The sequence below is a fragment of the Kistimonas scapharcae genome, assembly GCF_039540975.1.
GTDB lineage: Bacteria > Pseudomonadota > Gammaproteobacteria > Pseudomonadales > Endozoicomonadaceae > Kistimonas > Kistimonas scapharcae.
In genome coordinates, this window is record NZ_BAABFL010000112.1 from 1 (window position 1) to 97,014 (window position 97,014).

The 97,014-nt window shown below is 51.9% G+C and carries 81 protein-coding genes, 5 tRNA genes and 1 pseudogene; 29 read left to right on the plus strand and 58 right to left on the minus strand.

The genetic code is table 11. From position 1 onward, the window contains the following. Positions 1–375 precede the first annotated feature (375 nt). From ABD892_RS06295 to sohB, 3 genes are all read right to left on the minus strand, one after another. Positions 376–1,299 carry an FkbM family methyltransferase gene (locus tag ABD892_RS06295; protein WP_345194575.1) on the minus strand — a complete coding sequence of 308 codons (924 nt, stop codon included), beginning with the start codon at positions 1,297–1,299 and terminating at the stop codon, positions 376–378. 613 nt (positions 1,300–1,912) lie between these two features. Continuing rightward, the gene (locus tag ABD892_RS06300; RefSeq protein ID WP_345194577.1) at positions 1,913–2,914 is read right to left on the minus strand and encodes a YhdH/YhfP family quinone oxidoreductase; all 1,002 of its coding nucleotides are present in this window, start codon (positions 2,912–2,914) and stop codon (positions 1,913–1,915) included. 27 nt (positions 2,915–2,941) lie between these two features. Continuing rightward, positions 2,942–3,976, minus strand: coding sequence for a protease SohB (sohB, locus tag ABD892_RS06305; protein WP_345194578.1), 1,035 nt, complete (start codon positions 3,974–3,976; stop codon positions 2,942–2,944). 261 nt (positions 3,977–4,237) lie between these two features. Here sohB and ABD892_RS06310 point away from each other — a divergent pair, with 261 nt between their 5' ends. Continuing rightward, entirely contained in the window at positions 4,238–4,552 is a 315-nt protein-coding gene (locus tag ABD892_RS06310) for an SCP2 sterol-binding domain-containing protein (RefSeq protein WP_345194579.1), read from the plus strand. A 79-nt stretch (positions 4,553–4,631) separates the two neighbouring features. On the opposite strand, the gene ABD892_RS06315 is transcribed toward ABD892_RS06310, so the two are convergent. Further along, entirely contained in the window at positions 4,632–5,306 is a 675-nt protein-coding gene (locus ABD892_RS06315; protein ID WP_345194580.1) for a hypothetical protein, read from the minus strand. Positions 5,307–5,457: 151 nt separating this feature from the next. Between ABD892_RS06315 and ABD892_RS06320 the strand changes: the two genes are divergently transcribed. Further along, positions 5,458–6,234: a TSUP family transporter gene (locus tag ABD892_RS06320; RefSeq protein WP_345194581.1), complete on the plus strand. Its 777-nt coding sequence runs from the start codon at positions 5,458–5,460 to the stop codon at positions 6,232–6,234. A 76-nt stretch (positions 6,235–6,310) separates the two neighbouring features. On the opposite strand, the gene nudC is transcribed toward ABD892_RS06320, so the two are convergent. From nudC to ABD892_RS06335, 3 genes are read right to left on the minus strand one after another with little or no spacing between them, the layout of a single operon-like run. Next, positions 6,311–7,183 (minus strand): NAD(+) diphosphatase, encoded by an 873-nt coding sequence (gene nudC / locus ABD892_RS06325; RefSeq protein WP_345194582.1) that lies wholly within the window; start codon positions 7,181–7,183, stop codon positions 6,311–6,313. Next, positions 7,155–8,843: a FimL-related protein gene (locus ABD892_RS06330; RefSeq protein WP_345194584.1), complete on the minus strand. Its 1,689-nt coding sequence runs from the start codon at positions 8,841–8,843 to the stop codon at positions 7,155–7,157. Before ABD892_RS06330 ends, nudC begins: the two co-directional genes overlap by 29 nt. 26 nt (positions 8,844–8,869) lie before the next feature. After that, positions 8,870–9,682 carry a crotonase/enoyl-CoA hydratase family protein gene (locus ABD892_RS06335; protein ID WP_345194585.1) on the minus strand — a complete coding sequence of 271 codons (813 nt, stop codon included), beginning with the start codon at positions 9,680–9,682 and terminating at the stop codon, positions 8,870–8,872. 209 nt (positions 9,683–9,891) lie between these two features. On the opposite strand from ABD892_RS06335, the gene nhaB reads away from it, so the two are divergent. Beyond that, complete coding sequence (gene nhaB / locus ABD892_RS06340; RefSeq protein ID WP_345194586.1) at positions 9,892–11,352, plus strand: sodium/proton antiporter NhaB; 1,461 nt, start codon at positions 9,892–9,894, stop codon at positions 11,350–11,352. Positions 11,353–11,801: 449 nt separating this feature from the next. Here nhaB and dnaQ read toward each other — a convergent pair whose 3' ends face one another. From dnaQ to ABD892_RS06355, 3 genes are read right to left on the minus strand one after another with little or no spacing between them, the layout of a single operon-like run. Further along, positions 11,802–12,515 carry a DNA polymerase III subunit epsilon gene (gene dnaQ / locus ABD892_RS06345; protein ID WP_345194587.1) on the minus strand — a complete coding sequence of 238 codons (714 nt, stop codon included), beginning with the start codon at positions 12,513–12,515 and terminating at the stop codon, positions 11,802–11,804. Further along, positions 12,515–12,982, minus strand: coding sequence for a ribonuclease HI (gene rnhA, locus ABD892_RS06350; protein WP_345194589.1), 468 nt, complete (start codon positions 12,980–12,982; stop codon positions 12,515–12,517). Before rnhA ends, dnaQ begins: the two co-directional genes overlap by 1 nt. 21 nt (positions 12,983–13,003) lie before the next feature. Continuing rightward, positions 13,004–13,783 carry a class I SAM-dependent methyltransferase gene (locus ABD892_RS06355; protein ID WP_345194590.1) on the minus strand — a complete coding sequence of 260 codons (780 nt, stop codon included), beginning with the start codon at positions 13,781–13,783 and terminating at the stop codon, positions 13,004–13,006. An 81-nt stretch (positions 13,784–13,864) separates the two neighbouring features. On the opposite strand from ABD892_RS06355, the gene gloB reads away from it, so the two are divergent. The 8 genes from gloB to fabI all read left to right on the plus strand — a co-directional run bounded on the left by gloB (position 13,865) and on the right by fabI (position 24,773). Further along, positions 13,865–14,644 (plus strand): hydroxyacylglutathione hydrolase, encoded by a 780-nt coding sequence (gloB, locus tag ABD892_RS06360; protein WP_345194591.1) that lies wholly within the window; start codon positions 13,865–13,867, stop codon positions 14,642–14,644. Between the two features lie 101 nt (positions 14,645–14,745). Then, positions 14,746–16,353, plus strand: coding sequence for a lytic transglycosylase (locus ABD892_RS06365; protein WP_345194592.1), 1,608 nt, complete (start codon positions 14,746–14,748; stop codon positions 16,351–16,353). Between the two features lie 74 nt (positions 16,354–16,427). After that, the gene (locus tag ABD892_RS06370; RefSeq protein WP_345194593.1) at positions 16,428–18,314 is read left to right on the plus strand and encodes an extracellular solute-binding protein; all 1,887 of its coding nucleotides are present in this window, start codon (positions 16,428–16,430) and stop codon (positions 18,312–18,314) included. 13 nt (positions 18,315–18,327) lie between these two features. Next, positions 18,328–20,127, plus strand: coding sequence for an extracellular solute-binding protein (locus tag ABD892_RS06375; protein ID WP_345194594.1), 1,800 nt, complete (start codon positions 18,328–18,330; stop codon positions 20,125–20,127). An 87-nt stretch (positions 20,128–20,214) separates the two neighbouring features. Then, on the plus strand, positions 20,215–21,306 hold the full coding sequence (locus tag ABD892_RS06380; RefSeq protein ID WP_345194595.1) for a microcin C ABC transporter permease YejB: 1,092 nt from the start codon (positions 20,215–20,217) through the stop codon (positions 21,304–21,306). Further along, entirely contained in the window at positions 21,306–22,322 is a 1,017-nt protein-coding gene (locus ABD892_RS06385) for an ABC transporter permease (RefSeq protein WP_345194596.1), read from the plus strand. Before ABD892_RS06380 ends, ABD892_RS06385 begins: the two co-directional genes overlap by 1 nt. Next, complete coding sequence (locus ABD892_RS06390; RefSeq protein ID WP_345194597.1) at positions 22,319–23,908, plus strand: ABC transporter ATP-binding protein; 1,590 nt, start codon at positions 22,319–22,321, stop codon at positions 23,906–23,908. Before ABD892_RS06385 ends, ABD892_RS06390 begins: the two co-directional genes overlap by 4 nt. 70 nt (positions 23,909–23,978) lie before the next feature. After that, the gene (fabI, locus tag ABD892_RS06395) at positions 23,979–24,773 is read left to right on the plus strand and encodes an enoyl-ACP reductase FabI (protein WP_345194598.1); all 795 of its coding nucleotides are present in this window, start codon (positions 23,979–23,981) and stop codon (positions 24,771–24,773) included. Positions 24,774–24,849: 76 nt separating this feature from the next. Here fabI and ABD892_RS06400 read toward each other — a convergent pair whose 3' ends face one another. From ABD892_RS06400 to ABD892_RS06450, 11 genes are all read right to left on the minus strand, one after another. Next, complete coding sequence (locus tag ABD892_RS06400; protein WP_345194599.1) at positions 24,850–26,757, minus strand: SurA N-terminal domain-containing protein; 1,908 nt, start codon at positions 26,755–26,757, stop codon at positions 24,850–24,852. Positions 26,758–27,029: 272 nt separating this feature from the next. Then, entirely contained in the window at positions 27,030–27,335 is a 306-nt protein-coding gene (locus tag ABD892_RS06405; RefSeq protein WP_345194662.1) for an HU family DNA-binding protein, read from the minus strand. 318 nt (positions 27,336–27,653) lie between these two features. Beyond that, complete coding sequence (gene lon, locus ABD892_RS06410) at positions 27,654–30,080, minus strand: endopeptidase La (protein ID WP_345194600.1); 2,427 nt, start codon at positions 30,078–30,080, stop codon at positions 27,654–27,656. 300 nt (positions 30,081–30,380) lie between these two features. After that, positions 30,381–31,670: an ATP-dependent Clp protease ATP-binding subunit ClpX gene (clpX, locus tag ABD892_RS06415; protein ID WP_345194601.1), complete on the minus strand. Its 1,290-nt coding sequence runs from the start codon at positions 31,668–31,670 to the stop codon at positions 30,381–30,383. Positions 31,671–31,812: 142 nt separating this feature from the next. Next, positions 31,813–32,451 (minus strand): ATP-dependent Clp endopeptidase proteolytic subunit ClpP, encoded by a 639-nt coding sequence (clpP, locus tag ABD892_RS06420; RefSeq protein WP_211828315.1) that lies wholly within the window; start codon positions 32,449–32,451, stop codon positions 31,813–31,815. Between the two features lie 88 nt (positions 32,452–32,539). After that, positions 32,540–33,874, minus strand: coding sequence for a trigger factor (gene tig / locus ABD892_RS06425; RefSeq protein ID WP_345194602.1), 1,335 nt, complete (start codon positions 33,872–33,874; stop codon positions 32,540–32,542). 253 nt (positions 33,875–34,127) lie between these two features. Next, positions 34,128–34,212 (minus strand) — tRNA-Leu (locus tag ABD892_RS06430). A 38-nt stretch (positions 34,213–34,250) separates the two neighbouring features. Then, positions 34,251–34,326: transfer RNA gene (locus tag ABD892_RS06435), tRNA-His, on the minus strand. Between the two features lie 36 nt (positions 34,327–34,362). Then, positions 34,363–34,438: transfer RNA gene (locus ABD892_RS06440), tRNA-His, on the minus strand. A gap of 165 nt (positions 34,439–34,603) precedes the next feature. Then, positions 34,604–34,680, minus strand: a tRNA-Arg gene (locus ABD892_RS06445). 28 nt (positions 34,681–34,708) lie between these two features. Beyond that, a tRNA-Pro gene (locus ABD892_RS06450) sits at positions 34,709–34,785 on the minus strand. A gap of 25 nt (positions 34,786–34,810) precedes the next feature. Between ABD892_RS06450 and ABD892_RS06455 the strand changes: the two genes are divergently transcribed. After that, a complete protein-coding gene (locus tag ABD892_RS06455) occupies positions 34,811–34,963 on the plus strand; it encodes a hypothetical protein (RefSeq protein ID WP_345194603.1) in 153 nt (50 codons plus the stop codon). 195 nt (positions 34,964–35,158) lie between these two features. Continuing rightward, positions 35,159–36,019 carry a bifunctional methylenetetrahydrofolate dehydrogenase/methenyltetrahydrofolate cyclohydrolase FolD gene (gene folD / locus ABD892_RS06460; RefSeq protein WP_345194604.1) on the plus strand — a complete coding sequence of 287 codons (861 nt, stop codon included), beginning with the start codon at positions 35,159–35,161 and terminating at the stop codon, positions 36,017–36,019. A 55-nt stretch (positions 36,020–36,074) separates the two neighbouring features. Here the strand turns inward: folD and yiaY are convergent, their stop codons facing one another. Then, positions 36,075–37,226 (minus strand): L-threonine dehydrogenase, encoded by a 1,152-nt coding sequence (gene yiaY / locus ABD892_RS06465; protein ID WP_345194605.1) that lies wholly within the window; start codon positions 37,224–37,226, stop codon positions 36,075–36,077. A 350-nt stretch (positions 37,227–37,576) separates the two neighbouring features. Between yiaY and ABD892_RS06470 the strand changes: the two genes are divergently transcribed. After that, a complete protein-coding gene (locus ABD892_RS06470; RefSeq protein WP_345194606.1) occupies positions 37,577–38,605 on the plus strand; it encodes an alcohol dehydrogenase catalytic domain-containing protein in 1,029 nt (342 codons plus the stop codon). A gap of 99 nt (positions 38,606–38,704) precedes the next feature. Here ABD892_RS06470 and cysS read toward each other — a convergent pair whose 3' ends face one another. The 3 genes from cysS to ABD892_RS06485 all read right to left on the minus strand — a co-directional run bounded on the left by cysS (position 38,705) and on the right by ABD892_RS06485 (position 42,058). Beyond that, a complete protein-coding gene (cysS, locus tag ABD892_RS06475) occupies positions 38,705–40,087 on the minus strand; it encodes a cysteine--tRNA ligase (protein WP_345194607.1) in 1,383 nt (460 codons plus the stop codon). Positions 40,088–40,168: 81 nt separating this feature from the next. Further along, positions 40,169–41,836 (minus strand): glutamine--tRNA ligase/YqeY domain fusion protein, encoded by a 1,668-nt coding sequence (locus tag ABD892_RS06480; protein ID WP_345194609.1) that lies wholly within the window; start codon positions 41,834–41,836, stop codon positions 40,169–40,171. 78 nt (positions 41,837–41,914) lie between these two features. Further along, the gene (locus tag ABD892_RS06485) at positions 41,915–42,058 is read right to left on the minus strand and encodes an entericidin A/B family lipoprotein (protein WP_345194610.1); all 144 of its coding nucleotides are present in this window, start codon (positions 42,056–42,058) and stop codon (positions 41,915–41,917) included. Positions 42,059–42,388: 330 nt separating this feature from the next. Here ABD892_RS06485 and ABD892_RS06490 point away from each other — a divergent pair, with 330 nt between their 5' ends. Then, positions 42,389–42,898: a peptidylprolyl isomerase gene (locus ABD892_RS06490; RefSeq protein ID WP_345194611.1), complete on the plus strand. Its 510-nt coding sequence runs from the start codon at positions 42,389–42,391 to the stop codon at positions 42,896–42,898. Beyond that, a complete protein-coding gene (locus ABD892_RS06495; protein ID WP_345194612.1) occupies positions 42,849–43,622 on the plus strand; it encodes a UDP-2,3-diacylglucosamine diphosphatase in 774 nt (257 codons plus the stop codon). Before ABD892_RS06490 ends, ABD892_RS06495 begins: the two co-directional genes overlap by 50 nt. 26 nt (positions 43,623–43,648) lie before the next feature. Here the strand turns inward: ABD892_RS06495 and ABD892_RS06500 are convergent, their stop codons facing one another. Further along, positions 43,649–44,296, minus strand: a complete 648-nt coding sequence (locus ABD892_RS06500; RefSeq protein WP_345194613.1) for a MiaE family protein — start codon at positions 44,294–44,296, stop codon at positions 43,649–43,651. A gap of 136 nt (positions 44,297–44,432) precedes the next feature. Between ABD892_RS06500 and ABD892_RS06505 the strand changes: the two genes are divergently transcribed. From ABD892_RS06505 to ABD892_RS06530, 6 genes are all read left to right on the plus strand, one after another. Next, positions 44,433–45,038, plus strand: a complete 606-nt coding sequence (locus ABD892_RS06505; RefSeq protein ID WP_345194614.1) for a hypothetical protein — start codon at positions 44,433–44,435, stop codon at positions 45,036–45,038. A gap of 145 nt (positions 45,039–45,183) precedes the next feature. Beyond that, positions 45,184–46,053 (plus strand): universal stress protein, encoded by an 870-nt coding sequence (locus tag ABD892_RS06510; RefSeq protein ID WP_345194615.1) that lies wholly within the window; start codon positions 45,184–45,186, stop codon positions 46,051–46,053. Between the two features lie 331 nt (positions 46,054–46,384). Next, the gene (gene acnB, locus ABD892_RS06515) at positions 46,385–48,976 is read left to right on the plus strand and encodes a bifunctional aconitate hydratase 2/2-methylisocitrate dehydratase (RefSeq protein WP_345194616.1); all 2,592 of its coding nucleotides are present in this window, start codon (positions 46,385–46,387) and stop codon (positions 48,974–48,976) included. A gap of 78 nt (positions 48,977–49,054) precedes the next feature. Then, positions 49,055–49,543: a DUF4442 domain-containing protein gene (locus ABD892_RS06520; RefSeq protein WP_345194617.1), complete on the plus strand. Its 489-nt coding sequence runs from the start codon at positions 49,055–49,057 to the stop codon at positions 49,541–49,543. Positions 49,544–49,721: 178 nt separating this feature from the next. Further along, positions 49,722–51,275, plus strand: a complete 1,554-nt coding sequence (locus ABD892_RS06525) for a hypothetical protein (RefSeq protein WP_345194618.1) — start codon at positions 49,722–49,724, stop codon at positions 51,273–51,275. Between the two features lie 490 nt (positions 51,276–51,765). Then, positions 51,766–53,400, plus strand: coding sequence for an IS1634 family transposase (locus tag ABD892_RS06530; protein WP_345194619.1), 1,635 nt, complete (start codon positions 51,766–51,768; stop codon positions 53,398–53,400). Positions 53,401–53,433: 33 nt separating this feature from the next. On the opposite strand, the pseudogene ABD892_RS06535 reads toward ABD892_RS06530, so the two are convergent. Further along, positions 53,434–54,174, minus strand: a pseudogene (locus tag ABD892_RS06535) (IS30 family transposase); the annotation flags it as partial. Beyond that, on the minus strand, positions 54,161–56,263 hold the full coding sequence (locus ABD892_RS06545; RefSeq protein ID WP_345194621.1) for a transglutaminase TgpA family protein: 2,103 nt from the start codon (positions 56,261–56,263) through the stop codon (positions 54,161–54,163). The pseudogene ABD892_RS06535 and the gene ABD892_RS06545, both read right to left, overlap by 14 nt. Before the next feature lie 147 nt (positions 56,264–56,410). Here ABD892_RS06545 and ABD892_RS06550 point away from each other — a divergent pair, with 147 nt between their 5' ends. Further along, complete coding sequence (locus ABD892_RS06550; protein ID WP_345194622.1) at positions 56,411–56,797, plus strand: SCP2 sterol-binding domain-containing protein; 387 nt, start codon at positions 56,411–56,413, stop codon at positions 56,795–56,797. Here ABD892_RS06550 and ABD892_RS06555 read toward each other — a convergent pair. The 18 genes from ABD892_RS06555 to leuC all read right to left on the minus strand — a co-directional run bounded on the left by ABD892_RS06555 (position 56,787) and on the right by leuC (position 77,783). Beyond that, positions 56,787–57,749 carry a DUF58 domain-containing protein gene (locus ABD892_RS06555; protein ID WP_345194623.1) on the minus strand — a complete coding sequence of 321 codons (963 nt, stop codon included), beginning with the start codon at positions 57,747–57,749 and terminating at the stop codon, positions 56,787–56,789. The genes ABD892_RS06550 and ABD892_RS06555 overlap by 11 nt on opposite strands. Next, positions 57,749–58,654, minus strand: a complete 906-nt coding sequence (locus tag ABD892_RS06560; RefSeq protein WP_345194624.1) for an AAA family ATPase — start codon at positions 58,652–58,654, stop codon at positions 57,749–57,751. Before ABD892_RS06560 ends, ABD892_RS06555 begins: the two co-directional genes overlap by 1 nt. A 113-nt stretch (positions 58,655–58,767) precedes the next feature. After that, positions 58,768–59,985, minus strand: a complete 1,218-nt coding sequence (locus ABD892_RS06565; RefSeq protein ID WP_345194625.1) for an O-succinylhomoserine sulfhydrylase — start codon at positions 59,983–59,985, stop codon at positions 58,768–58,770. 95 nt (positions 59,986–60,080) lie between these two features. Further along, complete coding sequence (gene purF / locus ABD892_RS06570) at positions 60,081–61,595, minus strand: amidophosphoribosyltransferase (RefSeq protein WP_345194626.1); 1,515 nt, start codon at positions 61,593–61,595, stop codon at positions 60,081–60,083. 59 nt (positions 61,596–61,654) lie between these two features. After that, a complete protein-coding gene (locus ABD892_RS06575; protein WP_345194627.1) occupies positions 61,655–62,152 on the minus strand; it encodes a CvpA family protein in 498 nt (165 codons plus the stop codon). Positions 62,153–62,337: 185 nt separating this feature from the next. After that, positions 62,338–62,862: an SPOR domain-containing protein gene (locus ABD892_RS06580; RefSeq protein WP_345194628.1), complete on the minus strand. Its 525-nt coding sequence runs from the start codon at positions 62,860–62,862 to the stop codon at positions 62,338–62,340. Positions 62,863–62,912: 50 nt separating this feature from the next. Next, the gene (folC, locus tag ABD892_RS06585) at positions 62,913–64,217 is read right to left on the minus strand and encodes a bifunctional tetrahydrofolate synthase/dihydrofolate synthase (protein WP_345194629.1); all 1,305 of its coding nucleotides are present in this window, start codon (positions 64,215–64,217) and stop codon (positions 62,913–62,915) included. Positions 64,218–64,315: 98 nt separating this feature from the next. Then, complete coding sequence (accD, locus tag ABD892_RS06590; RefSeq protein ID WP_345194630.1) at positions 64,316–65,242, minus strand: acetyl-CoA carboxylase, carboxyltransferase subunit beta; 927 nt, start codon at positions 65,240–65,242, stop codon at positions 64,316–64,318. A gap of 81 nt (positions 65,243–65,323) precedes the next feature. Continuing rightward, the gene (gene trpA / locus ABD892_RS06595; RefSeq protein ID WP_345194631.1) at positions 65,324–66,127 is read right to left on the minus strand and encodes a tryptophan synthase subunit alpha; all 804 of its coding nucleotides are present in this window, start codon (positions 66,125–66,127) and stop codon (positions 65,324–65,326) included. A 15-nt stretch (positions 66,128–66,142) separates the two neighbouring features. Beyond that, the gene (gene trpB / locus ABD892_RS06600) at positions 66,143–67,360 is read right to left on the minus strand and encodes a tryptophan synthase subunit beta (protein ID WP_345194632.1); all 1,218 of its coding nucleotides are present in this window, start codon (positions 67,358–67,360) and stop codon (positions 66,143–66,145) included. Continuing rightward, positions 67,344–68,015 (minus strand): phosphoribosylanthranilate isomerase, encoded by a 672-nt coding sequence (locus ABD892_RS06605; protein WP_345194633.1) that lies wholly within the window; start codon positions 68,013–68,015, stop codon positions 67,344–67,346. The genes trpB and ABD892_RS06605 overlap by 17 nt, the downstream gene beginning before the upstream one ends. A gap of 24 nt (positions 68,016–68,039) precedes the next feature. After that, positions 68,040–68,852 carry a tRNA pseudouridine(38-40) synthase TruA gene (gene truA / locus ABD892_RS06610; protein ID WP_345194634.1) on the minus strand — a complete coding sequence of 271 codons (813 nt, stop codon included), beginning with the start codon at positions 68,850–68,852 and terminating at the stop codon, positions 68,040–68,042. 133 nt (positions 68,853–68,985) lie between these two features. Further along, positions 68,986–72,153: a FimV/HubP family polar landmark protein gene (locus tag ABD892_RS06615; RefSeq protein WP_345194635.1), complete on the minus strand. Its 3,168-nt coding sequence runs from the start codon at positions 72,151–72,153 to the stop codon at positions 68,986–68,988. A gap of 143 nt (positions 72,154–72,296) precedes the next feature. Then, the gene (locus tag ABD892_RS06620; protein ID WP_345194636.1) at positions 72,297–73,322 is read right to left on the minus strand and encodes an aspartate-semialdehyde dehydrogenase; all 1,026 of its coding nucleotides are present in this window, start codon (positions 73,320–73,322) and stop codon (positions 72,297–72,299) included. Between the two features lie 130 nt (positions 73,323–73,452). Next, positions 73,453–74,562 carry an aspartate-semialdehyde dehydrogenase gene (gene asd, locus ABD892_RS06625; protein WP_345194637.1) on the minus strand — a complete coding sequence of 370 codons (1,110 nt, stop codon included), beginning with the start codon at positions 74,560–74,562 and terminating at the stop codon, positions 73,453–73,455. Positions 74,563–74,589: 27 nt separating this feature from the next. After that, entirely contained in the window at positions 74,590–75,660 is a 1,071-nt protein-coding gene (gene leuB, locus ABD892_RS06630; RefSeq protein ID WP_345194638.1) for a 3-isopropylmalate dehydrogenase, read from the minus strand. A 42-nt stretch (positions 75,661–75,702) separates the two neighbouring features. Next, positions 75,703–76,353 carry a 3-isopropylmalate dehydratase small subunit gene (gene leuD, locus ABD892_RS06635; protein WP_345194639.1) on the minus strand — a complete coding sequence of 217 codons (651 nt, stop codon included), beginning with the start codon at positions 76,351–76,353 and terminating at the stop codon, positions 75,703–75,705. Further along, complete coding sequence (leuC, locus tag ABD892_RS06640; RefSeq protein ID WP_345194641.1) at positions 76,350–77,783, minus strand: 3-isopropylmalate dehydratase large subunit; 1,434 nt, start codon at positions 77,781–77,783, stop codon at positions 76,350–76,352. The genes leuD and leuC overlap by 4 nt, the downstream gene beginning before the upstream one ends. A 230-nt stretch (positions 77,784–78,013) precedes the next feature. On the opposite strand from leuC, the gene ABD892_RS06645 reads away from it, so the two are divergent. Then, positions 78,014–78,889 carry a LysR family transcriptional regulator gene (locus ABD892_RS06645; RefSeq protein WP_345194642.1) on the plus strand — a complete coding sequence of 292 codons (876 nt, stop codon included), beginning with the start codon at positions 78,014–78,016 and terminating at the stop codon, positions 78,887–78,889. 33 nt (positions 78,890–78,922) lie between these two features. On the opposite strand, the gene ABD892_RS06650 is transcribed toward ABD892_RS06645, so the two are convergent. Beyond that, entirely contained in the window at positions 78,923–79,504 is a 582-nt protein-coding gene (locus ABD892_RS06650) for a lysophospholipid acyltransferase family protein (protein WP_345194643.1), read from the minus strand. A gap of 99 nt (positions 79,505–79,603) precedes the next feature. Further along, entirely contained in the window at positions 79,604–80,269 is a 666-nt protein-coding gene (gene trhA / locus ABD892_RS06655) for a PAQR family membrane homeostasis protein TrhA (protein ID WP_345194644.1), read from the minus strand. A 224-nt stretch (positions 80,270–80,493) separates the two neighbouring features. On the opposite strand from trhA, the gene ABD892_RS06660 reads away from it, so the two are divergent. Both ABD892_RS06660 and ABD892_RS06665 read left to right on the plus strand, forming a co-directional pair. After that, on the plus strand, positions 80,494–81,936 hold the full coding sequence (locus ABD892_RS06660; protein WP_345194645.1) for a TrkH family potassium uptake protein: 1,443 nt from the start codon (positions 80,494–80,496) through the stop codon (positions 81,934–81,936). 51 nt (positions 81,937–81,987) lie between these two features. Beyond that, complete coding sequence (locus ABD892_RS06665; RefSeq protein ID WP_345194646.1) at positions 81,988–84,201, plus strand: tRNA(Met) cytidine acetyltransferase TmcA; 2,214 nt, start codon at positions 81,988–81,990, stop codon at positions 84,199–84,201. Positions 84,202–84,216: 15 nt separating this feature from the next. On the opposite strand, the gene aroC is transcribed toward ABD892_RS06665, so the two are convergent. Next, the gene (gene aroC, locus ABD892_RS06670; RefSeq protein ID WP_345194647.1) at positions 84,217–85,314 is read right to left on the minus strand and encodes a chorismate synthase; all 1,098 of its coding nucleotides are present in this window, start codon (positions 85,312–85,314) and stop codon (positions 84,217–84,219) included. A gap of 83 nt (positions 85,315–85,397) precedes the next feature. Continuing rightward, positions 85,398–86,342, minus strand: coding sequence for a 50S ribosomal protein L3 N(5)-glutamine methyltransferase (prmB, locus tag ABD892_RS06675; RefSeq protein WP_425559187.1), 945 nt, complete (start codon positions 86,340–86,342; stop codon positions 85,398–85,400). 146 nt (positions 86,343–86,488) lie between these two features. On the opposite strand from prmB, the gene ABD892_RS06680 reads away from it, so the two are divergent. After that, positions 86,489–87,058 carry a Smr/MutS family protein gene (locus ABD892_RS06680; RefSeq protein WP_345194649.1) on the plus strand — a complete coding sequence of 190 codons (570 nt, stop codon included), beginning with the start codon at positions 86,489–86,491 and terminating at the stop codon, positions 87,056–87,058. Between the two features lie 22 nt (positions 87,059–87,080). Here ABD892_RS06680 and ABD892_RS06685 read toward each other — a convergent pair whose 3' ends face one another. The 3 genes from ABD892_RS06685 to ABD892_RS06695 form a co-directional block, all read right to left on the minus strand. After that, positions 87,081–88,061: a patatin-like phospholipase family protein gene (locus ABD892_RS06685; RefSeq protein WP_345194650.1), complete on the minus strand. Its 981-nt coding sequence runs from the start codon at positions 88,059–88,061 to the stop codon at positions 87,081–87,083. 78 nt (positions 88,062–88,139) lie between these two features. Continuing rightward, entirely contained in the window at positions 88,140–89,042 is a 903-nt protein-coding gene (locus tag ABD892_RS06690; RefSeq protein WP_345194652.1) for a DUF4892 domain-containing protein, read from the minus strand. A 117-nt stretch (positions 89,043–89,159) separates the two neighbouring features. Beyond that, entirely contained in the window at positions 89,160–89,705 is a 546-nt protein-coding gene (locus ABD892_RS06695; protein ID WP_345194653.1) for a protein disulfide oxidoreductase, read from the minus strand. 272 nt (positions 89,706–89,977) lie between these two features. Between ABD892_RS06695 and ABD892_RS06700 the strand changes: the two genes are divergently transcribed. Further along, the gene (locus tag ABD892_RS06700; protein ID WP_345194655.1) at positions 89,978–90,268 is read left to right on the plus strand and encodes a DUF6482 family protein; all 291 of its coding nucleotides are present in this window, start codon (positions 89,978–89,980) and stop codon (positions 90,266–90,268) included. 98 nt (positions 90,269–90,366) lie between these two features. Further along, a complete protein-coding gene (locus ABD892_RS06705; RefSeq protein WP_345194656.1) occupies positions 90,367–90,870 on the plus strand; it encodes a glutathione peroxidase in 504 nt (167 codons plus the stop codon). Between the two features lie 65 nt (positions 90,871–90,935). On the opposite strand, the gene ABD892_RS06710 is transcribed toward ABD892_RS06705, so the two are convergent. The 5 genes from ABD892_RS06710 to ABD892_RS06730 form a co-directional block, all read right to left on the minus strand. After that, entirely contained in the window at positions 90,936–91,778 is an 843-nt protein-coding gene (locus ABD892_RS06710) for an alpha/beta fold hydrolase (protein ID WP_345194657.1), read from the minus strand. Further along, positions 91,775–92,578: an alpha/beta fold hydrolase gene (locus ABD892_RS06715; protein ID WP_345194658.1), complete on the minus strand. Its 804-nt coding sequence runs from the start codon at positions 92,576–92,578 to the stop codon at positions 91,775–91,777. Before ABD892_RS06715 ends, ABD892_RS06710 begins: the two co-directional genes overlap by 4 nt. Positions 92,579–92,689: 111 nt before the next feature. Continuing rightward, positions 92,690–94,747 (minus strand): TRAP transporter large permease subunit, encoded by a 2,058-nt coding sequence (locus ABD892_RS06720; RefSeq protein WP_345194659.1) that lies wholly within the window; start codon positions 94,745–94,747, stop codon positions 92,690–92,692. A gap of 52 nt (positions 94,748–94,799) precedes the next feature. After that, on the minus strand, positions 94,800–95,816 hold the full coding sequence (locus tag ABD892_RS06725) for a putative solute-binding protein (protein WP_345194660.1): 1,017 nt from the start codon (positions 95,814–95,816) through the stop codon (positions 94,800–94,802). A 58-nt stretch (positions 95,817–95,874) separates the two neighbouring features. Then, a complete protein-coding gene (locus ABD892_RS06730) occupies positions 95,875–96,912 on the minus strand; it encodes a hypothetical protein (protein ID WP_345194661.1) in 1,038 nt (345 codons plus the stop codon). Positions 96,913–97,014 lie beyond the last annotated feature (102 nt).

Genomic DNA, 97,014 nt, shown 5'->3' on the forward strand with positions numbered 1-97,014 from the left:
TTTGCCTGAAGAGCACAGGGGACGCTCTCTTCATTCAATTTAGCCTTACTTCTTCAGATCGTTAAGCGGGAGTTAAGGTCTATAAAGCTGCCGTTGAAAATAAGATCAATATCTGAAACCAGTCATTATGGAAGCAATATAGTCATGAAAATCGCGCCAACAACCTTGGTAGCGCAACTACAACAGTTAAAGGTTATTCACTCCACTTAGGCACAGGTAAGACAGGCTTTTACTTTTTAACACCTACTTGCGTTTTCCTAGACGGGATTCAAACCACTCAGATAGCAGCGAAAACACCCCAAAAACGCTTATTTATATCCATGATTTCTTGAGCAGAAATCTCGAAAGCTGTTGTCACCACCGTGGCTAACCCTATTAGAAGCAGCTCTGGACATCTTGGATATCAGCTAGAGACACATTACTCAAAAGATCCTGCTTACTGTGTGGCATTGCAATAATGAAATGATAAAAGCGATCTTCAAAAACCTCTCTCTGTTTTACACAAATACGCTTTCCAAAGATGTCTTGCATAAGTAATTTCAGAAATATAGCAACCTTACTCCTACCAAAGGAAAAATTCTCTTCTAAAATAAAAAAACTGTAACCATACGTACGAAGTAGATCAATAACTTCGCTGCTACCTTCACGAACACAAGCCTCTTCGAACAATATAATAGGTTTATGATGCTCAATCGTGCGCTTTGCTCCCTGCAAGACCCTCAATTCGTGACCCTCTACGTCTATTTTCATAAGTTCTATCTGAGAGGATTGATCACTTAGAACCTCATCCAAGGATTCAACATGAATACTGATAAAGGAAGTCCCATCTATGCTTAAATCTTCTCCAGTGATCCTTGAAGCTCCCCAGTTTGTTTTATCTATCTTAAAGTTTAGAGTATCTTTTTTATCACTAAGGCCAACCTTTTTTGTCTCAATATTAGATATATGCTCTGTATTAATATCCAACAACCTGTATGTTTTCGGATTCGGTTCAAAAGCAATCACCTTCGAAAAAAACCTTGAAAAATAAATAGCGTGATTCCCAATATTTGCACCAACATCGAGAGCTGTAGAGTGACGTTTTGCATTCAACCCAAGGATTTTCGACAGCGCTTCAAGTTCATCAACCTCATATAAACCATCAACATTTATTTTGTGCGATATTGCATCATAGGAAAACCCAACCATCGTTGGGTGGCGAACACTATTCTTCTTTGACAAATACCTTAAAAAATAGTACACAAATTGACGAATCAACCTGTTTCTTTTTGAAGACTGTATTTCATTTTTTCTTTTCATACCCCCCCCGAACTTACAGCTCAGCATTTATACTAGTATTAGAGGGGATTTTTGATTACGCCAGCCACCACTAAAACATTCCTATTCTATAATCGTATTTTAAGCCTACAAGCATCATAAGCTATGTGAAATTTATTGGATATTAGTGTCTTTCGGCAACCTCTCTTTTATATCATCTGCTCATCCAAACCAAACCAGCACTAGTACACTGAGATTTCTGGTCTGAAAGAATCCCCAATATGTATTTAATCTGTAAATATTCAGCAACACATGAAGATCACTGACTTACGCTGCATGAGCACGACGGCATCAACTGCACTACTCTTTGGCAGATTTCGCCGTGAGCTATGCAGAACTAGAAGATAAAAAAATGTTTGGATCATAGCTCGAATCAGGCCATCAGGATCATGTACCTGACAGACATTTCCACACCACTTAGTGCAGATAAGCTATCCAGCCGACTCTTCACAACACATTGGGAGAAGAGCCAGCCTGAACAGCAGATGATACGATTAGCGCTTTTCTGTAGTTCGAAGGAATCAATAAAACGTCACATTCCTCTGACCAGAATTTGTTAAACCTTGTACCTGCTAAACGGATGGAAAATTAACCGTTAGATTTCCTGCAAATTGACCACGACACGGCCAACCTGTTTTCCCTTGAAAATGCTTTCAATATATTCCGGCAGTTCTGCCAGACACACTTCCGTGGTCATTTTTTCCAACCCATCCGGCTGCCACTGACCCGCTAATAATTGCCAAATAGCCTCTTTTTTCTCCCGCGACAACTCAACGGAGTCCACACCAAGAAGATTGACCCCACGGAGGATAAAAGGGAACACCGTTGCCTGAAAACTGGGAGATGAGACCAGACCACAACAGGCAACACTGCCCCCGTATTTCAACGACTTGATGATATTGAACAAAATATCTCCACCGACGGTATCGACAGCTCCCGCCCATGATTCCGGCAACAAGGGACGCTCCGATCCGTCAGCGATGGTTTCACGGTCAATCACCTTACTGGCACCCAGTTCTGTCAGATAGTCAGCCCGTTCCAATTTACCGGTACTGGCTGCCACAGAGAAACCCAGCCTGGCAAGAATCGCCACACTCAGGCTACCAACGCCACCGGTTGCACCACTGACAAAGACATCACCCTGATCAGGGGCCAGCCCCATCTGCAGCAGTTTTTCTACACAGAGTGCCGCTGTGAGGCCCGCCGTGCCAAAAATCATACTGTCGCGCAGTGACAAGGGTTCCGGGCACAGAATCACCCAATCACCCGGCACCCGGATATAACCACCAAAGCCACCTGGCGTATTCATTCCAAGGTCATATCCCGTAACAATCACCCGATCACCGGGCTGGAAACGGTTGTCACTGGACTGCTTAACAATACCTGCCGCATCAATACCGGGTGTGTGGGGGTATTGACGGGTAACTGCTTTGTTCCCTTTCGCTGACAGGGCATCCTTGAAATTCAGGGATGAATACTGCACCTGCACCAGTACATCCCCTGCAGGCAAGGCATCAACCTTACGATCGATCAACGACAGGGAATAGATGCTTTCATTCGCTTTTTTGTCAACCCACAGGGCCTTGAACGTTGTCATTACACATTTACCTACACAAATGCGGCGCTATGAAAAAAAACGGCTTGCGGTCAAGCGATCCCACCAGGAAAGCACGGTTTGTTCCAACGCCTGCTGCGCACTGAAACCGAATTTTTCCGGCAGGGACTTTTTCTGGCTCCAGGTCACCTGGTACACCTGGCTGCCCGTGTTAACCGCATCACAGATATATTCATCACTGGTCTTCAGCTCGTCGACCAGTTGTCGCTCCAGCGCCCGTTTGCCGTACCAGATTTCACCGGTTGCGGCTTCCTCAATATTCACCATTGGACGCTGTTCAACCACATACTCCTTGAACAGTACATGGGTATCTTCCAGATCCTGGATAAACTTTTCTCGTCCCTTATCAGTATTCTCACCCATTACGGTGAGCGTGCGTTTAAATTCGCCAGCCGTGTGCAGCTCAACATCAACATTGTGTTTTTTCAGTAGCCGGTGAATATTAGGCAACTGCGCCATCACACCAATGGAGCCCAATACCGCAAATGGCGCGGCCAGTATTCGATCCGCCAGGCAGGCCATCATATAGCCACCACTGGCAGCAACCTTGTCGACCGCTATCGTTAATGGAATGCCCCGCTGCTTGATGCGCTCCAGCTGGGACGACGCCAGTCCATAGGCATGTACCATACCGCCAGTACTTTCCAGTCTTACCAGCACTTCATCCTCCTGACGGGCAAGGCTCAACACCGCCGTAATTTCCTGGCGAAAGTACGTTACTGCAGATGCCCGGATATCACCATGAAAATCCAGTACATACAGGCGTTTTTCAGAGGTTTCCGCTCCCTGTTTTTTACGTGCTTTTTCCTCTTTTTTCAGTGCCTTGTGTTGCTGTTTTAACACCTGCTTATCAAGGACAGCTTCTTCCAGCGCCGTTTTCATATCCTTGATATCATCATTGAGATGCCGAATATCCAGATGCCCTTTTCCTTCTTTACGACCTTTCTGACCCAGTGAGGCTACCGCACCGATGATCAACAGAATACTACCTACCAGAATGACCGCCTTGGCCAGAAACAATCCAAGTTCAGCAAGAAACTCCAATGCATATCTCCTGAGTCAATAATGAGATCACACCTATAAATTGCCAATAGGATAAACCATAGCCCCGCGCTACCGAAATGCTTTTGGCATGCCATTCTGCAATCACCACCAAAGTGGCGTGCTATTCACCTATTCCAGATTCAAACAAGTGTATGATTTTTTATTGACACCCTCGGTGAATACCAATAACCTCATCGCAGCCTATCATCTTGGGTTACTATTTTTTACGCATCACAGCAGAAAGCAATAAGGGACATGACAATGGCCACTATCACTGAAGTATTCGAGCAGATGAAAGACAAGTTCAATTCCGATGCTGCGGCCGGTCTTGACCTTGTATTCCAGTTTGACATTGAAGATGGCGACACCTATCACCTGCTGATCAAGGACGGTGGCCTTGAGATTATTGAAGGTGCAAACGACGACCCCAACGTCACACTGATCATGGACACCGAAACCATGATCGGCATCATGACCGGCGAAGTAGACGGCATGCAGGCGTTCATGATGGGCAAACTGCGCGCTGAAGGCGACATGATGCTGGCGACTAAGCTGAGCGAACTGTTCCCTAACTAAGCACTGCGGAACAGCCTCATCAAGGTAACCTGATTCCAGGTTACCTTGCATTCCAAATCCCTTTCTCACCGCTTCGGCACTAATTGAGCTTCTCAGTAATGGCCTTTGCGGCTTCATTAACCGGTTCAGCTCTGGCACCATCCCCTGAAAGCAACACATTAAAGATAACGCCATCAACCATTGGCATATAAGACGTCAGTTTTTCCTGCGCCTGCAACGCACTGACGTGATCATTGAACCAAAGCAATACGGGCCAGCTATCAATACGCCAGTAGGGTTTATGAAGTATCAACCGCTGACTTCCCTGCTCCTGCTCCTGCTCCTGCTCCTGCTCCTGCTCAAGTGTCAGGTACCGACTCTGGATAGCCTGCAACCGGTAGATCGGCTCAGCCGCCAGCCCATTCACCATATCAGACACCACACTCACAACAGCAAATTCAGCTCGCCACAAATCCCCTTGCACAGGCACAGTCAGTTTTGTCGCTTTTCCGTCGGTTAACGTCATTTCATACTGTTGTGGCGCTGCCTCGGTGAAACTGACCGTGGCAACTACCGTCTCATTGTGCAACCGGTGGTAATGCCACAGATCCCAACCAACTATCAGGGTTCCGATACAACCGGATAACAGCAGCAATCCCAACGTGCCTTTCAGCCACCCAATCAACCAGCGCATATCGATCAGCAAACGGCCTGCCAGCCAAAGCAAAACCAGCGCAACTATGGCAACGATCAATGTCATCACGGCAATGACCATGGTATTGTCTATCCCCGCTCACGTTTTCCTGAAATACCAGCCCCACCGTCCAAGCTCAGCTTGTCGATACACCCTTGTCCACTATCGTTTCTGAGGGCTGAAGTAAAATGTTGGCATCCTGTTAAGGCACATAATCTATCATGAGATCACAATGCTAGAACTTTCAATGGACCCGGGACTCTTTGCTGTTTTATCCATGGTCGCCTTTCTTGCCGGATTTGTAGATGCTATCGCAGGCGGTGGTGGTCTTCTCATGATACCGGCACTGCTCTCGGTCGGCATCCCTCCTCATATCAGCCTGGGTACCAACAAATTGTCAGCCAGCTTTGGCAGCTTCATGGCCTCTCTCACCTTCTACCGAAAGGGCATCTTTCGCCCCCGGTACTGGATACTGGCGGCATGTGCCACTGCAATCGGTGCAACCATGGGTACATTCAGTGTCGACCTGGTGACTACAGAGTGGCTCAACCGACTGCTCCCCCTGGCCGTTTTCGCCAATGGCGTTTATATGCTACTGCATAAATCCGACAAAAAGGATGATGCGGTCGAAAAAAACACAATCCAACCCAACCGCATCATACAGTCTTTACAGGGACTGATTATTGGTTTCTATGACGGATTTGCGGGCCCTGGCACCGGTTCATTCTGGGCCGTCAGCAACATGAGTTTCCACCGGTTGAACTTGCTCATTGCGTCAGGTGCGGCTCGCGCAATGAATTTTATCAGCAATATTATTTCACTGCTGACCTTTGCCTGGCTGGGTCACGTGAACTGGATGCTGGGTATCGGTCTGGGTATATCACTCATGCTCGGCTCCCTACTGGGTGCGCATTCGGCCGTTCGACTAGGCAGCCGCTTCATCAAGCCCGTATTTATTCTCGTTGTTCTAGCGATATCCATTCATCTGGTCATAAAACACTGGTTCTAGCCAATTTTCTTTTTATTCTATACAGCAAGCAATCATGCTGCGAATGGAGAGTCAGACTCTCCATTCCAGCCATCGCCTATGAAACAGGCTTTATTTTGGCAATGTACGTTTCAATTAACTGCCGGGAAAGTGTAAACCTCGGGGGCAACTCTGGTAACTGATCAATATGAAACCAGTCACCTGCCTCCAGTTCATCCCTATCCAGCACAAGATCACCCGATTCAAACTCGGCGTGGTAGCCCAGCATGAGATTATGGGCAAAGGGCCAAGGCTGGCTGGCAATATAACGGATATTTTTTACCCTGACACCTGATTCTTCATACACCTCACGAGCCAGCGCCTGTTCGACGGTTTCACCTGGCTCCACGAATCCTGCCAACAGCGTAAACATGCCCGGCTTGTGACGTGGGGAGCGAGCCAGCAAAATCTCATTCCCTTTACTCACCAGCACAATGACACAGGGGGAAACCGGCGGATAATAATGCGCCTGACACTGACTACAAGCTTTGTAACGCTCTTCTGAAATGGCTACCAGTGTTCCGCCACAGGCGGCACAGTATTGCGTTTTTCGCCCCCAGCCCAGTAATGAAGCAGCCATTGCCAGAGGTTCAGCATCTGACTCAGCCGCCAGACCCATGGCACTGCGCAGATCTTCAGGTTGAAGATCAGGTGCTGCACCTGCAATCTCAACAGCATGAAAAACAGCCTGGGAATCACTTCCCAAAACATAGTGTTGCACGATAGTTTCTTGAGAAAAAGCGCTCGGCACGCCCTGCGTACCGCATGACCAGTACATAGCACCCTGTTCATTCAGCAGCAGTTCTCTGCCTGAAAACACAATGGCATATTCAGGCTTACCCGCATCCTTAACGGTCAACTGACGGCGATCCAGAGACTCCGATGCAATGCGGGAGGTTAATTCAGGCGGCAACGTGATACCCCAGTTCATCAAGCGCATTTTCTGCCAACTTCAGTGCATCAACCGGCGTCGTCGCCGGAATATCCAGGGATTCCAGGTAGAACTCCAGACTGGATAGCACATCAGCAAACACTTCCATGACCCGATCAGACGGGATGGATTCCTGCTCCATAATATGCTCCCTGATAAACCGGGCACAATACTGCAGAATATCGGAACAACGATCTTCACCCAGAAAATAGAGTCCACCGGCAATGGCTGAGAGCGAACGCGGCAAACTTTCCAGATGAATTTTGTCATAGTCTGACTCAAGGTAGGCGGTCACGGCACGCTTAGAGAGTGTAATACCCGCTACCGCTTCAGACTGGACAACACTACTGGCTTCCTGCAAGTGACGTTTGGTGACATGACTCTCCTCACGGGGCTTTTCCGCGCCCTGTGCCTCGACAGATGCTCTACCTGGTCCGGCACTCAACGCACTGACCATGGTTTCCACATACAGCACCGCCTCAGCAACAGAATCCAGCTCTTCAGGAGTGCCGACAGCACCAACATCATGCCATTGCCGGACCAGTGGCTGTTGTCGTTGCAGTGTATTAGCCGCCGAATGCAGTCCGGTCATGGACAACGTTTTCCCCAGACGGACAATATGATTCTGTAGCTCGCCAAAATCCGGATCCTGACCAGCACCGCGTTCCAGCAGATCCAACGTATCCTTGACTGTCGCCAGCTCTTCGCTCAACGCCTCAGACAGTGACTGGAACACGCCGTTATCCGGCCCGGACATCACCTGCCGGGCATTGCCCAGAGAAACATCGTTGAAAGGAAGCGCCGTAATCTTGTAACGATCTCGAACCCCCTGCGCCAACTCGCTGTCGCTATCAGCCAAAGCCAGCAGATATAACAACTCTTTCTGGTGCAACCTGGGAATATCAAGAACATGTTGACCCGCATTCAGTTGCAATCGTCGAATCTGCTGATCCAGACGAGAAAACAGAATCCTCCGGTTTGGTGTTAAAGCCATCTCAACATCCGCAATGGCCTCCAGGCAAGCAGCGGCGACCAGAAACAATTCCGTAATCGTTTCTTTCTGTGACAGCCGATGTAAATGCAGCATACTTCGCTGCATCAACTTAACACCGGCATAGGGCTTTTCCTGAGACATCATGCCCAACAGCCCCATCTGATACATCTGCCTCAGACGACGTATAGGCGATTTATTGCTCTCAAGTGGTTTTACGAGAGGCTCTGATGCTTCAGTTTTCACATCCAGCCGAACGGTAAAAAACCAGCTTTCGGGCAACGCGGCTTCCCCCCGGGCTTTCCTGACCCGGTTGATCTCTGGCAGCAACAGTTCAGGCAATTCATCACGCTGAGTTACAACATAATTCAGGTAACGCTCCAGAATAAACAAACCACGCCCCAGGCAATCGAGACGGTCATCGGTTACCGTCATGCTGCCCGGTGTCAGCGCCAGGGCCAGTTCTGTGAGTTCTATAACCAGAAGCTCTGCACCATTGAGTTCAATCAGCGTCAGGATACCGCCGATCTGCTGCAGGTCATCAATACACGCCTGCAACGATGCCCCCTGATCCGGTGCCTCAGCAAAGTGCTCCAGGGATTGAACAGCGTGCTGGAGCGTAGCGTCTAACTCGTCACGCAGGGGGTGCAGTGCATTGACTCCCGCCATGGGGTTACTCCTTGTCGTCGTAGGCCTCAATCATCAAAGACAGGGGTTTGTTTGGACATCTGCGCCATGATGGCCCTCTTGAGGTCGTCCGATTGCAGCATGGCGGCATTCCAGGAGGCCACATAATTCAACCCTTCCTCAACCGAATGGTCACGGGCATAAATCAGCATTTCCTTGGTACCCTGCACGGCAATGGGGGACTTGGCCGCAATAAGCTGGGCTTTCTCCAGTACGGCGTCAACGAGACTGCCGTGATCCGGATACACCGCATTCACCAAGCCTGCCCTGTCGGCCTCATCGCTGTCCATCACACGGCCGGTGTAGGCCAGTTCACGCATCAGGCCATCACTGATGATATAGGGAAGCCGTTGCAAGGTACCGACATCTGCCGCCATGCCAATGTCCACTTCCTTGATGCAAAAACGGGCGTCTTCTGTGCAATAACGGATATCGCAGGCTGCGACCAGGTCAATGCCACCACCATAACAACACCCCTGTATTGCCGCCAACACCGGTTTACTGCAGTGTTCGATTGCATTCAGTGCGCCCTGAAGCTCGATGATTTTACGTCGCAACAGACGCGCATTCCGCCCGACCTCCTTACTTAGCGAAGCACCAAGACCGGCCATCATGGCCAGGTCAATTCCGGAACTGAAATGCTTGCCATTGGCACTGAAAACCACCGCTCGAACAGAGGGGTCGGTATCAGCCCAGTCAAAAATAGCGTGAATTTCCCGCCAGACGTCTTCACTCATGGCATTCGCCTTATCAGGACGGTTCAGCCTGACATGCGCCACCTTGCCAATTTGTTCCACCTCGAAGGTTTTATAGTCGGACATCCTGTAACTCCCGTTTTTCTGGATCGGGTGGGAAGAACGCGCCAACTATATCAAGGCTTTTCCAACCGTAAAAGAATGACGCTGGGATTCAGTTAATCGCCTCACACTTTCCCGCATCCCGTCAAAAAGCTATTCTCACATTGAACAATCAAAAGGACGTGCCAAGCTCAAGCACTCCAACTCCACTGATATCACGGAAAACCATACTTATGACTGCTGCAGTATGGCCCACCCTTGGGCATCGTTTTCTTGGTGATAGTCCCGTCTGGTATAAAAAAACCATCCTTCTTTTCCTTGTCGTGAACCCCATTGTCTGGCTCTTTGCCGGTGGGCAGGTCTGCGCCTGGTTGATACTGGGGGAATTTATTTTCACCCTGGCCATGGCGCTGGAAGCCTTTCCGTTGCAACCCGGAGGGCTGTTGCTGATTGAAGCACTGGTATTGGGTCTGGCCACACCCGAGAATCTTTACCGGGAAGTACTGAACAATTTCCCGGTATTGCTGCTTCTGATCTTCATGGTGACGGCCATCCACTTCCTGCGAGATTTGTTGATGGTGGTTTTTTGCAAGATTCTGACCGCCACCCGAAGTCAGGCAATGCTGGCCCTGGCCTTTACGACGTCAGCCGCTTTTCTCTCGGCCTTTCTGGATGCCTTAACCGTCACGGCGGTGATCATTACGGTGGCAACCGGTTTTCATGGGCTCATCAAGCATGCCAGGCACTCCGACACCATCAGCGACACGGATTTTCAGCAATTCCGCGATTTCTTATGCGGCCTCATGATGCATAGTGCCGTCGGAACAGCGCTCGGCGGCGTGTTTACCCTGATCGGCGAACCCCAGAACCTGCTCATCGGCGAACAGATGGGCTGGGACTTCATGGAATTTCTGACTCAGATGGCACCGGTTTCTCTCCCGGTCTTTGTACTAGGGCTGTCTACTTGCCTGCTTCTGGAGCGCTCCGGACGGTTCGGCTACGGGATCACCATGCCTGAAACGGTGAAGACCTGCCTGCACAGCGTCTCCCTGGGCGATCTGACCAGCAGCCGAGACACCGATAAGCTCACGCTCTCCATACAGGCGCTGTCCGCTGTTTTGTTGATTACCGCGCTGGCATTGCATGTAGCGGAAATCGGTCTGATTGGCCTGATGATCATCATTCTGACCACATCATTAAACGGCAATAATAGGGAAGAACAACTGGCAGAGGCCTTTCGGGACGGCATGCCGTTCACGGCGCTGCTGGTGGTATTTTTCGGTATTGTGGCCATGCTCCACGAACAACACCTGTTCAGCCCCCTGATTGCCTGGGTTCACAGCCTGCCGGAAGAACTGCAAACCAGCATGATGTTTGCGGCCAATGGTATTTTGTCTTCTATCAGTGACAACGTTTTTGTGGCGACGATTTACATTGAGGAAACCCGTGCAGCTTTCGACAACGGTCTTCTAACTCGGGAGATGTTTGAAAAATTGGCCATAGCAATCAATGCCGGCACCAATCTGCCAAGCGTTGCCACACCCAATGGGCAGGCTGCCTTCCTGTTTCTGCTGACCTCACCGCTAGCGCCGTTGATCGGACTCTCCTACAGCCGTATGGTGTGGATGGCGCTGCCCTACACGATTGTGCTAACTGTTTCAGGACTGGCCTGTACGACCTGGTTACTTACATAAGAGACAGGATGATTCAACAGTGGCAATGACGGACGCCATCGCCACTGTTGAACGCATCAAAGGCCATGATTGCGACGTTCCTGAAGTATCGCTCTCCGCTCTGAAAGAGGAATGTGCTTGGGCAAAGTCTTACAGGCTTTGGCACTGGGCAAATCGCGCAGAATTTCCTGAATACAGCTGTATGAGGATAACGGACGCTTAGGGCAGCAAGATGGCATTGAAGAAAAATGAGCCATACCACCGGCCCGTCTTATCCGCCGGCCTCCTTTTGTGACATTCACCGGCTCTTGCGTCTGAATGCGACCTGCGTTATATCCTGACCCACTACTTCCATCAATTCTCGACATTTGCTATTCCTTTAGCCCTAAATCCATGATGTGGATCTAATAAAGAAGATCAACGTGTTTTTATGGAATTATAGTTCTCTATCGAGAGATCAAAATGGCATTCTACCCTGCCTGCCAGAGACAGCTCCCACCGCTTTTCTTGCTGATTTCAGCCAGTTTTTCCTCATGAAGACGAAGTTCATCTCCAGTGGCCATGATAACCGGTAATGCAGGACGATCCGTGGCCAAACGCCGGATGACAGAATCATCTCCCTCCGCCTCCGAATCTGACAGGGCACCCAGCGATAGACTGGTTTGCCCCCCCGTCATGTAGAGGTAAACATCAGCCAGGATTTCAGAATCCAGCAAGGCGCCATGGAGCGTACGGGAAGAGTTGTCTACGCCATAGCGTTTGCAGAGGGCATCCAGGCTGTTCTTCTGGCCCGGGTGCTTCTTTCGTGCATACACCAGGCTGTCGGTGATCTTGCAGTAGCTTTCGATCTGCCCCGGCGATGGCTTCAACTTCCCAAACTCATGGTTAATGAAGCCCACATCGAACGGCGCATTATGGATTACCAGTTCAGCCCCCTTCACAAAGGCCAGAAACTCATCTGCAATCTGGTGAAAGCGTGGTTTGTCTGCCAGAAACTCATTGGTGATACCATGCACTTCCATAGCACCCGCATCAACCTCACGGTCAGGATTGATATAAACGTGATAATGGTTACCGGTTAGCTTGCGGCCAATGACTTCCACGCACCCAATTTCAATGATCCGGTGGCCCTGTGAAGGTTCCAGGCCGGTGGTTTCCGTATCAAGTACGACCAGTCTTGACATCAGTTATCTCCTGCTTTCGGAATGCCGCGGCGCGCCAGCTCATCGGCAATTTCATTCTCTCTATGGCCACTGTGCCCCTTGATCCAGCACCATTCCACCTGGTGACGGGCTGCTTCAGTGTCCAGACGCTGCCACAAGTCAACATTTTTAACGGGCTGCTTGGCGGCGGTTCGCCAATTATTGCGCTTCCAGCCTTTGAGCCATTCCGTAATCCCTTTGCGGACGTATTGGGAGTCCGTCGTGAGGCGAACCTGGCAGGGGCGTGTTAAGGCTGCCAACCCTTCAATAGCGGCCATCAGCTCCATGCGGTTATTGGTGGTTTGGGCCTCCCCGCCACACAGCGTTTTCTCTGTATCGCCATAGCGCAATAGAACCCCCCATCCGCCTGGCCCTGGATTGCCACTACAGGCGCCATCGGTGAAAATTTCGACCACCCTGGCGGATCGGTTCTCAGACGCGTCAGACACTCTTGATAAACTCCCTAGCTGTTATATTGCATCCCGGGATGCTGTATTTCGGGCATAAGATGCCCCCAGCAGACGCTTACGGGACGTCTGCCAGCGTGAATGATAGCGGGTCATACCCGCACGGTCTTTCGTGGCCACCAGCATATAAAAGCTCCCCGTCGGCAATTTTCTTAGCCCGGCATGATTCTGAAGCCAGGACTGGTGGCTGGGCTTGAGATGAGAGCAGAATGGGTAAAGATGACCGCCATAGTGCAAATGGCAGCGGCTGAAATTCAGCAGTGTCAGCCAGTCTTCAATACGCCGATGATGAAAATAGCGTCCACGGCGCATGATACTGTTAGCCCCCATGCCGAACAGGCGGTATATACCCCACACGCTCAGGGGATTAAAGCCAACAACAACCAGTTTCCCGCCAGGCACAATGGTTCGACAGGCTTCACGAAGTACTCTGTGGGGCTTTTCTGAAAATTCCAGGGCATGATGCAACAGCACGAGATCCATGCTCCGTGGCTGTATGGGCCATTCATTGACATCCAGGCGAATGACCGATTCTGACGGCGCCTCAGCCAGAGGTGTCAGCATCGTCCCGTGCACCACCTGACTGTAGTCGAGCAGCTTTCCATCCGGGCAAATCCCCAGCATCGACGCATGATGACCGAAGATCCGTGGCAACATGGCCTGCAGCATACGTTCCTCCGATGTCAGGAGATAACGCCCCTTCCCCGTGGCCAGCCATTGCCTCGCCAAAGGCAGCTGGTCAGCAAATGTTTCGGTTTTTTTTGACGAACTATGTCCGAACATTCGGTATCCGTTACTATTGGAAGTCAACTGGCAAACCGATAGGATGCCAATAATCCCGGTTTCAGAGCACACCAGACACCCATGATCAACGTAACCGGCCTTCCGGCCTTCAATGACAATTACATTTGGCTGCAGACTGATACAGACAGTCAACTCTGCCATGTCGTTGATCCAGGTGATGGTGACATCGTACTCAAAGCCTGCCGCGACAACAATCTGGAACTGGCGGGAATACTGATCACCCATCACCATGGCGACCACACCGGTGGCATACGGACGCTACTCAAGCACCACGATGTCCCCGTCTACGGTCCAGCCAGTGAAAACATACCCGGCCTGACCCATCCCCTGTCTGAGAACGATACGCTGTTGCTCCATGGCTGTACATTCCGGGTTATCGAAACGCCGGGCCATACCGCCGGTCATATTGCGTATTTCGGCGAACCTGAACAGCAGGCACCGATTCTATTTTGCGGCGACACACTCTTTGCCGGCGGCTGTGGGCGACTCTTTGAAGGTACTGCCGAACAAATGCTGGCGTCACTGACCAAGCTGTCAGCGCTGCCTGACCAAACCCTGATTTACTGCGCCCATGAATACACGATGGCGAACCTGCGCTTTGCGCAGGCGGTTGAGGCGGACAATACAGCACTCCAGCAACGCATCGCCGCAACGGAGGCACTCCGCCAAAACGGCGAATCCACGGTGCCATCGGAGATGGCCACAGAACGGGCGACCAACCCTTTCCTGCGGTCCGGCGAGGCAACAGTCAAAGCGGCCGCTGAGCAGTTTTCAGGCCGAACAATGACTGACGATACGGACACCTTTGCAGCAATACGTCGCTGGAAAGACAGTTTCTGATTACCAGGGATATACTGTTATGAGAAACTACAGTCATTCACTGGTGCGCGTCGATCATCACCAGCGCTCCCATTGACGCACAACAACAATCACGGTACCCAATGCAAGAAGCGAATCGAACAAAATCCCCTTCGCGTGCCATAGGCCGGATCAGCCCGGTTGCAGGCGCCGTTTTAGCCCTTAGTCTACTGGCAGGATGTCAGACATCCCCTCTGCAGCAATCGCCAGAAACTGCAAAGTCCTCTGTCGGCACAGGTTCAGCAAACACTGCTGGCGAACAACACGGCAAAGCGAAAACACCGGAAACGCCAAAACCGGTGGTTATCACCAATCTCTGGGATCGCATTATTCCCGGCCTGGCCATGAACCTGGATCAGGATGACCCGAGAATCCGTGCTGAACTGCACTACTACCGGCGTCACCAAGGTTACTTTGACCGTGTGATCAACCGCGCCTCCCCTTACCTCTACCATATTGTTGAAGAGGTCCAGGAACGCAATATGCCTATGGAGATGGCGCTGCTGCCCGTGGTGGAAAGCGCCTTCGACCCCTTTGCCTATTCCCACGGCCGCGCCGCAGGCCTATGGCAGTTCATCCCTTCAACAGGGCGTCATTACGGACTGAAGCAGAACTGGTGGTATGACGGACGCCGTGACATCCTGGCCTCTACCGATGCGGCACTGGATTACCTGCAGGAACTGCACGGCGAATTCAACGACTGGGAGCTGGCCCTTGCCGCCTACAATGCCGGCAGAGGTACGGTAGCCTCGGCTATCCGCAAGAATCGCAAGAAAGGCAAGCCGACGGACTTCTGGTCACTCAGCCTGCCGCGGGAAACAACCGCCTATGTTCCCCGACTGATTGCGATCTCCAAAATAATCAGGGATTCAGATACCCATAACATCACTGTAAACCGTGTCGCCAACAAACCCTATTTCGATGTGGTGGAAACCGGGCAGCAGATTGATCTGGCACGCGCCGCCTCACTGGCAAAAATAGACATTGATGAACTGTATCGCCTGAACCCGGGTTTCAATCGCTGGGCGACCGATCCTGAAGGGCCGCACCACCTACTGGTTCCCGTCGACAAGGCCGATCACTTCAGACAGGTACTGGCCAGCCTGCCCGCAGAGCGGCGCCTTCAGTGGCAACGTTATACCATTCGCTCTGGCGACAGCCTGCTGACGATATCCAAGCGCTATCAGACGTCTGTTGAGCTGATCAAGGACGTCAACAACCTGACCAGCAATACCATTGTTGCAGGTCAAGCCCTGCTGATCCCGGTTCCCTCCGAGGACAGCGAAACCTACGCCCTCAGTGCAGAGCAGCGGAAACTGGCGCGACAAAGCCGTTCTGTCAGTGGTCGACAGAAGATGCAGTATCAGGTGAAACCAGGCGACAGCTTCTGGTTGATCGCCAAGCAATATGACGTCAATGTCCGAGCATTGGCCAAGTGGAACAGCATGGCTCCCACGGACACCCTGCGTGCAGGTCAGCAACTGGTCATCTGGACAGAACCCGGCAAAGGGAATTCCGGCATTATCCGCAAGGTCAACTACCAGGTTCGAAATGGCGACAACCTCTCCCTGATTGCCGGGCGGTTCAACGTCAAGGTAAACCAGATCAAGCAATGGAACACTTTACCAGGCAAATACCTCCAACCGGGCCAACAACTCACCCTCTACGTGGACGTGACCAGTACCAACTGACATTGAAACCGTAGGCTCAGCGCCCCCTGCTATAGTTGGATTAGCATTCACTCGGCAGGGGGATTCTCTCAAACGTGCACGCCTTTTTTATCGTGCTCACCGCCTTTTTTCTGGCTGGCATCGGGATTGCACAGGCCGAGATTGTTCATCCTCTAGGCAATGTTGTTCATTCTCATGGATTCTCACTCCATGAACCGCTGAAGTACCCGACAAATTTCACCCATCTTGCGACAGTTAATCCGGATGCGCCCAAAGGCGGCACCCTGCGATTAATGGCCTATGGCACCTTCGACTCACTCAACCCCTATCTTCTCAAGGGCAATGCACCATCGGCATTACCCGGCTTCTCCTTACTGGGTGTCAGTGAATTGAATGAGACCCTGATGACAGGCAGTCATGCGTTCCAACTATCCTCCGATGAAATGCAAGTCGCCTATGGCTTGCTGGCAGAGTCCATCACCTGCCCTGAAAACTGTGCCTGGGTCACCTTCCACCTCAGGCCTGAAGCCAGATTTCACGACGGAAGCCCCATCACACCGGACGATGTGCTGTTTTCATTCCAAGCCTTGCGACAATGGGGGCATCCCCGCTATCAACTGGCCTACCAAATTGTCGAGCATGCAGAAGTGACGGGTAAACACACAATCCGTTTTGATCTCACCGCTGAAAATCGCTGCACCCAGCTCTACACACTGGCGGAACTGCCGGTGCTATCAAAATCATCCTTCCCCGACAAAAACCGACAAAACCCACTTCAGATGACTGAACCATTGATACCCCCTCTCAATTCAGGCCCCTATCGCATTACACGGGTGATTCCAGGCAAACAGCTGGTCTTCGAACGGGTGGCCGATTACTGGGGGCGGGATTTGCCGATCAATCGCGGGAAATACAATTTTGATCGAATAATCATAGACTTCTACCGGGACCTTAATGTCGCCTTTGAGCATTTCAAGACCGGTGCTTTTGATGCCTATATTGAAACCGTTGCCAAGAACTGGCACAGCGCCTATGACCACCCTGCCATTAAAACCGGGGCAATAAAAAAACTGGAAATCCCTCTGTCCAGCCCGGGAGGCGTCAGGGCATTCTTTTTCAATACACGCCGCCCTCCGTTTAACAATGCATCAACACGCGCAGCAGTCAGCCTGATGTTTGATTTCAACCTGATCAACCGCCTGCTGTTTTATCAGAGCTACCAACGCAATCAGAGCATCTTCCCGTTTCTTCTGAATCAGTTATGGAATCGCCCTGATCCAACGACACTCAATCTGTTAGCCCCTTTCCGGCATCAACTTCCTGCGAGATTATTTTCAGAACCGCTTCCGACTCATCGCGAAACATCCCACCCTGCTGCTGCCAAACGCCAGGCCATCCAGTTACTTGAACAGGCTGGCTGGTTTTACCGGGATCATCGTATGGTGAACGCTCAGGGGATACCTTTGCATTTCGAGATTATTCACCCCACAAAAGGGCTGGAGAGAATCGTTCAACACTTCATTAAAAATCTTGCTGACATTGGTATACATGTCACACTGAGGGCATTGGACACCAGCCAGTACCGTCAGCGGCTAAAGCGGTTTGACTTTGACCTTATCCATTACCCGATCCCCCAGCGCATGCTGCCAGGACCGGAAGTCATCGACTTTTTTCATTCCTCCAGCGCCCAACGACCGGGCAGTATGAATTTTGCCGGTATCGAAGACCCCGTCATTGATCAGCTGATTTACGGTTTATTGACTGCCCGGGGCATAGATTCGCTACACAGCCATGCCCAGGCTATTGACCGGGTTTTATTGTGGCGGCACTACATCATCCCGGGCTGGCATAGCCCTGTGCTGCGCATTGCCTACAAGGCCAGACTCCAATATCCCGACCAGATGCCACAGTATGGGTTCAGTTTTGCCCACTGGTGGGAGCAGACCAAGCACCCTCACAACCCCATGCACGAGCCGGATTAACAGGGATATCAGCATGCTACCAAACCGATATCACATTACCATCAGCGCCATACTGCTGGCCGCCACTGCCCCCCTATCCGCAGAGACGACTATCAGCCACGGCATAGCTCTCCATGGTCATCCAAAATACCCTGCCAATTATGCCCACCTTGATTACGTCAATCCCGATGCGCCCAAAGGAGGCACCCTGCATCTCAATGCGACAGGCACGTTTGACAGCTTTAACCCTTTTATCCTCAAAGGTAAAGAGGCCTTTGGCAGCCTCTTTCTCCATGACACCCTGCTCAATCGAACGGTGGATGAACCCCTGAGCAAATACGGTGTTATCGTCAGCCGCATTGAGCGGCCAGATGATAACCGCTGGGTAGCCTTCACACTCAACCCTAAGGCCCGCTTTCAGGATGGAGCCCCCATTACCGCTGCAGACATTGTCTTCAGCTTCAAGACACTCCTAGAGAAAGGCTCCCCCTTCTGGCGACAGTTTTATACGGACGTTGACTCAGTCAACGCCACATCCCCTGATCGGGTGCTGTTCACTTTCAAAACCGGCCACAACCGGGAACTCCCCTTTATTCTTGGACAAATGCCTGTATTGGCAGAGCACTGGTGGCGCCATCGTGATTTTTCGCACAGCGGCCTGCAACCACCTGTCGGGAGCGGCCCCTACCGGATTGCGGATTTCCAGCCCGGCCGCTATGTCGTTTATGAACGCGTCAAAGATTACTGGGCTGCTGACCATCCCTTTAACCGTGGGCGATATAATTTCGACCGGGTACGGGTTGACTACTTCCGTGACCAGATCGTCGCACTGGAAGCCTTCAACAACGGCAGTATTGATATCCGCATCGAAGAGAATCCTCGGCACTGGCTTCAGGGGTACAATAAAAAAATGCTTCTAAGCGGCGACATTGTGCGCGAGAAACATCGTAACCAGAACCCGCAGACTCTCTCCCTGGTCTTTAATGCCCGCAAACCGCTACTGAAAGATCGTCCCCTCCGTGAAGCTATCACCTGGCTACTCGAGCCGGACTGGATGATCAACCACTTGCTGCACGATGAGTTCAACCGGGCTCTGAGTCTGTTCGCCGGCACCGATCTGAGCCTGCCAGGTATGCCCGGTCCAGAAGAAAAAGCACTGCTGACACCCTATCAAGACGCCCTGCCAAAAAACCTGTTTACAACCCCCTGGCATCCAGCCCCTGCCAGCCAAAGCAGTAGGCAACGGCTCACGTATGCCCATCAGATATTACAGACCGCCGGATACCGCATCGACAACAACCAGTTAACAACTCCATTAGGCGAAAGCGTCCATCTGGAGTTACTCCTTCATCAGCCAGAGCTGGAGCGGTTATTTCAAGGCCAGCGTAAACGTCTGACTGAAGCAGGTATTCTGCTGAATATCAGAACGATAGACAGCGCGCTCTATCTCAACCGCGTCCGCCAGTATGATTACGATGTGATTGTCCATACATTTCGGCATACACCATCGCCAGGCACGGAGCAATGCAACTTCTGGCACAGTGGTGTTGTGAATATTCCCGGCAGCCTGAATATGGCCGCAATCAACAACCCTGCAGTCGATGCCCTGTGCACCAGCATTCCACAGGCTGTCAGTCGAGCGGCACTGAAAGCCAGCTTGAACGCTATGGAACGCACCATACTTTGGCAATATCAAGTTATCCCCCTGTTTTACATGCCCGACTGGCACATTGCCTATCATGCCAGACTCAGGCACCCCGACACACTGCCAGGCTATGGCATTGACCTGACCACCTGGTGGCTGCGCACATCGGAGGATCAAAGGCTAGACTAATACACATTCTTCCAATCCAACGGCATGATGCCGGGTAAAAATGCACCCAATCCCAGCCATAATGGCCACCCCCTGACGGTTAAATTGATGCGAGCCTATATCGCCCGACGACTCCTGCTGTTTATACCCACACTGTTTGGCATCATGCTGATCAACTTTGTCATTGTCCAGGCGGCACCCGGTGGCCCCGTCGAGCAGATGATCGCCAAACTGGAAGGGCTGGATACGGATATTACCGGCCGCATCGGCGGAGATGCCGGTAGCGAAATCCAGCAACCGATGATGGATCAGAGCAGTGAATACCGAGGCTCCCGGGGACTCGATCCTGACCTTATCCGGGAAATAGAAAAGCAATACGGATTCGACAAGCCGCCCATAGAGCGATTTATCCAGATGATGTACCACTACCTGACTTTCGATTTCGGGAGCAGCTTCTACCGTGATATTTCCGTCATTGACCTCATTGCAGAGAAATTGCCGGTCTCGCTCTCTCTCGGGTTATGGAGCACCCTGCTGGTTTACACCCTCTCTATTCCCCTGGGTATCCGTAAGGCGGTGCGACACGGCAGTCATTTTGATGTCTGGAGCAGCACAATGGTCACAATCTGTTATGCCGTACCAGGCTTTCTACTGGCATTATTTCTGATTATTTTTTTGGCAGGTGGCAGCTACTGGCAACTTTTCCCGTTACGGGGCCTGGTATCCGATGATTTCGACACGCTGTCGTTAGCTGGAAAGATAGCTGATTATTTCTGGCACCTGACTCTCCCCCTGACGGCCATGGTTCTGGGCAGTTTTGCCACCCTCACCTTTCTGACCAAAAACGCCTTCCTGGACCAGATAGCCCGTCAATACGTGATGACAGCGCGCGCCAAGGGACTCAACGAGCGGCAAGTGCTCTACGGACATGTGTTTCGCAACGCCATGCTAATTGTTATTGCCGGTTTTCCTGCGGCATTGATCAGCATCCTGTTTACCAACAGCCTGCTGATTGAAGTGGTCTTTTCCCTGGATGGATTGGGCCTGCTCGGTTTTGAAGCCGCCATCAGCCGAGATTACCCCGTGGTGTTTGGAACACTCTATATCTTCACACTACTGGGGCTCATCGCGAGACTGCTGGGTGACCTGACCTATGTCCTGGTCGATCCTCGCATTGATTTCGAGACCAGGGATTTCTGATGCGCCTGCGTCCTCATAATCAAAAAAGGTGGCAACAATTCAAAGCAAATCGCCGGGGCTATGCCGCCTTATACCTCTTCCTGATGCTATTTACCCTGGCGCTTATGGCAGAGCTGATTGCAAACGATAAACCCCTGCTGGTTCACTATAAGAACCAATTCCATGTGCCGGTCTTATTTGACTACCCGGAAACCACCTTTGGTGGCGATCTACCGCTCCGTACAGACTACCGGCAACAGGACATCCAGTCGCAGATCCTTCAGCAGGGCTGGATGCTCTGGCCTCCAATACGCTATTCGCATGACACCATCAATTATGATCAGCCAGCCCCGGCCCCCCCTTCCTCCGAGAACTGGCTGGGCACGGACGACCAGGGACGTGATGTCCTGGCAAGGGTCATCTATGGACTCAGGATTTCCATCCTCTTCAGCCTGCTGCTGACCCTGTTCAGCACCCTGATTGGCATCGTGGCCGGTGCGCTCCAGGGATACTATGGCGGGCGAATCGACCTGTTCGGGCAACGCTTTCTGGAAATATGGACCGGTCTTCCGATGCTCTATCTGCTGATCATCCTGGCCAGCCTGGTAGAACCCGGTTTCTGGTGGCTGCTGGGTACCATGCTGCTATTCTCCTGGACAGCACTGGTCGATGTTGTAAGAGCCGAATTCCTTCGGGGCAGAAACCTGGACTATGTCAGGGCAGCACGCGCTCTGGGCGTCTCCGATACCCGCTTGATGTTCCGTCATATCCTGCCTAACGCCATGGTCGCTACCCTGACATTTATTCCTTTTATCCTCACGGGCGCAATCAGCACGCTGACCTCTCTCGATTTTCTGGGGTTTGGCCTACCGGTCGGTTCGCCGTCTCTCGGTGAGCTGATAGCACAGGGCAAAAACAACCTGCAGGCTCCCTGGCTAGGCGTTACCGCCTTCCTGGTTTTATCTTTCCTGCTGACACTGCTGGTCTTTATTGGTGAGGCAGTAAGAGATGCAATGGATGCAGGAGCAACCGCGTGAGCCTGCTGGACATACAACATTTATCCGTGAAATTAAACGATAGCCAGAAGTCACTGGTGAAATCGCTGTCATTCACCATTGAAGCAGGAGAAACCGTTGCATTGGTGGGCGAATCCGGTTCAGGCAAAACCCTGACAGCTCTCAGCATTATGGGTTTACTCCCCCACAACACCTGCGCTTCCGGACATATACTGTTCAAGGGACAAAATCTGCTGAGGCTTGAAAACCAGGTACTGGCCAATCTGCGCGGCAATCGTCTCAGCATGATATTTCAGGAGCCCCTGAGCGCATTAAATCCTCTCCATACGGCGGGCAGACAGATCAGTGAAACCCTGATCCGCCACCAGGGACTGAGCGACCGACAGGCGAAAACCGAGACTCTCGCACTCCTTGAACGGGTGGGCATCAAGCAGACTGAACAGAAATATAACGCCCTGCCCCACGCACTATCCGGCGGTCAACGCCAGCGTGTTATGATCGCCATGGCACTGGCCAACCGTCCGAATCTGTTGATTGCGGATGAACCCACGACCGCACTGGATGTTACCGTCCAACAAAAGATTCTTGCGTTACTGGACAGCTTACGGGATGAGTACGACCTCTCCGTACTCTTGATCAGCCATGATCTCAATCTGGTCAAACACCATGCTTCACGGGTTGCGATCATGGCAGATGGCCAGATCATTGAATCAGGGGGCGTTGAATCCATATTGCATGCTCCCCAACAGCCATTGACCAAAGCGTTAATCAACGCCACCCCCCAAGGCTCTGCCTCCCCCCTTACGCCAAACGCACGTGACACAATACGTGCATCGGAGATCACAGTACGTTTTCCTGAAAGAAAAGGGATTCTGGGTACCGTGAAGTCCTGGCATTATGCCGTTCGTAATGTATCACTGGCGTTAAAAGCCGGCGAAACCCTCGGATTGGTCGGAGAAAGCGGCTCGGGGAAAACCACACTGGCGTGTGCACTTCTCAAGTTACAGGCCTTTTCAGGCAACATTCAGCTTCGCCAGAAAAGCATTGACCAGCTGTCAAATAAAGCATTCCGTCCTTTCCGTCGCCATCTCCAGATGGTCTTCCAGGATCCATTTGGTAGCTTGAGCCCGCGACTGACGGTTGAAGAAATCATCGCCGAAGGACTTCACATCCATCGCCCTGATAATCCCGACACTATCAGGCAACAGGTCATCAGCGTCCTTCAGGATGTACAGCTACCGGACACCATTCTGAACCGCTACCCCCACGAATTCTCCGGCGGACAACGCCAGCGAATCGCTATTGCCCGCGCGCTGGTGCTCAAACCCGAGGTACTGATACTCGACGAACCCACATCAGCCCTGGATCGCACGGTACAGTGCCAAATCATCAATCTACTCAAAGCGTTACAAGAGAAACACCATCTCAGCTACCTGATTATCAGCCATGACCTCGCCATTATCAGGGCCATCAGCCATCGCATCATGGTCATGCGTCATGGTGAAATATTGGAATCCGGTGACACGGAAACCGTGTTCCAACACCCCGCCCAAGCGTATACACGCCAGCTCCTGCAGGCTTCGTTGACAGATAATTACATAAAATAAAGTGCCGTTATCGAAACCAGCTCATGGTTTCTCTATACTGGCGGAATTTGTCGATATAAAGGAATTCCAAATGGCTTTTCTCAAGGGAAAACGTGCACTGATCGTGGGCGTTGCCAGCAAATTGTCTATTGCCAGCGGCATCGCGGAAGCCATGCACAGGGAAGGCGCCGAGCTGGCCTTCACCTATCAGAATGAAAAACTGAAAGGGCGCGTAGAAAAATTCGCTGAACAGTGGGGGTCATCCGCTGATTTGTGCTTCCCCTGTGATGTCGCCAGCGATGAACTGATCGAGGCCGTGTTTACTGAACTGGCCAAGCAATGGGACGGGCTGGACATCATTGTCCATGCTGTCGGCTTTGCACCGGGCGACCAGCTCAGCGGTAACTTTGCCGATGTTACCACCCGTGACGGCTTCCGCATTGCCCATGATATCAGCGCCTACAGCTTCATCGCACTGGCCAAAGCCGGCCGTCAGATGATGACTGGACGTAATGGCGCGTTACTGACCCTGTCATACCTTGGGGCTGAGCGTACCATGCCTAACTACAACGTGATGGGTCTGGCCAAAGCCAGTCTCGAAGCCAGCGTCCGTTACCTGGCAACCGGCCTGGGTGAAGAAGGCACCCGGGTCAATGGCATCTCAGCCGGCCCCATCCGCACCCTGGCAGCCAGCGGGATTAACAGCTTCCGTAAGATGCTGGCCCATAATGAAGAACGGGCGCCGCTCCGCAGGAATGTCACGCAGCTCGAAGTCGGCAATGTAGCGGCGTTTCTCTGCTCCGATCTCGCCAGTGGCGTTACCGGTGAAATCACCTATGTCGATGGCGGCTTCAACATCACCGCAATGGGGCAACTGCCAGAATAACCTTGCGCTTTTTCCTGACGATACAAAAAAGAAAAAAGGCCGGATTCACCGGCCTTTTTTCTTTACATAAAAAGCGTTAACTTTCTGAATCTTGCGCAAACCGTTTGATATCCGCAGTATTTTTCAGATCCTGCTGATACTCACCAAACAGCGCTTCCCCCATACGCATGGAAAGAATGTTTCCAATTGTCTGGGCTTGCTCAGACTCAACGGCCTCCGATCCCTGCACCACCTTGCTCACCGCAACGACAACCACATCACCATTGGGCAGGGTTGTTTTACCGTAACTGGGCACATCGCCTTGCGGATGCGGCAATTTAAACGCATCCATCAGTAGCTGCTGAGGCACATCCTCTTCTGCACGTCTTGCGGTTTCTTTAACCTGCCACTCTACCGCGTAGTCCTTGGCAACAGCATCGCCAGCGCTACCTGCGTTAAGGGCGGCCAAGATAGCATCGGCTTTTTCGTTAAGCTGTTGGTCTGCCTGCTCCTTCTGGATCTGCGCAACGATAGCATCACGAACACCAGACAGAGACTTCACCTCGGGCTGCTTGTGCTCCTTGATGCGAACAACCGCGACTTTGCCAGGCCCTATATCCAAAGGCTCACTGTTCGCCTGCAGGTTCAGAACATCGTCACTGAAGGCCGCGTCGATAACCGCGCGATTTTCAGCAATGCCTTCGCCGCCACTACGGCCAAACAAGTCAGTTGTTTGCACGTCAAGACCCAACTCTTCTGCAGGCTGCTGAAGGTCCGCAGCTTCAAAGCTGATGTCTGCCAGCTTCTGGGATTGCTCAACAAACAGCGGATCTACAGCACTTTCCTTGAGCTCCCTGGCGATTTCATTACGCATATCAGCCAGTGCAGGGATATCTGCATCAGTACCTGCAGTACGCTTGATCAACACCACACCAAAATCGGTTAGCACGGGTTGGGAAACTTCACCTTTATCAAGGGCTGCCAGAGCCTCATCGAAAGCGGCCCCCAGGAATCCAGTTTCAACAGCACCTAAATCCCCACCCTTGGCCGCTGAATCAGGCTCCTCGGAATATTCACGAGCCAGCTTGGCAAAGTCTTCACCCTTATTCATACGCTGCTTGAGTTCATCCGCAAGCGCCAGAGTCGCTTTTTCGTCGCGAGCATTACTGGATTCCAGCAGAATCATGGAAGCAGTAACAGCATTGTCAGCCTTCTCTTTCAGATCAGCTACACGGGATTCATAGCGTGCTTTGATATCTGCTTCAGTGACATCAACCTGCTCAGCCAGCTTTGCCCGATCCAGAACCACATACTCCAGACTGACCTGCTCAGGCGTCATATAGTCAGCCTGATGCTCCTGGTAATAATACGCAATGGTTTCTTCATCAACCTTCACGGCATCTCGCGCTGCAGCGAGATCCAGTGTCAGCCAGGCAATATCACGGGTCTGCTGCTGTATATCCGTCAGCATCTGCACTTCATACGGCGTAGCAAATTCAGAGCCGGCAATACTGGCGCGGATATGAGACGCCAGCAGTTCTTCGCGGAGATACTGACGGAATTGCAGCGGCGTCATCCCCAGAGAGCGTACCAGCTGCTGGAAGCGGTTGGCGTCAAACTGGCCATCCACCTGAAATTCCGGCGTAGAGCGAATCAACTGATCCACGCTCTGGACAGAAATGGACATCCCTACCCGGTCGGCGTACTGGCGGACCACTTCCTTCTGAATCAAACCTTCCAGTGCCGCCTGTTGCAGCATCTGCTCATTGAACATGGAAGGGTCGAAGTTACCGCCAAGCTGCTGCATCAATAACCGACGTTGCTGATCAACCGCCTGCATCAATTGCTGCTGGGTGATTTCCTGGCCATTCACTTCGGCGACTTCAGGGTTATTTGGGTTCGGAGCCAGCGACTCCAGACCGAAGATAGCAAAGGTAAAGGCAATAAAAGCAATAATCGCCTTGGCGATCCAGCCCTGGGCCTTATCCCTCGTGTTTTGCAGCATAGAAACCTCAACAACGTCCTGTGAATCGAATTCTGTATGAATGCAACAACCTGATAGTCAACCGGTCAATCCCTGCTTCAGACTTAGCGGGCATCACCGGCCAAGGCCTACTGTGCACGTCATAGGATGAAAAGTAGTGAATAATAATAAAAAGGCGTATCCATGGATACGCCTTTTTCATCTCAACCCCATGCACCGAAAGTTTGCGCTTATAACGGAACAGCTCCGAACAGGCATCACCGTTCACGTTACAGGGTGAGCATCAGTTATGTTTAATTCACCGCGTCCTTCAAAGCCTTACCCGCTTTAAAGCTGGGAATCTTGGCTGCGGCAATCTGGATCGGCTGGCCAGTCTGAGGGTTACGGCCTGTACGTGCAGCACGCTCCTTGACACCAAATGTTCCAAATCCAACCAGGGCAACCTGGTCGCCACTCTTCAATGCACTGGTAATGGACTCTACAACCGCATCCAGCGCGCGACCGGCAGCTGCTTTCGGGATATCCGCAGATTCAGCAATTGTCTCGATCAGTTCAGACTTGTTCACTTCATTCCCCTTCTTGTGACGTGGTGTTTCGATGGCCTACGCAAGGGCTCAGCCATCGTGGTACATGCTTCACCAGTTTTTCCGGTTATTTCTGTCACACACTAACCAGAAAGGGGTGATGACTGAATGGGCATACCGGAAGGAACTGCCATAAATTTCGACCTGCAAAAACCGCAAAGTTTTATACCAATACGCTTCAGTCACTGTCAAGAAAGCCCCGCCCTGCAAGGGTTTCAGAGATGCAGAATCAGTATAAATAGACTATTTTCCGGCAGGTCGTGTAGAAAATCGAAGAATATTAATCATAAACACCCATGGCGAGCCTAAGCCCGCCATGGTTTAACAACGATTTCAGTGTGTACTGACCAGATCGCCACGGGCAGCATCTGCTTTTCCGTTCGCATCCTCGACAGCGACATCCTGATCCTTAGACTGCGGATCCGGCATAAACTTCAATGCCAACTCCAGCACTTCATCAATCCACTTGACCGGACAGATCTCAAGATCCTGCTTGATATTATCCGGAATCTCCTTGAGATCCTTCTTATTCTCAGCAGGAATGATCACGGTTTTGATCCCGCCACGGTGGGCCGCCAACAGTTTTTCTTTCAGGCCGCCAATCGCCAGAACTTGCCCACGCAAGGTAATTTCCCCCGTCATCGCCACATCGGCACGTACCGGAATGCCAGTAAATACGGAAGCCAGTGCCGTGCACATAGCAATCCCCGCACTAGGACCATCCTTCGGTGTCGCCCCTTCCGGCACATGGATATGCACATCGTGGGTCTCATGAAAATCAGGCTTGATACCTAAAACAGGCGCCCGACTTCTCACAACTGTCATTGCGGCCTGAATGGACTCCTGCATGACATCGCCCAGAGACCCCGTCTTGATGACCTGGCCTTTACCGCTAGTCGCCACAGCTTCGATTGTCAGTAACTCCCCCCCCACCTGGGTCCAGGCCAGGCCGGTTACCTGACCTATCTGATCCTTCTCTTCGGCGAGGCCATAGGTGAATTTCTGAACGCCAGAATAATGCTCAAGATCGTCTGGCACGATTTTGCCTGGCACATCATGAACACCTAACGCCTGCTCCTTCACCAGCTTCCGGCATATTTTGGCGATTTCACGCTCCAATCCTCGAACACCGGCCTCGCGCGTGTAATAACGCACAAGATCACGAATGGTATTCTCATCAAATTGGGTTTCGCCCTTCTTCAGACCGGCGTTTTTAAGCTGCTTAGGCAATAGATACCGTTCAGAGATATTGATTTTCTCTTGCTCGGTATAACCCGGGATTCTGATCACCTCCATACGATCCAGCAGTGGTGCCGGGATGTTCATGGAATTAGAGGTACAGACAAACATAACATCAGAAAGATCGTAATCCACTTCAAGATAGTGGTCATTGAAACTGTTGTTTTGCTCTGGATCCAGCACTTCCAACAATGCAGATGCTGGGTCACCGCGCATATCAGAACCCATCTTATCAATTTCATCGAGGAGAAAAAGCGGATTCTTGACACCCGACTTGGCCATTTTCTGTACCAGCTTGCCGGGCATGGAACCAATATAGGTTCTTCTGTGACCTCGAATTTCAGCTTCATCACGCACACCACCCAGTGCCATGCGAACAAACTTACGATTGGTAGCCCTGGCTATAGACTCACCTAAGGACGTCTTACCCACCCCTGGAGGCCCAACCAGACACAAAACAGGTCCCTTGATCTTACGGACACGCTGCTGAACCGCCAGATACTCAAGAATCCGATCCTTAACTTCCTCCAGACCATAATGATCTTCATTGAGGATTGTTTCCGCTTTTTTCAGATCATGACGAACTTTGCTACGTTTTTTCCAGGGAATACTCAGCATCCAGTCAATATAACCGCGAACGACTGTGGCTTCTGCTGACATTGGTGACATCTGCTTCAGCTTCTTCAGCTCTGACATGGACTTGTCGAGCGCTTCAGCTGTCATGCCTGCAGCCTCTACTTTCTCCTTGAGGCTATCTAATTCATCGACACCATCTTCAATGCTACCCAGCTCTTTCTGAATGGCCTTCATCTGCTCATTCAGATAGTATTCCCGCTGACTCCTTTCCATCTGTTTCTTGACACGACCCCTCACCCGCTTTTCAACCTGAAGCAGATCAATCTCGGTTTCGATCAGTGCTATCAGGTACTCAAGCCGTTCGAATATGTCATTAACTTCCAGAATTTTTTGCTTGTCTTCTATTTTGAGAACCATATGGGCAGAAACGGTGTCTGCCAGTCTCTCTGGGTCGTCCACCTCCGTGAGGGAGTTGAGGACTTCTGTCCCCACTTTTTTGCTAAGCTGCACATATTGCTCAAACTTGCTGTAGAGCGTCTGCGTCAAAACTTCAGTGCGGCGTGCTTCAACCTGTATGGATTCCTGAACATCAGCAAGTGCTGTGTAATAGTCGCCACTATCCCGGAATTCGGTAATATTCGCTCTTGCGGCCCCTTCCACCAGAACCTTGACCGTTCCATCAGGCAGCTTCAGCATTTGCAAGATGGTTGATAGTGTCCCAACCTCGTAGATTTCAGCAGGAGCCGGATCGTCATCTTGGGCATTCTTCTGAGCGACAAGCAGCACGCGACGATCACCGCTCATTGCCTTTTCAAGGGCTTTAATCGATTTATCCCTTCCAACAAACAAAGGAATAACCATATGGGGATAGACGACAACATCCCGGAGTGGCAAAAGCGGTAGCTCCACCGTCTCATGGCAGCGGGTGAGATCCTGATTTTCCATACGCAGCCCTCTCTTCTGATACTCCTGACGGCCAGAGAACACGCTGACAACTCAGTACAGCGCCAGCAACTACTGCAGACCGCCTTACAATCACTAAGATGAGGGCTTACGAACAAAAATACAAGGACAAAATGACCTGCATCAAAAAACGCTGACCACTTTGTCAGCATTAACCAAAATTATTGAAATATAAATAAAAAATGGTCTGAACACAAAGAATGAGAATGAGCAGAGGTGAGAAAGAAGGCAACAAAAGAAAAATAGGGTGACAATCGCATGATTGTCACCCTGCAAAATGACTTACTCTTCTGGCAGTACTTTTTGCGCTTCAGTATTGTCGTAAAGCAAAATAGGTGCGGTTTCACCCCGAATGACATTGCCATCAATGACCACCTTGGAAATAGTCTTATCCGAAGGCACGTCATACATAATCTCAAGCAACACATTCTCAAGAATGGAACGCAAACCACGAGCACCCGTCTTTCGCTCCATCGCCTGTCGAGCCACTTCTCGAAGTGCTTCGTCACGAAAATCGATGTCCACACCTTCCATTTCTAGAAGACGCGCGTACTGTTTGGTCAAAGCATTTTTAGGCTCAGTCAAAATTCTGACCAGCGCCTCTTCATCTAATTCTTCAAGCGTAGCTGCAACCGGCAGTCGACCGACAAACTCAGGAATCAGACCATATTTAACCAGATCTTCTGGCTCAACATCCTTGAATGTTTCACCAAGACTCTTCTTGACATCTTTGCTTTTGACATCTGCAGAAAAGCCAATACCACCCTTTTCAGTCCGGTCACGAATCACCTTTTCCAGACCCGCAAATGCACCACCACAAATAAAGAGAATGTTGGAGGTATCAACTTGTAAAAATTCTTGCTGAGGATGCTTGCGCCCCCCCTGAGGCGGCACCGATGCCACAGTGCCCTCAATCAGCTTGAGAAGTGCCTGCTGAACGCCCTCACCTGACACATCCCGGGTAATGGACGGATTATCGGCCTTTCTTGAAATCTTATCGATTTCATCGATATAGACAATGCCCATCTGAGCCTTTTCTACATCATAATCGCATTTCTGAAGTAACTTCTGGATGATGTTTTCGACATCTTCACCCACATAACCTGCTTCTGTTAACGTCGTTGCGTCTGCAATAGTGAAAGGGACATTCAACAGACGCGCCAGCGTTTCAGCAAGCAATGTCTTACCGGAGCCCGTCGGCCCCACCAGAAGGATGTTACTCTTTCCGAGCTCCACATCATCTTTGTTGCGGCTTTCACCCGCCTGGAGTCGCTTGTAGTGGTTATAGACGGCAACAGACAGTACCTTCTTAGCACGCTGCTGACCTATAACATACTCATCTAGAATATCTTTGATCTCTCTGGGTGCGGGAAGCTTGTCACTACTACCTTCTGGTGCCGCTTCCTGGACCTCTTCACGGATAATATCGTTACAGAGATCAACACACTCGTCGCAAATAAAGACCGATGGGCCCGCAATCAGCTTCCGCACTTCATGCTGGCTTTTGCCGCAGAAGGAGCAGTAAAGCAGCTTGCCGCTATCATCACCCTTGCCGTTGCTCTGGTCGGTCATTCAAATACCCTGTTTTCTGGGATAACCCTTTAACAACAAGATGCTGGTTTTACCGTCATATTTCAAGGGGTCAGACAGAGAAAAGGTAATCGCCTTGTCCGTGCTACTGACCACCCGAAATACCATGGGTCAGCCCAGGCTCCTACTCGGAAACCTGGCGCTTATCCATCACCTCATCAATCAGACCATACTCCTTGGCCTGAAGGGCATCCATAAAGTTGTCACGATCAGTATCTCTTTCAACCACTTCCATGGGCTGGCCCGTATGATGTGACAGAACCTTGTTCAGCTTGTCCTTGATGGTCAGAATCTCTTTGGCGTGAATTTCAATATCGGACGCCTGACCCTGGAAACCACCCAAAGGCTGATGAATCATCACCCTGGAGTGCGGCAGACAATAACGCTTACCCGCAGCACCGGAAGCCAGCAGCAATGCCCCCATACTGGCGGCCTGTCCGACACAATAGGTACAGACATCCGGCTTGATAAACTGCATAGTGTCATAGATTGCCATGCCTGCCGTGACCGAACCGCCGGGTGAGTTGATATAAAGATGAATATCCTTATCCGGATTTTCAGACTCCAGAAACAGCATCTGGGCGACAATCAGGTTAGCCATGTAATCTTCAACCTGGCCCACCATAAAAATAACCCGCTCTTTTAACAAGCGGGAATAGATATCGTAGGAACGCTCACCCCTGGCAGACTGCTCCACCACAATGGGCACCAGCCCACCGGCTGCCGAAATCTGGGGAGCGCTGTAATCAGTGAATCTGGACATATCCTGGAATGGCTCCTTGTCGGTGTGGGAGCACTGTCTCCGACAGTGCTCCGATCTTGCTGAGAAGAAATATCAGCAGGCCAAGACCTTAAGCTTCGGTCTCTTCTTCAGCGGCATGTTGTTGAGCAGGCTTGATCGCCTCTTTGTAACTGCACTCGGCCTCAGAAACCTGTGCAGCATCGAGAATAGTATCCACCACCTGTTCTTCCAGTACAACATACTGCACCTGGCTCAGCTGCTGTTCATTGCTGTAGTACCAGTCAATCACCTGCTGAGGCTGCTGGTAGGCAGAAGCAATATCTTCGATCATGCTGCGCACACGGTTATCATCGACCTTGATCTCTTTAACCTTAACGATCTCACCGACCAGCAAACCCAGCTTGACGCGCTTGTCAGCTTCATCTTTAAACAGTTCAGCCGGCAGGTTTTTCGGGTCAATACCGCTGTTCACACCACCAAACTGTGCGACAGCCTGATGACGCAGGCGATCAATTTCCTGCGCAGCCAGCGCCTGGGGAACATCCAGATTGTGAACAGACAGCAGCCCATCCATTACCTGGTTTTTGATCTTGGTCTTGATAGACTGACGCAGCTCTCGTTCCATGTTCTTGCGAATTTCTTCACGAAACGCTTCTTCGCCGCCTTCTTTAACACCATACTTGGCAAAGAACTCATCGTTCATTTCCGGCAGAACAGGCTGACTGACAGCTTTAACCTTAACGGTAAAGGTAGTCTGCTGACCTTTCAGTTCTTCTGAGTGGTACTCTTCGGGGAAGGTCAGCTCAAGCACTTTTTCTTCACCGGCAGAAGCACCAATCAGGCCATCTTCAAAACCAGGGATCATCTGACCAGAGCCCAGCACCAGCTTCTGATCTTCAGCACTGCCACCCTCAAACGCTTCACCGTTCAGGGTACCAACGTAGTCAATCTCTACCTGGTCACCGCTCTCGGCAGCGCGCTCAACCACTTCCCAGGTACGGCTCTGTTCACGCAGGGTGTTGAGCATGTTATCAACATCAGCATCCTGGACAGTGCTCACAGGCTTTTCGACCTTGATCTGGGCGAAGTCTTCCAGAGCGATTTCCGGGTACACTTCAAAGGTGGCAATGAACTCGAAGTCCTTACCTTCTTCCATGACCTTGGGTTCTACACTGGGGGAACCGGCAGGCTGGAGTTCCTCGCTGGAAATCGCTTCCATGTAGGAGGTCTGCATAACCTCACCCAGTACTTCCTGATAAGCGCCCTTTCCGTAACGCTTCTTAACCACCTTGAACGGTACCTTGCCCGGACGGAAACCATCCAGACGGACACGGCGGCTCATTTCCTTAAGACGCTCCTCAACCTTGGCATCCACATCAGCCGCCGGAACAACGATAGTCAGGCGACGCTCAAGGCCGGAAGTCGTTTCAAGTGAGACTTGCATGGGTATTCCTCATAAAACCAGCTGTAGCAACATTCGGTCACTGAAAAGTGTGACAGGGTATCAAATTCTCATGCATCACTGAATAGCCGATGCATATACCCTGCAACTACATCAATCCCCGGAAGACAGTCTTTTATGCGCTTATTATTGGCAACCAAAAGGCACTTGGATATCAGCACGATACCAAGATGACCTTTTCGCCACATACGAAAAATGGGGATAAGGCAAGCTTATCCCCATTTTTAACAATGCATGGTGCGGAAGGAGAGACTCGAACTCTCACGCCTTTCGGCACTGGAACCTAAATCCAGCGTGTCTACCAATTCCACCACTTCCGCACAAAATCCCGCCAACCTGGCAGGAAACTTTTAAAAACTGGGGTGGACGATGGGAGTCGAACCCACGACCGCAGGAGTCACAATCCTGAGCTCTACCAACTGAGCTACGCCCACCAGCAAAATATCAACACACTACAACAACGAATTAAGTGGGGTGGACGATGGGAGTCGAACCCACGACCGCAGGAGTCACAATCCTGAGCTCTACCAACTGAGCTACGCCCACCACTAAATTCATACCGCCAGAAAGAAACTCACCGGCCAGTTGCGAAGCGCATCGTACTGATTTTTAAGCAGGATGCAAGCCCTACTCGCAAACCAGACAACACATCATCGAACCAACAAAACGCTTTTCAAAGACTGGCAAAGAAAACCGATCAGAAACACTGCATGGCGCGCCCGGCAGGATTCGAACCTGCGACCCACGGCTTAGAAGGCCGTTGCTCTATCCAACTGAGCTACGGGCGCATATACCCTTTATATCACAGGTTGTAACTGGTCGGGGTAGAGAGATTCGAACTCCCGACATCCTGCTCCCAAAGCAGGCGCGCTACCAGACTGCGCTATACCCCGAATCAGACGCTGCGAAGCGGCATGAGTGCTGCTCAACGACGGGGCGAATATTACCCGCAGCCTTTCAGTTCGTCAACGCCTCATCGACTACCTTTTTCCGTTAGGAAACGAGGACTTACAAAATGCTGTTAACGAAAATGCCACCCACATGCTTTCCTTTATTAAAGAACATTTTTGAGGGAAGCGACAAAATCGGATTACAACGCGTGCTCACAAGCCAACTTGAAACACTGCAGCGAGTTCAACCGCAATCGAAAAAATTCCAGGCCAAGAAATAATATGCCCCGTTATGCGTTGACCCATGCCACGATTTACCGCCGAAAATCTGTCATACTCCCCGCCTTCCTGAAACAGAAAAAACAAGTCACATCTCATGCAAGCAAAGATCATTGATGGCAAACGCATTGCTGACGGGATCACGGACCGCATAGCTGCTGCTGTAAAAACAAGACAGGAACACGGTCTCCGCACCCCGGGTCTGGCGGTGATACTCCTGGGCGAAGACCCCGCTTCCCGCGTTTATGTCGGCAAGAAACGGCGGGACTGCGAAAAAGTCGGCTTCCTCTCTCGCTCCTATGACCTCCCCACCGCCACTACTGAAGAACAGCTGCTCACCCTGATTGATAACCTGAACAATGATCCTGAAATCGACGGCATCCTGGTTCAGCTTCCCCTTCCTGCCCACATCAACAGCACGCACGTGATCGAGCGCATCCGCCCGGACAAAGATGTTGACGGTTTTCACCCCTACAATATTGGACGCCTCTGCCAGCGTAACCCGATGCTGCGCCCCTGCACCCCCAAGGGTGTCATGACGCTACTGGAAAGCACCGGTGAATGCCTGCGCGGTATGAAATCCACGATTGTCGGCGCCTCAAATATCGTTGGCCGCCCAATGATGCTTGAACTGCTCCTTGCAGGTAGCACTACAACGACTGCACACCGCTTCACTGAAAACTTGGCATCAGAAGTAGCCAGTGCTGATATCGTTGTTGTGGGTGTCGGGAAACCAGGACTGGTCAAAGGCGAGTGGATCAAACCAGGCAGCATCGTGATTGACGTGGGCATCAACCGCCTGGAAAGCGGCAAACTGGTTGGCGACGTAGAATTTGAAGCCGCCGCTGAGCGTGCCTCCTGGATCACACCAGTACCTGGCGGTGTCGGCCCCATGACTGTCGCAACCCTCCTGGAAAATACGCTCTACGCTGCCGAGCACCTCCATCCGGACGCATAAGCCACACAAACAAAAAAGGCCGGACATGAAGCCCGGCCTTTTTTTCAACTATCGATTACATCGCATTGCGATAGATAGCCACGATCTCTTCGTGAGTCGCCTGTTTGGGATTGGTCAGACCACAGGCATCCTTCAGCGCATTCTCTGCGAGCAGATCCAGATCTTCCTCTTTCACATTCAGCTCACGCAGGCCTGCAGGGATACCGACAGACGCTGACAGTTCACGGATCGCCTCCAGCGCTTTTTCAGCAGCCTGAGGCGCTTCCATACCCTCAACATCTTTACCCATGGCACGCGCCACATCAGCCAGACGACCCGGGCTAACCTGCGCATTGTACTGCTGAACGTGAGGCAGCAGGACAGCGTTGCACACACCGTGAGGCAGATCGTAGAAACCACCCAGCTGGTGCGCCATTGCATGAACGTAACCCAGGCTGGCATTGTTGAATGCCATACCGGCCAACAGCTGCGCGTACGCCATCTGATCACGGGCTTCCATGTCTTCACCATTGTCGACCGCACGACGCAGGTAAGAAGCAATCAGTTTGATAGCTTTCAGCGCACAGCAGTCAGTGACAGGCGTAGCAATCGTAGAGACATACGCTTCTACCGCATGGGTCAGGGCATCCATACCAGTCGCAGCAGTCAGGGAAGCCGGCATACCCTTCATCAGAGCCGGATCATTGACGGACATGATCGGCGTGGTGTTCTTGTCAACGATTGCCATTTTCACGTGACGCTTCACGTCAGTGATAATGCAGAAACGGGTAATTTCTGAGGCAGTACCTGCAGTCGTATTAATCGCAACCAGCGGCAGCTGAGGCTTGCCGGAAACATCGACGCCTTCGTAATCCTTGATTTCACCACCATTGGTTGCAACGAGCGCAACACCTTTGGCGCAATCGTGGGGAGAACCACCACCGAGAGAAATGACGAAGTCACAGTCATTTTCCTGCAGCAGTGCAAGACCATCAAGTACGTTTTCGCAGGTCGGGTTAGGCTGAGTGCCATCATAAATAACGCTGGCAATCCCTTTTTCACCCAGCTGCTCAACCACATCGCCGACCAGACCAATATCGTTCAGCACTTTGTCTGTCACAACCAGCGCTTTCTTAAGGCCAAATCCAACAATATCGTTGATCGCTTCAGCCAGACATCCTTCCCCCATGTGGTTGATGGTCGGCATGAAAAACTTGAAGGCACTCATGGTTAACACTCCATATCAGCATTACAGCTAAGCCTGTCGCCCTATGCGCGACAGCACCCAAAACGTATGCGTACCAAGTTACCACCAGCCACCCACACTCATATTGACTTAACGCAAGACGCAACCCGTGACACAAGCACCATTGCATTGATCTTTGACAGTAAAAATGCCCAGTGTTCAAAGCTGTTTTACCTACAACCAGCCGCAAACAAGAAGAACCAAACCCAAACAAGGCAACGGATCCAGACACAACATCTGTTCGTCCATCCCCATCCAGAGAAAGTGCTATGTTTTAACCGCCCTATTCTTCCGACCTGATAGCGGAGCTGCCATGAAAGCACTGGTATTTGATGGTATTGAACGTATTGCTCACAACCACCGTTGCCGATCCTGAGATCTGCCACCCGCTAGACGCCATCGTTAAGGTAAAACTCTGCGCCATTTGCGGATCTGACCTGCATGTTTATCACGGCAGAGAATCCGGATTGGACCATGGCACAGTGATGGGGCATGAATTTATGGGGGAAATCGTCGAACTGGGTAAAGACGTCAACAACCTATCCATCGGCGATCGTGTCGTCAGCGCGTTCTCCACCAGCTGCGGGCATTGCTATTTCTGCCGGAAAGGATTGACCAGCCGATGCCAGGCAAGCCAGGTATTTGGCTGGGTTCAACATGGACAGGGGCTACAGGGCGCACAAGCTGAGTATGTACGGGTTCCCAATGCTCAGCACACATTAATGAAACCCTCACCGGCACTGTCAGATGAGCAAAGCCTGATGCTGGGAGACATCTTGTCCACCGGTTACCACGCCGCCAAATCCGCCGCCATTAAACCAGGTGGGATCTGCGCCATTGTCGGCTGCGGCCCGGTCGGCATGATGGCAGCAGTGGGCGCTCTTGAACAAGGCGCCGAAAGCGTTTTTATTATTGACCGTATTCCCGAGCGATTGGCCATCGCTGAACGTTTTGGCGCCACGCCAATTAACTTTGACACCACCGACGCCATACAGGTCATTAATGACTCAACAGATGGCCGCGGCGCAGATGCTGTGATCGAAATGGTTGGCAGCCCCCAGGCCAGCTCACTAGCCTTCGACCTGGTTCGACCAGGCGGAATCATTTCCATCGCGGGCGTTCATAATGAACCGCATTTCACCATCAGCCCAACTCAAGCCTACGATAAAAATTTGACGATTGTTTCGGGACGATGCCCCGCGCGTGCCTATATGGAAACATTGAAAGACGTTGCCAAGTCCGGTCGCTACGATTTATCCGCCATCATTTCTCATCGCATTACGCTGCAAGAAGGCTGCGAGGGTTATGATATGTTCGAGAATCGCCGGGATAACTGCACGAAAGTGGTACTGTCTATTTAATGGTCATCCACCGGTGGCTAAGCCACACTAAAAACATTCAAAAACAAAATAATGCCCCATAAAAAAACCCCCGAAATCCGGGGGTTTCAGCATCTATTTTTAACGTTCAATACGCCAGGTTGTACCTTCACGACTGTCTTCCAGAATCACGCCTTTCGACGCGAGTTCGTCACGAATCCGGTCAGCCTCGGCGAAATCTCGATTTTTCTTGGCAGCAACACGCTGATCAATCATGGATTGAATCCAGGCTTCATCAACATCAGCCCCAGACTTCAGGAACGCTTCCGGCTCTCCCTGAAGAATCCCAAGAATACCACCCAGCTTGCGCAGCAGTGCCGCCAGAGGCAGCGCCTTACTGACATCTTCACTGCGTACCCGGTTCAGTTCACGCACCAGTTCAAACAGTACAGCCAGTGCTTCAGGTGTATTGAAGTCGTCATCCATCACGGCAAAGAAGCGCTGCTCAAACGGATGATTTTCTGGCACTTCAACACCGGAGAGATCCAAATCCTTCAGCGCAGTATAAAGACGCTCAAGGCGGATACCCGCTTCTTTCAGACTATCTTCGGAGTAGTTCATCGGGCTGCGATACTGACTGGAGATCAGGAAGTAGCGCACCAGCTCCTGATTGTACTTTTCCAGCACCTCGCGAATGGTGAAGAAGTTGCCAAGGCTCTTGGACATCTTCACATTATCAACGCGAATAGCACCGGAATGCATCCAGGTATTCACGAATGTAACGCCATTGGCCGCTTCACTCTGGGCAATCTCATTTTCATGGTGAGGGAACTTGAGGTCGGAACCACCACCATGAATATCAAAGGTTTCGCCCAGGCAGCACTTACCCATCACCGAGCATTCGATATGCCACCCTGGACGCCCCTTACCCCAAGGGGAATCCCAGGATGGCTCTTCAGGCTTAGCGCCTTTCCAGAGCACAAAATCCAACGGATCTTCTTTCTGTTCATCCACCTCGATGCGGGCACCTGATTCCAGCTCCTCTAACACCTTGCCGGACAGCTTGCCGTAGCCCTCAAACTTACGCACGCGGTAATAAACGTCACCATTACCCGGCGCATAGGCAAAGCCCTTTTCAATCAGGCCTTCGATCATGGTGATCATGCCGTCAACATGCGCGGTTGCACGGGGCTCCTCATCCGGATCCAGGTTACCCAGCTGACGGAAATCCTCACGCATGGCGGCAATCATCCGGTCAGTCAGCACATCAATAGACTCACCGTTTTCCAGGGCACGGCGAATGATCTTGTCATCCACATCGGTGATGTTGCGCACATAGGTCAGGTTATAACCACGGGCACGCAGGTAGCGGGCCACCACATCAAACGCCGTCACAGTCCGTGCATGACCGATATGGCAGAAGTCATAAACCGTCATGCCGCAGACATACATCCGGACATTGTTGCCATCCAGCGGGGTAAAGGGCTCTTTCTTTCGGGTCAGTGTGTTATAAATCTGAAGCACGGTGTCGTCCTGTTTACTGTCTTTTTACCCAAACGTGATGGGCCGGCCTTCCCACTGCAGAAAAACCGGCACAGGGGATCATTATTTACCCTGGGTATCCTTGAGGCCGATGGTCAGGTTGAAAACGGGGTTTTCAGCCGTGTGATCCAAACGATCCGCCACGAAGTACCCTTCCCGCTCAAACTGGAAGCCCTGCTCCGGCTTTGCATCAGCAAGCCCCGGCTCAATCCAGGCCTGCATCACCGCCAGTGATTCAGGATTTACATGCTTCATGAAATCTTCTTCACCACGATCAGGCGCTTCGTGGGTAAACAGACGGTCGTAGATACGCAGTTCTGCCTGACGCCCTTGCGTCGCCGAAACCCAGTGAATCACACCACGGGGACGAATATTCTCCGGCGGATTCTCCCCGACAGTGCCCGGCACCAGCGTAGCACGGACTTCAACGATCTTGCCGTCATCATCCTTGACCACTTCGTCAGCCCGAATGACATAGGCGCTGCGCAGACGAACCCACTCACCCAGCACCAGACGTTTGAATTTCTTACGGGACAGAGTGGTGTCTTCGGTGAAATCTGACCGGTCGATGTAAATCTCGCGGGTAAATGGCAGAACACGCTCACCCAGCTCAGGACGGTTAGGGTGTGCCGCCGCAGTCATTTCCTGAACCTCGCCTTCCGGCAGATTGGTAATGACGACTTTCAGCGGATCCAGTACAGCCATGGCCCGGGCCGCATTTTCGTTCAGGTCATCACGGATCGCATGCTCCAGCATGGCTACATCCACGATACCGTCGGAACGGGTCACACCGATCATGTCGCAGAATTTGCGAATGGCGGATGGTGTATAGCCACGGCGACGCATGCCAGAGATCGTTGGCATCCGCGGATCATCCCAACCGGATACAACCCCTTCATCCACCAGCTTCTTCAGCTTACGCTTACTGGTTACGGTGTAGTTCAGGTTGAGACGCGCAAACTCATACTGGCGCGGCTTATGGGGAACCGGCAGGTTTTCAATGAACCAATCGTACAGAGGCCGGTGATCCTGAAATTCCAGCGTGCAGATGGAATGAGTAATCCCTTCAATGGCATCTTCCTGGCCATGGGCAAAGTCATAGCTCGGGTAGATGCACCACTTATCACCGGTCTGGTGATGGGACTGCTTGCGAATCCGGTACAGGATCGGGTCGCGCAGGTTCATGTTGGAGCTGGCCATATCAATCTTGGCCCGCAGCACCTTGGCGCCTTCATCAAATTCGCCGGCGCGCATGCGCTCAAAAAGATCCAGGTTCTCTTCAGCACTGCGCGTACGGTAAGGGCTATCCTTACCCGGCTTGGTGGCCCAGCCCCGGTATTCACTGGCTTCTTCCGGTGACAGGTCACAGACGTAAGCCTTGCCTTCTCGAATCAGGTGCAATGCCCACTCGTAGAAAGTATCAAAGTAATCGGAGGCATAACGCACCTCGCCCGCCCACTGGAAGCCCAGCCAGCGTACGTCTTCCTTGATCGCATCGACGTATACCTGTTCTTCCTTTTCCGGATTGGTATCGTCAAAGCGCAGGTTACATTGCCCCTGGTATTTTTCAGCCAGTCCGAAGTTCAGACAGATGGACTTGGCGTGCCCCACATGCAGAAAGCCGTTAGGCTCCGGTGGGAAACGGGTACAGATGGAAGCGAACTTGCCGTCGGCCAGATCTTTATCAATGATCTGCTCAAGAAAATGGCTGGGTTTGTCTGTGGTACTCATCGTATGCCGGTGAAACTCAGAAAATAAACGGTTGATAGACAGTAATCTGAAGAAACGCGAAATCAGCGTCGGATACGCTTACTGCCCGGCACTCTGTTCAATCTTGTTGCCCAGGGCCTGAATATCCTTGCCAAGGCCTTCCATGGTATTACAGCCGCCAGTCACCAGAATCATAACTGCCAGCAATGCAGTGGTAACCAGACCCGGTATCCTGCGTGTCATAGTAAATCCTTAGTGGGAATGCGCCTCTGCCGGAAATCAGCAGGGTGGGAAATGCCAATTGTCAATTAGACGCAGAGATTACCACTATCACTATAACAGTTAAATCCCCCGCCTTCGCCGGAATCACGGGCAAACCCGCGTTATTTTATCGGACAATACCGACAGCAAAGCCAACAAGGCATTGGTCTTGGAGAAATCTGAAGCTATCATATGGCCAATCTGCGCCCTCAATGGATAGCAGCAACCATCCAGACCACAACTCGCTTCAGCGATTGTTTTCACAAACTGAAGCTGCGGTCTGCCAGTAGTAACAGCATCTAAGGCACGTATATGGTAATTCTTCACACCAATTTCGGTGACATCAAACTGGAGCTGGATGCCGAGAAGGCGCCCAAGACTGTCGCAAACTTTCTGGAGTATGTGAAAAAGGGCCACTACAACAACACCATTTTTCACCGTGTCATCAACGGATTCATGGTTCAGGGCGGCGGTTTTGAGCCTGAGATGAAGGAAAAAGACACGGCCAATCCCATTGAAAACGAAGCCAATAATGGCCTGAAGAACGTTACCGGCAGCATTGCCATGGCCCGTACCATGGATCCCCACTCCGCCACGGCCCAGTTCTTCATCAATGTTGCCGACAACGACTTCCTCAACCACACCAGCAAAGACGCCCAGGGCTGGGGTTACGCCGTATTCGGCAAAGTCGTTGATGGCATGGATGTGGTCGAAAAGATCAAGTCTGTCCAGACCGGCAATGCTGGCTTCCACCAGGACGTCCCCGTGGAAGATGTCATCATCGAATCCGCCGAAGTGGTGGAGCCTGCGGTCGTTGCCTAGTCTCTTTATCTCAGACCTTCACCTGATGCCCGAGCGACCCGATGTCGCCCGGGCATTCCATGGTTTCCTGCAAGGCAAGGCGCTTGAGGCAGAATCACTCTACATCCTGGGTGATTTCTTTGAATACTGGATTGGCGATGACGCGATGGACAGTTTTCATCTTGAGATTGCCGAAGCCCTGCTCCGCTACACGTCAACAGGTCGGCATGTTTTCTTCATGCCCGGCAACCGGGACTTCCTGGTTGGCAAGGCTTTCTGCCGCAAAACCGGTGCCACCTGGCTGGATGATCCTACCTTGGTCACACTGGATGAAACGCCGATTCTGCTGATGCATGGTGATAGCCTCTGCACCCTGGATACCGGCTACCTCCGGTTTCGAAGAATCGTTCGCAACCCATTGATTCAATGGCTATTCAATCATCTACCATTACGAGCGCGAAAACGTATCGCGGAAAAGCTTCGTACCAAAAGTCGCGATGCCGGTTCCGCAAAACCTCTGACTATCATGGATGTGACACCTGAAGCCGTTTCGGACATCATGCAGGCACATCAAACGCTAACGCTGGTGCACGGCCATACGCACCGTCCTGCAACACACGCCGTACAACTGGACGACATCCCCGCCCAACGCATTGTTCTGGGAGACTGGGACAAAGATGGCTGGTACCTGGAATTCAACAAAGGCCATTTTAACCTGGCACATTTTCCGATCCCGAGCCTCTGAAACAGGTCGGGATCAGAAGAACGAGACTAAACCGTCTCAACAGTTTGGGCATCAACAATCTCTTCAGTCGTTTTCACGGGTACACCACTATGAAAACGAAACTCTGTGTCTGCCCGTAAAATCGCTTCACACTCAATCTCTGCAAAATCCGCAACGCGCGATGTAATCGACCCTTCTGACACATTCATAGCCAATACCAAGTAATCCTGGAAATGTCTCGCCTCAGACTTGAGCAGCGAGCGATAAAACTTGGCCAGCTCATCATCCAAATAAGGCGCGAGCTTGCTAAAGCGCTCGCAGGATCGCGCCTCAATAAATGCACCAACAATCAGCGTATCAATCAAACGCAGCGGCTCCTGCTTTCTGACATGATCGCGCAACGTCGTTGCATAACGGGAGGCCGAGACATACCGGTACTCAACGCCCCGCTGCTGCATAATGGCAAAGACCTGTTCAAAGTGGCGAAGCTCTTCTCTGGCCAGCCGGGACATTTTGTTCTGAAGATCGGTATGTTCGACATAACGGAACATCAGGTTGAGCGCAGTTGCTGCAGCCTTCTTTTCACAGTTGGCATGATCGATCAATAGGACATCCTGATTTTCCAATGCCGCTTGAATCCAGGCATCCGGTGTTTCGCACAGTAAGAACTCATTCAACTCTGGCAACACACCCATTTTTTCTCACTCCTCCCAGTCAGGTTGGGGTCATTATAAAAACACCTGAAACAAAACCAAGTGCCGAACAAAAAAGGTCTACGCTTCAACGGGATAGCAACGTTTCCTTAAACCAATCATCAGGAGGCAGTCAATCATGCCGCTGAATCGCATACTCCTGTTCTGTTGCCTTTTCTTCTCGACACCCACACTCCTCTCTGCCTCCAACGCATTCCGACATAGCGCTCAACCGTTGTCAGTTCATCACTATAACGATCTGGAAACATTACTACTCAGTGGCCAACCGGTAAGGGCGCTAATCAATTACCAGTTTTGTAAATGTGACGATGACGCCAATACAGAAGAAGACGCAAGTGACACTCTTGAGGAACAATCGAACCATCATCGATTTATCGCTTCCGTTGACTGGCGAACCTTCTGGCTAATGCCTCCAGATCATACTGATTCCAACACGAATTGCCTGGTCACCTTCAAACATAACTTCATGAACACAGCGGACCTGAACTATCTGTTTGACAACGACACCACACTTGATCCTGCCCATGAACACACCTGGGTTAAAATGACCGTCAACTATGCCGTGTGCAGCGATACGCCCGAGCAACTGAACTTTCATATGAGCAAACGCATAGTGGCAGCCAGCAACCCTCAGGAAAATGGCATGCTCTACCCACAGGAAACCTATAAATCACGGGTTTACGGCCGCTGTCCTCTCAGCGCCATCCGCTTCTACAGGCATTGAGCAAAACAGGCAAGTACGCCACGATTTGAACGAGCGTTTGAAATTAGAGACCAGCATTGACATAGATCAATCGCAGCGTATTTTACCTCGGCTATGATCTGATCAAACCTTGGTCAAATGACATTGGATAGGGAGGTATTCGGGCATGCGTGCTCTCAAGAAGATGCTGGTGATCGTCGACACCAGGCAGGACAAACATCTCGCACTGGCCAGAGCCCGGTTACTGGCAAAGGCCACTGGCGCCACCATTCATGCCCTGGCACCCAACCCTCGCGCCAATGAGGCCTCCCTCAAAGTCCTGGAAACCCTGATCAAACCACTGCAGGATGAAGGTCTTGACGTAATTCCCCACGAGCAGTGGCACAACAATGCCGTGGAAACCATCATTCATGTCCGCCAGGCAGAGGGCTGCGATCTGGTCGTCAAACAGGCAAAGCGGGCTGACAACGTTGCAAAGGTCATCAGCACCCCTGAGGACTGGTCCCTGCTGCGTAAATGCCGGGTGCCCGTGTTAATGGTCAAGCATACGGATCCCTGGACCAACGGCAAGATTCTCGCCGCCATTGATGCCAACCCCAATGACAGCGAGCATCAGGTATTGAATGAAGTGATTCTGGAATATGCGGCTGCTATCGCTGGCGTCGCCGATGCCGAATGTCATATTGCCTCTGCGCACCCTGCCCCCATGCTGTCCTCTGCAGATCCAGACAAACAGACCCAGGAAGGTATGCGCTTCAGCTACCAGGCCGGCTGCAAACCCTTTGCCGACCGTTATGAAATTCCTGCTGAAGACATCCATGTCGAGGAAGGTCCGGCAGAAACCCTGATCCCTGCCATTGCCAAGCGGATTGATGCTGACCTTGTAGTTATGGGTACTGTCGCCCGCACCGGCATCAAAGGCGCCCTGATGGGAAATACGGCCGAATTACTGCTGGGCGCCATCGAGTGTGACGTGCTGACCCTGAAACCCCGTGACATCATGGAGCCACTGGAACAAACGCTCTACCGCTTCTAAAGACGACAACAGCAAAAAAGCCGGTCACCAAACCGGCTTTTTTGTTCCCAGACCAAGGCACTATTCACTAACAAAATACCGGCTATTTCGGTATTTCCTTAACTTGCCCGAGGCCTTCAAGTATACTTTTCGGCGCCAGAAAAATTCTATAAACCCAGACGATGGCCCTGCCAGAGGCTGGTTTTGCCACGGGATTCCCTGACGTATCAGCGCCTTTCCGGTACGTTTCGCCATAAAAAAACCGGCAAGCCCTGAAACTGTCCAGCCTGAACCCCGTATGACAAGCCCGCCCAAACCTTCCGTGGCAGGTGAAGTGATGAGGAAATCAAACGTGTTAGAAGCATATCGCGCCCACGTCGCAGAACGTGCTGCAGAAGGTGTACCACCTAAACCTCTGAGTGCCGAGCAGGTCACCGGTCTGGTAGAGCTGCTAAAGAATCCACCCGCCGGAGAAGAAGACTTCCTGCTGGATCTGCTTGAAAACCGTATTCCCCCCGGTGTTGATGAAGCCGCTTACGTGAAAGCCGGCTTTCTGTCCGCCGTGGCGAAAGGCGAGTCCGAATCCTCCCTGCTGACCAAAGAGAAAGCCGTCCAACTGCTGGGCATGATGCTGGGCGGCTATAACATTGAGACACTGGTCAGCCTACTGGATGACGCAGCCCTCGGCGCTCTGACCGCTGAACAGCTGAAAAAGACCCTGCTGGTCTTTGACGCCTTCCACGACGTGGAAGAAAAAGCCAAGGCCGGCAACGACAACGCCAAAGCCGTCCTGCAATCCTGGGCTGACGCGGAGTGGTTCACCCAGCGCAACAAGGTACAGGAAAGCATCAAGGTTGCGGTTTTCAAAGTCACCGGCGAAACCAACACCGACGACCTGTCCCCTGCCCCTGACGCCTGGTCACGTCCCGATATCCCGCTTCACGCCCGTGCTGCCTACAAAATGCCTCGCGATGGTCTGACGCCGGAAGAACCCGGTGTGACCGGCCCCATGAGCCAGATTGAAGCCATCAAGGCACAGGGCATACCGGTAGCCTTCGTCGGTGATGTCGTGGGTACCGGCTCCTCCCGTAAATCTGCCACCAACTCGGTACTCTGGTTCTTTGGCGATGATATACCGGGCGTGCCTAACAAGCGGTCAGGCGGCATCTGCATAGGCAGCAAAGTAGCGCCCATCTTCTTCAACACCATGGAAGATGCCGGTGCACTGGTATTTGAAGCCCCGGTCGATCAGCTCAACATGGGTGACGTTATTGAGATCCGTCCTTACGACGGCAAGATTCTGTCTGAATCCGGCGATGTGCTCTCTGAGTTCACCTTCAAGTCAGACGTCATTCTGGATGAAGTCCAGGCCGGCGGCCGTATCAACCTGATCATCGGCCGCGGACTGACCGACAAAGCCCGTGAAGCACTGGGCCTGGAACACTCCACTGTCTTCCGCCGCCCAGCTGATGCAGTAGCCAGCAACAAAGGTTACACGCTGGCACAGAAGATGGTCGGCAAGGCCTGTGGCGTCGACGGCGTACGCCCCGGCCAGTACTGCGAACCGAAGATGACCACTGTCGGCTCCCAGGACACCACCGGCCCCATGACCCGTGATGAGCTGAAAGACCTGGCCTGCCTGGGCTTCTCATCCGACCTGGTCATGCAGTCTTTCTGCCATACTGCAGCCTACCCCAAGCCGGTTGATGTTGAGATGCAGCATACCCTGCCCGATTTCATCATGAACCGCGGCGGTGTTGCATTGCGCCCTGGTGACGGCATCATCCACAGCTGGCTGAACCGGATGCTGATGCCCGACACCGTCGGTACCGGTGGCGACTCACACACCCGTTTCCCACTGGGTATTTCTTTCCCTGCCGGTTCCGGTCTGGTCGCCTTTGCCGCTGCAACCGGCGTTATGCCGCTGGACATGCCAGAATCCGTACTGGTTCGTTTCAAGGGTGAAATGCAACCTGGCATTACCCTGCGCGACCTGGTTCACGCCATTCCGCTGTACGCCATCAAGCAGGGTCTGTTGACTGTCGAGAAGAAAGGCAAGAAGAATATCTTCTCTGGCCGCATTCTTGAGATTGAAGGCCTGGAAACCCTGACCGCTGAGCAGGCGTTTGAGCTTTCCGATGCTTCTGCCGAGCGCTCTGCGGCCGGCTGTACTATCACACTCTCGGAAGAATCCGTCGGCGAGTACCTGAAGTCCAACATCACCATGCTGCGCTGGATGATCAGTGAAGGTTACGGTGACGCCCGTACCCTGGAGCGTCGTGCGAAGAAGATGGAAGAGTGGCTGGCCAACCCGCAACTGATGCGTGCGGATGTTGACGCTGAATATGCCGCTGTCATTGATATCGACCTCGCTGACATCAAGGAGCCCATCCTCTGCGCCCCGAACGATCCCGATGATGCCCGTACCCTCTCCGATGTCGCCGGCGACAAGATCGACGAGGTCTTCCTCGGTTCCTGCATGACCAATATCGGTCACTTCCGTGCAGCCGGTAAACTGCTGGAACAGAACAGCGATCCGCTTCAGACCCGCTTCTGGATGTCGCCGCCCACCAAGATGGACAAGAGCCAGCTGGAGCAGGAAGGCTATTACGACATCTACGACAAAGCCGGCGTCAGAACCGAGATTCCGGGCTGCTCGCTGTGCATGGGTAACCAGGCTCGCGTAGAACCCGGCGCGACCGTGCTCTCTACTTCAACCCGTAACTTCCCGAACCGTCTGGGTGACGGCGCCAACGTCTACCTGTGTTCAGCAGAACTGGCGGCGGTTGGTGCGATACTCGGCAAGATTCCATCCGCTGAGGAATACATGGCGTATGCCAAAAACATCAACGCCATGGCGGGTGATATCTATCGCTACCTGAACTTTGACCAGATCCAGACCTACCAGGAAGCGGCGGATAACATTATCGCCAAAGCCGGTTAACCTAAGCCGGAAACGGGATCAGAGCTTCTGATCCCGTTTTTTTTTCGCCCAGAAACCCAATAAGAAACAGGAATGACCATGGCAGGTAATCGACTCAGCCGTATTGTCGCCAAGACGCAGAAAGCCCCGCCTTTCATGCAATCCTGGTTATTGACGAAAGTGTTTGGCACCGCCATCAAGTTTGCCGGAACGGCCAAAGTAGATATTCATCATCTCAGCCACCAGGAAAGCCGGCTGACCATCAAAAACCGCAAGCGGGTGCAGAACCACATTGGTAGCGTCCATGCCTGCGCCATGGCGCTGCTGGCGGAATCCGCCACGGGCTATATTGTGGGAATGAATGTACCGGATGACCGGGTGCCGGTAATCAAGAGCATGCATATTGATTATGTAAAGCGAGCGACTGGCGATCTCCACGCGGTAGCCCACCTTACTGATGCGCAAATTCAACAGATTCAGACCACCGAAAAAGGTGAAGTCACCGTCGCTGTCACGATAACCGATGAAAAAGGCGTTGAGCCTATCAAGGCCGAAATGATTTGGGCCTGGACTCCAAAGCGTCGCTAAAGCACGTCATATCTGCCAGGTGTCCTCAGAGGCGACAATGACGGACACCTTGCAAATCAAGCCTCCCTAAAACCCACCACTTTTAGACATTTGACTGACATTCACCACCCAACTTGACACTTTCCTGAACCCTATTATCTGAGGATTAACCAGAGACATTCAGGAACATTAAAATGCNATGATGAAAGCTGCCAGTCAACAAACCATAGCCTCTGTGTCAGGCAGTATGAAAAACCTGAATGTCGCACAAGAAACGGCTACCGGAAACACACAAAGTCCAAGGTATACTCCAGATAGAGACCCGTTAGCCTTCAATCCATTACTCCGAGAAAAAAGAAGACAAATTCTGCCATTACCAAAAAGGCACTCTATTCATTCAGTCTTTGCAGGCATAACCACCCAACGCGATTTAAACAGAATGGTATCCCAGTGCTTTGCACTTGGCTGTGACAAGTATTATCAACGCTGCTCGCTACTGGAGGAATTAATCGAATCACCGAGCCCCGTAGATGACCTGTTTATGTCAACACTTAACTCTGGCCCCATGTATTCAACAGATTGTTGCCGGTTTGTACAGACCTATGTCAATAAATTCAGTAAACATTTACTGATGAAAGATACGGTGTTGAGTGATTTGGAAAAGATAGTAAAAGAAAGTTGTCCACCTATGGACATCTATGAACAAATACCATTCATGGATAGAGTGGGTAAGTCACACTACATTGTCGCAGAAGGGGTTAAAGCGACAGACGCATTATCAGCCTTAAAAAACAACTTCAGCATCATCGACTGTAATATGGCTTACGAAATTGCTTATTACGAGGTAATTTTGGCCTTGATTGGTGAAGACAACTTCAACAAAACCTTTGACAGAAGCTCGAACACACCTTTGACCATTCATATTCATGGTAATTCAGAAACTTCGTTAAAAAATTTCATTTCTATACAAGAGCCACCGCTAAATAGTGATCCAAGCCAACAGCATCTTCCTCCAGAAAACCTTCAAAAAGGCAAGGTCTATTACTTCAAAAACCATAAAGACTATCTTGATAAACACCCTAAAGGAGCCGCGCAGGGATTTAATGTCATGCTCGTTAAAAAACGTCACAACACCCCTTACTTTACAGCATTTGGCTTTCCCGGATGCGGGTTCACGCCGAAGGAAATCAGTGATGAACTACTCGATTTATTCAATCGCTCCGCTTTTGATGATTACCAAAAAGAGTCGCTATATGACAATCTTACCCCATCGGATAAAGAGGCGTTTGATAGACTCAAAGAAAAAACCATCACATTAGAAGAGCTACATGCCAATAAGGGAGGGTGGATTAGGGCACGAGGAGATTACCTTGATATCAATAAGATAAAAGCCAAGTTTACCTATCTTGCACCAATTCAATATCGTGCCAGGCACTGCCTGCAACCAATAGCCGGTCCATTGACAGGGGCGTTTCTGGCCTTGCTGATAGGGGCAATCATCTGCGTCGCCTTTTCAGTACAATTTGAAGCATCGAAACAAGATGGCGACGACAAATTTTCTCCACAAGCAACCCTATTGGTCATTGCTGCATTTATTGGTGGCATGACAGGTTTTTATTGTCAACACTGCCAATGCAGCCAGCGCCTTGCCCGACGCCTGATCTCAGGCTGCAGAAGGCCGTCTCCTCCTGAGACGAGTGATTCAATAACTCCTTCATCATTGTCGTTAGAAAGCCTTGAGACCGCCGTATAAGAGACATGATAAGGAGAATAAAAAACATCAGCCATACAGCAAGAACGAACATTATCAAGCAGGCATTCTCGCTATATTCTGACATTGACATGTATAGCTATTTTTTAGCATTGGTTGCAGTGTTTCACTGATCGTCCTGATCCCACCTGCAGCCATCATCAACGGTAGTTCTGTCCTACTTGCCTGAGGATGATTGTATGGATCATAGAGGGCCTCTATATCAACAGCGCCAATTCTGAGCCTATATATTTGATCAGCCCTGAAATCGTTCGTCTCAAGCACTCAGAATGAGTATCCGGTCCGACAGGACAACACCGGCGGCCGTCCCATGCATTAGAACCACTCCCCTGAATAGCGTTTTTAATCCTGCTTCATCACACTCTGATGTATCTCTGCTGCCGAAGGGAATAACTGACATTCACCACCCAACTTGACACTTTCCTGAACCCTATTATCTGAGGATTAACCAGAGACATTCAGGAACATTAAAATGCTGCCATTTCAATGCCAACTTGAGAGCCTGAACCACCTTGGTCTTGTTGCAGGAATGTGCCAGGAACTAAAGATAGCTGAATACATTGATGCGCGTATAACCAATGATGCTGATGCACGTAATGTCACCATTGGACAGGCTGTGGTCGCAATGATCATCAATGGTCTCGGTTTCACAGGGCAAACGTTGTATTTATTCCCTGAATTTTTTGAGGACAAGCCAATTAATCGTCTCATTGGGGAGGGTATTCAGGCAGGACACTTAAACGACAAGGTTCTTGGACGAGCCCTCGACAGCCTGTACGACGCCGGTGTCAGTGATTTGTACCTGAACCTTGCCGTTAAGGTCGTTAACCATCTGAAGCTGCCCTGCAAGGCATTAAACCTGGATGGCACCAGCTTGCATGTGGATGGTGACTATAACAGCAATGCAGACCCTGATGACTTGAACTGCATCCATATCTGCCGCGGTTACAGCCGTGATCACCGGCCTGACCTGAATCAGGTTGTCTTGCAGTTAATGACCGAAAATGAGGCTGGCATTCCTGTGTTTATGGCACCGGCCAGTGGCAATGTGAACGACAATACATGTTTTCAGGAAATCATTAAAAATCATCTGTCGTGTTTTAAGGCGGCTTTGAATAATCGCTACCTGGTCGCTGATGCAGCAATGTACGTTGCCGAAACATTACAGTCGCTTGATGAGCAAAAGCAGCTGTTTATCTCCCGGGTACCCCTGAATATCAAGGAAGCAAAGGCGCTGGTCGGCAAGGTTTCTACCATGTCACTGGAGTCTGTTAAAGGCTATGAGCAATATTATTCTGCGGAAGTGACCTCCTGCTATGGAGAGGTTCAACAGCGATGGTTCTTGTTTCTCAATGAAAAGCGCAGACTCAGTGAACAGAAAACGCTGACCAGAACAATGCAGAAAAAGTCACTGAAGGAGGCTAGAAACCTGGAAAAGCTGGGTAAAAAGGCTTTTCTGTGCCGTGACGATGCATTGAAGGCTTTTGCCCTGTGGCAGAAACAATCAGTGCTCTGCCTGAGTGAAACGGAACCTGAGATTATCTGCAAACCCTGCTATTCGGGCAAAGGGCGTCCCTCGTCAGAGAGTAAACCTGATCACTTCGAATACTATGTACAGGGCACATGTTTTGTTCCCTGCGAGACAAGGGAGAATGCGCAGGCCTCACTGGGTTGCTTTATTCTGGGTACCAATGATTTGGATCAGGATAGTCTGAATGCCGCTGAACTGTTGTCTATCTACAAGTCGCAACAGCAGGTTGAAGGCGGCTTTAGATTCCTGAAAAGTCCGGATTTTCTGGTCTCTTCACTCTATCTGGAGAAAGCGGAACGCATTGAAGCCCTGTTAATGGTGATGACGCTGTGCCTGATGGTCTATGCTGCTATCCAGCACAGAATCAGGCATGAGCTAAAAAAACAAAGTCGGTTCTTTCCCGACCAGAAGAAAAAGCCGTACCAGAACCCCACTGCGCGATGGGTGTTCTTCTGCTTTCAGGGAATAAATGTATTAACAGTCAATAATCAAGAGCAACATGTGGTCGGTTTACGGGAAAGGCAGTTGACGATCATCCAAATTTTGGGTGTTTCTTACATTTCGTTATATTCCTGAGAGAGGTGGTGAAAGGCAGGAATAAAGCTGGATTCAAGCAATAAGTGCAACAGACCTCCCTGTATAGACCTCGATTGGCGTCAGTCCGCCAAGAACCTTGCGAGGGATACTGTTTATCTGTAATTCCATTGCTTCAATCTCCTCATCAGTGATTTGACCAAATGTCATCTTTTTCGGCCACTGCCGACAGATAATCCCATTGGTGTTCTCATTGGTTCCCCTTTGGTAACTCGCGTAGGGTTTCGCAAAGTAGATGTCGACATTAATGGCCTCTGATACCAGTGCATGCATGGCAAACTCTCCACCGTTATCCAACGTGATAGTCTTTGCACAATTTGCCCGTTTCAGCATTTCAATCATCTTGTTGGCAACGGTTTCAGAGTTCTTGCTATCGACCTTGCCGATCAGTGTGAGACGGCTTTTACGGTCAACAAGGGTAACCAGATGGGCATCTTGCCCATAAACCGTATCACCTTCCCAGTCACCCGGCCGTGTACGCTGTTCGACGATATCAGGTCGTTCAGAGATATCCTTTCTATCCGGTATTCATGAGCGACCAGCCTTTCGCTTACCGCCTTTCCAGCCCGCTTTGCCAAACCTGGGCAGATCCTGATACAACGTACCGCCGTTGGCTTTATCCTTGTCAATCAGGTGATAAATCGTCGTATGGCTGATCATTTTGTCGGGTAGTTCTATTTTCATACGGGCACTGATGCACTCTGGTGACCAGCCAAGCGACACCCCCTTCGCAACGACCTGTTTATGCTGCGTATTCTGGCACAACTTGAACACCGATTCTGGTAACTCTTGAACACCCATTCTGGTAAGTCTTGAACACTGATTCTGNATTTGATAGTGCTGCCTTTAATTGTTTAATGCTATCTAACGGGGTCTCTGCGCCTTCACCATACTGACAACGTGCATAATATTTGGTAAATGTAACCGCAACTTCTGCCAACTCAGGCGCACTTTCAGCTATTCGCTGACCATAGGCAACCGGACCTTCACCGGGGTATCGCTCAAAGCCTTTTTTGGCCATTTTCCGGCAAAAGCGATCGTATAATTTTTCCAGCGCAGTCCGTTTTATCCTGCCAGGCCACAATAAAACTGCGCTCATCACCATTAAAAACAGGACTGTGGCACTGCCCAAGACAATTGCCAGCGTCTGGTACATGTCACGATCACCAAACAGACGCCGGAACAGTGCCTCCTGACTGTTGTGGTGGTAACCCAGCACCCTGCGCTGCCACTGGTATTCCAGTTTTTCCCAAGACAACCGCATTTTGTTCAGCAGATCGACATGCCGGAACCGAACCGGTGAGAAAGGACGCTCACTCAAAAAGCTACCTTCCCCGGCAACCGCTTCTTCCAGCCCTTCACGGACACGCTCCGGCGAAACAGCCGCGGTAGGATCAACCCTCACCCAGCCGCTTTCCGGCACCCATATTTCGGCCCAGGCATGTGCATCAAACTGTCGGACCTGGATAACACGATCATCCGGTTTGTACTCTCCTCCCTGATACCCGGCAACCACCCGGGCAGGGATACCGGCAGCCCGCATAACAAACACAAACGCTCCGGCATAATGGCTGCAAAAGCCCTGTCGGGTAGAAAAGAGAAATTCATCGATGGTATTCGCGCCCAGTAAAGGCGGCCTTAACGTGTAATAAAACGGCTGGGTTCGAAACTGTTGCAGTAACGCGTTGGTGATCTTGACCGGGTCGCCATCAAATTGCTTTGATAACTTCTGACCGTAAGCGCGCGCTTCTCGATCACCATCATAAGGTAAACGCAGATTGAGTTCGGCCATCCATGACGGCAAATCTCGCTCATCTGCTTGCCTCGTATAGGACTCCAACTGATAGGCCATCCTGAAATCAACCGGATTACGGGGTATAAGTCGGTAGTCGCGGGTCACGCCGGCATCGACTATCGGTTCCCAAGCTGGCCCCAGAGAGAACAGCCAGGACTGACCGGTGGGCTCCAGGATAATGTCGTAACGGTATTCCGGATCAGCATCCTCATCTACCGTGTACCAGGAGGGTGTCGGATACCATCGAACCAGCCCATCCTCGGTAATATATTGCCTGACAGACAATGTATCATGATCTTCCTGAGACCAGGTTCGACCATCAAAATGACTCATCACGATGCCACGCCAGTAACGTTCTTCCGGCGGTGGCACCTTGCCATCAAAGGTGGCCCGAAATGCCAGTTTGTCCGACTGACTCAACCGCGCAATATCCCCCGGACTCATGGAATCGCTGACACCCGTGGTCGCATCCCGTTCAGGCATCGGCACAGACCACAACGGTGGAATGCGGGGAACCACCAGAAAGAGAATCAACATCATGGGCAAAGCCTGTGCCGACAGTATGGCACCTCGCCGAAAGACAAACCCCAGCCCCTTTCTACCACTCTGGTAATGCAACGCAGCCATTGCGGATACAACCACCACCAAAACAACGAGCAAATAACCCGCCATCAAAATACTCTGGGAAAAGAGCAAGCCGGTGACCACAATGAAAAAGCTCAGCAGCATGATAATCCAGGTATCACGCACCGTTTTTAATTCGAGCAATTTCATGGAACAGGCTGCCACCAGCACAGAGGCGCCGGCCGCCAAGCCAACCAAGGTTTTAAATTTGATGTAAATACTGATGGAACAGAAGACGACCAGCAGCACCTTTAACCACGTAGACGCCTCACCACATTGCCCCTGAAGCTGCCGATAACGCCAGAAAACACAGAAGATGACCGTACCGATAACGGCAAAAGGCAGCACGGAAAACAAGGGCGCGCTGACCAGCAGTAGCGTTGTCACCAGCCAAATCGTTGAAGATCGTGCTATCCGTTGTGACATCCAGTTTTACCTATTTCCAAAGCCTGTTCTCTTATTATTCGCCTACAACTGCTTTGTTCAGTGCCTGATGGGATCACAACAGAACCCCATTTTTTGCACTACTTTTTCTCTATCCCATCAATCACTCGCCCTATGAAGGACATCGCGTTGTCACAGTTTTTATCGACATCCTGGTGGTCGCAGGTAGAGCAAACCATTGCAGACGCTGGCAGCCTGAAAATTCCCACAGCCATACGCGCTATCTGCCTGAATATCACCGTCGTCACACCTGAAGGCCAGACGCTTCCCCTGGCAATGAAAAATGGGTTATTTGTAGCCAGGCACCAATCTGACGCCACTGCCCACATCACCCTGCCGCTTGATGTAGCCCGCAGTATCTTTATCGAAAACGATACGGCCGCCGGATTCAAAGCCTTCTTCAAGGGGCAATTGAAAGCCTCCGGAGACTTACGATGCCTGTTTGCGCTTCATACCGCACAACCAACCCCAACCCAGCGCCACCTGCAGCAAACCATTGCCGCATTTACGGATTAGCATCATCTTTCCCAAAAAGTGCCAATGCAGTAAGACAATCTTGCACATGCGCTTCCCCTTGAGCAGGTTCAATCACATGATCCGGCAGCCAAAGCCCAAATTGAGCCTGCTGATCCACATAATGCAAGACCAGGCCACAAAGTATTGAAAGCTTTTCTTCAGTCTCATATCCAGAAACCGTGCGGAAATCGAGCCAGAAGCGCTCATCGGCATAATCATGAAACTGCTTGGTCAGCAGCTCACCGGTTCGCGAAAAGGATTTCCAGCTGACATGCGCTAACGGATCGGTCGGTACGGTTTCGCGCAAACCGGCAAAATCCTCATTACCATCGGGTCTCACGACGCCGTCCCCCTGCCCTGTCAGCGCCAGGGACTCAATATCAAGATCAGACTGATCCGGTGCAGGATAAACCAGTGTTTCCAGTTGCAGATCCACCCAACTCCACGCATGAAAAAGACCCAGCGGGAACTCGGTAGATACTCTCAACCTGCCGGGCCGGAGCCAGCCTCGCTGGCTGGTCGGGTGCCAGACCATCACTTCGTCACTCTCCTGCCCGGGTTCTGCCGTGGTCAGTTGCCCCTGCCATCCCAACTGAATCCCATGTTGAGAACGCCCTTGAGCCGCTCGAACAGTCACGGTAAACCCGGCATCCTGACCAGCATGTACCGACTCAGCGCCATGCCCTGACACCGTCAAGCCTGCCAGATTCTTCCAAGTATGCAGCATGGTAACCAGGAACAGCCCCACCATGAAAAAACTCACCACATAGGAAAGACTGTTCTGGTAATTAATGGCCGCGAGAAACACAAGCAATGCCACCAGAAGAAAGCCATACCCCACTCTCGAAGGCACAATGAAAATACTTTTCTGATTCAGCGTGACGTGGTTTGCTGGCGGAATGCGCCGGGTCAACCAGCGATCAAATCGTTTATGCCAGGCCGCCCCGATCATCACGACTGACCCGACACATTAACTTCTGACAGTAACTCATTGGTTCCATATGCATTTTTCCTGGCAATGACCCGATGGCGACAGACGGGCTGGAACACAACCTGTAAATCTTCCGGTATCACATAATCACGTCCTTCCATAAGCGCCCAGGCCTTGGCCGCCGACAGAAGACCTAATGCACCTCGAGGCGAAAGACCGCAAACAAATCGATTTCCGTCTCGCGTGCCGGCTACCAACTTCTGGAGGTAATCAAGCAGCGACTCACTGACATGGATACTGTCGGCTTGTGCCTGCAAATCGATCAGGGTTTCCGCCGTCATGACCTGCCTCAGAGTATGCAGTTGTACCCGACCCGATTTCCCCTGAAACAGAACCCGCTCAGATTTAGCACTGGGATAACCTAGCGTAATCCGCATCAGGAAACGGTCCAGCTGGGATTCCGGTAAGGGAAATGTACCGCGCTGGGATGCAGGGTTTTGCGTTGCAATGACAAAGAAAGGCCTAGGCAGAGAACGGGTTTCCCCCTCCACTGTCACTTGCCCTTCTTCCATGGCTTCCAGCAGTGCACTTTGCGTCTTCGGTGTAGCTCGATTGATTTCGTCGGCAAGAATCACACTGGAAAAAACGGGTCCTGGGTGAAAGACAAACGCAGAACTACCCTGATCAAAAACAGAAACACCCAGAATGTCAGCGGGAAGAAGATCACTGGTGAACTGAATGCGCTGATATCCTAAGCCCAACACCTGAGCCAAGGCATGAGACAAGGTGGTCTTCCCCATCCCCGGCAGATCTTCAATCAACAAGTGGCCTCGGCTCAGGAGCGTACACAGTGCCAGTCTGACCTGCTGCTCCTTGCCAACAACAACCCGCCCCAACTCTTCAACGGTCTCATGAATAATGCTCATACAGTCCAATTGCACTTTATTATGGTCATTGATTCTAAGCGTAGCGCTTAAACGGCAGACTAGAGGCTACTGAATAGCCAATTCCATGATACTCAGTGGCACTTTCTGCAGATTCATCCCCTCAAACGTTCTAGCCCAAGAGAGAGGTCTTTCATAAGATCTTCCACTGACTCCAGTCCTACGGCGACACGAATCAGGTTTTCACTGATGCCGGCACGACGCTTGTCTTCGTCACTCAGCCGACAATGGGTTGTGGTTGCCGGGTGGGTTATCGTCGTCTTTGCATCGCCCAGATTGGCGGTTCTTGAGATGATTTGGACATTATCAATGACTTGCCAGGCTGCTTCTCGACCACCCTCCACTTCAAAGGCCAGAACACCGCCAAAGCCGGACTGTTGTTTTTGCGCCAACGTATGTCCAGGATGCTCTGGCAATCCGCAATAATGGACTTTCTTCACACCGGCCTGGAACTGAAGCCACTCGGCGAGCAGTCCGGCATTGCGACAGTGTGCATCCATACGCAACTTGAGCGTTTCCAGACCTTTGAGGAAAATCCAAGCATTAAAAGGGCTCAGCGTGGCGCCCGCAGCCCGTTGCCAGATATTCACCTCGTCGACAACACTGGCAGCACCGACAACGACTCCGCCCAGGCAACGCCCCTGTCCATCAATATATTTGGTGGCTGAATGGATCACGATGTCAGCTCCCAGCGATAAGGGGCGCTGTAAAGCTGGCGTACAGAAACAATTATCTACCGCTAGCAATGCTCCCTGTTCACGTGCCAGCCGGCCAATGGCTTCGAGATCAGCCACTTCACCCAACGGATTGGAGGGCGTTTCCAGGAACAGCAGTCGGGTTTCCGGACGAATTGCGTCCTGCCACTGGTCAAGATCGACCAGATCCACAAACGTTGTGCTGACACCAAACCGATCCATGTACTTGGCAAATAAGGTTACGGTAGTACCAAAAACACTGCGCGAACACACCACATGATCACCCGCCTTCAGCACCGCCATGCAGACGCCCAGAATGGCTGCCATGCCCGACGCCGTGGCGCAGGCACGCTCGCCGCCTTCCAGGGCTGCCATCCGTTCTTCGAACATGCGTACCGTGGGATTGGTATAACGGGAATAGACATTACCCGGTTCATCGCCAGCAAAGACCGCCTGGGCCTGGGCTGCAGATTCATAGGTAAAACTGGAACTGAGAAACAGTGCCTCACTGTGCTCACGCTCTGCGGAACGGGTAATGCCCGCACGGACCGCCAGTGTTTCAAAATCGGCGTCTGCCAGTTCGTTGCCGACCCATGCGCTATCGTTTTTATCGTTCATAATGATCCTGATACTGCGTGTCGGATAGAGATCGTTTGCCGCCCCTCAAGCCGGGCAGAATGCCCGGCCTCCTCCTGTTCGGCAAACGTTATGCGTCAGGCGGATTCGTTATGCATATCGATGACCGCATTCTCCCGCGCCTCGCGCTCAAGTTTGGCGCTGTCACTCCGCTGCATGGCCAGCTGATTCAGATAAACCTCATCAATGTGACCGGTGAGGTATTTACCATCAAAGACCGAGCAGTCAAAGGCGGCCAGATCGGGGTTACCTGCGCGAACTGCCTCAATCAGATCATTGAGCTCCTGATAAATCAACCAGTCAGCACCAATCTGCTGGCAAACCTCGTCATCAGTCTGACCATGGGCAATCAGTTCGCTGGCGGTCGGCATGTCGATCCCGTAGACATTGGGAAAACGTACGGCCGGCGCCGCTGAGCAGAAATAGACTTTCTTCGCACCCGCATCGCGGGCCATCTCAATAATCTGTTTACAGGTTGTGCCTCGCACAATCGAGTCGTCGACCAGCAGGACATTCTTGCCCTTGAATTCCAGGTCAATGGCATTGAGCTTCTGGCGTACGGACTTCTTGCGCTGAGTCTGACCCGGCATGATGAAAGTTCGGCCAATATAGCGATTCTTCACGAAACCTTCGCGATAGCTGACACCCAGGCGCGTAGCCAGCTCCAGGGCTGCGGTTCGGCTGGTATCAGGGATGGGCATGACCACATCGATGTCGTGATCAGAGCGCTCTTCCAGAATCTTGTCCGCCAACTTCTGTCCCATGCGAATACGGGATTTATAGACAGACACTTTATCCAGAATCGAATCCGGACGCGCGAAATAGACGTACTCGAAAATACACGGTGTGCAGCTGGCTTCTGAAGCACACTGACGGGTATGCAACTGGCGATTATGGTCAATATAGACCGCTTCACCAGGACGAACATCCCGCACCAGCTTGAAGCCCAGCACATCCAGCGCCACGGACTCCGAGGCAATCATGTACTCCTTACCATCAGCCGTATCCCGCTCACCAAATACCAGCGGACGAATGCCATTGGGGTCGCGGAAACCGACCATACCGTAGCCATTGATCACGGCAACGACAGAATAGCCCCCTTCACAACGCCCATACACCCGTTCTACCGTAGTAAAGATGTCATCCGGCGTGGGTGACAACTTGCCCAACTGCTGAAGTTCATGAGCAAAAACATTCAGGAGGATTTCGGAGTCGGAGCTGGTGTTGATATGGCGGAGTTCAGTGCGGAAGAGGTGTTCCTTGATAGCATCGGCATTGGTGAGATTGCCGTTATGGGCCAGCGCAATACCATAAGGAGAGTTAACATAAAACGGCTGCGCTTCGGCCGAGCTGGACGAACCCGCTGTTGGATAACGCACATGGCCGATGCCGATGTTACCCTCCAGCAGCTTCATATGCCGGGTTCGAAAGACATCCTTGACCAGCCCGTTATCCTTGCGCATGAAAAACCGCCCTTCATGACAGGTCACGATGCCGGCAGCATCCTGCCCCCGGTGCTGAAGCACCGTCAGCGCATCAAACAACGCCTGATTGACATGGCTGGAGGCCGAGATTCCGACAATACCGCACATTCAGATTTCCTCATCACTTGCAAACAATGACTACCAAACCGTATGCAGGACGCCAGTGATCAACGATTGTTGACCGCCGGCGCCATCCAATCAAATACCATTGATTTCGACCATTCAGCCACCAGTTCAAAATGGGGAACCAGTACTGAGTCACGCCACCACGCATCCTGCTGGACCGGCAGGTAGGAGGCTATTCCCACCAGAGTCACCACCAGCAAGCTACCGCGCAGTCCGCCAAACACCATACCCAGGGAGCGGTCAGTGCCGGTCAGGCCGGAGAATTCCACTAATTTACCAATCAGGGTATTAATAATGCCGCCCGTAATGAGGGTCAAAATGAAGAGAATGGCGGCAGCGGCGATGACACGCAGTGAGGGCGTTTCAATATAATTCGCAAATAGAAGCGACAGAGAACCACTGAATAACCAGGCAATGATCACCGCCGCAATCCAGGTCAGCAGTGACAACACTTCCCTGAAAAAACCCCTGCGAAGACTGATCAGGCTGGAAATGACCGTAATCCCTACAATAACCCAGTCAACCCAGGTAAACGCCATAACGAAGATCCTGTCGGGCAATAACACCGCTCAGGTCACCTGGCCCGGTGGTGACCTATCGCTGAAAAGAGTGTGAATTACACTACAGGGTGGAAGATTTACCCTGTACCGCATGGCAAGGGATTCTAACAAAGAGACAAGAGTGAATATAGAGACTCGACCCGCGATAAGCCCTTATAGCACGATCACGGGCGATACCTGACAACCAGGCCTTCCAGCTCATACCCTTTATCAAGTTCAGTCAGCAGGGTTTCTGCCTTGTTACGAACCAGTTCAGGGCCGACATAGACACGCACCACGGATTTCCCGTCGGACAAAGTCACCGTGCGCAGATAGGCCCGGTAACCATCCTTACGGAGCCTATCCCTCAATGCTACTGCGTTTTCCTTTTGCACAAACGCGGCCAGTTGCAATGTCCAGCTGACAGGGATGTGATCAGCACCCAGCTCGGGGACGGCATTATCTTTCGCCGCCAACTCTTCATCATCCACTGGCTCTTCAGGCAGAGCGGGTAACGGCCTGTCAATCTCCGCGACATAAGCAGGGACTTCCGGCACGGGTAATGGCGGCGGTATCTGGGCAGCTTCATCATCCCGGAATACGGCATCATCAAACAGCAGCGGGTAAAGTAGCAGACCTGCTGCGATCAGCACCGCTGCGCCGGTGATACGTTGTTTCTTAGCCAGTTCCATGGTTGCCGCCAGTCTCATTGAGCAAACCCGGCCATTGTAACCGGTTTATTGCACAAAATTGGAGTCTGTCATTCATACTGCGCTTGACGTTCCCGATCCTGCAGGTGCTGAAGACTTTCTGAAACCGTATGGAACGAACCGAATACCACAACCGTATTGGTTTCATCATCGACTTCAAGCGCCGCATCTAAGGCATCGGCCACATTTTCATGACATTGAACCCGTTGCCCACGACTGATCAGGTGGTCTGCCAGTGTTTCTGCGGGTAGTGCCCTCGGCCCATAACCGACAGCCGCGACATGCCATTCGTTGAAAATGTCATTAAACCCATTCACAACACTGCCAAAATCCTTGTCGTCCAACATAGCCAGTACGGCTGTAAGACGTTGCTCAGACATCAGCGTCTTCAGACGCTCGGCGAGATACTGTGCCGCCTGGGGGTTATGAGCAACATCCAGGATGACAGTCACCTCCCGGCCATCCTGACGGCGAACCTGAAGCTTCTGCATGCGCCCCGCAACGGCTACTTTAGTCAACCCCGCATTAATCGCAGAGACAGATATTGGATACGGCAACAGCTGAATAGCCTCAAGGGCGCAAGCTACACTGGTCAGCGGCAGCTCAGGTTCAACCAGGCCAGACAAAGTCACCTTTTCACTCGCAGAGCCCGTGCCTCGGAAGATTAATCCTTTATTGCATCGCTCAATTGCAAAATCGTTTTCCCGCAGAAAGGGTTTCGCCCCAATTTTATCAATCACTGAGAGCAGGCTTTGAGGGACAGGAAAGTCACCGAACAACGCCGGTTTCTCACGCCGATAAATACCCGCTTTCTCTGCGGCAATCGTCTCAATGTCATTGCCCAGCCACTGCTGATGATCGAGTGCAACAGTGGTAACAATGGCAACATCAGGCTCAATGATATTGACGGCATCCAACCTGCCTCCAAGACCAACCTCTAACAAAAGAACATCCAAGTCGCTTTTGCTGAAAATGACCAGAGCAGCCAGAGTGGCAAACTCAAAATACGTCAGGAATGTATCGTCCCGCGCAGCATTGACCTGCTCAAAGGCCTCGCAAAGCTGATGATCGGAAACCATTTCCCCCTTGATTCGGACTCTTTCATTGAAACGCAAAAGATGAGGCGATGTGTAGGCCCCAACAGTCAAACCACCTTCGCTCAACATAGCATCCAGCAAGGCAACAGTACTGCCCTTGCCATTGGTACCCGCCACTGTAATCACCGTGGGCGCTAGCTTTTCTGGCAACAATCGCCTAGCTACTTCCCCAATGCGGTCGAGCCCCAGTACCATATCATGCTCGGGGCGCTGCGCTTCCAACCATGACAACCAGTCAGCAAGTGAATCAAATGACATAAGGCATTCCCAGCACTAAAAAATCGCATGAAAGAGAGGCAGGAAACAAGCGTTCGGGAGGAAAAAGCCTGTGGCACAAGATGCCACAGGCCAATGAATCAGCTATCGAAAGCGGCATCCTGTTCAGGATCCGCTGCTGTAGCAACAACCACTTCTCCCGATTGATGGCGCATCATACGCGATAACATCCGGGCAATCGTTGACCTCATATCATGGCGGTGAACAATTTTATCAATCGCGCCATGCTCCAAAAGGAATTCACTGCGCTGAAAGCCTTCCGGCAGTTTCTCACGCACGGTTTGTTCAATCACCCGAGGGCCAGCAAAACCCACCAGCGCCTTGGGTTCGGCCAGGTTAATATCGCCCAGCATGGCAAGACTGGCTGAAACACCACCATAGACGGGATCGGTCAACACAGAAATAAACGGGATACCCGCCTGTTTCATACGTTCCAGCACAGCACTGGTTCTGGCCATCTGCATCAGAGAGAATAACGCTTCCTGCATCCGGGCACCGCCACTGGCAGAAAAGCAGGCCAGCGGGATATTGTGCGCCAGGCAATATTCCCCTGCCCTGACAAACTTCTCTCCTACAACCGCACCCATGGAGCCGCCCATAAAGGCAAACTCAAATGCTACAGCAACGACCGGAACTTCATTGACCGTGCCCCGGAAGCAGATAGCCGCATCTTTTTCACCGGTCGCCTTCTGCGCCTGGATCAGTCGATCCTTGTACTTTTTGCTGTCACGGAACTTCAACCGGTCTTCCGGCTCCAGCTCGGCGAACATTTCCAGACGATCCTCGGAGTCATCCAGAAAACGCTCCAGACGCACCCGCGCAGAGATTCGCATATGGTGGTCACATTTTGGGCATACATCCTGGTTACGTTCCAGCTCAGGACGATAAAGAATGGCATCACATTTGACGCACTTCTTCCACAACCCTTCAGGCACATTACTTTTTCCCGTCTTTTTTGCATCCATACGGGAGAGAGATGGAATCAGCTTGTCTAGCCAGTTGCTCATAGACCTTTCCTGTAAGCCCGTGCCTGTCATTCACTGGTGAACCGGCATCCGCTTCGATACCGGTCATTCAGGGAAAACAGGTTAGCAGGCATCCATTCTGCTGCGCATTTCCGCCAGCTGCTGTTTTACGGCCTTGCCGCCCAACGCCGGCGTTGCTTCTGCAGTGAGTGTTTTAACCAGCGCGGTGCCGACAATCACACCGTCAGCCACCTGACTGATGGCCGCAGCCGTATCACCATTATGAATACCGAAACCCACACATACTGGGAGTTTCGTCATTGTCTTGATGTGTGCGACACGTTCACGGACACCGTCCACATCCAACGTTGCCGCACCGGTTACCCCTTTCAAAGAGACATAGTAGACATACCCGCTGGCCGCCTCACAAATATGACGGATGCGCTCATCAGGCGTTGTCGGCGCGAGCAGATAAATCGCATCCAGCTCATAACGACCCAGCGCTTTCAACAGCTCTGCTGAATGTTCCGGCGGACTGTCCACCACCAGCAGGCCATCAACACCCGCCTCGGCTGCAGCCTGGGCAAACTGTTCATAGCCCATGATCTCGACCGGATTAAGGTATGTCATCAATGCAACCGGTGTATCATTATCGGTTTTACGAAATTCGGAAACCATTGCCAGAACGTCAGCAAGTGTAACGCCCTGTGACACACCGCGCTCATGAGCAGCCTGAATTACCGGGCCATCAGCCCCGGGGTCAGAAAACGGCACCCCCAGCTCAATGACATCAGCGCCTGCCGCCGCCATTTCAAGCATCAGGTTGACTGTATAGTCTTTTTGCGGATCACCTGCGGTAATGTAGGGGATCAACGCCTTGCGCCCCTCACCCTCAAGACGGGCAAAGCATGCCTTAATACGACTCATAATCAGTGCCCCCTCTTACAGCTTGATGCCGTCAATTTCTGCAACGGTATGGATATCCTTGTCCCCACGACCGGACAGGTTCACGATAATGTTCTGTTCCGGCGACATCGTTGGCGCCAGTTTTTTCACCCAGGCCAACGCATGACTGCTTTCCAGGGCAGGCATAATGCCCTCATAGAGGGTCAGATCGCGGAATGCCGACAAGGCCTCATCATCATTGACGTGAACATATTCAGCCCGGGCAGATTCTTTCAGCCAGGCGTGTTCCGGCCCTACGCCAGGATAATCCAGCCCGGCGGAAACTGAATGGCTTTCAATAATCTGACCCGCATCATCAGACATGATGTAAGTTCTATTGCCGTGAAGAACACCGCGACGTCCCGCACTCAAACGAGCCGCATGACGACCGGATTCAATGCCTTCACCGCCGGCTTCCACACCGTAAATTTTGATGTCAGTGTCATCAATGAACGGATGGAAAAGCCCCATCGCATTGGAACCACCACCTACGCAGGCCACCAGCGCATCAGGCAACCTGCCTGTCATATCCAAACACTGTTTCCTGGCTTCGCGCCCAATAATGCTCTGGAAAGTGCGCACCATTTTCGGATAAGGATGAGGGCCAACCACTGTGCCCAGCAGGTAGAACGTATTATCGATATTGGTGACCCAGTCACGCATGGCTTCGTTGATTGCATCTTTCAGGGTCTTGGCGCCCGCTTCTACCGGCACAACCTCCGCCCCGAGCAGTTTCATACGATATACATTGAGCGCCTGTCGCCGCACATCTTCGGCACCCATATAAACCACACATTCCAGACCCAGCCGGGCTGCGACGGTTGCCGTTGCAACACCGTGCTGACCGGCACCGGTTTCGGCGATAATCCGGGTCTTACCCATCCGTCGCGCCAGCAGCGCCTGACCAATGGCATGATTGATTTTATGAGCACCGGTATGGTTAAGGTCTTCACGCTTGAGATAGATCTGCGCGCCACCCAGAAGATCCGACCATCGTTCAGCATGATAGAGTGGTGAAGGACGCCCGACATAGTGGGCGAAATCCTTATCCATTTCTGCCAGGAACGCGGGATCCTTGATATAGGTTTCAAAGGCTTCTTCCAGTTCCTGTACGGCAGGAATCAGGGTTTCGGGGGAAAATCGCCCACCGAACGGGCCAAAATAGCCCCGCTGATCCGGCATGCTGTAACGGGTTTTCTCAGTCTCCAGAGACATTATCTACCTCTCTCATGAATGCCCTGATAAGGGCTGCATCCTTAACGCCTTTTTCACACTCAACACCACTGCTCACATCCACACACCAGGGTTTCACCCGGGTGATGGCCTCACCGATATTGTCAGGCCGTAAACCACCGGCCAGCATGACCGGACAGTTCAGCCCTTCAGGGATCAAATCCCAGTCACACAATTCTCCGGTTCCACCGAATGCATCAGGATTGTAGCTGTCGACCAGGAATGCACTGGCACCCGGCCAGGCATCACTCACCGCGGCATAATCCTCCCCCTGACGCAGACGAAGCGCTTTGATGTAGGGCAATCCCCACTGCCGGCAGAACTCATCATTTTCATCGCCATGAAACTGAATAGCATCGAGCGGAACGCGGGCCAGCACTTCATCCAGCCAGGCTGCTGCCGGATTCACAAAAACGCCGACAATAGCGACCTTTCCCTTCACTTCAGCCGCAATACGACTCGCTTCTTCAGGTGTCACGTAACGCGGACTAGGAGCATAAAACATTAGACCAATGGCATCTGCGCCGGAGTCTACCGCCACATTTGCCATCTCAACGTCCCGTAAGCCACAGATTTTGACACGAGAACGTCCCTTTCGCGTGGTGCAGGTCTGGTAAGTTTCTGCGTCAAACAGCATGCCGGAACCTTGAGCAATTCTTATTTACGGGTTTAACAACGGGGCGATAAAACCGGGCCCCAAGGCTTCTTCAGGCAGATCAAACTCTGCCGGGTAAATCACATTAACGAAATACAGGCCATAAGGAGGCGCAGTCACCCCTCCCATTCGTCGATCTCTGGCCTCAAGGACGTCTCTAGCCCAGACGGGTTCTCGCTTACCACAACCAATAGCCATCAAAACGCCGGCAATATTGCGCACCATATGGTGAAGAAACGCATTGGCCTGAATATCAATCACCAACAGGTCGCCAAAACGTTTAACACTGAGGCTGGTAATTTCCCGCACAGGGTTCTTCGCCTGGCACTGAACGGCACGATAAGACGTGAAATCGTGTTCGCCGACGAGGTAACGGGCCGCCTCAGCCATCCGCTGCTCATCCAGAGGACGGTAATTCCAGGTCACGCCCCTTGGCAATATCGCCGGCCTGACGGGGGTATTGTATATCACGTAACGATAGCGTCTGGCCAGCGCAGAAAAACGGGCATGAAAATCAGTGCTGACCGGCCGTACCCAGCGCAGGGCAATGCTGTCCGGCAAATGGGTATTCGCACCGAAAACCCAGCTTCGCTCTGTACGGTCAGCCGGTGAGTCAAAATGGATAATCTGTCGGCAACCATGGACGCCGGCATCGGTCCTGCCTGCACACACCACAGATACAGGATGGTTTGCAACAAAACCCAACGCCGCTTCAACATGCTGCTGAATCGTTGGAAGCCCTGACTTCAGGGATTGCCAACCGTGATACCCGGCACCATCATATTCCACACAGGCCGCATAACGCTGGCCGTCACTCATTACGTCCAAAACAGATCTCGTCAATGTTTATTTGGGCGCCAGACTCAGCAACTTGCACTGAAAATCGCCCGCACAAAAAAGGCCAGTAATCATACCAGCCTTTTTCGCTACAGCAGAGTGCTTGAATCAGGAATCAAAGCTTTTTCAACAGGCTATCAGCCTCCTGTTTCTGGGCATCATCACCTTCACGGACGACCTCCTCAAGAATATCCCGGGCGCCATCCTGATCCCCCATCTCGATATAGGCCCTGGCCAGGTCAAGCTTGGTGGCCGTTTCGTCGGTTTCCTCCAGGAACTCAAGATCTTCATCCAGCTCGGTCGCGTCCTCACTCGCACCGACTTCGCCGGAATCGTCGACCGCTGACAAATCGTCGGAAAGATCCAGAGAATCAAGATCCAACCCCTCAAGGTCCGATTCATCATTACTCTCAACGGCTTCTGGCTGCAAGGCGCCATCCAGATCAGCCTCCCCCAAACCCTCAGAGAGATCAGACAGATCCGTGTCCAGAGAAGCCATCTCAGCATCCAGATCAAACTCAGATTCATCAAGTTCGATCTCATCGGATGACGTACTGCCCTCACTGGCAGCCTCTTCGAGATTTGCTTCCAAATCATCATCCAATTCAAGGTCAAGATCCCCTAGATCCAGCGCATCTTCTTCGGACTGCTCGCCCAGGGTCGATGCGGCTTCTACCGCCTCAAAGTCGTCATTAAGCGCCAGATCATCAAGCTCAACGATATCGTCTCCAATAACTGCCGCTGATGCTTCTTCTGCAGGCGCCTCGACCTGAAACTCCTCCGCATCCAAATCAAGTGATATATCGTCAAGGGATTCTACTTCAGTCGCCGGTGATTCAGAGACGGCTGAATCATCCAGCTCAAGGTCTAGAGCAATATCATCATGTTCATCTGTGCCTGATTCTTCTAGCACTTCATTGCCATCCACACCATCCAGCATCAAATCGTCTGTCAACTCACCGATATCTGACACCACCTCGTCATCATCCAGGCTAAGACTGATCTCATCAAGATCCGTAATATCGTCCAATCCATTGTCAGAAGCGGTTTCACTGGTCGTATCATCGAGACCAAGGTCAAGCTCCAGGTCATCCAACCCATCGATAGACAAATCGTCATCGTCAATCTTGTCAGTATCGAGTGATGCCTCAACATCAACAGCATCGATACTCTCATCAATGCCGAGATCATCATCCAAAGCCAGATCCAGCGTATCCTCAGACGCGAGATCTGATGACGCTTCCTCCACCACGGAGTCCAGACTGGTATCCAAGTCAATATCAGTGCTGGTCAGCTCATCGGTTAACGCTTCCAGCTCATTCAACACATCTTCAGGTTCGAAATCTGCCAGCGTTGCATTGGCAAACTGCGACTTCAGCGCCTCAATTTTCGCCTGCGTAGCTTCATCGACATCACCCAACGCACCCAGTTGCTCCCTGAAACCATCAAGATCATCCATACCCGCCTGGATCTCCATCAGCTTCAGACGGTAACCCGCATTCCCGGGCTCAGCCTCAACAGCTTTGGTAAGTATTTCTGCAGCCTGCTGGAAACGCCCGTAGTCCGCGTAGACATCAGCTTCAGCCATCACGCCGCCTGTGGCTGTTGATGCAACCTGCTGATTCAGCAGGTCCTGATCAATTTCCAGGTCAGCATCCAACTCCAGTGGCTGTATACCAGTGCCACTGGCAGCTTTTGTCGATGCCGCCGCAGCAGGGCTTAACCCAGTGCCGAGGTCAATCTGTCCGTTTCCTACAGGAGAAAACGCTTCCTGATCATTCAGGGAGTCCTGGAAAACATCTTCGGCCTGCGCACGCCGTCGAGCAACGAACATCAGACCCGCGACAATAAACAGCACCCCCACCCCAGCGATCCCCATGTATAACGGGCTATCAAGAAACTCATTGATGAGGGATTTTTCCGGTTTAGCCTTTGTGTCATTAACTACGTTGTCAGGCTTTACCGAAGGCTTACTGTCAGAGGGATTCTGTTGCCCCTGCCGCGTCCCACTATCCGCCACCTGTTGCTGGGTTTCGCCAGACTCAGTGTCAGCCTGATAATTGTAATCAATTTCGCCATTGGCAGGAGGAGGCAAGGTCGTCGGTGGATCCATCCGGGCGATATCCCGAGGCGGCTCTGGCGGGGTAAGCGTTTCACCCGCGTCCTGCTGCCCTATACCCTGTATGGCGATCAGCTCATCATTTTTAAGCGAAATGAGTTTTTCCAGCGTCCCCAATTGCTCAGTCAGCGCATCCAGCTTATCCCTGAGTTCTGCATTCTCACGGGTTAGCAGATCAATTCGCTCGGAGCTTAGTGCCAATTCATTTTCCAAGGCTCTAACACGGGCAGAATCACCACGACCTCCGCCCTGATCAGCCCCGTTACCACTTCCACCATCACCGGAAGAGACAACCGTTAGCCGGCCATCGTTCTGACGTTTTCCAGGCTTATCATCAACGGCTGAGCGACGGGCGGCATCCAACTGTCTGACGCTACCTTTCCAACTGGAATTCTGTTGAGCGACTCCGGCAATGGCACCCGCTTCGCTGAAATCTCGCAGCATGACACGATCAGGAATACGCAACACACTGCCCTGCTTGAGCATATTGATGTTGCCATTAATGAAAGCACCGGGGTTTTCTGCCTGAATAGCCAGCATCATTTGCTGTGGTGACACCGATCGATCCGGACGGAACCGCAAGGCAATATCCCAGAGCGTTTCATCCTTGTTAACCTTATGGGAGCCCGCCGGTGCCTTAGAGGGGGGGAGAAAAGAATCAGATGTCGAGCGGATGGGCGCAACAGCGTCAGGAATACGTTGATAGCGGTTGACGCTGCCACCCTGATACTTTGGCTTACGTGCAACCTCTTCAGCAACACGAGCACTGAACGAAGGCGGATCCAGCAGCAGCGTATATTCACGCAACAGTCGTCCACTGGGCCAATGCACTTCAACCAGGAAATTCAGGAAAGGTTCAACCACCGGCTTACGGCTGGTGATACGGACAGTCGTCCTGCCGTCATCATGGACGACCGTTTCAAATTTGAGGTCGGATAAGAAAAATGGCCGTTCCACCCCCGCACGTTTGAAATCATCCCGTGTCGCCAGGTTCGGCAATATTTCAGTATTGGACAGCTCCCTGACCTGAACCAGTTCAATTTCAGCATCAAGCGGCTGATTCAGATACGAGTTAATCGTAATCTCCCCCAGCCCGAGCCCGATTGCAGGACCCGCAGAAATCGCCCCAGTGGCAGCCATGGCCACTATCAGCTTGCGTAGCATGATCCCCTATCCCTTGATTATTATTGTCGCTCGACCTGGCAATCCGGTATCACGGTTGAGACCGGTAAAACCTGCAAAGCCACATGATTCTGATCATTATGCCCCGATCAGGCCGAGGCTTCTCTTTTATTCTCAATAAGTTATCATTCTGCGAAGGATTTTATCAATAGCTCTGCGATCTGAATGCTATTGAGTGCAGCACCTTTTCGTACATTATCTGACACAATCCACAGATTCAGCCCCCGCTCACAGGAAATATCTTCGCGAATTCTTCCAACATAGACCTCATCCTGACCGGAGCAATCTCCCACTGGCGTCGGATATCCACCGGCTTCCTGCTCATCCAGCACCGTGACACCAGGTGCGTTTTCAAGCAATCCACGTGCATCTGCAGCCGTGAGCTGTTTTTCTGTCTCAATACTCACCGACTCAGAATGCCCATAAAAAACCGGCACCCGGACACAGGTAGGATTCACCTGGATCGTTTCATCACCCAATATCTTCCGGGTCTCCCACACCATCTTCATCTCTTCCCGGGTATAGCCATTCTCTTCAAAGTGATCGATATGTGGAATCACATTAAATGCGATCTGTTTGCTGAAAACATCGGCTTCAACCGGCTTGGCGTTAAGTAAACGGGCTGTCTGGTCCGCCAGTTCCTTCACGCCTTTCATACCTGCACCGCTGACAGCCTGATAAGTGGAAACGGTGATCCGTCGAATAAATGCTGCATCATGCAAAGGCTTGAGAGCCACCAGCATCTGGATGGTTGAGCAATTGGGATTGGCAATAATATTGTGATTACGGTAGGCATTGATCGCCTCAGGATTCACTTCCGGCACAATCAGGGGAATATCCTCCTGATAACGAAAATGCGAGGTATTGTCGATCACTACACAGCCTGCCGCAGCGGCCTTGGGAGCATAGTCAGCAGAGACATCACCACCGGCAGAAAACAGCGCTATTTTCACCTGAGAAAAATCAAAATCAGCAAGATTTTCAACCCGATGGGCGCGATTGCGAAACATCACACTACCACCTGCGGAACGCTCACTGGCCAGCGGATACAACTTGCCAACCGGAAACTCACGCTCTTCCAGGATCGACAACATTGCTTCACCCACAGCACCGGTGGCACCGACTACAGCAATATCATAGGTTGAACTCATCAATTATCATCCAGCATTTACAACGAAATCAGCCACCTATATACCCTTTTTCAGGTCAACAAATCCAGCAGCAGGCCACAAAATACTCACAGCCTAATGCAACGTCCCTGTTACACCAGAGAGTATGATCTCACGACTCCAGGAGAATTCTCAGCATACGGCGGAGCGGCTCAGCCGCCCCCCAAAGCAACTGATCACCGACTGTGAATGCGGACAGGTATTCCGGGCCCATATTCATCTTGCGCAGTCGACCTACCGGCACGGTTAATGAACCACTCACTACCGCTGGAGAAAGGCGCTGCATACTGTCTTCACGATGATTTGGCACCAGCTCAACCCAGTCATTTGCCTGGGCGATCATGACCTCAATGTCGGCCATTGGAATGTTGCGCTTCAACTTCAAGGTCAACGCCTGGGAATGGCAGCGCATGGCACCGACACGAACGCAGATACCATCCAATGGAACTATCTGATTGAGCCCCAGGATTTTGCTGGTTTCCGCCTGCGCCTTCCACTCCTCCCGACTTTGACCATTTTCCATTTCCCGATCGATATAGGGAATCAGGCAGCCAGCCAGCGGCACACCAAATTCGGAAACCGGAAAACCACCTGAACGAATGACATCCGTGACTTTTCGGTCAATATCCAAAATGGCAGCGGCAGGATCCTGCAGCTCCGCCGCTACGGTATCCCGAATCACGCCCATTTGGCTGATCAGCTCCCGCATATTGCGCGCACCAGCACCGCTGGCGGCCTGATAGGTCATGGCACTTGCCCATTCCACCAGCCCTTCGCGGAAAAGGCCGCCCAGCGCCATCAGCATCAGGCTGACTGTGCAATTGCCCCCCACAAAGGTTTTGACGCCCTGTGTCAGCCCCTGCCTGATCACACTGTCATTCACCGGATCCAGCACAATGATACTGTCATCGTCCATTCGCAGCTTGGACGCGGCATCTATCCAATACCCGGTCCATCCGGATGCCCTGAGCCCCGGATAGACATCACCGGTATAGTCACCGCCCTGACAAGAGATGATGACATCCATCTGCGCCAGCGCCTGCTGATCACGGGCATCTGCCAGAACGGGCACCTCACGACCAATATCCGGACCCGGCTGCCCTTTCTGTGATGTAGTAAAAAAGGTGGGCTCTACCCGATCAAAGTCGTTTTCTTCGAGCATCCGCTGCATGAGTACGGATCCCACCATACCCCGCCAACCCACCAGACCAAGCTTGATCATGCAATAAACTCCCCACACCTCTGTTGTTTATATGGCTGCCGCTACTGCATCACCCATCGCCTGGGTTGAAACCTTTTGCAATCCATCTGACCAGATATCTGCTGTACGCAAGCCGGCATCAAGTACCTTACTGACCGCTTGCTCTATGGCTACAGCAGCTTCTGCCTCAGCAAAGGAGTAGCGCAACAGCATGGCCAGCGACAGAATAGTGGCCAGCGGATTGGCAACGCCCTGCCCTGCGATATCCGGTGCGGAGCCGTGTACAGGCTCATACAGCCCCTTATTGTCAGCATCGAGCGAAGCGGATGGCAGCATACCGATGGAACCGGTCAGCATGGCGGCACAGTCAGACAAAATATCACCAAACATATTACCGGTTACCATGACATCAAACTGCCTTGGTGCGCGTACCAGCTGCATGGCGGCGTTGTCGACATACATGTGCTCCAGCTCAACATCCGGGTATTTCTTTGCAACCTCTTCCATGATTTCTCGCCAGAGGACGGTAACCTCCAACACGTTGGACTTATCGACAGAACAAACCCGACCACCACGCTTGCGTGCAGCTTCAAAGGCGACTCGCCCAATGCGACGGATTTCAGATTCACTATAAACGTAGGTGTTGTATCCCTGCCGCTCACCATTTTCGAGCGTACGAATACCCCGGGGTTCCCCAAAATAGATACCGCCGGTCAACTCGCGGACAATCAGGATATCCAGACCGCTGACCACATCCGGTTTCAGCGTTGAAGCCGACGCCAGCTGCGGGTAGAGAATGGCCGGACGCAGGTTGGCAAACAAATTCAGGCTTGAACGCAAGCCCAGCAACCCTTTCTCAGGACGCTTCGATGTTTCCAGGTGATCCCACTTCGGGCCACCGACTGCCCCCATCAGCAATGCATCGGCGGACATCGCCTTGTCGAGGGTTTCCGCCGGGAGCGGGTTACCTGTGGCATCAATAGCCGCGCCCCCCAGCAATGCCTCATCAACAGAAACGGACAGCCCAAATTTCTCTTTGACCTTGTCCAACACCTTCAGCGCTTCGGTAACGATTTCCGGACCAATGCCATCACCAGGCAACACCAGTAACTTTTTCATTTTTCTATCAACTCCTGAAACCTAATCACTGTCGTACAACGATTAACGGGCAACGGTGTTAAACAGCCAGGGGAAACGCGCCTGATGACGCCGCTCAAATTGCCGGATTGAAGCGGACTGTTCCAGCGTCAAGCCAATCTCATCAAGGCCTTTTAACAGACAGTCCTTTCGAAAGGCATCAATACCGAACTCAATCTCACGAACTCCAGGGCGTACAATCACCTCGCGCTCGAGATCAATGGTCAGCGAATAACCATCCTGCTCAGCAGTTTCCCGAAACAACTCATCGACAATATCTTCAAGCAAAACAATGGGTAACAAACCATTCTTGAAGCAGTTGTTGTAGAAAATATCCGCAAAGCTCGGTGCGATCACACAACGAAAACCATAATCATCCAATGCCCAGGGCGCATGCTCACGGGATGAACCACAGCCGAAGTTATGGCGACTCAACAGAATCGACGCATCACGGTAACGGGGTTGATTCAGTACAAAATCCTGGTTCAGTGGACGACCACTGCAATCCTGATCCGGCTGTCCTTCATCAAGATAACGCAATTCATCAAACAGGTTTTTTCCGAACCCGGAGCGGCGGATGGATTTCAGGAACTGCTTGGGAATGATCATGTCCGTATCAACATTGGCACGATCCAGCGGCGCCACGATACCGGCATGTACGGTGAATGCTCTCATGATGCACGCTCCATCAATTCCCTGACATCAACAAAACGCCCTGTCACGGCTGCTGCGGCCGCCATGGCCGGACTGACAAGATGCGTCCGCCCCCCAAACCCCTGGCGCCCTTCAAAATTACGATTGGACGTAGACGCACAATGTTCGCCCGCCCCTAATTTATCTGCATTCATAGCCAGACACATAGAACAACCCGGCTCACGCCACTCCATACCGGCTTCAATGAAAATTTTGTCCAACCCTTCCTGCTCAGCCTGCTCTTTCACCAGACCGGAACCTGGGACAACCAGCGCTTGTTTGACAGATGACGCTACCTTGCGCCCCTCAACGACACGGGCCGCTTCACGCAGATCTTCAATGCGGGAATTGGTACATGAGCCGATGAAGACCCGATCCGGACGAATATCCGAGATATTCATACCAGCCTGAAGCCCCATGTAAGCAAGTGCACGGCGAATACTCTCTGCCCGTGCTTCATCTTTCTCTTGATCAGGATCCGGTACAAAACCGCTGACCGGCGCCACCATCTCGGGCGAAGTCCCCCAGGAGACTTGCGGTTCAATCGCCTCGCCGCGCAGAACCACGACATGATCAAACTCAGCATCAGAATCCGACACCAGTGTCCGCCACCAGTCAACGGCGGCTTTCCACTGATCGCCTTCCGGTGCGTAGGGGCGATGTTTGACGTATTCGATAGTCGTGTCATCCACCGCCACCAGACCGACCCGTGCACCGGCCTCAATGGCCATATTGCAGATGGTCATCCGCCCTTCCATCGACAGACTTTCAATGGCAGAACCGGCAAATTCGATCGCATACCCCGTACCGCCCGCCGTGCCAATCTCGCCGATGATGGCAAGAATCACATCTTTGGCGGTGACCCCAGGCCCCAGTTCGCCATCCACACGAACCAGCATATTTTTCATTTTCTTGGTGACCAGGCATTGGGTAGCCAGCACATGTTCGACTTCGGACGTGCCGATACCGTGTGCCAGCGCAGCAAAGGCACCGTGGGTAGCCGTATGGGAGTCACCGCAGACAAGGGTCATACCCGGCAGCGTCAGGCCCTGCTCAGGCCCGACCACATGAACAATCCCCTGCCGGCGATCCTGCATCTGAAACTCAAGGATGCCAAATTCATCGCAGTTCTCATCCAGTGTCGCCACCTGGATACGGGAAACCGGATCCACGATGCCATCAATACCGGCTTCCCGCTCAGAACGGGTCGTCGGTACATTATGATCTGGTGTCGCGACACTCGCATCCACCCGCCAGGGCTTACGACCTGCCAGTCGCAGCCCCTCAAAGGCCTGTGGCGACGTGACTTCATGCAACAACTGACGATCGATAAAAATCAGCGCGGAGCCATCATCCCGGGTTCGGACCAGATGACTGTCCCAAAGCTTGTCATAGAGCGTTTTGCCGGACACGTTTCAGTCTCCTTCACAGACTTACCCTTACCACTAACAGGCAGGGGTATTTTTGTTCTATTACCGGTCAAGATGTGGAATAGCCAAGATCAACGCAGATGATTGTTATTGCCTTTGCCATCCCGTCACACCTCTGAATGCCTTATGCTGGCAATGTATGGTATCGTCACACATAAAACAAATTCATATTTTTAATGTTTTGAATAACTACAAGGAATAGGAAAGCCTCCGTGGACAGCCAAAACCTCAGAGCATTTCTCGCGGTTGCCGAAAGCGGTTCCTTTTCCGCTGCCGCCCAGGCATTACACCTGACCCAACCTGCGGTCAGCAAGCGAATTGCCACACTGGAAGCGCAGCTCGACTGTAAACTGTTTGACCGAATCAGTCGACAGATTACGCTGACCGAAGCCGGTCAAACATTACTGACCCGCGCGCGCGCCATCCTGAACGCCATTGACGACATCCGCAAGGCACTGGGCAACCTGTCCGGCAAGGTCTCTGGCAGCCTGACAATGGCCACTAGTCATCACATCGGCCTGCACCGGTTACCGGCCGTATTGAAAACCTACAGCAAACGCTACCCGGATGTCCGGCTCGATATTCGCTTTATTGATTCAGAACAAGCTTATACCGCCCTTAACCAGGGCGAGATAGAGCTGGGCATCATTACACTATCCCCGGACAACCAGCCCCCTGTCATAGCACGTCCGCTCTGGCAAGATCCGCTGGCCTTTGTCGTTGCCCCCGAACACCCGTTAACCCGGCAACCCCGTATTCAGCTGCAAGATCTCGGGCGATTCCAGGCAATTTTTCCTGACAACCGGACATTTACCCATCACATTGTGAAGGAGCTGTTCGATCAGGCCGGTTTGGCGCTGGACATTTCCATGTCCACCAATTATCTGGAAACCATAAAAATGATGGTATCGATCGGATTGGCGTGGAGTGTGCTGCCTGAAACCATGCTGGATGAAACCATCGTCCGCCTTCCAGTAAAAGGGGCTGACCTTACCCGAACACTGGGGGTTATTCATCACAGTGAGAGAACGTTGTCGAATGCGGGACGCGCCATGTTGACGCTGCTGGAAGAGTTGGAACAGCCCTGACAGGAATGGCAGGGCTGTCGAATCGGTCAGCGATTACTGCTCAAACGCGCAGGGATGCTTGCCGGTAATATTGGCATAAAAGGCTTTAATGGCTGCCATGTCGGCGTCGATATCGCCGGTAGGCATAAAGGTCGGCCCAAAACCTCCCACCTTACGCTTGAAATCAAGGAAGCCGGATGCAATCGGCACCTTTGCCCCATTCGCGATGTGGTAGAAACCGGTCTTCCACTTCCGCACCTTGGAGCGAGTGCCTTCCGGAGGAATCGCAATAATCAGTTCCCTGTTGCGATTAAAGGCATCAATGGTCGCCTGAACCAGGTTGGTCGAACGACTACGATCAACCGGTATTCCCCCCAACCATTTCATGACCGGCCCCATCGGCCCACGAAACAACGACGCTTTCCCCATCCAGAACACTTTAATCCGAAATACAAAGGCCATGGCAATGGTCAGGGGAAAATCCCAGTTACTGGTATGCGGCGCTGCTATCACCACATACTTGGGCGCATCCGGAAGTGCCCCTTCCATTTTCCAGCCCGTCAGCTTCAGGCCAATTTTCGACATCTGTCGAAATAGCCAGTTAACAACCGGTGTGTCAAAAACAGTATGACGCATCATGATTCCCTGTATAACGGCGGCTTGTCATGCTCACCTTGATCAATGTTTTGTCCCCTTGTGCTCCTGCCAACAGGGAACGGTATGCTGCCAACGCCCTTATATGGCAGGCAACGGTAAGACGTAGCCGTAGATGGCCAGAAAATGGCACACACAACCACCCAGAACAAACAGGTGCCAGATGGCATGATTAAACGGCACCCGCTTCCAGACGTAAAAAATTACCCCCAGGCTGTATACCAGCCCACCGCTGGCCAGCAACCAGATTCCCCCTGCGGGCAGACGCTCTACCAGTTCCCCAATCGCCACCATGGACAACCATCCCATACCCAGGTAGGTCAATAGCGACAGCTTCCGGTAACGGTGCCCAAAGACCAGCTTGAAAGCCAACCCCAGTCCGGCAAGGCTCCAGACAACAGCCATCAATACGATACCGAAAGCCCCTTCCAGGGTTACCAGCAAAAACGGCGTGTAAGTACCGGCAATCAGCAAATAAATGGCGCAGTGGTCAAACAGTTTAAGCCATCGCTTCGCGCCCGGTGCCGGAATCGCATGATAGAGCGTCGATGCCAGGAACAGCAGGATCATGCTGCCACCATAGATGCTAAAACTGGTGACCCTGACCGCATCATCCAGCGCCACAGCCTCATTGACCAGCAATACCAGGGCGACAATACCAAACACCATACCCAGCCCATGGGACAGACTGTTGGCGATCTCCTCCGCCACCGAATAGGGGCTTCGGACTGACTGACAACCTGACATGCTTTCCTCCACTGAGTTTCGGGACAGCGCTTTATAACATGACTGTGCCATGAACTCAGTAAGATTTGCTGAATTTAACGGCTGTTTCCTGTCGATAGCCTATCCTTTTCTTTCGAAACGACGCGCTCTCCCCTCCGGCAAACTTGGTATAAACCCTTAATTACATGGCGACACCACTGGCTACAATCCGCGAATCAAATTCCACGGACCTGGCCATAAGCACCATGAACATCAAACCAGTCCTGTACGTCGCAGGGCTTTTTCTGATGGTACTGGGCATTCTGATGCTGATCCCGGCCCTGCTCACCCTGTCCATGGGTGACATTGGCGCTGGCGCGTTCTTCGAGTCTGCCATCTATACCTTCCTGAGCGGCGGTCTGCTGGCCATGCTGATGCGGTCACGGCATTTCAGCCTGGTCTCCCGGCAAATTTTCCTGCTAACCAATGTGAGCTGGATTCTGGTCAGTGCGTTTGCAGCCCTGCCCTTTGTCCTGGTTGAAGACATGTCCTACACGGACGCGTTCTTTGAAACCATGTCCGGCATCACGACAACAGGCTCAACGGTGATGAGCCACCTGGCCACTGTCAACGGCGGCATCCTGCTCTGGCGCTCTATCCTGCAGTGGCTGGGGGGGATTGGCTTTATTGTGATGGCGGTCGCGATCCTGCCATTTCTGAAAGTTGGTGGTATGCGTCTGTTCCAGAGCGAATCCTCGGACTGGTCAGAGAAAGCCCTTCCGCGCTCTGGCTCGATCGCCAAACGCATCGTCCTGGTTTACAGCATTATTACCATTCTCTGCATGGTGGGTTACCTGCTGTCCGGGATGAACCTGTTTGACGCTGCCAACCATGCCATGACCACGGTATCCACCGGTGGTTACTCCACCAGCGATGCCTCCATGGGGCATTTCAGCAACCCATGGGTACACTGGAACGCGACGCTTTTCATGATACTCGGCAGTCTGCCATTCGTACTCTTCGTTAGGTTTCTGCGTGGAGACCGGGCATCATTGCTTCGTGACAGTCAGGTGCAGGCGTTTATTGGCTTCCTGATCATGATCTGGATGTTATTCAGTACGTGGCTCTGGCTCAATTCCAGCTATGACTGGTTTGAGTCACTGACGCTGGTTGCGTTCAATACCACCTCCGTTGTCACAACCACAGGGTATGCGCTGACGGACTACAGCCTCTGGGGAGGCTTCGCCATCAGTCTGTTCTTCTTCCTGACCTTCGTAGGCGGTTGTTCGGGTTCCACCGCGGGTGGTATCAAAATTTTCCGTTTCCAGATCGGGTTCAAGCTGCTTCATATCCAGCTGAAACAGCTCAATCACCCGAGGGCTTTCCTTGTCCAGTCCTACAACGGCATTGAAATCACCAACGATATCCTCCGTTCCCTGGTGGCTTTCAGTTCGTTCTTTGGCCTGCTGGTTGCGTTGCTGACGATCGGCCTCAGCCTGCTGGGCCTGGATTTCGTCACCAGCCTGAGTGGCGCAGTCACTGCCATTGCCAATGTGGGCCCAGGCTTTGGCGATGTAATAGGCCCTGCCGGCAATTTCGCGACGTTGCCCGCCATGGCCAAGTGGCTGCTCTGTGTCGGCATGTTGATGGGACGCCTGGAAGTCATAACCGTTTTGGTTATGTTCCTGCCCTCCTTCTGGCGCAACTGATGAGCGGGACGATACAATCGCTCATCATCCAGCCTATGCAGGACTCCCTTTGTGGCGCTAGCGGACAGCTTTGACACCCTAATTAACAATCTGATAGACCAGGCTCGTCTCTCAAGACAACGACGGGCACTGGTTTTATCGGGCAGTCACACGTGGTGCCTGAAACAGGGCATGGCAGCCATAAGCCGCTTTGACGAACCACTCTGGATCAGTAATTCAACAAGCCCAAGCAATACAACACATTTTAAACCCAACCAGACCCGACAACTGCTGGGTACCGAAGGTAATGCTGTTGTCATTGATGCCCATAGCGGTTTTAACCCCAATGCACTGGGGGCAGCCTCCGGGATTATTCGCGCAGGCGGTTTGCTAGTACTGCTTTGCCCACCACTGACGCATTGGCACAAGCATAACGATCCGGAGTACAGCGCCATTCTCAGCTATGGCTGCACACCGGAAGTCATCCAGGGTCATTTTCTAGCCAGAATGGCTAGACTCATCAAAACATCCCCACACACCGTTACGGTTCAGGAAGGCCTCCCCCTTCCCTCACTGGATGTTTCAGAAACCATCACAACTGACAATGTTTGTGATGACGGCATCTGCCGAACATATGACCAGAAAAATGCCGTTGACGCGATAGTCCGTGTTGCCACCGGACATCGACGCCGCCCTCTGGTCATCACCGCAGACCGGGGGCGCGGTAAATCAGCCTCTCTCGGCATTGCCGCAGCGCAGGTGTTGCGACAAGGAACCGGCCCACTGGTGGTCACGGCCCCTCAGCCCGACGCAGTGAAATCGCTGTTTGATCAAGCAGCCAGACTCCTGCCCGATGCTGACATCAGAAAAAACCAGATTCTGTACAATGGGATAGCCCTTCATTTTTTAGCACCAGACGACCTGGCCCAGCATCATCATGATGCGGCACTGGTCATGGTGGATGAAGCTGCGGCCATTCCAACGCCCCTGCTGAGCAAGTTATTGCAACAACATTCACGCATCGTTTTCTCATCCACTATTCACGGTTACGAAGGTAGCGGCCGGGGATTTGCTATTCGATTCAGGGAGACCCTCGACCGGATAACCCCCAAATGGCGTCATCTTACGTTGAGCACACCGATTCGCTGGGCAAATAGCGATCCGGTTGAAGCGCTCACTTTCAAGCTACTGCAACTGAATGCTTCACCTGCCTCGGAAGCCATGATAGCTGACAGCAATAATGGCCAGAATCGCATCGTAAAACTGTCGCAAGCCCAGCTGGCCGAGGATGAGTCGCTACTGAATGAACTGTTCGGTCTGCTTGTTACTGCCCATTATCAGACGACACCTCGCGACCTGCAGATGCTGATGGATAATCCCGATCTATCCATTTACGCACTCTATCGTGGCACGCATATCGCGGGCACCGTATTGAGTGTGTCGGAAGGCGGGTTCAGCAAGGCGCTGGCTCAAGCTATCTGGCTAGGCGAACGACGCCTTCGCGGCCACCTGATCCCCCAATCCCTTGCCAACCATGCCGGGATTGCGGAAGCCGCCGAGCTAACAGGTGAGCGGATCATGCGAATCGCCATCCACCCCTCACTACGCCGCCAAGGCTTGGGTCAGCGACTTCTGGAAACAGTTATAGCTGACTGCCAAAAAAAGAATCGGGATTTCATTGCCAGCAGCTTTGGCGCCACTCCAGAACTCCTGAACTTTTGGCAGGCCTCGGGACTTACGCCACTTCGACTTGGCTCAACACGCGATACAGCCAGCGGTGAGCATTCCGCGTTGGTCATGCTACCCCTGTCTGAAACTGCATCCAACTTACATACCCTTGCAAGAAAGCGGTTTATTCAACAATTGCCCTTATTAATGAGCGATTCGCTCAGAGATATTGACGCGCCACTGGCAGCCGCACTGTTCAGTGAAACACCTCACTCGCCAGCGATGGAATGTGGTCATTTAACAGAACAAGATTGGATGGACAGTGTTTCTTTTGCCTGCAGCAATCGCACTTATGACGGGTGTGTTCTGGCAATAGAAAAAATGCTGCTCAAAGCACTGCAGAAGAAGCCAGCACTCATCGCGTCTGAAGCAATGACCCTATTGGTACGGAAAGTCCTACAAAAATACAGCTGGCAAGAGGTTGCAACCCAGTGCCAGCTATCGGGAGAGAAGGCCGTTGTTGCCCTGCTTCGTCGGGCTACCGGGCAACTGATAGAGCTCCACCTGCCAGAATGCCCAACACCCGTACAGGAAAAACTACAACCATTACTAAACTGACGACCAAGCTAGCAATTAAGATACAGCCCCAGCAATCACCGGAGTCGACACAGACACATCACTGTTCTGGGCTCGGTGCCGTAGCAGGTGATCCATCAACACAATGGACATCATTGCCTCTGCTATCGGTGTTGCCCGTACCCCGACACAAGGGTCATGTCGCCCTTTGGTGACCACTTCGACAGGGTTGCCCTCCACGTCAATGCTGCGTCCAGGCACCAGCAGGCTGGAAGTTGGCTTAAGCGCAATATGAGCCACAATATCCTGGCCCGTCGTAATTCCGCCCAGTATGCCGCCCGCATGGTTTGACAGAAAGCCCTCTGGTGTCATTTCATCGCGATGTTCAGTACCCTTCTGCTCCACACAGCCAAAGCCCGCACCAATTTCGACGCCTTTGACAGCATTAATACTCATTAACGCGTGGGCAAGATCGGCATCCAGACGATCAAATACCGGCTCACCCAGCCCGGGCATCAGTCCGGTTGCAGTGACGGTGATTCGAGCACCAATGGAATTACCTTCTTTTCTCAAAGAATTGATATAATCTGCCATCTCCGCCGCCTTGACCGCATCCGGACAGAAAAACGGATTACGATCCACCTCATTCCAATCAAACGTCTCTGCCTTGATTGGCCCCATCTGTGAAAGATAGCCTCGGACGGTAATCCCCTGCGCCAGCAAAAACTGCCGCGCAATCGCACCTGCGGCCACACGCATCGCGGTTTCCCGTGCAGAAGACCGTCCACCACCACGATAATCCCGGATACCGTACTTGTGCCAGTAACCATAATCAGCATGGGCGGGACGAAAACGATCCTTGATCTCGGAATAGTCTTTGGAACGCTGATCCGTATTTTCAATCAACAAACCAATCGGTGTCCCCGTGGTCACTCCATCAAACACGCCGGACAGGATACGCACAGCATCAGGTTCGCGCCGCTGGGTGGTATAACGGGACGTGCCGGGCTTTCGACGATCAAGATCCTGTTGCAGCATGCCCTCGTCCAGCGGAATGCCCGGCGGGCAGCCGTCAACAATACACCCAAGACCGGGACCGTGGCTCTCACCGAACGTAGTCACAGTGAACAGTTTTCCGATGGTATTACCTGCCATGATACTCCACTGCCGTTTATTGCAGGGTAATGGCTCAAGCCATCACCCTCGGTTCTTGTTGATACCGGCATTATACCGGGTTTTCAGTGGCTGTCGCCGAATTGGTCACGATAACGACGGCACTCTTGCGCTGTCAGCACAAAGACACCGTGGCCGCCATGCTCAAACTCAACCCAGGTAAACGGTACATCCGGGTAGGCATCCTGAAGAGCCCACTCGCTGTTGCCCACTTCCACCACCAGCAGACCATTGTCATCCAGGAAATCTGCCGCGTTAGTCAGGATATTGCGCGCAAAATCCAGCCCGTCATTACCCGCTTCCAGACCCAGGGCAGGCTCATGCAGGTATTCATCCGGCAAATCTGCCATATCTTCAGCATCCACATACGGCGGATTACTGACAATCAACTGGTAGCGGGGTCGGTCTTCCATGGATTTCAGGGACAGGAACATATCTGACTGAATGGTTCTGACACGATCCCACAACTCAAACCGGTCAACATTGATATGGGCGACTTCCAGCGCATCCTCAGAGATATCAATCAGATCCACCTGTGCCTCAGGAAAAGCCTGCGAGCAAGCGATACCAATACAACCGGAACCGCAGCAGAGATCCAGCACCCGATCAACGGTCTGCCCACCAAGCCAAGGTTCAAACCCTTTTTCAATCAATTCCGCAATAGGCGAACGAGGAACCAACACCCGCTCGTCCACATAAAACGGCATGCCATAGAACCAGGCTTGATTGAGCAAGTAAGCCGTCGGAATATGCTCCCTGATGCGACGCTGCACCAAGGTGGTCAGTTGCTGTCTCTCACTGTCGGTCAGACGGCTATCAAAATAGACAGGATCATAATCCCAGGGCAGGTTTAACGCCTGCAAAACCAGGTGCCGTGCTTCATCCCAGCTGTTATCCGTACCGTGGCCGTAAAATAATGACGGATCTTCATTGAAACGACTGTATGTCCATCGCAACCAGTCACGAATGGTTAGCAGGCCGGACGTATCATTGAGCAAATCTGACACCATGACTCCTACAACGGTTCAGTTTAGAATGCGCGATTATATCCCACTCTGCCCGGGAAAGAGCCGGTTTCTGAACTATTTAGCCAGTGTCGTTTCAAACGACGTGATAGCCTGAACTGTGTCACTCCCAATAGCCAATGGAACCAGCAATGGGCGACGACGCCAATCACAACGCCAGCACCGACGACGAAAATCGGCTGTTTCAGCAGGAAATGGCTGGGGTAAAGCCGCTGCGTCAACATCAGGCCCAGACTTCAGGTAAGTCGGATACGATTCCGGAATTCACCAAGGCACTGCGCCGACGATCGGCTGCAACGGATTATACGCCGCCCGCCGATGGCCTTTCGGATACCCACATTGAGCCGATCGAACCCGAGCAACCCATTGAATACCTGAAAGCTGGCCTACAGAATAGCCGCTTCAAGCAATTAAAACAGGGGCATTTCCCTGTCGACTACAACCTGGATCTGCATGGCTGCACCATCGAAGAGGCCCGTAACCTGCTGACCCGTTTTCTGGCCTTCTGCCAGGATCAGCACTACAGCTGTGTACGAGTCATTCATGGCAAGTCCCATCGTAGCTTCGGGCAGCAGGATACAATGAAGAGTTATGTGAACCAGTGGTTAAGACAAATCAATGCGGTTCAGGCTTTTTGCTCCTGCCTGCCCAGGGATGGCGGTCGTGGGGCGGTTTATGTCTTACTGAAAACACGGCGTTGAATACTGCGCTGGCAAGCAGCACTTATTCCTTTGTCTGGCTGGAGTCCGGCGCCACATCACCTTGGTCTGAAGTACTTTCTTCATCTTCTTCCGGCGTAACAGCGAACTGCGGATGCTGATCCAGTAACGAAGCCGCCTGTAAACGCCCGACCTGAATCAAGTCTTCAGCCCGGTGGAACTCATAAAAACGACACTGCCGGGCAGATACCGGAATCAGAATATCTGCGGAATAAGCCGCCATCTGGTGGCGGGTCAAGACTTCCTGCATGATTTCCAGGGACTGGTTCACGATATCCAGCATGCCGGTTTTGCCTGACGCCAGTTCAACGGTTCGCTGCACGGATTCATCGGCGTTATCGTCTGAGCCACTTTTTCTGAGCTTTCTGAACCAGCGCTCGACTATGCGTTGCTCCTTGGCTGCAGGCACAGGGTCACAGGCAATCTGCAAGGGAGCAATATCCGCATTAAGATCGACGGCAATGATCAGATCAGTATGTGCTGAGACGGTTGGCGCAATTGGGATAGGATTCAGAACCCCGCCATCAACCAGAAGTCGGCCGTTGTATTCAACAGGTGTAAACAGACTGGGAATGGCAATGGACGCCCTGATCGCCTGCAGGAGATCGCCTTCCTGGAACCAGATTTCCTTGCGGGCATTCAGATCGGTTGCAACGGCAGTATACGGAATGGGCAAATCTTCTATCAGACAGTCACCAACCATGCTGCTCATCGCTTCAAGGACTCGACCTCCCCTGAACACACCGGGAGAGCGAAAGGATAGATCCAGCAACCGAATCACATCCAGGTATTTCAACTCCATCACCCACTCTCTGTAGGCTTCTAGTCTGCCGGCTGCATAGAGACCGCCCACCAGCGCCCCCATGGAGCACCCAGCAATAGCTGAAATCTGATAGCCTCTGGCTAGGAGCTCATCAATCACCCCGATGTGGGCGTAGCCCCTGGCACCGCCACTGCCAAGAACCAGTGATACCGTTTTGGCCATGATTTTTCTCCCTGTCCCTTATAAGCCTAGGTGATGTCAGGGAAATATCAGACCATGAAAGCTGTTCATAGACGCCTTTTAATGCGATTCGATAACCATGATACGAACGAAAGGCATTGCATCATCCACCTTTTCCTGTAACAAAGGCCCTGTGCCAATAACAGAGAGTCGCGATTCAGCCACATTTTCTTCGATTAAGCGCTCTTTCAGTGCCTGGGCATATTGTCTGGAGCGTTCAATTTGCTGATCCGGCTTGAGTTCAGGCACAAACGGGACAGAACCCGCCAATACCACTTGTGTCGTACTGTCATTCTGAATTTGCGCCAGTATTTTGTCGAAATCCTGCTGTACAATCGTTCCAGCCCCTGGCTGCACAACAGCATCCCAGTATTGCGCCATACCAGACGCTTTCAAACCATTCTCAGAACCGGGAACTGTGGGAAGTGCGCCCTCAACAACCAACTGATCGACCATAGCATAAACGCGCTTGTTGCCACGCCGAACCGTATACAACACATAATATTCAGTCTGATTTTCAACAGTACGCGCGCCAAGCAAGTAAAACTGATCCTTATCCAAACCGTACAAGTTTGCTTCCTCGAAAACTTTATTGGCCCAAAGATTACTGGGACCACAATGACGACCATCACACTGGTAAAGGGTTTTCACGCCGAGTTTATCCAGCCGATCAGAAAAATAGCGAAAACCGGCATCGCTGCCATGCCCGTCCGGCATCTGATAGATGACTCTGCGCCACGCACCATCAAGCCGCCGCTCTTCATCCGCACGCACAACACCATTCACTTTCTTTATGGTACTGGCCACCAGCGGGTAATTGACCTTTTCCCCTTCGCCATAACGAACAATGTCCGCGTTAGGATATCGATCAATGCCCGGTAAATCAGTCGAACCTGGTATACTGGAGGAATATGCACTGCCCCAGAGAGAAAGCAGACAGAGAGAAAACAGGATCCTTTGCATTGTCGTCAACTACCCGGTGCAGGTTGAATGAGAATTGCAGTTTATCAGTTGCTCACCAAATCAGCCCGCCAAAACCTTCGTCCTACTTCAATAAATAACCCATCCTGTATTTCACTTTCAAAACCACGCTCTAACACGCTCAACAAAGGGCAACAACGATCCCACAATCCAAAGTCTTGTACGAAGACCTGCACTGGTGGTATAGCCGGTTGTGATGAATCGCACCCTGCCATCCATGACCACCACGAATGAGGGGACCGTCGTCACGCCCCACTCCCGACTGATGACGCCCGTCGTATCATTGAGAACGGGAAAATCAAGCTCCCGGGCTTGCATATACTGCTTAAGCCACTCCTTGTTCCCGGAGCTCATGGTCACTGAGACGACCTCATAGTCATTCGCAACCTTCTGTACCGCAGAATTGATCGCACGACACTCCATACACCAGTTGGCCCAGAAATACAGCAAGACGGGCTGTTTGTGGCTGATCGATAGTAAATCGACATAGCCACCATCAATCAGGCGTCCAGAAACGGCAGGCGCCTGTTCCTTTGGCATACTCCGCTGGGCAAAGTAGCCCTGTACCGTGAGTACCATAACAACCATAAGGACACCGAACAGAATAGGTTCCAGAATCTTGCGACCATCTATGAAGGAAAACATCGACACTCCCTGTCGTTTGCATGGGATTTGAGTAAAAGCCATGCCGTTTCAATACGCAGCCAATAGCTTAAGTATTAGCTTGATTATGGCGTGATGCTATTGGCGATGCTTTCAACAATGGACAATCCGGAACGATGCTCACATGTACACATATAAAAAGCTTTTTATTGTACATTTTATATATACTGCCTAATATTTAGACATGCTCACTACAACAATGTGGATATAAGTCATACACAGGATAAAAACGCCTAACAGCTTGGAGATTTACTATGATAATCAAAGAGTTAAAACTGCTTATACGTGAAAATCCGGGCGCAGCAGTCAACCTGGTGACCAATGAAGGCGATATTTATCTATGCCAGATTATGAAAGGTGAACACCAGTATTTTCTGACAGAACAAGACTCAACCTCTCCCATCATATTTCACAGTATCAGTGAGGCCACTGATTATCTGGGCAAGATAAAGCGGCCCATCAATCTGATACAACACAGCGCGTATGATGAAATGGTCGGAAACCAGTCTGCTGAAGAGACCTATTCGTCAATTCAGGTTCGCTGATCATTGTCAACATACTGAAAAGCACGCAAAAGCATCCTCATTGGCGCGTAAAACTGCGTACAATACCCCTATCAGAAACAAAAAAATCAAGGATCCACATGGATTTTCTTCGCTACGAAATACCACTCCTGAATGGTAAGTCTCAACTCCTGTCAGCTTACAGCAACCATGTCATTCTGGTCGTCAACACTGCAAGTAAGTGTGGTTTCACGACACAATATCAAGGGTTGGAAGCACTTTATCAGAAATATCAGGACCAGGGACTGGTTATTATTGGCTTCCCCTGCAACCAGTTTGGCCATCAGGAACCCGGTAATAACGATGAAATTGCCAGCTTCTGTGAAAAGAACTACGGTGTCAGTTTCCCCATGTTTTCCAAGGTGGATGTCAATGGAGAGAATGCCCATCCACTGTTCAAAGAACTCAAAAGTGCCGCACCAGGCGTATTAGGATCTGAAGCAATCAAATGGAATTTCACCAAATTCCTGATTTATCCCGATCAGTCCAAAGTCATTCGTTATAGCCCAACGACGGCTCCGGAAGATTTGGAACTGGACATCCGCCTTGCACTCAAGAAGATCAAGGCAACTTCAACAGCCTGAGCCAATTGACTGCTCTTAAAAGATCAAACCGGGAATCAACCTGCCAGGTGACTCCCGGTCCAGATTTACACACTGGACAGAAAATCAGCTATCGCCTCCGACACTGCCTCTGCCTGGTCTTCAAGATGAAGATGGTGCCCTCCAGGCAATGTCTTGATGGTAATATGCTCCAGTTCGCCCTGATGGGCTTTAACACCTTCAATCACAACACCTCTTTGAGCAGCAATTAACAGTGCTGGCATGGACAAGCGATTCGTGAAAGCTTGCGCATGTGCATGTGTCAGCCGCAGAGCTGAGGGCAGTGTCAAACGGGCGTCCGTACGCCATGTCCATCCGCCGACACAGGACTCAATACCACGCTCCACTAATATTCGAGCGGCTGCTTCGCTGATCGTCCCAAAACCTCTCAAGCGCGCAGCAACGGCTTCTTCCTGGGAGACAAACACAGATTTATTGCGGCTACGTAGACGAATACGGTGCTTAATCGCCTTGGCCAGCTGCTCAGGCGCCTGATCTACCTCGGTCGGCATAGGCCAGATACCATCTATCAGCATCAAGCGCTCAACACGCTCCGGAAAAGCCCCCGCCGTCAGCACGCTGACAATAGCCCCCATGGAATGCCCCAATAATGAAAAACACTCTAATCCCAGCGCATCCGCAATTTCAATAAGATCGCCGGCATAATCCCAGATCGCATAACTGGCATCGTGGCTGCGATGATCCGATAAACCATGACCCGCCTGATCAATCGCAATAATCCGGTATCCATCAAGCAAAGGCGCAAGACGGCTGAACGTAGCTGCATTGTCGAGCCAGCCATGCAAGGCAAGAATGGCTGGGGCATCATCACGCCCCCACTGGCAGGCCGCAAAGGTCATATCCGGCGTGGTTATGTTGAATTCTTTCACGAGGGTTTGGACACTCCCATGGATTCAGCTAAACGGGTAATCAATTGCGCCGTCTGCTCAGGCTGTTCAAGGGGAAACATATGGCCTCCGGGCACTTTCTGGACACGAACATGACGTCGAAGACGCATCGCCATAATCATATGCGGCATCACCACATCGCTGCGATCACCGTAAACCACGACAGTTGGCACCGGAAACGATTTTACTGCACGAGGCCAACGATCAGGAATACTGCGATAAATGCTGATCTCAATATCTGGATCGAAACCAAGGCGAACCTCAGCCTCTCCATGCTCCATCCCATGATCCACATAATCCGCTAGGCACTCTGGGTCAAAATGCCGAAACAGGGGCTTTTTCTGAAAGTACTCAATGGCCTCTTTCCGACTGCACCAGACGCTACGGCGACCGAGGGTTCGTCCTGCCGGTGTAATTCTGTCGACAGCACCAAGGCGTTTAATCAGACGCACCAGACCGCCCTCCAGGGGAGTCAATAAAGGTGCATCCAGCATGATGACCCCTCGAAAAAGCTCAGGCGCCTGCCATGAGGCAAACAGGCTCAGAACGCCACCGAGCGAGTGCCCGACGGCCAGCACAGGCTCCTTATGCTGGCAACGTATCGCTTCCAGTAGCTCATCAACCAGATGAGGCCAGCTGTCCGTCACCGGAAACAGTGGATCATGTCCATGCTTTTCCAGCCAGCCGACGGAAAAACCCTGTTGCTCAAGGGCTGAAAAAAGCTTTCTGTAAACGGGTGCAGGAAAGCCATTGGCATGGGCAAAGTGAATTGGCAACGTCATAACGCCCTTTTATTTTTTTCAAACAAGCGTTTGATTAAGAATAAGAGAGCATAACGCTGCCGTAAAGGGAAAAAGGGTTCTGATCACAAAGAATCAGTACCCTTTTGTAGGTCAGGCATAAAACAGTAACGGGACAAACGCGGTCAGCAGCAGCGTGACAGCCATCACCAGCAATGGCAGAGCAAAGCGCTCATAGCGCTGCCAGAAGGATCCCGACACGGCCCCGCGATCAACCTCATCATCTCCCACTACCTGGCGGGTCAATAAATGATTCAGCGCAACCGGCGGGCTGAGATACCCCAACTCAAAGGCAATCAGGGTCACCATCCAGAAATGCAGCGGATCAATGCCATTATTAAAGGCAAAATCAGTCAGTGTAATGGTCACAAGAATCACAGCACCATAGGGATCCATAATCATCCCGATCAGCATCAGTATCACCACCAGCAATGCCATAGTCAGCCAAACAGACGACAGATCCTCCGGCAGCATGGACACCGCACCCCCACGGTCAAAGACGCCCCCGAGGCAGATGGACAAAGCCATCAACATCAGCAAGGCCCCGATATGCGTCGATGCCTCACCGGTCGCATGGCGGACCGCGAGCTCGGTATCCTTGACGATATGACCTTCCTGCTCCGGCCTTTCCCGACGGCGCAGCCATTGATCAAGAATCACAACCGCCAGCATGACCGCAGGCAATATCACGGGGGCACTGAACTCATCCAGTGCAGTATTCAGTCCCCAGCGATACCAAAGCACCATCACCGTAATCACCAATGCATAAGGCACCAGTTTTTTTAGGGTGTTCACTGTTTCCGGCCATGCATTGGCTACCGGCGAAACAACCAGCGATGCACGACGGGATACCATTGAAACCACCAGAAATAACGATGCAGACAACAGGAACAACCATAAACCCCAGCCGTATAACTCTCGCGTTGTCACTTCCTTGTTCAGAGCCGCGATGATGACAATCAGCAGACAGGGGTTAAGAATCACCCCCATGCTGCCAGACATCGCGGTTGTCGCCAGCGCAAGCTGACGTTGGGCACCGGCACGTCGTAACTCCTGATAAATCACTGCACCTACCGCAATCACATAAATACCGCTGGCGCCGGTGTAAGCCGTCGGCAACGCAGATATCATAATGGCAAGGAAGGCCAGCATTTCAGGGGGCAGTCGCCAGGGACGGAAGAGATCAAATACGAGACTGGCCATCCGGGTCTGCTTGAGCAGCATGCCAATCCAGACATACAGTCCGACATTGATAAACAGACCGGACAAATCGAGCATCTTGCCCAGATAAATCGTCATTGCTGACAGATGACCGATCAGAATGAAGAAAACACCAGAAATCAGCGCCATCCAACTGTATAAGGGAATACACAACAGGGCATGCCCCATCGAGCCTCCCGGCACCAAACCTGACGGCCGTCGTAAGCATTGCAACAGGCTGATAAGGGTCAACACAGTAAAGCCGATGATCCAGCCCCACTGAATCCAGTATTGCTGAAAGTCAGGCACAATGCCTGACGCATCCTGCATAGACCGGTAAGCCAGCGCAGAAGCCAGCAACAATGCATTCCCTGCCATCTGGGCCAGGCTGGAGACCTGCAAATCCCGTACGGTACGAATCCCCCGCAGGGCAATATGGTCGCGCAACAGGTTGGCGGATGCTGCAGCCACCAGCAGCAAGGTCATCAGGATGTAACGGGTGGCATTCAGCCCCAAGTCACCGATGGCTGCAACCCCTTCTTCAAAGGTTGCATAATACTGAAGCCCATCGGTAACTTGACTCTCGCGAGAAGCATACTCTGCATGACGACGCTGACATTCCGCCAGAGACCGTTCCAGCGAAGCCCTGAGAACGACAGGGTCAGCCGGTTCTTCATCAAACAGGGACAGCTCATCATCAATATCCGCCTGCTGATTCGCCAGTAACTCAGCCAGTTCATGATCAATATTGAGATCAGGCTGACATGCGGGTGCCTGGGCAGGGACTCTCAGCTCGTGATAACCAGGCCAAAGCTCACTGCCGATGGCGAGCAGGCGGGAATGCAGCATGCTACTGCTTTCCAGCACAATGACCAGCAGTAACACCAGCGCAATGGGCAAGGAGGAGAGCCAGTCTGACAGAGTGCGGCTACGACTAACGCTTTCGTACATCGAGGTCTCGCCTTGTTATTATTTCCGTGTCGTTCGATCAGTGGTCAGTTGATCACTCAAGCTTTTCTGAACATTCCGCCTGAACCGGATCGTATTTGCAGCGAACCTTGCGCATAAGTTTCAGCATCCTGCCGTCATAAATCGACTGATCCCGGAGCGCAAGCCTTGCCTCCCGCATAATCTGACGATAGTCGTCAACTTCAGCAGGGTTGGGTTCTACCCAGTACTTGTCGTCAATTTTATCAGTAGCTTTGCCGATGAAAGCGAATGCGCGATCAAAGCTAGTCAGCGCCATTTGCCGGGATTTCTGACCAAAGTCTTCAGGGAAGCGGTCATGACGGATCACCATCTGGAAGGTCAGCTGGATAAAAATATGGTCAACCACGCCACCACCAGGCTCCAGTCCCTTGTACATCTCCAGCGGTTCATAAGCGACAGCCGGTGCAAAAGTGACATCGACACTACCGTTGTTGAACTTACCGGCAAAGTTCGTTGTATTACCACTGACCGGCGTCCCACCGACCTGCCGCACCAGCTGTTGAGAAACTTCATCCCCTTCCATGACGATGATCTTCTTTCCCTGGATTTTGTTGAGGCTGTCCCAGTCCCGATCCCTGACAAACGCATAAATCGCGCCGGCTGGCATAATACCCGCCACTTCGTAAGGGCCATTATGCATCAATTTCGCCGCCTTCGGGCTCATCAGTGTCTGAAGGGTTGTTCTCAGTGTCGTATAGTCAGGCAAAGCCCCCACGGCTTCTACCGTTGAGGTAAAGCGATTGAAGGCGCGCGTCTTGATACCGGTAAACGCAGCAGCATCACACTGCCCCGCTTTCAGCTCATCAACGATGACGCTTTCATCCATAAAGGTTTTCAATTCAAGGTCAACCCCCCAGGACAAGGCTTCCGTCTTGTAATCCTTCATCAGCGCAAGCACATCGCCATTATTTCCGACAGGGTCAAAAATACAGAAGGTATTCTTGGTTAAAGCGGCCTGAACAGAGACCGAGCCAGTCAACACGCATGCGGCGAACAGTGACAACAGTGGCCGACGGATATGATGGGACATGAAAACTATCCTTTACATTATTCTTCTTTTTATCAGCTGCACGACAGATCAAACAAATTTAAAGCAGATCGTTGATGTCAATGGTTTCGACCGTATCCTGCTTGTCATCCCAGAAGCGACCAAATGCGCCTGTCGGAGTTCTCTTACCGGTTGCTGCCGTCCATAATGCATCAGAAATACCCAACATCTGCTCATGGGCCATGGCATCAAGCAATTGATAATCAGGATCAGGTAAACGTCGTTTTTCGGCCTGCGCATGATCGCGAATCAGTTGGCGTACCAGTGCTTCATCACCCACACTGACGGCCGCCATCGCATGAAATATATTTGCCAGCCTTACGCCGCTATCGGCACCGACATCACTGGCCTCCTGCAGGCGGCGCCACGGGTCTTCGCCTTCCGGTACAACACCGGGAATCATCACCCATAGCGTCGCACGAATGGCTTTTGGCACCCCCCACCATGCCTGGCTATCGAGACACTGTGCACTGCGTTCAACACGAGCAGCGATACTCCGTGGAATGCGACCTTCTGTTGACCGGATATCACTATTAACCGCCTGTAAGCCACCAATTAACCCAAGCAACCAGACCAGCTCATCCTGCGAAGATTCCAGTCCCGGACATCCCGCGCCTGGCTCACCATAATATTGACTCAGATGGTGCCAGGCTTGATATTGACGATCAGCGGCGACGGCCCAGGCACGTTTCACCATAATACGGGCATCCTGAGCCTCAATCCTATCATCGCGCAACAGGGCTCGTTGATAACGCAACTCCTGTTCCCGCGCCTGGCTTTCAGCGCACAGAGCGGATGACATATACGACATCACCCCCAATTTACTGGCGCCTCGGTTAAACGTTCCCATGGACATCAAGGCCGGAGTCATGGCATCGCCCATCGCACATCCCATAGCCGGGTCACTGATGGTCATGACATACGGCATCGCAACGTCTTCGGCGTAGGTCTGGGTATATTCTGTTGCAACATTAAAAACCATACTGCTGCAACCGCCTAATAAACCCAGCAATAACAGCAATGAGATTTTTGTCAGAGAGAAGCGAATCGTTTCAGGCCTTGAACTGATATGAGGCATCCAGGACTCCATGGACATTTATTCCCTTAACTCCCGCTTAACGATCTGAAGAAGTAAGGCTAAATTGAATGAAGAGAGCGTCCCCTGTGCTCTTCAGGCAAA

Coding starts and splice junctions, on each gene's coding strand:
- ABD892_RS06295 (WP_345194575.1), bottom strand. CDS start 1,299: ATGAAAAGAAAAAATGAAATACAGTCTTCAAAAAGAAACAGGTTGATT.
- ABD892_RS06300 (WP_345194577.1), bottom strand. CDS start 2,914: ATGACAACGTTCAAGGCCCTGTGGGTTGACAAAAAAGCGAATGAAAGC.
- ABD892_RS06310 (WP_345194579.1), top strand. CDS start 4,238: ATGGCCACTATCACTGAAGTATTCGAGCAGATGAAAGACAAGTTCAAT.
- ABD892_RS06315 (WP_345194580.1), bottom strand. CDS start 5,306: ATGGTCATTGCCGTGATGACATTGATCGTTGCCATAGTTGCGCTGGTT.
- ABD892_RS06320 (WP_345194581.1), top strand. CDS start 5,458: ATGCTAGAACTTTCAATGGACCCGGGACTCTTTGCTGTTTTATCCATG.
- nudC (WP_345194582.1), bottom strand. CDS start 7,183: ATGAACTGGGGTATCACGTTGCCGCCTGAATTAACCTCCCGCATTGCA.
- ABD892_RS06330 (WP_345194584.1), bottom strand. CDS start 8,843: ATGGCGGGAGTCAATGCACTGCACCCCCTGCGTGACGAGTTAGACGCT.
- ABD892_RS06335 (WP_345194585.1), bottom strand. CDS start 9,682: ATGTCCGACTATAAAACCTTCGAGGTGGAACAAATTGGCAAGGTGGCG.
- nhaB (WP_345194586.1), top strand. CDS start 9,892: ATGACTGCTGCAGTATGGCCCACCCTTGGGCATCGTTTTCTTGGTGAT.
- dnaQ (WP_345194587.1), bottom strand. CDS start 12,515: ATGTCAAGACTGGTCGTACTTGATACGGAAACCACCGGCCTGGAACCT.
- ABD892_RS06355 (WP_345194590.1), bottom strand. CDS start 13,783: ATGTTCGGACATAGTTCGTCAAAAAAAACCGAAACATTTGCTGACCAG.
- gloB (WP_345194591.1), top strand. CDS start 13,865: ATGATCAACGTAACCGGCCTTCCGGCCTTCAATGACAATTACATTTGG.
- ABD892_RS06365 (WP_345194592.1), top strand. CDS start 14,746: ATGCAAGAAGCGAATCGAACAAAATCCCCTTCGCGTGCCATAGGCCGG.
- ABD892_RS06375 (WP_345194594.1), top strand. CDS start 18,328: ATGCTACCAAACCGATATCACATTACCATCAGCGCCATACTGCTGGCC.
- ABD892_RS06380 (WP_345194595.1), top strand. CDS start 20,215: ATGCGAGCCTATATCGCCCGACGACTCCTGCTGTTTATACCCACACTG.
- ABD892_RS06385 (WP_345194596.1), top strand. CDS start 21,306: ATGCGCCTGCGTCCTCATAATCAAAAAAGGTGGCAACAATTCAAAGCA.
- fabI (WP_345194598.1), top strand. CDS start 23,979: ATGGCTTTTCTCAAGGGAAAACGTGCACTGATCGTGGGCGTTGCCAGC.
- ABD892_RS06400 (WP_345194599.1), bottom strand. CDS start 26,757: ATGCTGCAAAACACGAGGGATAAGGCCCAGGGCTGGATCGCCAAGGCG.
- lon (WP_345194600.1), bottom strand. CDS start 30,080: ATGGAAAATCAGGATCTCACCCGCTGCCATGAGACGGTGGAGCTACCG.
- clpX (WP_345194601.1), bottom strand. CDS start 31,670: ATGACCGACCAGAGCAACGGCAAGGGTGATGATAGCGGCAAGCTGCTT.
- clpP (WP_211828315.1), bottom strand. CDS start 32,451: ATGTCCAGATTCACTGATTACAGCGCTCCCCAGATTTCGGCAGCCGGT.
- tig (WP_345194602.1), bottom strand. CDS start 33,874: ATGCAAGTCTCACTTGAAACGACTTCCGGCCTTGAGCGTCGCCTGACT.
- folD (WP_345194604.1), top strand. CDS start 35,159: ATGCAAGCAAAGATCATTGATGGCAAACGCATTGCTGACGGGATCACG.
- yiaY (WP_345194605.1), bottom strand. CDS start 37,226: ATGAGTGCCTTCAAGTTTTTCATGCCGACCATCAACCACATGGGGGAA.
- ABD892_RS06470 (WP_345194606.1), top strand. CDS start 37,577: ATGGTATTGAACGTATTGCTCACAACCACCGTTGCCGATCCTGAGATC.
- ABD892_RS06480 (WP_345194609.1), bottom strand. CDS start 41,836: ATGAGTACCACAGACAAACCCAGCCATTTTCTTGAGCAGATCATTGAT.
- ABD892_RS06485 (WP_345194610.1), bottom strand. CDS start 42,058: ATGACACGCAGGATACCGGGTCTGGTTACCACTGCATTGCTGGCAGTT.
- ABD892_RS06490 (WP_345194611.1), top strand. CDS start 42,389: ATGGTAATTCTTCACACCAATTTCGGTGACATCAAACTGGAGCTGGAT.
- ABD892_RS06495 (WP_345194612.1), top strand. CDS start 42,849: ATGTCATCATCGAATCCGCCGAAGTGGTGGAGCCTGCGGTCGTTGCCT.
- ABD892_RS06500 (WP_345194613.1), bottom strand. CDS start 44,296: ATGGGTGTGTTGCCAGAGTTGAATGAGTTCTTACTGTGCGAAACACCG.
- ABD892_RS06505 (WP_345194614.1), top strand. CDS start 44,433: ATGCCGCTGAATCGCATACTCCTGTTCTGTTGCCTTTTCTTCTCGACA.
- ABD892_RS06510 (WP_345194615.1), top strand. CDS start 45,184: ATGCGTGCTCTCAAGAAGATGCTGGTGATCGTCGACACCAGGCAGGAC.
- ABD892_RS06520 (WP_345194617.1), top strand. CDS start 49,055: ATGGCAGGTAATCGACTCAGCCGTATTGTCGCCAAGACGCAGAAAGCC.
- ABD892_RS06525 (WP_345194618.1), top strand. CDS start 49,722: ATGATGAAAGCTGCCAGTCAACAAACCATAGCCTCTGTGTCAGGCAGT.
- ABD892_RS06530 (WP_345194619.1), top strand. CDS start 51,766: ATGCTGCCATTTCAATGCCAACTTGAGAGCCTGAACCACCTTGGTCTT.
- ABD892_RS06555 (WP_345194623.1), bottom strand. CDS start 57,749: ATGATCGGGGCGGCCTGGCATAAACGATTTGATCGCTGGTTGACCCGG.
- ABD892_RS06560 (WP_345194624.1), bottom strand. CDS start 58,654: ATGAGCATTATTCATGAGACCGTTGAAGAGTTGGGGCGGGTTGTTGTT.
- ABD892_RS06565 (WP_345194625.1), bottom strand. CDS start 59,985: ATGAACGATAAAAACGATAGCGCATGGGTCGGCAACGAACTGGCAGAC.
- purF (WP_345194626.1), bottom strand. CDS start 61,595: ATGTGCGGTATTGTCGGAATCTCGGCCTCCAGCCATGTCAATCAGGCG.
- ABD892_RS06575 (WP_345194627.1), bottom strand. CDS start 62,152: ATGGCGTTTACCTGGGTTGACTGGGTTATTGTAGGGATTACGGTCATT.
- ABD892_RS06580 (WP_345194628.1), bottom strand. CDS start 62,862: ATGAGACTGGCGGCAACCATGGAACTGGCTAAGAAACAACGTATCACC.
- folC (WP_345194629.1), bottom strand. CDS start 64,217: ATGTCATTTGATTCACTTGCTGACTGGTTGTCATGGTTGGAAGCGCAG.
- accD (WP_345194630.1), bottom strand. CDS start 65,242: ATGAGCAACTGGCTAGACAAGCTGATTCCATCTCTCTCCCGTATGGAT.
- trpA (WP_345194631.1), bottom strand. CDS start 66,127: ATGAGTCGTATTAAGGCATGCTTTGCCCGTCTTGAGGGTGAGGGGCGC.
- trpB (WP_345194632.1), bottom strand. CDS start 67,360: ATGTCTCTGGAGACTGAGAAAACCCGTTACAGCATGCCGGATCAGCGG.
- ABD892_RS06605 (WP_345194633.1), bottom strand. CDS start 68,015: ATGCTGTTTGACGCAGAAACTTACCAGACCTGCACCACGCGAAAGGGA.
- truA (WP_345194634.1), bottom strand. CDS start 68,852: ATGAGTGACGGCCAGCGTTATGCGGCCTGTGTGGAATATGATGGTGCC.
- ABD892_RS06615 (WP_345194635.1), bottom strand. CDS start 72,153: ATGCTACGCAAGCTGATAGTGGCCATGGCTGCCACTGGGGCGATTTCT.
- ABD892_RS06620 (WP_345194636.1), bottom strand. CDS start 73,322: ATGAGTTCAACCTATGATATTGCTGTAGTCGGTGCCACCGGTGCTGTG.
- asd (WP_345194637.1), bottom strand. CDS start 74,562: ATGATCAAGCTTGGTCTGGTGGGTTGGCGGGGTATGGTGGGATCCGTA.
- leuB (WP_345194638.1), bottom strand. CDS start 75,660: ATGAAAAAGTTACTGGTGTTGCCTGGTGATGGCATTGGTCCGGAAATC.
- leuD (WP_345194639.1), bottom strand. CDS start 76,353: ATGAGAGCATTCACCGTACATGCCGGTATCGTGGCGCCGCTGGATCGT.
- ABD892_RS06650 (WP_345194643.1), bottom strand. CDS start 79,504: ATGCGTCATACTGTTTTTGACACACCGGTTGTTAACTGGCTATTTCGA.
- trhA (WP_345194644.1), bottom strand. CDS start 80,269: ATGTCAGGTTGTCAGTCAGTCCGAAGCCCCTATTCGGTGGCGGAGGAG.
- ABD892_RS06660 (WP_345194645.1), top strand. CDS start 80,494: ATGAACATCAAACCAGTCCTGTACGTCGCAGGGCTTTTTCTGATGGTA.
- aroC (WP_345194647.1), bottom strand. CDS start 85,314: ATGGCAGGTAATACCATCGGAAAACTGTTCACTGTGACTACGTTCGGT.
- prmB (WP_425559187.1), bottom strand. CDS start 86,342: ATGGTGTCAGATTTGCTCAATGATACGTCCGGCCTGCTAACCATTCGT.
- ABD892_RS06680 (WP_345194649.1), top strand. CDS start 86,489: ATGGGCGACGACGCCAATCACAACGCCAGCACCGACGACGAAAATCGG.
- ABD892_RS06685 (WP_345194650.1), bottom strand. CDS start 88,061: ATGGCCAAAACGGTATCACTGGTTCTTGGCAGTGGCGGTGCCAGGGGC.
- ABD892_RS06690 (WP_345194652.1), bottom strand. CDS start 89,042: ATGCAAAGGATCCTGTTTTCTCTCTGTCTGCTTTCTCTCTGGGGCAGT.
- ABD892_RS06695 (WP_345194653.1), bottom strand. CDS start 89,705: ATGTTTTCCTTCATAGATGGTCGCAAGATTCTGGAACCTATTCTGTTC.
- ABD892_RS06700 (WP_345194655.1), top strand. CDS start 89,978: ATGATAATCAAAGAGTTAAAACTGCTTATACGTGAAAATCCGGGCGCA.
- ABD892_RS06705 (WP_345194656.1), top strand. CDS start 90,367: ATGGATTTTCTTCGCTACGAAATACCACTCCTGAATGGTAAGTCTCAA.
- ABD892_RS06715 (WP_345194658.1), bottom strand. CDS start 92,578: ATGACGTTGCCAATTCACTTTGCCCATGCCAATGGCTTTCCTGCACCC.
- ABD892_RS06720 (WP_345194659.1), bottom strand. CDS start 94,747: ATGTACGAAAGCGTTAGTCGTAGCCGCACTCTGTCAGACTGGCTCTCC.
- ABD892_RS06725 (WP_345194660.1), bottom strand. CDS start 95,816: ATGTCCCATCATATCCGTCGGCCACTGTTGTCACTGTTCGCCGCATGC.
- ABD892_RS06730 (WP_345194661.1), bottom strand. CDS start 96,912: ATGCCTCATATCAGTTCAAGGCCTGAAACGATTCGCTTCTCTCTGACA.